This is a genomic window from Variovorax sp. RCC_210 (assembly GCF_041355175.1).
GTDB lineage: Bacteria > Pseudomonadota > Gammaproteobacteria > Burkholderiales > Burkholderiaceae_C > Variovorax.
Genome location: NZ_JBFUPJ010000001.1, coordinates 443041 through 554362 on the forward strand (window position 1 = coordinate 443041; position 111322 = coordinate 554362).

General features: G+C 68.7%; 110 protein-coding genes, 1 tRNA gene and 1 pseudogene (2 of these 112 running past the window's edge). 73 read left to right on the top strand and 39 right to left on the bottom strand.

The features are described from left to right. On the top strand, window positions 1–193 hold the 3' portion of the coding sequence (locus tag AB6807_RS02185) for a sulfite exporter TauE/SafE family protein (RefSeq protein ID WP_371083330.1). 560 nt of this gene lie to the left of the window's left edge; only the last 193 of its 753 coding nucleotides appear in the window; its start codon lies beyond the left edge, outside the window; it ends in the stop codon at window positions 191–193. 182 nt (window positions 194–375) lie between these two features. Then, window positions 376–2073, top strand: coding sequence for an ATP-binding cassette domain-containing protein (locus tag AB6807_RS02190; protein ID WP_371083331.1), 1698 nt, complete (start codon window positions 376–378; stop codon window positions 2071–2073). 28 nt (window positions 2074–2101) lie between these two features. On the opposite strand, the gene AB6807_RS02195 is transcribed toward AB6807_RS02190, so the two are convergent. Further along, window positions 2102–3019: an AEC family transporter gene (locus AB6807_RS02195; RefSeq protein ID WP_371084136.1), complete on the bottom strand. Its 918-nt coding sequence runs from the start codon at window positions 3017–3019 to the stop codon at window positions 2102–2104. A 100-nt stretch (window positions 3020–3119) separates the two neighbouring features. On the opposite strand from AB6807_RS02195, the gene AB6807_RS02200 reads away from it, so the two are divergent. The 8 genes from AB6807_RS02200 (at window position 3120) to AB6807_RS02235 (ending at window position 10357) form a co-directional block, all read left to right on the top strand. Beyond that, a complete protein-coding gene (locus AB6807_RS02200) occupies window positions 3120–4094 on the top strand; it encodes a tripartite tricarboxylate transporter substrate binding protein BugE (RefSeq protein ID WP_116908600.1) in 975 nt (324 codons plus the stop codon). 107 nt (window positions 4095–4201) lie between these two features. Then, window positions 4202–5113, top strand: a complete 912-nt coding sequence (gene xerD / locus AB6807_RS02205; protein ID WP_371084137.1) for a site-specific tyrosine recombinase XerD — start codon at window positions 4202–4204, stop codon at window positions 5111–5113. Beyond that, window positions 5088–5873, top strand: a complete 786-nt coding sequence (locus tag AB6807_RS02210; RefSeq protein ID WP_371083332.1) for a DUF72 domain-containing protein — start codon at window positions 5088–5090, stop codon at window positions 5871–5873. The genes xerD and AB6807_RS02210 overlap by 26 nt, the downstream gene beginning before the upstream one ends. Beyond that, complete coding sequence (locus AB6807_RS02215; protein ID WP_371083333.1) at window positions 5870–6838, top strand: Bug family tripartite tricarboxylate transporter substrate binding protein; 969 nt, start codon at window positions 5870–5872, stop codon at window positions 6836–6838. The genes AB6807_RS02210 and AB6807_RS02215 overlap by 4 nt, the downstream gene beginning before the upstream one ends. 23 nt (window positions 6839–6861) lie before the next feature. Next, the gene (locus tag AB6807_RS02220) at window positions 6862–7866 is read left to right on the top strand and encodes a Bug family tripartite tricarboxylate transporter substrate binding protein (RefSeq protein WP_371083334.1); all 1005 of its coding nucleotides are present in this window, start codon (window positions 6862–6864) and stop codon (window positions 7864–7866) included. 83 nt (window positions 7867–7949) lie between these two features. After that, a complete protein-coding gene (locus AB6807_RS02225; protein ID WP_371083335.1) occupies window positions 7950–8618 on the top strand; it encodes a TetR/AcrR family transcriptional regulator in 669 nt (222 codons plus the stop codon). 95 nt (window positions 8619–8713) lie between these two features. Next, window positions 8714–9847 (top strand): acetyl-CoA C-acyltransferase, encoded by a 1134-nt coding sequence (locus AB6807_RS02230; RefSeq protein WP_371083336.1) that lies wholly within the window; start codon window positions 8714–8716, stop codon window positions 9845–9847. Between the two features lie 63 nt (window positions 9848–9910). Next, on the top strand, window positions 9911–10357 hold the full coding sequence (locus tag AB6807_RS02235; RefSeq protein ID WP_371083337.1) for a MaoC family dehydratase: 447 nt from the start codon (window positions 9911–9913) through the stop codon (window positions 10355–10357). 49 nt (window positions 10358–10406) lie between these two features. On the opposite strand, the gene AB6807_RS02240 is transcribed toward AB6807_RS02235, so the two are convergent. Continuing rightward, a complete protein-coding gene (locus tag AB6807_RS02240) occupies window positions 10407–11225 on the bottom strand; it encodes a ferritin-like domain-containing protein (protein ID WP_371083338.1) in 819 nt (272 codons plus the stop codon). A gap of 50 nt (window positions 11226–11275) precedes the next feature. Between AB6807_RS02240 and AB6807_RS02245 the strand changes: the two genes are divergently transcribed. Together AB6807_RS02245 and AB6807_RS02250 are read left to right on the top strand one after the other, a co-directional pair. Beyond that, the gene (locus tag AB6807_RS02245; RefSeq protein ID WP_371083339.1) at window positions 11276–11800 is read left to right on the top strand and encodes a gamma carbonic anhydrase family protein; all 525 of its coding nucleotides are present in this window, start codon (window positions 11276–11278) and stop codon (window positions 11798–11800) included. 123 nt (window positions 11801–11923) lie between these two features. Next, window positions 11924–12922 (top strand): Hsp33 family molecular chaperone HslO, encoded by a 999-nt coding sequence (locus AB6807_RS02250; protein WP_371083340.1) that lies wholly within the window; start codon window positions 11924–11926, stop codon window positions 12920–12922. A 26-nt stretch (window positions 12923–12948) separates the two neighbouring features. On the opposite strand, the gene AB6807_RS02255 is transcribed toward AB6807_RS02250, so the two are convergent. The 7 genes from AB6807_RS02255 to AB6807_RS02285 form a co-directional block, all read right to left on the bottom strand. Next, entirely contained in the window at window positions 12949–13899 is a 951-nt protein-coding gene (locus AB6807_RS02255) for a hypothetical protein (protein WP_371083341.1), read from the bottom strand. 52 nt (window positions 13900–13951) lie between these two features. Further along, window positions 13952–14641 carry an AAA family ATPase gene (locus tag AB6807_RS02260; RefSeq protein WP_371083342.1) on the bottom strand — a complete coding sequence of 230 codons (690 nt, stop codon included), beginning with the start codon at window positions 14639–14641 and terminating at the stop codon, window positions 13952–13954. Then, complete coding sequence (gene pnuC / locus AB6807_RS02265; RefSeq protein WP_116908613.1) at window positions 14638–15279, bottom strand: nicotinamide riboside transporter PnuC; 642 nt, start codon at window positions 15277–15279, stop codon at window positions 14638–14640. The genes AB6807_RS02260 and pnuC overlap by 4 nt, the downstream gene beginning before the upstream one ends. 22 nt (window positions 15280–15301) lie before the next feature. Then, window positions 15302–15580, bottom strand: coding sequence for a septum formation initiator family protein (locus tag AB6807_RS02270; RefSeq protein ID WP_116908614.1), 279 nt, complete (start codon window positions 15578–15580; stop codon window positions 15302–15304). Between the two features lie 18 nt (window positions 15581–15598). Further along, window positions 15599–16882 carry a phosphopyruvate hydratase gene (eno, locus tag AB6807_RS02275; protein ID WP_116908615.1) on the bottom strand — a complete coding sequence of 428 codons (1284 nt, stop codon included), beginning with the start codon at window positions 16880–16882 and terminating at the stop codon, window positions 15599–15601. A gap of 55 nt (window positions 16883–16937) precedes the next feature. Continuing rightward, a complete protein-coding gene (locus tag AB6807_RS02280; protein WP_371083343.1) occupies window positions 16938–17228 on the bottom strand; it encodes a DUF1330 domain-containing protein in 291 nt (96 codons plus the stop codon). Between the two features lie 61 nt (window positions 17229–17289). Beyond that, window positions 17290–18969 (bottom strand): CTP synthase, encoded by a 1680-nt coding sequence (locus tag AB6807_RS02285; protein WP_116908617.1) that lies wholly within the window; start codon window positions 18967–18969, stop codon window positions 17290–17292. Between the two features lie 124 nt (window positions 18970–19093). Between AB6807_RS02285 and coaBC the strand changes: the two genes are divergently transcribed. From coaBC to AB6807_RS02305, 4 genes are all read left to right on the top strand, one after another. Beyond that, on the top strand, window positions 19094–20317 hold the full coding sequence (gene coaBC, locus AB6807_RS02290; RefSeq protein ID WP_371083344.1) for a bifunctional phosphopantothenoylcysteine decarboxylase/phosphopantothenate--cysteine ligase CoaBC: 1224 nt from the start codon (window positions 19094–19096) through the stop codon (window positions 20315–20317). After that, window positions 20317–20781 carry a hypothetical protein gene (locus tag AB6807_RS02295; protein ID WP_371083345.1) on the top strand — a complete coding sequence of 155 codons (465 nt, stop codon included), beginning with the start codon at window positions 20317–20319 and terminating at the stop codon, window positions 20779–20781. Before coaBC ends, AB6807_RS02295 begins: the two co-directional genes overlap by 1 nt. Further along, on the top strand, window positions 20782–21228 hold the full coding sequence (gene dut, locus AB6807_RS02300) for a dUTP diphosphatase (RefSeq protein WP_371083346.1): 447 nt from the start codon (window positions 20782–20784) through the stop codon (window positions 21226–21228). It begins immediately after the preceding gene. A gap of 218 nt (window positions 21229–21446) precedes the next feature. Then, entirely contained in the window at window positions 21447–21947 is a 501-nt protein-coding gene (locus tag AB6807_RS02305) for a glycine zipper 2TM domain-containing protein (RefSeq protein WP_116908620.1), read from the top strand. 66 nt (window positions 21948–22013) lie between these two features. On the opposite strand, the gene AB6807_RS02310 is transcribed toward AB6807_RS02305, so the two are convergent. Beyond that, window positions 22014–22538 (bottom strand): peptidylprolyl isomerase, encoded by a 525-nt coding sequence (locus AB6807_RS02310; protein ID WP_371083347.1) that lies wholly within the window; start codon window positions 22536–22538, stop codon window positions 22014–22016. A 14-nt stretch (window positions 22539–22552) separates the two neighbouring features. Between AB6807_RS02310 and AB6807_RS02315 the strand changes: the two genes are divergently transcribed. The 3 genes from AB6807_RS02315 (at window position 22553) to AB6807_RS02325 (ending at window position 24561) form a co-directional block, all read left to right on the top strand. Continuing rightward, window positions 22553–23695 (top strand): JmjC domain-containing protein, encoded by a 1143-nt coding sequence (locus AB6807_RS02315; protein ID WP_371083348.1) that lies wholly within the window; start codon window positions 22553–22555, stop codon window positions 23693–23695. Continuing rightward, complete coding sequence (locus AB6807_RS02320) at window positions 23685–24200, top strand: hypothetical protein (RefSeq protein WP_371083349.1); 516 nt, start codon at window positions 23685–23687, stop codon at window positions 24198–24200. Before AB6807_RS02315 ends, AB6807_RS02320 begins: the two co-directional genes overlap by 11 nt. 94 nt (window positions 24201–24294) lie before the next feature. After that, window positions 24295–24561 (top strand): hypothetical protein, encoded by a 267-nt coding sequence (locus AB6807_RS02325; protein ID WP_116908624.1) that lies wholly within the window; start codon window positions 24295–24297, stop codon window positions 24559–24561. 67 nt (window positions 24562–24628) lie between these two features. Here the strand turns inward: AB6807_RS02325 and AB6807_RS02330 are convergent, their stop codons facing one another. From AB6807_RS02330 to AB6807_RS02360, 7 genes and pseudogenes are all read right to left on the bottom strand, one after another. Next, the gene (locus tag AB6807_RS02330) at window positions 24629–25405 is read right to left on the bottom strand and encodes an MBL fold metallo-hydrolase (protein WP_371083350.1); all 777 of its coding nucleotides are present in this window, start codon (window positions 25403–25405) and stop codon (window positions 24629–24631) included. Between the two features lie 5 nt (window positions 25406–25410). Beyond that, window positions 25411–26490 carry an outer membrane protein assembly factor BamC gene (gene bamC, locus AB6807_RS02335; RefSeq protein ID WP_371083351.1) on the bottom strand — a complete coding sequence of 360 codons (1080 nt, stop codon included), beginning with the start codon at window positions 26488–26490 and terminating at the stop codon, window positions 25411–25413. 157 nt (window positions 26491–26647) lie between these two features. Then, on the bottom strand, window positions 26648–27538 hold the full coding sequence (gene dapA, locus AB6807_RS02340; protein ID WP_116908627.1) for a 4-hydroxy-tetrahydrodipicolinate synthase: 891 nt from the start codon (window positions 27536–27538) through the stop codon (window positions 26648–26650). Window positions 27539–27616: 78 nt separating this feature from the next. Next, window positions 27617–28202 (bottom strand): annotated as a pseudogene (locus tag AB6807_RS02345) (class I SAM-dependent methyltransferase). Between the two features lie 25 nt (window positions 28203–28227). Beyond that, a complete protein-coding gene (locus AB6807_RS02350; protein WP_371083352.1) occupies window positions 28228–28368 on the bottom strand; it encodes a hypothetical protein in 141 nt (46 codons plus the stop codon). Between the two features lie 20 nt (window positions 28369–28388). Then, window positions 28389–29612, bottom strand: a complete 1224-nt coding sequence (locus tag AB6807_RS02355) for an MFS transporter (RefSeq protein WP_371083353.1) — start codon at window positions 29610–29612, stop codon at window positions 28389–28391. Window positions 29613–29733: 121 nt separating this feature from the next. Then, the gene (locus AB6807_RS02360; RefSeq protein ID WP_371083354.1) at window positions 29734–30969 is read right to left on the bottom strand and encodes an MFS transporter; all 1236 of its coding nucleotides are present in this window, start codon (window positions 30967–30969) and stop codon (window positions 29734–29736) included. 90 nt (window positions 30970–31059) lie between these two features. Here AB6807_RS02360 and AB6807_RS02365 point away from each other — a divergent pair, with 90 nt between their 5' ends. The 5 genes from AB6807_RS02365 (at window position 31060) to AB6807_RS02385 (ending at window position 37708) form a co-directional block, all read left to right on the top strand. Then, window positions 31060–31950: a LysR family transcriptional regulator gene (locus AB6807_RS02365; protein WP_371083355.1), complete on the top strand. Its 891-nt coding sequence runs from the start codon at window positions 31060–31062 to the stop codon at window positions 31948–31950. 98 nt (window positions 31951–32048) lie between these two features. Next, a complete protein-coding gene (locus tag AB6807_RS02370; protein WP_116908631.1) occupies window positions 32049–34046 on the top strand; it encodes a DNA topoisomerase IV subunit B in 1998 nt (665 codons plus the stop codon). A 14-nt stretch (window positions 34047–34060) separates the two neighbouring features. Continuing rightward, window positions 34061–35062: a lytic transglycosylase domain-containing protein gene (locus AB6807_RS02375; RefSeq protein WP_371083356.1), complete on the top strand. Its 1002-nt coding sequence runs from the start codon at window positions 34061–34063 to the stop codon at window positions 35060–35062. Window positions 35063–35096: 34 nt separating this feature from the next. Continuing rightward, window positions 35097–37517, top strand: coding sequence for a DNA topoisomerase IV subunit A (parC, locus tag AB6807_RS02380; RefSeq protein WP_371083357.1), 2421 nt, complete (start codon window positions 35097–35099; stop codon window positions 37515–37517). Then, on the top strand, window positions 37517–37708 hold the full coding sequence (locus AB6807_RS02385; RefSeq protein WP_116908634.1) for a hypothetical protein: 192 nt from the start codon (window positions 37517–37519) through the stop codon (window positions 37706–37708). The genes parC and AB6807_RS02385 overlap by 1 nt, the downstream gene beginning before the upstream one ends. An 82-nt stretch (window positions 37709–37790) precedes the next feature. Here AB6807_RS02385 and AB6807_RS02390 read toward each other — a convergent pair whose 3' ends face one another. Then, window positions 37791–38780, bottom strand: coding sequence for a tripartite tricarboxylate transporter substrate binding protein (locus AB6807_RS02390; RefSeq protein ID WP_371083358.1), 990 nt, complete (start codon window positions 38778–38780; stop codon window positions 37791–37793). Window positions 38781–38803: 23 nt separating this feature from the next. After that, complete coding sequence (locus tag AB6807_RS02395; RefSeq protein WP_371083359.1) at window positions 38804–40447, bottom strand: class I adenylate-forming enzyme family protein; 1644 nt, start codon at window positions 40445–40447, stop codon at window positions 38804–38806. A gap of 293 nt (window positions 40448–40740) precedes the next feature. On the opposite strand from AB6807_RS02395, the gene AB6807_RS02400 reads away from it, so the two are divergent. From AB6807_RS02400 to AB6807_RS02415, 4 genes are read left to right on the top strand one after another with little or no spacing between them, the layout of a single operon-like run. After that, the gene (locus AB6807_RS02400; RefSeq protein WP_116908637.1) at window positions 40741–41469 is read left to right on the top strand and encodes an SDR family oxidoreductase; all 729 of its coding nucleotides are present in this window, start codon (window positions 40741–40743) and stop codon (window positions 41467–41469) included. A gap of 2 nt (window positions 41470–41471) precedes the next feature. Beyond that, the gene (locus AB6807_RS02405; RefSeq protein WP_371083360.1) at window positions 41472–42098 is read left to right on the top strand and encodes a 2-hydroxychromene-2-carboxylate isomerase; all 627 of its coding nucleotides are present in this window, start codon (window positions 41472–41474) and stop codon (window positions 42096–42098) included. 20 nt (window positions 42099–42118) lie between these two features. Continuing rightward, window positions 42119–43090, top strand: a complete 972-nt coding sequence (locus AB6807_RS02410) for an NAD(P)H-dependent flavin oxidoreductase (RefSeq protein ID WP_371083361.1) — start codon at window positions 42119–42121, stop codon at window positions 43088–43090. A gap of 10 nt (window positions 43091–43100) precedes the next feature. Further along, window positions 43101–43937: an IclR family transcriptional regulator gene (locus AB6807_RS02415; RefSeq protein ID WP_371083362.1), complete on the top strand. Its 837-nt coding sequence runs from the start codon at window positions 43101–43103 to the stop codon at window positions 43935–43937. A gap of 18 nt (window positions 43938–43955) precedes the next feature. On the opposite strand, the gene AB6807_RS02420 is transcribed toward AB6807_RS02415, so the two are convergent. Beyond that, window positions 43956–45074, bottom strand: a complete 1119-nt coding sequence (locus tag AB6807_RS02420) for an MBL fold metallo-hydrolase (protein ID WP_371083363.1) — start codon at window positions 45072–45074, stop codon at window positions 43956–43958. A gap of 190 nt (window positions 45075–45264) precedes the next feature. Between AB6807_RS02420 and AB6807_RS02425 the strand changes: the two genes are divergently transcribed. Further along, a complete protein-coding gene (locus AB6807_RS02425) occupies window positions 45265–45801 on the top strand; it encodes a cysteine hydrolase family protein (protein WP_371083364.1) in 537 nt (178 codons plus the stop codon). A gap of 6 nt (window positions 45802–45807) precedes the next feature. Here the strand turns inward: AB6807_RS02425 and AB6807_RS02430 are convergent, their stop codons facing one another. Beyond that, complete coding sequence (locus tag AB6807_RS02430; protein ID WP_371083365.1) at window positions 45808–46785, bottom strand: aldo/keto reductase; 978 nt, start codon at window positions 46783–46785, stop codon at window positions 45808–45810. A 75-nt stretch (window positions 46786–46860) separates the two neighbouring features. Continuing rightward, window positions 46861–48267: a M20 family metallopeptidase gene (locus AB6807_RS02435; RefSeq protein WP_371083366.1), complete on the bottom strand. Its 1407-nt coding sequence runs from the start codon at window positions 48265–48267 to the stop codon at window positions 46861–46863. A 133-nt stretch (window positions 48268–48400) separates the two neighbouring features. Here AB6807_RS02435 and AB6807_RS02440 point away from each other — a divergent pair, with 133 nt between their 5' ends. Beyond that, entirely contained in the window at window positions 48401–49297 is an 897-nt protein-coding gene (locus AB6807_RS02440; RefSeq protein ID WP_371083367.1) for a LysR family transcriptional regulator, read from the top strand. Window positions 49298–49345: 48 nt separating this feature from the next. On the opposite strand, the gene AB6807_RS02445 is transcribed toward AB6807_RS02440, so the two are convergent. Continuing rightward, on the bottom strand, window positions 49346–50479 hold the full coding sequence (locus AB6807_RS02445; protein WP_371083368.1) for an ABC transporter substrate-binding protein: 1134 nt from the start codon (window positions 50477–50479) through the stop codon (window positions 49346–49348). Window positions 50480–50641: 162 nt separating this feature from the next. Between AB6807_RS02445 and AB6807_RS02450 the strand changes: the two genes are divergently transcribed. Beyond that, complete coding sequence (locus tag AB6807_RS02450; protein ID WP_371084138.1) at window positions 50642–51592, top strand: LysR substrate-binding domain-containing protein; 951 nt, start codon at window positions 50642–50644, stop codon at window positions 51590–51592. On the opposite strand, the gene AB6807_RS02455 is transcribed toward AB6807_RS02450, so the two are convergent. Both AB6807_RS02455 and AB6807_RS02460 read right to left on the bottom strand, forming a co-directional pair. Continuing rightward, complete coding sequence (locus tag AB6807_RS02455; RefSeq protein ID WP_371083369.1) at window positions 51581–52210, bottom strand: 2-hydroxychromene-2-carboxylate isomerase; 630 nt, start codon at window positions 52208–52210, stop codon at window positions 51581–51583. The two genes, AB6807_RS02450 and AB6807_RS02455, sit on opposite strands and share 12 nt — an antisense overlap. Then, on the bottom strand, window positions 52207–53058 hold the full coding sequence (locus AB6807_RS02460) for a CmcJ/NvfI family oxidoreductase (RefSeq protein WP_371083370.1): 852 nt from the start codon (window positions 53056–53058) through the stop codon (window positions 52207–52209). The genes AB6807_RS02455 and AB6807_RS02460 overlap by 4 nt, the downstream gene beginning before the upstream one ends. Window positions 53059–53233: 175 nt before the next feature. On the opposite strand from AB6807_RS02460, the gene imuA reads away from it, so the two are divergent. The 4 genes from imuA to AB6807_RS02480 all read left to right on the top strand — a co-directional run bounded on the left by imuA (window position 53234) and on the right by AB6807_RS02480 (window position 59987). Further along, window positions 53234–54079, top strand: a complete 846-nt coding sequence (imuA, locus tag AB6807_RS02465) for a translesion DNA synthesis-associated protein ImuA (protein WP_371083371.1) — start codon at window positions 53234–53236, stop codon at window positions 54077–54079. Then, window positions 54048–55499, top strand: coding sequence for a DNA polymerase Y family protein (locus AB6807_RS02470; protein ID WP_371083372.1), 1452 nt, complete (start codon window positions 54048–54050; stop codon window positions 55497–55499). The genes imuA and AB6807_RS02470 overlap by 32 nt, the downstream gene beginning before the upstream one ends. Continuing rightward, window positions 55492–58890: an error-prone DNA polymerase gene (locus AB6807_RS02475; protein WP_371083373.1), complete on the top strand. Its 3399-nt coding sequence runs from the start codon at window positions 55492–55494 to the stop codon at window positions 58888–58890. The genes AB6807_RS02470 and AB6807_RS02475 overlap by 8 nt, the downstream gene beginning before the upstream one ends. Window positions 58891–59057: 167 nt before the next feature. Continuing rightward, window positions 59058–59987 (top strand): hypothetical protein, encoded by a 930-nt coding sequence (locus AB6807_RS02480; RefSeq protein WP_371084139.1) that lies wholly within the window; start codon window positions 59058–59060, stop codon window positions 59985–59987. 67 nt (window positions 59988–60054) lie between these two features. Here the strand turns inward: AB6807_RS02480 and AB6807_RS02485 are convergent, their stop codons facing one another. From AB6807_RS02485 to AB6807_RS02500, 4 genes are all read right to left on the bottom strand, one after another. Next, window positions 60055–61095, bottom strand: coding sequence for a phosphotransferase (locus AB6807_RS02485; protein WP_371083374.1), 1041 nt, complete (start codon window positions 61093–61095; stop codon window positions 60055–60057). Between the two features lie 61 nt (window positions 61096–61156). Next, on the bottom strand, window positions 61157–61687 hold the full coding sequence (locus AB6807_RS02490; protein ID WP_371083375.1) for a 2'-5' RNA ligase family protein: 531 nt from the start codon (window positions 61685–61687) through the stop codon (window positions 61157–61159). Between the two features lie 36 nt (window positions 61688–61723). Next, a complete protein-coding gene (locus AB6807_RS02495; RefSeq protein WP_116908653.1) occupies window positions 61724–61948 on the bottom strand; it encodes a hypothetical protein in 225 nt (74 codons plus the stop codon). Between the two features lie 136 nt (window positions 61949–62084). Further along, window positions 62085–63362, bottom strand: coding sequence for an SGNH/GDSL hydrolase family protein (locus tag AB6807_RS02500; RefSeq protein ID WP_371083376.1), 1278 nt, complete (start codon window positions 63360–63362; stop codon window positions 62085–62087). Between the two features lie 110 nt (window positions 63363–63472). On the opposite strand from AB6807_RS02500, the gene AB6807_RS02505 reads away from it, so the two are divergent. Then, window positions 63473–64381 (top strand): LysR substrate-binding domain-containing protein, encoded by a 909-nt coding sequence (locus tag AB6807_RS02505; protein ID WP_371083377.1) that lies wholly within the window; start codon window positions 63473–63475, stop codon window positions 64379–64381. Window positions 64382–64400: 19 nt separating this feature from the next. Here the strand turns inward: AB6807_RS02505 and AB6807_RS02510 are convergent, their stop codons facing one another. The 4 genes from AB6807_RS02510 to AB6807_RS02525 all read right to left on the bottom strand — a co-directional run bounded on the left by AB6807_RS02510 (window position 64401) and on the right by AB6807_RS02525 (window position 66038). Beyond that, entirely contained in the window at window positions 64401–64889 is a 489-nt protein-coding gene (locus tag AB6807_RS02510) for a hypothetical protein (RefSeq protein WP_371083378.1), read from the bottom strand. Between the two features lie 174 nt (window positions 64890–65063). Further along, the gene (locus AB6807_RS02515; RefSeq protein WP_371083379.1) at window positions 65064–65339 is read right to left on the bottom strand and encodes a hypothetical protein; all 276 of its coding nucleotides are present in this window, start codon (window positions 65337–65339) and stop codon (window positions 65064–65066) included. Between the two features lie 171 nt (window positions 65340–65510). After that, window positions 65511–65584: transfer RNA gene (locus AB6807_RS02520), tRNA-Gly, on the bottom strand. A 73-nt stretch (window positions 65585–65657) separates the two neighbouring features. Then, on the bottom strand, window positions 65658–66038 hold the full coding sequence (locus tag AB6807_RS02525) for a hypothetical protein (RefSeq protein ID WP_371083380.1): 381 nt from the start codon (window positions 66036–66038) through the stop codon (window positions 65658–65660). 211 nt (window positions 66039–66249) lie between these two features. On the opposite strand from AB6807_RS02525, the gene AB6807_RS02530 reads away from it, so the two are divergent. The 3 genes from AB6807_RS02530 to AB6807_RS02540 all read left to right on the top strand — a co-directional run bounded on the left by AB6807_RS02530 (window position 66250) and on the right by AB6807_RS02540 (window position 67569). Continuing rightward, entirely contained in the window at window positions 66250–66420 is a 171-nt protein-coding gene (locus AB6807_RS02530) for a hypothetical protein (protein ID WP_286512462.1), read from the top strand. Between the two features lie 177 nt (window positions 66421–66597). After that, entirely contained in the window at window positions 66598–66984 is a 387-nt protein-coding gene (locus AB6807_RS02535; protein ID WP_116908660.1) for a hypothetical protein, read from the top strand. Window positions 66985–67284: 300 nt separating this feature from the next. Further along, window positions 67285–67569: a hypothetical protein gene (locus tag AB6807_RS02540; protein WP_116908661.1), complete on the top strand. Its 285-nt coding sequence runs from the start codon at window positions 67285–67287 to the stop codon at window positions 67567–67569. Window positions 67570–68012: 443 nt separating this feature from the next. Here the strand turns inward: AB6807_RS02540 and AB6807_RS02545 are convergent, their stop codons facing one another. Together AB6807_RS02545 and AB6807_RS02550 are read right to left on the bottom strand one after the other, a co-directional pair. Next, complete coding sequence (locus AB6807_RS02545; RefSeq protein WP_116908662.1) at window positions 68013–68330, bottom strand: hypothetical protein; 318 nt, start codon at window positions 68328–68330, stop codon at window positions 68013–68015. 239 nt (window positions 68331–68569) lie between these two features. Continuing rightward, a complete protein-coding gene (locus AB6807_RS02550; RefSeq protein WP_116908663.1) occupies window positions 68570–69394 on the bottom strand; it encodes a ferritin-like domain-containing protein in 825 nt (274 codons plus the stop codon). A gap of 253 nt (window positions 69395–69647) precedes the next feature. Here AB6807_RS02550 and alaS point away from each other — a divergent pair, with 253 nt between their 5' ends. From alaS to AB6807_RS02685, 27 genes are all read left to right on the top strand, one after another. Further along, entirely contained in the window at window positions 69648–72272 is a 2625-nt protein-coding gene (gene alaS, locus AB6807_RS02555; protein ID WP_371083381.1) for an alanine--tRNA ligase, read from the top strand. 58 nt (window positions 72273–72330) lie between these two features. Then, window positions 72331–73347, top strand: coding sequence for a 2-dehydropantoate 2-reductase (locus tag AB6807_RS02560; RefSeq protein ID WP_371083382.1), 1017 nt, complete (start codon window positions 72331–72333; stop codon window positions 73345–73347). A gap of 61 nt (window positions 73348–73408) precedes the next feature. After that, window positions 73409–74677: a D-amino acid dehydrogenase gene (locus AB6807_RS02565; protein WP_371083383.1), complete on the top strand. Its 1269-nt coding sequence runs from the start codon at window positions 73409–73411 to the stop codon at window positions 74675–74677. A 205-nt stretch (window positions 74678–74882) separates the two neighbouring features. Continuing rightward, entirely contained in the window at window positions 74883–75866 is a 984-nt protein-coding gene (locus AB6807_RS02570; protein WP_371083384.1) for a Bug family tripartite tricarboxylate transporter substrate binding protein, read from the top strand. Between the two features lie 30 nt (window positions 75867–75896). Beyond that, window positions 75897–76712: an SDR family oxidoreductase gene (locus AB6807_RS02575; protein WP_371083385.1), complete on the top strand. Its 816-nt coding sequence runs from the start codon at window positions 75897–75899 to the stop codon at window positions 76710–76712. 40 nt (window positions 76713–76752) lie between these two features. Next, a complete protein-coding gene (locus AB6807_RS02580; protein WP_116908669.1) occupies window positions 76753–77301 on the top strand; it encodes a cupin domain-containing protein in 549 nt (182 codons plus the stop codon). 8 nt (window positions 77302–77309) lie between these two features. Next, a complete protein-coding gene (locus AB6807_RS02585) occupies window positions 77310–78191 on the top strand; it encodes an alpha/beta fold hydrolase (RefSeq protein WP_371083386.1) in 882 nt (293 codons plus the stop codon). Window positions 78192–78230: 39 nt separating this feature from the next. Further along, window positions 78231–79070 carry an IclR family transcriptional regulator gene (locus AB6807_RS02590; RefSeq protein WP_371083387.1) on the top strand — a complete coding sequence of 280 codons (840 nt, stop codon included), beginning with the start codon at window positions 78231–78233 and terminating at the stop codon, window positions 79068–79070. Between the two features lie 20 nt (window positions 79071–79090). Next, window positions 79091–79927, top strand: coding sequence for an SDR family oxidoreductase (locus AB6807_RS02595; protein ID WP_371083388.1), 837 nt, complete (start codon window positions 79091–79093; stop codon window positions 79925–79927). Next, on the top strand, window positions 79920–81638 hold the full coding sequence (locus tag AB6807_RS02600) for a thiamine pyrophosphate-binding protein (RefSeq protein WP_371083389.1): 1719 nt from the start codon (window positions 79920–79922) through the stop codon (window positions 81636–81638). The genes AB6807_RS02595 and AB6807_RS02600 overlap by 8 nt, the downstream gene beginning before the upstream one ends. An 11-nt stretch (window positions 81639–81649) precedes the next feature. Continuing rightward, complete coding sequence (locus tag AB6807_RS02605; RefSeq protein ID WP_371083390.1) at window positions 81650–82450, top strand: aspartate dehydrogenase; 801 nt, start codon at window positions 81650–81652, stop codon at window positions 82448–82450. A 16-nt stretch (window positions 82451–82466) separates the two neighbouring features. Further along, window positions 82467–83942, top strand: a complete 1476-nt coding sequence (locus AB6807_RS02610) for an aldehyde dehydrogenase (protein ID WP_371083391.1) — start codon at window positions 82467–82469, stop codon at window positions 83940–83942. A 15-nt stretch (window positions 83943–83957) separates the two neighbouring features. Then, window positions 83958–84929 carry a VOC family protein gene (locus tag AB6807_RS02615; protein WP_371083392.1) on the top strand — a complete coding sequence of 324 codons (972 nt, stop codon included), beginning with the start codon at window positions 83958–83960 and terminating at the stop codon, window positions 84927–84929. A gap of 26 nt (window positions 84930–84955) precedes the next feature. Next, the gene (locus AB6807_RS02620; protein WP_371084140.1) at window positions 84956–85954 is read left to right on the top strand and encodes a Bug family tripartite tricarboxylate transporter substrate binding protein; all 999 of its coding nucleotides are present in this window, start codon (window positions 84956–84958) and stop codon (window positions 85952–85954) included. A 10-nt stretch (window positions 85955–85964) separates the two neighbouring features. After that, window positions 85965–87140 carry an FAD-dependent monooxygenase gene (locus AB6807_RS02625; RefSeq protein WP_371083393.1) on the top strand — a complete coding sequence of 392 codons (1176 nt, stop codon included), beginning with the start codon at window positions 85965–85967 and terminating at the stop codon, window positions 87138–87140. Window positions 87141–87179: 39 nt separating this feature from the next. Next, the gene (locus AB6807_RS02630) at window positions 87180–87401 is read left to right on the top strand and encodes a recombinase-like helix-turn-helix domain-containing protein (RefSeq protein ID WP_116908677.1); all 222 of its coding nucleotides are present in this window, start codon (window positions 87180–87182) and stop codon (window positions 87399–87401) included. Window positions 87402–87412: 11 nt separating this feature from the next. Then, entirely contained in the window at window positions 87413–88483 is a 1071-nt protein-coding gene (locus tag AB6807_RS02635) for an aromatic ring-hydroxylating dioxygenase subunit alpha (protein ID WP_116908678.1), read from the top strand. Between the two features lie 19 nt (window positions 88484–88502). Then, window positions 88503–89471: a 2Fe-2S iron-sulfur cluster-binding protein gene (locus tag AB6807_RS02640; protein WP_371083394.1), complete on the top strand. Its 969-nt coding sequence runs from the start codon at window positions 88503–88505 to the stop codon at window positions 89469–89471. Between the two features lie 36 nt (window positions 89472–89507). Next, window positions 89508–90614 (top strand): porin, encoded by a 1107-nt coding sequence (locus AB6807_RS02645; RefSeq protein WP_371083395.1) that lies wholly within the window; start codon window positions 89508–89510, stop codon window positions 90612–90614. A gap of 37 nt (window positions 90615–90651) precedes the next feature. Next, window positions 90652–91986, top strand: coding sequence for an MFS transporter (locus AB6807_RS02650; RefSeq protein ID WP_371083396.1), 1335 nt, complete (start codon window positions 90652–90654; stop codon window positions 91984–91986). A 667-nt stretch (window positions 91987–92653) separates the two neighbouring features. Next, complete coding sequence (locus AB6807_RS02655) at window positions 92654–94924, top strand: M1 family metallopeptidase (protein ID WP_371083397.1); 2271 nt, start codon at window positions 92654–92656, stop codon at window positions 94922–94924. 40 nt (window positions 94925–94964) lie between these two features. Next, window positions 94965–95378, top strand: coding sequence for a hypothetical protein (locus tag AB6807_RS02660; RefSeq protein ID WP_371083398.1), 414 nt, complete (start codon window positions 94965–94967; stop codon window positions 95376–95378). Between the two features lie 345 nt (window positions 95379–95723). Next, on the top strand, window positions 95724–97058 hold the full coding sequence (locus AB6807_RS02665; protein ID WP_371083399.1) for an MFS transporter: 1335 nt from the start codon (window positions 95724–95726) through the stop codon (window positions 97056–97058). Between the two features lie 22 nt (window positions 97059–97080). Further along, the gene (locus tag AB6807_RS02670; protein ID WP_371083400.1) at window positions 97081–97407 is read left to right on the top strand and encodes a ferredoxin family protein; all 327 of its coding nucleotides are present in this window, start codon (window positions 97081–97083) and stop codon (window positions 97405–97407) included. A 63-nt stretch (window positions 97408–97470) separates the two neighbouring features. After that, window positions 97471–98094, top strand: a complete 624-nt coding sequence (locus AB6807_RS02675) for a DJ-1/PfpI family protein (protein ID WP_371083401.1) — start codon at window positions 97471–97473, stop codon at window positions 98092–98094. Between the two features lie 95 nt (window positions 98095–98189). After that, on the top strand, window positions 98190–98594 hold the full coding sequence (locus AB6807_RS02680) for a cupin domain-containing protein (RefSeq protein WP_371083402.1): 405 nt from the start codon (window positions 98190–98192) through the stop codon (window positions 98592–98594). A 102-nt stretch (window positions 98595–98696) separates the two neighbouring features. Beyond that, complete coding sequence (locus tag AB6807_RS02685; RefSeq protein WP_371083403.1) at window positions 98697–99371, top strand: helix-turn-helix domain-containing protein; 675 nt, start codon at window positions 98697–98699, stop codon at window positions 99369–99371. Window positions 99372–99411: 40 nt separating this feature from the next. Here the strand turns inward: AB6807_RS02685 and AB6807_RS02690 are convergent, their stop codons facing one another. Then, window positions 99412–100164, bottom strand: coding sequence for a transporter substrate-binding domain-containing protein (locus AB6807_RS02690; protein ID WP_371083404.1), 753 nt, complete (start codon window positions 100162–100164; stop codon window positions 99412–99414). Between the two features lie 179 nt (window positions 100165–100343). Between AB6807_RS02690 and AB6807_RS02695 the strand changes: the two genes are divergently transcribed. The 6 genes from AB6807_RS02695 (at window position 100344) to AB6807_RS02720 (ending at window position 108020) form a co-directional block, all read left to right on the top strand. Continuing rightward, window positions 100344–100769: a response regulator gene (locus AB6807_RS02695; RefSeq protein ID WP_371083405.1), complete on the top strand. Its 426-nt coding sequence runs from the start codon at window positions 100344–100346 to the stop codon at window positions 100767–100769. Continuing rightward, window positions 100766–101440, top strand: a complete 675-nt coding sequence (locus AB6807_RS02700) for a biliverdin-producing heme oxygenase (RefSeq protein WP_371083406.1) — start codon at window positions 100766–100768, stop codon at window positions 101438–101440. The genes AB6807_RS02695 and AB6807_RS02700 overlap by 4 nt, the downstream gene beginning before the upstream one ends. Before the next feature lie 121 nt (window positions 101441–101561). After that, window positions 101562–103862 (top strand): ATP-binding protein, encoded by a 2301-nt coding sequence (locus tag AB6807_RS02705; protein WP_371083407.1) that lies wholly within the window; start codon window positions 101562–101564, stop codon window positions 103860–103862. Beyond that, window positions 103855–104313, top strand: a complete 459-nt coding sequence (locus AB6807_RS02710) for a response regulator (RefSeq protein WP_116908693.1) — start codon at window positions 103855–103857, stop codon at window positions 104311–104313. Before AB6807_RS02705 ends, AB6807_RS02710 begins: the two co-directional genes overlap by 8 nt. Window positions 104314–104410: 97 nt before the next feature. After that, on the top strand, window positions 104411–106948 hold the full coding sequence (locus AB6807_RS02715) for a response regulator (protein WP_116909086.1): 2538 nt from the start codon (window positions 104411–104413) through the stop codon (window positions 106946–106948). Window positions 106949–107099: 151 nt separating this feature from the next. Continuing rightward, complete coding sequence (locus AB6807_RS02720; RefSeq protein ID WP_371083408.1) at window positions 107100–108020, top strand: alpha/beta fold hydrolase; 921 nt, start codon at window positions 107100–107102, stop codon at window positions 108018–108020. Between the two features lie 58 nt (window positions 108021–108078). Here AB6807_RS02720 and AB6807_RS02725 read toward each other — a convergent pair whose 3' ends face one another. Continuing rightward, window positions 108079–108915 (bottom strand): substrate-binding domain-containing protein, encoded by an 837-nt coding sequence (locus AB6807_RS02725; RefSeq protein ID WP_371083409.1) that lies wholly within the window; start codon window positions 108913–108915, stop codon window positions 108079–108081. A gap of 212 nt (window positions 108916–109127) precedes the next feature. Between AB6807_RS02725 and AB6807_RS02730 the strand changes: the two genes are divergently transcribed. Then, window positions 109128–109619, top strand: a complete 492-nt coding sequence (locus tag AB6807_RS02730; protein ID WP_371083410.1) for a Spy/CpxP family protein refolding chaperone — start codon at window positions 109128–109130, stop codon at window positions 109617–109619. A gap of 45 nt (window positions 109620–109664) precedes the next feature. Here the strand turns inward: AB6807_RS02730 and AB6807_RS02735 are convergent, their stop codons facing one another. Beyond that, window positions 109665–110435 carry a TIGR04325 family methyltransferase gene (locus AB6807_RS02735; protein ID WP_371083411.1) on the bottom strand — a complete coding sequence of 257 codons (771 nt, stop codon included), beginning with the start codon at window positions 110433–110435 and terminating at the stop codon, window positions 109665–109667. Window positions 110436–110528: 93 nt separating this feature from the next. Next, window positions 110529–111322 carry the 3' portion of an alpha/beta fold hydrolase gene (locus AB6807_RS02740; RefSeq protein ID WP_371083412.1) on the bottom strand. 1291 nt of this gene lie beyond the right edge of the window, so 794 of the gene's 2085 nt are visible here — the last part of the coding sequence; the start codon falls outside the window, past its right edge; its stop codon occupies window positions 110529–110531.

Consider the following 111322-nt stretch of genomic DNA (forward strand, 5'->3'; position numbering starts at 1 on the left):
CAGCATCGCGCGTTCGACCGTGCCGCTGCTGGCGCTGGTGGCCGTGGCGGTCGCGGTGCCGGTGCTGCTGGGGGCGCGGCTGTACATCGGCATCAGCGAGGCCGTGTTCCGCAAGCTGGTGCTGAGCTTGCTGACCGCATCGGGCGTGGCGATGCTGGCGTCGGCGGTGCCGGCGTTGATGCAGCGCGGTTGAGCCAGCAGGCCCGGGAATCCGGGAACCTTCCCGGTCGCATGCTTTCCAAGTGCGTGACCGGCTGGCTTGGCCGGCCTTTTTCCCTCCTGGAGCGTCCCCCCGAAATGCGCCTTTGAGCCTTCCTTGATTCGCCGCGATGCAGCACCTTGCATCGCCTTGCCACGAACTCATCGGAGGGCCGCATGGCTCATCGCACACACGCTCCGCGCGCGGCCGCAGGCCCGGGCGCTTTATCTTTCCTTCCTTCTTTTTCTTCTTTCGAACTCCGTCACGTGAGCCTCGCGCTGCCCGACGGACGGCTGCTGTTCGACGACATCGGCGAGACCTTCCAGCCAGGCTGCGTCGGCCTCGTAGGCGGCAACGGCGCGGGCAAGACGCGGCTCATCGAGCTGCTGGCGGGCCACGCCACGCCGAGCGCTGGCGTGGTGCTGCGGCCCGCGCGGGTGGCGCATGTGGCGCAGGACATCGCATCGACACCGGGCACGCTCGTTGCCGACCTCGCGGGGCTCGCGCAGCCGCTGGCGGCGCTCGCGCGCATCGAGGCGGGCCTTGGTGCGGCGTCGGATTTCGAACTCGTCGAAAGCGGCAGTCATTGGGACCTGCCGATGCGCTTCGCCGCGGCGCTGCAGGCCGCGGGACTCTCACTCGCGCCGCACCGACCAGCCGACGGATTGAGCGGTGGCGAACGCACGCGCGTGGCTTTGCTCGGCGCCTTCCTGTCGGGCGCCAACGCCTTGTTGCTCGACGAGCCCAGCAACCACCTCGACACCGACGCGCGGCGCTGGCTGCGTGCACAGCTCGCCGCATGGCGCGGCGTGGCCGTCATCGCAAGCCACGACCGCGAGTTGCTGGAGGACATGGGCCGCATCGTGGAAATCACGCCGCAAGGCCGCCTGCGCAGTTGCACCGGCGGCTGGACCGCGTACAGCGCGTGGCGCGAGCGCGAAGCCGCGGCTGCGCAAGCCCGGCTCGACCACGCGCGCACCGACCGCGCGACCGCCCTGCGCGAACAGCAAAGGCAGCACGACGCGCAACAGCGCCGCGCCGCTCGCGGTGCCAGCTGGGCGCGCGACGCCAACCTGGGCGGCCTGCACCTGGGACGCCTGAAGGACAACGCGCAAGCCTACGCAGGCCGCGAGAACGAACGCCAGCGCGAGTGCCGCGACGCGCTCGATGGCGCAGTGCGCGAAGCCGCCGCGCAGGTGATGGCGGCGCCCGCGGTGGCGCTCGCGCTGCCGGCTTCGTCCGTTCCCACAGGGCGCTGCGTGCTGTCCCTCGAAGAAGCGGTGCCCGCATGGCCGACCGACGCGCGGGCGTTGAACCTGTGCCTGCATGGTCCGGTGCGCATCGGTGTCACGGGTGCGAACGGCTGCGGCAAGACCAGCCTGTTGCGGATGCTCGCGGGTCGCGATGAACCGCGCGCCGGGCGTTGCGAGGCGCCGCTGCGTTGCGCGTGGCTGGCGCAGGAACACGGTGCGGATGGCGAATCGCAGCCCGGTCGTTCGGTGCTGGAGCAACTGCAAGCCTTGCATTCGCCCCTGCCCGAAAGCGAATTGCGCACCCGGCTCGCGCTGCTGGGCCTCGGTGCCGGCGCAGTGTGCCGGCCCGTGGCGCAGCTCAGCGGCGGCGAGCGCCTGAAGGCCGCGCTGGCTTGCGCGTTGTGGGGCGGTGCACCGGCGCAGATGCTGCTGCTCGACGAGCCGACGAATCACCTCGACATCGCGTCGGTGCTTGCGCTGGAACAGGCGCTGTGCGGGTTCCCGGGAGTGATCGTCGTGGTGTCGCACGACCAGCGATTCCTGTCGGCGCTCGCACTCACGCACCGGCTCGATGCGCGACGCGGCAGCGACGGCGGCTGGGTGCTGAGCGACTTGCGCTAGCAGCTCAGCGCGTCAACACTTCAAGGTGTCAGCGAGGCAAGGCCAGCGCGAACGGCAGGCTCGCCACGCCCAGCAAGGTCGACAACGTCACCAGCCCCGCCACGTAAGGCCCGTTGTAGCCCATGCGCGCGGCCAGCACATAGGCGCTCGACGCGGTCGGCACGGCGGAGAAAGCCATCAGCACCACGGCCTGCGTGGCATCGAGCCGCAGCGCATGCACCAGCCCCCACGACACCAGCGGCAGGAACAGGTGGCGAATGGACAGCACCGACACCGCCAGCACCTTGCCCGTGCCCAGCGTCGAGAACTTCATGCCCGCGCCGGCCGCGAGCAGCCCGAGCGCGAGCGAGGCGGCACCGATGCGTGTGAGCGTGGGCGTGGCCCAGCCCGGCACCGTGAGCCCCAGCACATTGGCCAGCAGCCCGGCCACGGTCGCGACGATCAACGGGTTGCGCACCAGCTGCCGCACGAAGCCGGTCTTGGCATGCCGCGTCATCGGCCACACGGCCGCGATGTTGAAGATGGGCACGCACACGCCGATCAGCACCGCAATCAGCAGCAGGCCTTCGGCGCCCGCCAGCCGCTCCGCCAGCGCCAGGCAGATGAACGAGTTGAAGCGGAACGCGATCTGCGTGCTGGCCGCATGGTCGCGCCGGTCGATGTGCCTGCCGATGCCCGGCACGAAGGGCAGGGCATAGGCCATCGCGATGCCGCACGCGCCGATGCACAGGCCGGCGGTCAGCAGGTTCGACGTTGCACCAAAGTCGAGCGGGCTGCGCACGATCGAATGGAACAGCAGCACCGGAAAAAGAAAGTAGTAGACCAGGCTCTCGACCTGGTCCCACACGCGGCGGTCGAGCGCGGTGTAGCGGCACAGGAGCCAGCCGATGGCGATGAGCGAGAAGTCGGGGAAGAGCAGCTGGGCATAGTTCACCGCTTCGAGGATAAACCGGCCAGACTGTGGGTATTCCACAGCACGTAAACGGCGCTCCAGCCGCTAGCATCCGGGCTTCGTTTTTTCTACATCACAAATCAAGGAGTTATCGATGCAACGTCGTCAATGGAGCGCGCTGGTGGGAGGCGCCGTGCTGGTCGCGGTGGCAGGCCAGAGCTTTGCACAGGGCTATCCGAACAAGCCCGTGGAGCTGAGCGTGCCGTTCGCACCGGGTGGCACGACGGACATTGTGGCGCGCGTCATTTCCGACCCCCTGGGCAAGGTGCTGGGCCAGCCGGTGGTGGTGATCAACCGCGCCGGTGGCGGCGGCATCGTGGGCGCGGCCGAAACCGCGCGCGCCACGCCCGATGGCTACAAGCTGGGCATTGCCACGGTGTCGAGCACTGCGGCCAACCCGGCCATCAACCCGAAGACGCCGTACGACCCGATCAACGACTTCACGCCCATCATCAACATCGCGGCCACGCCCAACATCATTGCGGTGAACCCGAACTTTCCGGCGAAGAACTACGCCGAGTTCGTGGCCGAGCTGAAGAAGAACCCCGGCAAGTACTCGTACGCCTCGTCGGGCACCGGCGGCATCGGCCACCTGCTGATGGAGCTCTACAAGAGCCTGACCAACACCTTCGTCACGCACATCCCGTACCGCGGCGCGGGCCCGGCGCTGAACGACGTGGTGGCCGGCCAGGTGCCGATCATGTTCGACAACATTCCCTCGGCCATGCCCTTCATCACCAGCGGCCGGCTGATCCCCATCGTGGTGTCGGCGCCCCAGCGCCTGGCCGCGCTGCCCAACGTGCCGACCTTCAAGGAAGTGGGCCTGGAGCCGGTGAACCGCATGGCGTACTACGGCATCCTGGGCCCCAAGGGCCTGCCGAAGGAAGTGGTCGAGAAGATCAGCGCCGGCGTGAAGAAGGCCGTGGAAGAACCGGCGGTGCGCAAGCGCATCGAGGACACCGGCTCGCTTATCGTGGCCAACACGCCCGAGCAGTTCTCCGCGCAGATCAAGGCCGAGTACGAGGTGTACAAGGAAGTGGTGAAGAAGCAGAACCTGAAGCTGGACTGATCCCGCTTGCAGCTTCCCGCGCGCTGCGTTCCACTTGCAGCCGCCCCCCGAAGCCGCCCGCAGCCGGGCGGCTTTTTTCATTTCCGGATTTTGTTATCTTGCAGCGCATGACCGAGGCCGCCACCGCACCCACTCCCGAGATCGACGAATTCATCGACGCCCTCTGGCTCGAGGACGGCTTGTCGAAGAACACGCTGGCCGCCTATCGCCGCGACCTGGCGCTGTTCGCGCAGTGGCTGCGCCAGCAGCGCGAGGGCGCCACGCTCGCGGCCGCGTGCGAGCCCGACGTGCAGGCCTACATGGGCGCGCGCCTGTCCACCAACGGCAAGGCCACCTCGGCCAACCGCCGGCTCACGGTGTTCAAGCGCTACTACCGCTGGGCGCTGCGCGAGCGCCGCGTGGTGGCCGACCCGACCATCCGGCTCATGCCCGCGCGGCAGATGCCGCGCACGGTGAAGACGCTGTCGGAGAAACAGGTGGACGACCTGCTCGGCGCGCCGGACGTCGAGACGCCGCTGGGCCTGCGCGACCGCGCGATGCTGGAGCTGATGTACGCCAGCGGCCTGCGCGTGAGCGAGCTGGTGGCGCTGAAAGCCATCGACCTGAGCCTGAACGACGGCGTGCTGCGCGTGCTGGGCAAGGGCAACAAGGAGCGGCTGGTGCCCTTCGGCGGCGAGGCGCGCCGCTGGATCGAGCGCTACATCGACGAGTCCCGCCCCGTCATCCTCGACGCCCAGCAGACGCCCGATCTGTTCGTGACCGCGCGCGGCGCGGGCATGACGCGCGTGATGTTCTGGATCATCGTGAAGAAGCACGCGACCACTGCCGGCATTCATGTGCCGCTGTCGCCGCACACCTTGCGCCATGCCTTCGCCACGCACCTGCTGAACCACGGCGTCGACCTGCGCGCGGTGCAGCTGCTGCTGGGGCATGCGGACATCTCGACCACCACCATCTACACGCATGTGGCGCGCGAGCGCCTGAAGCAGTTGCATGCCAAGCACCATCCGCGTGGCTGAGCTGTCGCCGCCGTGGCGCATCGGCTGCGCCGGCTGGAGCCTGCCGCGCGCGCTGTGGCCAGAGTTTTCGCCCGAGGGCTCGCACCTGGAGCGCTATGCGCGGCGTTTCGACGCGGTAGAGATCGACACGTCTTTCTACCGCCCGCACCGGCGCGACACCTACGAACGCTGGGCCGCGAGCACGCCCGCGGGCTTTCGCTTCGCGGTCAAGCTGCCGAAGGCGGTGACGCATGAACGCCGGCTGGTCGATGCCATGCCCGCGTTCGAGGAATTCGCCGCGCAGGTCGAAGGGCTGGGCGACAAGCTCGGTGCGCTGGTCGTGCAACTGCCGCCCAGCCTGGCGTTCGATGCGGCGGTGGTGCGCAGGTTTTTCACCGCGCTGCGGCGCAGGCACGCGGGCACGGTGGTGCTGGAGCCCCGTCATCGCAGCTGGTTCGCGCCGCAGGCCGACGCGTTGCTGGCAGCCTTCGAAGTGGCCCGCGTGCTCGCGGACCCGGTGCTGTTCGACGAAGCGGCGGCGCCCGGCGGATGGCCGGGCCTGGTCTATCTGCGGCTGCACGGCTCGCCGCGGCGCTACTGGTCGGCCTACGACGACGCGCTGCTGGCGCGGCTCGCGCAGCGACTGCAGCTCGCGAAGGAAGAGGGCGCGCAGTGCTGGTGCGTGTTCGACAACACGGCGGGTGGAGAAGCCGTCGGCAATGCGCTGACGCTGCAGCGTCAGCGACAAGATCAACAATCGACAAGAGGAGACAGAACGTGAACTTCAACAGACTCTGCACAGGCCTTGCCCTGGCCGCAGCCACCAGCCTCGCCGCCGCGCAAGGCTTCCCCGGCGCCAAGCCCATCCGCCTGATCGTCGGCTACCCGCCCGGCGGCGGCATCGACTTCGCCGCGCGCACGGTGCAGCTGCCGCTGCAGGAGGCGCTCAAGCAGCAACTGGTGGTCGACTACAAGCCCGGCGCCAGCGGCATGATCGCGGCGACCGAACTCACGCGCCAGCCGGCCGACGGCTACACGCTGCTGCTGGCCAACACCGGCCCTTTCGCCATCGCGCCGTACCTGCAGAGCAAGCCGCCGTACGACCCGATCCGGCAGTTCACGTACATCGGGCAGATCAGCCAGGGCAGCTACATCGCGGTGACGCGGCCCGACCATCCGGCGAAGAACCTCAAGGAGTTCGTGGCCTGGGCCAAGGGCCAGCCGGGCAAGGTCAACTTCGCCTCGGGCGGCAACGGCACCTCGACGCACCTGAACGGCGAGCTGATGAACCAGGTCACGGGCCTGGACATGACGCACGTGCCCTACAAGGGCAGCGCCCCGGCGGTGCAGGACCTGCTCGGCGGGCAGACGCAGATCCTCATCGACGCGGGCAGCGTGCTGCTGCCGCAGGTGAAGGGCGGCAAGCTGAAGGCGCTGGCCGTGACCGGGCCGCAGCGCGACCCGCAACTGCCCGACGTGCCGACGGTGAAGGAGCTGGGGCTCGCGGGCATGGAGTCGGTCGGCTTCCAGGGGCTGGTGGGCCCGGCGAACATGCCGAAGGAGGTGGTCGACAAGCTCTCCGGCGAACTGGCCAGGGCGCTGGCGCAGCCCGAGATCAAGGCGAAGTTCGCCGCCGCCGGTGCCGAGGTGCATTCGCTCGGCCCGGTGGAGTTCGCGGCCTTCGTCAAGGCGGACAATGAGAAGTGGTCCAGGCTGATCAAGGAGCGCAAGCTGCAGCTGGACTGATGCAAACCACGTAACCGAACGACATGAATTTCCTGGCCTCTTCGAAGCACTCGCGCCGCACGGCGACCCGACTCCTGGCTGCCGCCGCGCTCTGCGCGGCGTCCGGCGCGCACACCCAAGCCCACGCGCAGGCGGTTCCCAAGACCGTGCGGCTGATCGTCGCGTACCCGGCAGGCGGCGTCAGCGACGTGGTCGCGCGCGCCCTGGGGGACCGGCTGGCCGCGCAGATGGGCACCACGGTGATCGTGGACAACCGCGCCGGGGCCAGCGGCGCCATCGGCATGGACGCCGTGGCCAAGGCCGCGCCCGACGGCGCCACGCTGGGTTTCTCGGCCATCAGCCCGCTGGTGCTGAGCCCGCACCTGGGCAAGCTGCCCTTCGATCCGCTGAAGGACGTGGCGCCGGTGGCCAGCGTGATGTATTCGCCGGTGCTGCTGATCGCCACGCCGGCCAGCAAGGCGAAGGACTTCAAGGCGCTGATCGACGACGCCAAGGCGCACCCGGGCGCGGTGCGCTGGGCGACCTCGGGGCCAGCCTCGCTGGGCCACATCGTGCTGGAGCAGCTGCATGCGGCGGCGGGCGTGGACATCACGCACGTGCCCTACAAGGGCGGCGGCCAGCAGCTGAACGACGCGATCGGCGGGCAGTTCGAAATCCTGTCGACCAACGCGAGCCCGACGCTGTCGTCGCACATCCAGTCGGGCAAGCTGCGCCCGCTGGCCGTGGGCGCACCGGCGCGGCTCGACAGCCTGCCCAAGGTGCCCACGCTGGGCGAGCTGGGCTACAAGGCGGCCAACATCAACTCGGTGTTCGGCGTGTTCGCGCCGGCCGCCACGCCGAGCGCGCTGCTGGCGAGGTACAACGCAGAGATCAACAAGGCGCTGGCCAGCCCCGAGCTGCGTGCCAAGCTCACCGCCACCGACAACGTGCCGACCGGCGGCACCGCGGAAGCCTTCGCGAAGGAAATCGCCAGCGAGTACGAGAGCAACGGCCGCATCATCAAGTCGGCGAACATCAAGGCCGACTGAGACGCTTTGCCGCCGCCCGCGCGGCTGGCGCCGAAGTGACCGCGTGGCTTGCGTTGGCATTTTCCCTACCTTATAGTAGGTAGATGACCAACGCCGCCACAGCCGCTACAGCAGCCCCCGCCGCGCTTGCCGCCGGCAGTACCCGCGAGCAGATCCTCGCGGTGGCGCGCGGCTTCATCGAAACGCGCTCCTACCTGGGCTTCAGTTTCCAGGACGTGGCCGACGCGGTGGGCGTGCGCAAGGCCAGCCTGTACCACCACTTCGCGACCAAGGAAGCGCTGGGCATCGCCGTGATCCGCGCGGCCACGCAGGGCTTCAAGGACTGGGACGCCGCGCGCGCACGCGAGCCCAGGGACGCGCTCGAATCGTATTTCCGCATGTACCGCAACACGCTGCGGGCCGGCTCCGCCGTGTGTCCCGCGGGCGCGCTGGCGCCGGGCTGGGACGTGATCAACGACGAGCTTCGGCTGGCCGTGCAAGACCTGCGCAACACCCAGGTGACGTGGCTCACCGGCGTGCTGGGAGCGCTGGCGTCCGAGCAGGGCACGCGCGACAAGGCCGACCAAGCTGCAAAGACCACGAAGGCCGACAACGCCCCCAAGACCCCTAAGGCTAGGCGCACCTCGGTCGCTTCGCTCGCGGCCTATGTGTTCTCGGTTTGCCAGGGCGCGCTGCTGTCGGCGCGCATGACCGGGCGCGTGGAAGATTTCGACGAAGCCATCGCGCAACTCAGGAGTTCATTGCCCGGCTGACCGCCTGGCTGCCGCAGGCATGCTTCGGCATGCCTATTTTTTGACCTCGAAGCCTACCGATTGGATGGTAGGCGTGACTCACCTGGAGCATCCCCATGAAAGCCGTCATTTCCGCCTACGCCCGTTCTCCTTTCCACTTCGCGAAGAAAGGCGCCCTGGCCGAAGTGCGGCCCGACACGCTCGCCGCCGGCGTGGTGCGCGGACTGCTGCAGCGCACCGACCTCGACCCCGCGCCGCTCGAAGACATCGTCCTCGGCTGCGCGTACCCCGAGGCCTCGCAGGGCAACAACCTCGCGCGCATCGTCGGGCTGCTGGCCGGGCTGCCGCACGAAGTGGGCGGCATGACGGTGAACCGCTTCTGCGGCTCGTCGATGCAGGCCGTGCACATCGCCGCCGCGCAGATCGAGGCGGGCATGGGCGAGGCCTTTTTGTGCGTGGGCGTGGAATCGATGTCGATGGTGCCGCAGGGCGGCTTCAACTTCTCTCCGAACCCGGAGCTGAAGGAGAACACCGACGCCTACATCTCGATGGGCGAAACCGCCGAGAACGTCGCGCAGCGCTGGAACGTGAGCCGCGCCGACCAGGAAGCGCTGGCCGTCGAATCGCACCGCAAGGCCGCCCAGGCGCGCGCGCAGGGCCGGCTGGCCGGCGAGATCGTGCCGGTGCGGCTGGCCTCGGGCGACATCGTCGATGCCGACGGCTGCATTCGCCCGACTACGTCGGCCGAGGCGCTGGCCAACCTGAAGCCCGCGTTCCGCCCCGACGGCGTGGTCACGGCCGGCACCTCGTCGCCGCTGACCGACGGCGCCGCCGTGGTGCTGGTCACCAGCGACGCGTTCGCCGCGAAGCACGGACTGAAGGCGCTCGCGCGCATCAGGTCGTTCGCGACCGTGGGCGTGGACCCGGCCATCATGGGCATCGGCCCGATTCCCGCCACCCGCAAGGCGCTGGCGCGTGCCGGCCTGAGCGCGGCCGACCTCGACGTGATCGAGATCAACGAGGCCTTCTCCTCGCAGGCGCTGGCCTGCATCCGCGACCTGGGGCTGGACCCCGCCAAGGTCAACCTCGACGGCGGCGGCCTGGCCATCGGCCATCCGCTGGGCGCGACCGGCGCGCGCATCACGGGCAAGGCGGCGTCGCTGCTGGCGCGCGAAGGCGGGCGCTATGCGCTGGCCACGCAGTGCATCGGCGGTGGGCAGGGCATCGCGACCATCCTCGAGCGCGTTTGAGTGTCTGGGTGCCTGAACGCTGGACCGCATGAGAATGACGCCCGTCACAACCAGGAGACCTCCATGAGCAAGCTGTACCTCGAAGACCTGAAGGTCGGCGACCGTTTCGAAAGCGCCGAGCACGCGCTCGACGTGGCGCAGATCAAGGCCTTTGCGCAGCAGTTCGACCCGCAACCTTTTCACACCGACGAAGAGGCCGCGAAGAAGACCTTTTTCGGCGGCCTTGCCGCGAGCGGCTGGCACACGGCGGCGCTCACGATGAAGCTGCTGGTCGAGAGCGGCGTGCCGCTGGCCGACGGCATCATCGGCTCGGGCGGCGAGCTGCAGTGGCCGCAGCCCACGCGCCCCGGCGATGTGCTGCATGTGGTGGGCGAGGTGACCGACATCGTGCCCTCGCGCTCCAAACCTGGCCGCGCGATGGTCACGATGCGTTGCCAGACGCTCAACCAGCGCGACGAAGTGCTGCAGCATTTCACGCCGAAGCTGGTGGTGCACGCGCGTCCGGCATAGGCGACGTGACGGCCCGCGGCCGGCATGGACCGGGCGCCGGCCTCCGGCCTTAGTCCCGGCTGGCCTGCGTGGCCGCGAGCTGGCGCAGCTCCTCGGCGCTGAAGCCGGCGCGCCCGCGCGCCTCGAAATTGAACGGCGGCTTGTGCCGCGGCGCGTCGTAGCGCGCCACCAGCGCGGGGTAGGTCGCCTCGGCATCGAGCCCGGCGCCGTCGCACAGCCATCGGTACCAGTGGTTGCCGATGGCCACGTGGCCCACCTCGTCGCGCAGGATGATGTCCAGGATCTCGACCGCGCGCAGCGCATCGGGCGTGTTCACGCGCTTGAGCTTGGCCTGGATGAGCGGCGTGGCGTCGAGCCCGCGCGCCTCCAGCGTGCGCGGCACCAGCGCCATGCGCGCGAGCACGTCGTCCTTCGTTTTCTCGCACATGTTCCACAGGCCGTCGTGGCCGGGGAAGTCGCCGTAGCGGTAGCCCATGCCCTGCAGGTGGGTGTGCAGCAGCGTGAAGTGCAGCGCCTCTTCGTCGGCCACGCGCAGCCAGTCGCGGTAGTAGGCCTCGGGCATGCCGTCGTAGCGCCACACCGCGTCGAGCGCGAGGTTGATGGCGTTGAACTCGATGTGGCAGATCGAATGGATCAGCGCGGCCCGTCCCTCGGGCGTGAAAGGCGAGCGCTTTTGCACCGCGGTGGCAGCCACGCGCACCGGCTTTTCGGGGCGGCCGGGCACGCCGGTGTCGTCATCGGGCGTGCGAATGGTGGTTGCCGCTATGAAATCGGTAGCAGCCAGCGCAGCGGCGGCGCGGGTGGCGGCCACCTTTTCGTCGGGGTCTGTCAGGCGCAGCGCGGCGAGCGCGCTCAATCGGGGGTGCATCCCTACAATTCTAGTTTTGACCTTCTTTGACATTTCCGGAGACAAAAACAATGGCGCTCTACGAACTCGACGGTGTGGCCCCGCAGCTGGGCGAAGGTGCATGGGTGGCCGACAGCGCGCAGGTGATGGGCAACGTCAAGCTGGCGGAGAACGCGAGCGTGTGGTTCGGCGCCGTGCTGCGCGGCGACACCGAGACGCTCACCATCGGGCGCAACAGCAACATCCAGGACCTGTCGGTGCTGCACGCCGACGTCGGCTGCCCGCTGACCATCGGTGACAACGTCACCGTGGGCCACCAGGTGATGCTGCATGGCTGCACGGTGGGCGACAACTCGTTGATCGGCATCCAGGCCGTGATCTTGAATAACGCGAAGATCGGCCGCAATTCGATCGTTGGCGCCGGCAGCGTCGTGACCGAGGGCAAGGAGTTTCCGGACAATTCCCTCATCATCGGCTCGCCGGCCAAGGTAGTGCGCACCCTCGACGACGCAGCGGCCGCCCGCTTGCGCCAGAGCGCGGAGCACTACGTCGAGAACGCCCATCGCTTTGCGAAGGGCCTGAAGAAGATTAGCTAACCCCCAGGCTTGCCCACTTCGTGTGGCCTCCTACCCCCTTGCAGGGGGCGATACCGGCGGCCCGGCAAAGCCGGTTCCGCGGTATCCCGCGCGAAGACGGCCTGATTAAAGAAAGATGATGTTTTGAGCGAGCTGCACAAATTCCTGTTCGATGGCCTGCCGGTGCGCGGCATGATCGTGCGCCTGACGGATGCGTGGCAGGAGATTCTTGCGCGGCGCGCCTCCAACACCGCCACCGGCCCGTACCCGCCGCCGGTGGCAGAACTGCTCGGCGAGATGACGGCCGCGGCCACGCTGATGCAGTCGAACATCAAGTTCAACGGCGCGTTGATCCTGCAGATCTTCGGCGATGGTCCGGTGAAGGTGGCCGTGGCCGAGGCCAAGCCCGACCTGAGCCTGCGTGCCACCGCCAAGGTCATCGGCGACCTGCCGGCCGACGCGCGCCTGCCCGACATGGTCAACGTGAACAACAAGGGCCGCTGCGCGATCACGCTCGACCCGAAGGACAAGATGCCCGGTGCCACGCCGTACCAGGGCGTGGTGCCGCTTTTTGGCGACGACGGCGAAAAGCTGGGCAAGCTCAGCGAGGTGTTGCAGCACTACATGCTGCAAAGCGAGCAGCTCGACACCACGCTGGTGCTCGCGGCCGACGACAAGGTGGCCGCCGGCCTGCTGATCCAGCGGCTGCCGGTGAAGGGCGAGGGCAACCTCGAAGGCACATCGGAGAAGGACCACGACCAGGCCAACGAGGACCAGATCGGCCTGAACGAGGACTACAACCGCATCTCCATCCTCGCGTCGAGCCTGACGCGCGACGAACTGCTGACGCTGGACATCGAGACCATCCTGCGTCGCCTGTTCTGGGAAGAGAAGCTGCTGCGCTTCGAACCCCAGGCCGGCCCGCTGGGCCCGCACTTCGCGTGCACCTGCGGTCGCGAGCGCGTGGCGCAGATGATTCGCGGGCTGGGCCAGGAGGAGGCCGAGAGCATCCTCGCCGAGCGCGGCGACATCGAGGTGGGCTGCGATTTCTGCGGCAAGCAGTACCGCTTCGACGCGGTCGACGCCGCGCAGATCTTCAGGCCGCCGACGGACCAGATTCCGGGCAGCCCGATCGTTCAGTAGGTCGCCGGGGCCGTCCGGCTTTCAGCTCAGCGGGCGGCGTCGTCGAATCCGCTGAACGCGATGTCCGGCGCGCTGGTGTTGTGCTTGGACGGCAGGCTGCGTCCGAAGCGCACCTGCGTGGCCTGCAAGGCCTTCACCTCGGGCAATGGCAGCACCTGCTGGTCGGCTTGAGGCGACACCTGCCAGCGCACCTCGCTCACGTCGGCGTTGTCGGGTGTCACGTACATCGAGCGCAGCACCGCGAAGGGCTGTGCGCTGGCGGTGGGCCTGGAAAGCGTCACGTCGAGCGCGGTACGGGTGCGGCTGATTTCGTCGACACGCGCCACGGCGCTGCCGCCGTCGGTGAAGCGCACGTGGATCGCCAGCGGCCTGGGCACGACGCGGATCGACGCGATGTTCACCACCGGCCGCGCGGCCGCCTGCACAGGCCCGAGCAGGAACGACGAGCCGTACACGCCGTCGCCGAAGCGCGGGTCCGGCAGCGGCTTGAGCCGCCAGTAGCCGTCCGACGGATACAGCACGATGGCCTCGAGCGCCTTGCCGTTCTCCTTCTTGAACACCTGCAGCAGGTGAAAGCCGCTGTCCTTGCGCGTGCCCACCTGCACCGGCACGCGCTGCGCGCGCCAGAAGGTGGGGAGCGTCATGCCGACGATGCGCCACTGGGCGTTGTCCATCAGCACCACGGTGCGCTTCTTGAAGCGGTGGGCCGGGTCGGTGGGGTGCGCGCCGCCGTCGAAGTTGCAGCCCGAGAAGTCGGGCGCGGTCACGTCGTTGCCGATCTTGTCGAGGTAGTCGGGCTGCAGCGCCTCGATGCGCATGTGGCGGATGCCGTCGCCGCGCAGGGTGAGCGAGACGTTGTCTTCTTCCGCGCAGGCGGTGGTGGTGGTGCCGTTTTCCACGGTGGCGGCAACGGGGGCCGCCATGGCATGGGTCGAGGCCAGCAGCAGGGCGGCGAAAGCGGCGGTCGAAAGGTGCATCGGGTCTCCGGTGAAAGGGGCGGGGACGCGACCTGGCGCGATGGCGTGGGGGCTAGTCGCGGCGCGCCATCAGGTCGCTGAAGAGCTTATGTTCGCATTCCGGGTCGGAGCACTTCTCGCAAGGCCATGACCACGAGGCGGGCTTGGCCCCGAGCCGGTCGCGCGTGCCCGATGCCCTCGACGTGCGGGCGCGGCCTTCGTTGCCCGCGATGGAGTTGATGGCGTTCCACGCGTTGGCCAGCCGCTCGCCGCCGCTGCCATGCACCACGGTGTACGACAGCTTCGCGCCCGCGAGCGCGGCGCGCAGCAGCGTGTCGGTGGGCTGGCGCGCATGCGGGCCGTCGCGCATGTCGTCTGCCACCCAGGGCAGGTCGAGCGCGGTGAGCAGCGTGATGGCGCAGCGCCGTTGCGCGGCAAGGGCGCCGTCGTACAGCGTGGTGTCGGCGAACAGCTGCTCGCTGTAGACCGCGGTCATCAGGGCCGTGGTGTCGGCCACCACCACGCCGGTGGCTGCGGCGGTGTCGATGCGGCGGGTCTGCTCGTCGGCGATGGCCTGCTGCTCGTCGGGGCGCGGCGTGCGGCCTTCGCGCTCGCACCATTCGCGCAGGTATTCGGTGACCAGCGTGGTCGGCGTGCCGCGGTCTTGCAGGCGCTGCGCAATGGCGCGCGCGAGCTCGGTCTTGCCGGTGCTTTCGGCGCCCACGAGCGCGATGACGCACCCGGTCGGCAGGCTGGGCGTCATGCGGCCACCGCCTTGGCCGCCTTGGCAGTCGCGCCCGGCAGGCGCTGCCGCCACGCGAGGTAGCCGGCCACGCTCAGCACCGCGAACACCGCGTACAGCCCCACGGTCAGCCACAGGCCCTTGTGGATGAACAGGCCCACGCTGACCACGTTCACGGCCAGCCAGACCAGCCAGTTCTCGATGAACTTGCGCCCGAGCAGGAACTGCCCGACCAGGCTCAGGCCGGTGGCGAAGCCGTCCCACCAGGGCACGTCGGTGTCGGTGAAGCGGCGCAGGAAGAGGGCGACGGCCGGCCATGCGAACGCGCAGGCGGCCAGCGTGAGCGCGACGCCGCGCGGCGACAGCCGGCTCACCTGCAGCGCGCTGCCGTCGGCACGGTGGCCGCGCAGCCATTGCGCCCAGCCCCACAGCGCGACGAAAGCGAAGAACACCTGGAGCGAGGCGTCGCCGTAGATGCGCGCCTTGGCGAACACGGCCACGTAGAGCAGCGAGCTGACGATGGCCAGCGGCCAGCCCCAGTGGATCTCGCGCATGTTGCAGCCGACCATGGCAAGTGCCAGCAGGGCGGCGACGAATTCGAGCCAGCTGACAGGAGAGCCCCACAGCAGGAATGCGGGGGCCGAGAGAAGCTCGGTCATCAGCGGGCGAAAAAGTGAAGGGTCAGTGTGCGATCTGTACGAACACTTCGTTCGGCTTGACCATGCCGAGTTCCGCGCGCGCGCGTTCCTCGACCATCTCGAGGCCGTCCTTCAGGTCGTTCACCTCGGAGGTCAGGCGCTCGTTGTTCAGCGCGGCCTTGGCGTTGGCCTCCTTGCCGTCGGCCAGCTTGGTGCGCAGCTGCGCCACGTCGCGCACGCTGCCGCGCCCGTTCCACAACTGCCACTGCAGGACGGCCAGCAGGAGCAGCAGGATGATCGGTGGAACGAGGCGGGCGCGCATGCGCGTGGCGTCCGGGCGTTACTTCAGGTTGTAGAACGCGCCGCGGCCGGGGTACACGGCGATGTCACCCAGGTCTTCTTCGATGCGCAGCAGCTGGTTGTACTTGGCGATGCGGTCCGAACGCGACAGCGAGCCGGTCTTGATCTGGCCGGCGTTGGTGCCCACGGCGATGTCGGCGATGGTGCTGTCCTCGGTTTCGCCCGAGCGGTGCGAAATGACGGCGGTGTAGCCCGCGCGCTTGGCCATCTCGATGGCGGCGAAGGTTTCGGTGAGCGTGCCGATCTGGTTGATCTTGATCAGGATCGAGTTGGCAATGCCCTTGTCGATGCCTTCTTGCAGGATCTTGGTGTTGGTGACGAACAGGTCGTCGCCCACCAGCTGCACGCGCTTGCCGAGGCGGTCGGTGAGCAGCTTCCAGCCGTCCCAGTCGCCTTCGTGCATGCCGTCCTCGATGCTGATGATCGGGTACTTGTCGACCCAGGTCGCCAGCATGTCGGCCCAGTTGCCGGCCGACAGCGTGAGGTTCTCGCCGGACAGCACGTAGTTGCCGTCCTTGTAGAACTCGCTGGCCGCGCAATCGAGGCCCAGGGCAATCTGCTCGCCCGCCGTGTAGCCGGCCTTGTCGATGGCTTCCAGGATCAGCTGGATGGCCGCTTCGTGGCTTTCCACGCTGGGAGCGAAGCCGCCTTCGTCGCCCACCGCCGTGCTGATGCCGCGGTCGCCCAGGATCTTCTTCAGCGCGTGGAACACTTCGGCGCCGTAGCGCACGGCCTCGCGGAAGCTCTTGGCGCCCACGGGGATGATCATGAATTCCTGCAGGTCCAGGCTGTTGTTGGCGTGCGCGCCGCCATTGATGACGTTCATCATCGGCACCGGCAGCTGCATGCCGCCCATGCCGCCGAAGTAGCGGTACAGCGGCAGGCCCGACTCTTCGGCCGCGGCGCGGGCCACGGCCATCGACACGGCCAGCGTGGCGTTGGCGCCCAGGCGGGCCTTGTTGTCGGTGCCGTCCAGGTCGATCATCGTGCGATCGAGGAAGGCCTGTTCGCTGGCGTCCAGGCCCAGCACGGCTTCCGAGATCTCGGTGTTGATGTTCTCCACGGCCTTCAGCACGCCCTTGCCGAGGTAGCGGCTCTTGTCGCCGTCGCGCAGCTCGATGGCTTCACGCGAGCCGGTCGACGCGCCCGAAGGCACGGCCGCGCGGCCCATGGTGCCTGATTCGAGCAGCACGTCGCATTCGACGGTGGGGTTGCCTCGGCTGTCGAGAATTTCGCGGCCGACGATGTCAACGATTGCACTCATCTTTTGTCTTTCTCTTTCGGTTCTCTTTGGGCGAATAAATGAATGGGTGGAAGGCTCAGACGCCTTCGACGGCGATCATGTTCATGATCGCGGCGCCGGCACGCGCCTCGCGTGCCTTGAGGTACTCGGGTGTTTCATAGAAAGCCGTGGCTTGCTCGAAGCTGGCGAACTTGAGCACGACCACGCGCATGGGCTGCCAGGTGCCTTCCAGCGGCTGCACCTGGCCGCCGCGCACGCACACTTCGGCGCCGTGCGCCTGCATGGCAACGCTCGACCACTTCTTGTATTCCTCGTACTGCGTCGGGTTGGTCACCTCGACGTGGGCGATGACGTAACCACTGCTCATCGGACGATCTCCGTGCTGCGCACCGCGGTGCGAGCTTGCTTGGGGCGGCCCGGCGCGGCGCTCATGCCACCGCCTTCAATGCCTTGGTGCTGCCCGTGCCCTTTTCCTTGTGGTCCAGCGCGGCCTTGATGAAGGCGTTGAACAGCGGGTGGCCGCCCCACGGGGTCGACTTGAACTCGGGGTGGAACTGCACGCCCATGAACCAGGGGTGCACGTCCTGCGGCAGCTCGACGATTTCGGTCAGGTGCTCGCGCTGCGTGAGCGCGGAGATCACCAGGCCGGCGTTGCGCAGCTGGTCGAGATAGTTCACGTTGGCTTCGTAGCGATGGCGATGGCGCTCGGTGACCACGTCGCCGTAGATGCTGTGGGCCAGCGTGCCGGGCGAGACGTCGGAGCTCTGCGCGCCCAGGCGCATGGTGCCGCCGAGGTCGGACTTCTCGTCGCGCGTCTTCACGGTGCCGTCGGCGTCCTTCCACTCGGTGATCAGCGCGATCACGGGGGTGGGCGTCTCGGGGTCGAACTCGGTGCTGTTGGCGTTCTTCAGGCCGGCCACGTGGCGGGCGTATTCGATGGTGGCCACCTGCATGCCCAGGCAGATGCCCAGGTAGGGGACCTTGCCTTCGCGGGCGAAGCGTGCCGCCGAGATCTTGCCTTCGACACCGCGCTGGCCGAAGCCGCCGGGCACCAGGATGGCGTCGTACTTGGCCAGGCGGGAGACGTCCTGCGCGTTGATGGTCTCGGAGTCGATGTAGTCGATCTTCACGCGCGCATGGTTCTTCATGCCGGCGTGGCGCAGGGCTTCGTTCAGCGACTTGTAGCTGTCCGACAGGTCGACGTACTTGCCGACCATGGCAATCGACACTTCCTTTTGCGGATGCTCGACCTCGTACACCAGGTCGTCCCAGCGTTGCAGCTTGGCCGGCGGGGTGTTGATGCGCAGCTTGTCGCAGATCAGGCCGTCCAGGCCTTGTTCGTGCAGCATGCGGGGCACCTTGTAGATGGTGTCCACGTCCCACATCGAGATGACGCCCCATTCGGGCACGTTGGAGAACAGCGAGATCTTGGCGCGCTCGTCGTCCGGGATCGGGCGGTCGGCGCGGCACAGGAGCACGTCGGCCTGGATGCCGATGGCGCGCAGCTCCTTGGCGGTGTGCTGCGTGGGCTTGGTCTTGAGCTCGCCGGCGGCGGCGATCCAGGGCACGTAGCTCAGGTGCACGAAGGCCGAATTGTTCGGGCCGTTGCGCAGGCTCATCTGGCGCACGGCCTCCAGGAAGGGCAGCGACTCGATGTCGCCCACGGTGCCGCCGATTTCGACGATGGCCACGTCCACCTCGTGTGAGGTGCCGATGCCGGCGCCGCGCTTGATGTATTCCTGGATCTCGTTGGTGATGTGCGGAATCACCTGGACGGTCTTGCCGAGGTAGTCGCCGCGGCGTTCCTTCTCGAGCACGGTCTTGTAGATCTGACCGGTCGTGAAGTTGTTGGCCTTGCGCATGCGCGTGTTGATGAAGCGCTCGTAGTGGCCGAGGTCGAGGTCGGTCTCGGCGCCGTCATCGGTGACGAACACCTCGCCATGCTGGAAGGGCGACATCGTGCCGGGGTCGACATTGATGTACGGATCGAGCTTGATGAGGGTGACTTGGAGGCCGCGCGATTCGAGGATCGCGGCGAGCGAGGCGGAGGCGATTCCCTTGCCAAGGGAAGAGACGACACCACCGGTGACGAAGACAAATTTGGTCATGCCAGTTCCGGACGCTGTGAATCCGGGCAGTGGGAAATTGCGATTATAGATGTGGCCTTGGCGACACTTCGACCCAAGGGCTTGTTGGCCGAGGCTCGATGGCCTATGAGCAACAATACGGGCCATGCAAGATCTCGCCGGAAAACACATTGTCCTGGGCCTCACGGGGGGCATCGCCTGCTACAAGTCGGCCGAGCTGTGCCGGCTGTTCGTGAAGGCAGGCGCCACCGTTCAGGTGGTCATGACCGAGGCGGCGGAGCAGTTCATCACCCCCGTGACCATGCAGGCGCTCTCGGGGCGCACCGTGTACACCTCGCAGTGGGACACGCGCGAGCCCAACAACATGCCGCACATCAACCTGAGCCGCGAGGCCGATGCGATCGTGCTGGCGCCCTGCAGCGCCGATTTCATCGCGCGCCTGGTGCAGGGCCGCTCCGACGACCTGCTGAGCCTGATGTGCCTGGCCCGCCCCATGGAGCGCATTCCGCTGCTCATCGCGCCGGCCATGAACCGCGAGATGTGGGCGCACCCCGCCACCCAGCGCAACCTGATGCAGGTGGCCGCCGACGGCGCCACCGTGCTGGGCGTGGGCAGCGGCTGGCAGGCCTGCGGCGAGACCGGCGACGGCCGCATGCTCGAGCCGGCGCAGCTGCTGGAGGACATCACCGCCTTCTTCAGCCCCAAGCTGCTGGCGGGGCAGAAGGTGCTGGTCACCGCGGGCCCGACCTTCGAGGCGCTCGACCCGATTCGCGGCATCACCAACCATTCGTCCGGCAAGATGGGTTTCGCCATTGCCCGCGCGGCGCGCGAGGCGGGTGCCGAGGTCACGCTGGTGGCCGGCCCGGTGCACCTGCCGACCCCGCGCGGCGTCACCCGCGTGGACGTGCTGTCGGCGCAGGAGATGCTCGATGCGACCACCCGAGCCGCGCAGTTTGCTAGCATTTTTGTAGCCACCGCCGCCGTGGCCGACTGGCGCCCAGCGACGCACAGCGACCAGAAGATCAAGAAAGACGGCAGTGGCAAGACGCCGGTGCTCGAGTTCGTCGAGAACGCCGACATCCTGCTCACCGTGGCCAAGAGCGAGCGGGCCCAGTCGAAAAAGCTCTTCTGCGTGGGTTTTGCCGCCGAGAGCGAGAACCTCGCCGAACACGCCAAGGCCAAGCGCGAGCGCAAGGGCATTCCGCTGCTGGTCGGCAACATCGGCCCGCTGACTTTCGGGCAGGACGACAACGCGTTGCTGCTGGTGGACGCCAACGGCGTGCGCGAGCTGCCCCGTGCGCCCAAGCTCACGCTGGCGCGCGAACTGATGACCGAAATTGCCGCACGTCTTTCCGACTGGAGGGTCTGATGAACCTGAATCCGCAATGGAACACCCCGCCCAACGGCGACTTCGCCCGCTATGTCGAGCGGCTGTCGGCGCAGGCCCTGCTCCCCAAGCGCGCGGCCAAGGAGGGCGAGCCCGGGCTCGACGTCGGCATCACGACCTTGCCCAACCAACCCTCCGGCCCCGTCACGGCCGCCATGCAGCAGCGCAACGAGGCATCGACCGGCGAAGTGACCAAGACGCCCTCGGGCTCGTTCGACCCCGCGACGCTCAAGGTGCTGGGCGTGGTCGGCGCGCTGGTCTTCCTGGTGCTGTGGGCCGCCGGCGTGCCGTTCGGCGCGCTGGTCGTCCTGCTGGGCGCGGCGGTCTGGTTCGGGCGCAAGTTGAAGGGCTTCAAGCTCACCCCGGGCGTTGCCAAGTGGCAGCAGGTGCTCGAGGACGCGGCCCGCAAGCAAAGAGAACAGCAACACAAACAAGGCAGCAAGTAAGTGAAAGTCGACGTCCGTATCCTCGATCCGCGCATGGTGGATCAATTGCCCGCGTATGCCACCCCCGGAAGCGCCGGCCTCGACCTGCGGGCCTGCCTCGACGCACCCATCACGCTGGCGCCCAACGGCTGGCAGCTGGTGGGCACCGGCATTTCGATCCACCTGGCCGACCCGGCCTACGCCGCGCTGATCCTTCCGCGCTCGGGCCTGGGCCACAAGCATGGCATCGTGCTGGGCAATCTGGTGGGCCTGATCGACAGCGATTACCAAGGCGAGCTGAAGATCAGCGCCTGGAACCGCAGCGACACCCCCTTCGTGCTCGAGCCCATGGAGCGGCTGGCGCAACTGGTGATCGTGCCGGTGGAGCAGGCGCAGTTTCGGGTGGTCACAGAATTTGCGCCCACGCAACGCGGCGAGGGCGGCTACGGCTCCACGGGCAAGCACTGAGCCCTTAGCTCTCAGCCCCTTCGGCACTGGCGGGCGCCCCGATTCTTAAGGGCACCTGAGTTTCCGAGCGGTAAAGACGGCGCGGGAACGGAACTGCCGGCGCCTCGTTCGCCTCGAAGGTTTCAGTGTGTGTTTTGCGTCATCGCGGCAGGGGCTGCGGCGTTAGTCACACGCAGGCGCACCCTTTGTGCGCCGTTCTATCCGAGGAGCCTCTCAACATGAAGATTTCAATGCGCTTCGTTTCCGTCACCGCTTCCGTACTGGCCGTGGCCACGCTCACGGCCTGCGTGGCGCCTGCGCCGGTCTACCAGACCTCGCGCTACCCGTACCAGGCGCCGCCGCGCGCCATCCAGTACCAGGAAGCTTCTTACGTCGAGTACGGCCATGTCGCCAACATCGAGGTGCTGCGCAGCGAAACCGCCGGCACCGGCACTTCCGGCGGCGGCGCTGTCGCCGGCGGTGTCATCGGTGGGGTGGTGGGCAACCAGTTCGGCCGTGGCAACGGCCGCGCCGCAGCCACCGCGCTGGGCATCGTGGGCGGTGCCCTGCTGGGCAACACCATCGAGGCACAGCAGAACGGTCCGCGTGCCTATGAAACCTATCGCGTGTCTGTGCAGACCGACCGCGGCGGCTACCGCGCGTTCGACGTGCAGAGTCCCGGCGACCTGCGCATCGGCGACCGTGTGCGCATCGACAACGGCCAGATCTCGCGCATGTAGCCGCGCCGTCCTTCTGGACGAAAAAAGCCGGGCGCTGCCCGGCTTTTTCATTTGTAAACCACCTTCTCAGTGCAGCGTCTGGTTGCCCGGCGCCATCGGTGCCACCTTGAAGAAGCCCGTGCCGGCCGAGCCGCGACCGATTTCTTCTTCGGTGGCTTCACGCACCGAACGCACCACGATGTCGAGCCGGATCGCGATGCCCGCCAGCGGATGGTTGCCGTCGAGCACCAGGTGGTCGGGGTAGATTTCGGCCACGGTATAGATCGTGTCCTTGGGAATGGTGTCGCTCACGCCCTTGGGCAGGGCAGAACCGTCGAAGGTCATGCCTTCTTCCGTATCGGCGGGGAAGAGCGAACGGGGTTCGAGAAACAGCAACTGGTCGTTGAAGTCGCCGAAGCCCTGCTCGGGTTCGACCTGCAACTGCACCCGGGCGCCGGGCTCGTGGCCTTGCAGGGCCGCGTCGATCACGTCGAAGAGGTCGTCGCCACCCACCAGGAATTCGACCGGTTCATCGAGCACGTCCAGCACGTCGCCGAGCGTGTCTTTCATCGTCCAGGTCAAGCCGACCACGCATTGTTCAGAGATTTCCATTGCAGAATTCTCCCATGGAGATTACACAACCGCTGCCGTTGCTCGGCGGCCTGAGTGCCGCGCAGTTCATGCGGCGGTATTGGCAGAAAAAGCCCTTGCTCGTTCGCCAGGCGATACCCGCCATGGTGCCACCGATCGAGCGCAATGCGCTGTTTGCGTTGGCGGAGCGCGAAGGCGTGGAGTCGCGCCTCATCCGGCATGGCAAGTCCGGCTGGTCGCTCAAGCACGGGCCGCTGGCCCGTCGCGCCTTGCCGCCGCTGAAGCAACCCGCATGGACGCTGCTGGTGCAGGGCGTCGACTTGCACCACGAGGGCGTGCACGAACTGTTGCGGCAGTTTCGATTCCTGCCCGACGCGCGGCTGGACGACCTGATGATCAGCTACGCGAGCGACACCGGCGGCGTCGGCGCGCATTTCGACAGCTACGACGTGTTCCTGCTGCAGGCGCAGGGACGCCGCAAATGGTCCACTGGCAAGCAGGGCGACCTGAGCCTGCAGCCCGGCGTGCCGCTCAAGATACTGCAGAACTTCGAGCCCGAGCAAACCTTCGTGCTCGAGCCCGGCGACATGCTCTACCTGCCGCCCAAGTACGCCCACGACGGCGTGGCTGTGGGCGACGACTGCATGACCTGCTCCATCGGCCTGCGTTCTTCCGCCGTGGGCGAGATGGGCGCCGACCTGCTGGCGCGCATGGCGCAGGCCTATTCCGAAGACCTCGAAGACGCCGGCCCGGCAGAAACGGCACGCTACCGCGACCCATCGCAACCCGCCGTGGCATCGCCGGGCCAGATGCCCGCCGCCTTGCAGGCCTTCGCGCGCAAGGCCGTCGAGGCCGCGCTGCGCGACCCCGATGCCATCGACCGCGCGCTCGGCGAATCGCTCACCGAGCCCAAGGCCAACGTGTGGTTCGACGAGGGCGGCGAGCTGCCCGACGCGGCGCAACGCGTGGCGCTCGACCGCCGCACGCGCATGCTCTACGACACGCGCCACATCTTCATCAACGGCGAGAGCTTTCGCGCGGGCGGTGCCGATGCCACGTTGATGCGCCGGCTGGCCGATCAGCGCGCGCTCGGGCCGCGCGAACTGGCCCGCGCCAGCGAAGGCGCGCTCGCGCTGCTCGACGAGTGGTGCGAGTCAGGTTGGCTTCATGCCGAATGAGCAACATCCGCCGGAGCAACACACGCTCCTGACCGAGGGCCGTTTCGACGGCCGCGCGGCCTTCGACACCATGCTGCGCGGCGCCCTGTCTTCCGCGGCGCAGCAAGGCTGGAAAGAAATCGTCTTCAGCGACCCCGATTTCGCGGACTGGCCGCTGGGTGAACGCGCGAGCATCGAGGCGCTGCAGGCATGGTCCGCGAGCGGCCGGCGCCTGGTGTTGCTGGCCCAGCGCTACGACGTGCTGGAGCGCGCGCATGCGCGCTTCGTGCCGTGGCGGCGCATGTGGGACCACATCATCGAATGCCGCGCAATCGGCAAGACCGGTGGCGCCGAAGTGCCCAGCGCCATCTGGACGCCCACGTGGTTCATGCACCGCATCGACCCGGAGCGCAGCCGAGGCGTGTGCGGCACCGATGCGGCATCGCGCCGTGCATTGCGCGAGACCATCGACGAGTGCTGGCGCCTCGCGCGACCGGCCTTTGCGGCATCGACGCTCGGCTTGTAAGCCAATGCCGCGAATCCGGGCGCGAGACATATTCGGGCAGGGATGCAGGTCTAGAATTTTTTCGTTCCAGACATTCTTTGCCAAAGGAGATTCCATGAAGAAGTCAACGTCCGTCCTGGTTGCCTCGCTGATTGCCGCTGCCGCACTCGTCGCTTGCGGAAAGAAGGAGGACGCCGCGCCGGCGGTTGTGACGCCGCCTCCTGCGCCTGTGACCGAACCCGCACCGGCGCCTGCCGCACCGGCCTCCACACCCTCTACAGATTCGGGCGCCGCCACGCCGGCCCCGGGTGCTTCGTCGGCACTCGACGCCGCCAACGCCGCGACCGAAGCCGCAAAGAAGAACGAAGCGCCCAAGCAGTAAGCGCTGCCCGGCACTCGCCAATAAAAAGCCGCCCGAGGGCGGCTTTTTAATTGGCGAAAAGTTCGGCTCACACGTCGAGCCAGGGCGAGCCCTCGGAGGCCGTCGCGGTGAGCATCTCGGCCTCGTCGCCGCCCAGCGCATCGGCCATCAAGCGGCGCACGATGTCGGGCCGGTTGTTCTGCTCGCTCAGGTGCGCCGCGACCACGTGGCGCAGGCCGTCGTGCAGCACGGCACGCGCGATGTCCGCCGCGGCCGTGTTCGACAGGTGCCCGTAGTTGCCGCCCACGCGGTGCTTCAGGAACGACGGGTAGGCCGAGTTGGCGAGCAGGTCTGCGTCGTGGTTGAACTCCAGCAGCAGGGCATGCACGCCGCTCAGCCGGGCCAGCACGTGCGCCGTGGCATGCCCCAGGTCGGTGAGCACGCCGAGCGTGCGGTTGCCGTCGGTGCAGAGCAGTTGCAGCGGTTCGCGCGCATCGTGCGGCACGGTGAAGGGCTGCACGCCGATGTCGCCGACCGAGAACGCCGCGTCGTCGCGCGCCAGGTTCAGGCGGCCTTCGAAATCGCGAGCGCCCGTGGCGAGCCACGTGCCTTCGCTCATCCAGACGGGAATGCGGTTGCGCCGCGACAGCGTGTGGGCACAGCCGATGTGGTCGCCATGCTCGTGGGTCACGAAGACCGCATCGATGTCGCCGGCGACGAGGCCCGCTTGTGCGAGCCGCAGGTCGAGCTGCTTGATGCCGAAGCCGCAGTCGACCAGGAGGCGGGAGGTGCGGCCGGCGCTGGTCGACTCGACCAGCGCGGCGTTGCCCGTGCTGCCGCTGCCGAGACTTCGGAAGCGGAGCATGCGGGTTACTTCAGGTCGTCGGCGATGACCTTGACGATGCGCTCTGCGTTGGCCGAGCTTTCGGGCGCGCCGGCTTCGTTGAGCACCGACACCGTGGTGGCTTCGCCCTGGCTCTTCACCGAGATGCGGAACTTGATCGGTGCCTCGTCCTTCTTCGAGCCGCTGAACAGCTTGCCGAAGAAGCCGGGTTCCTTCTTGTCCGGATCGGGCGTCACGTAGCGCACGTAGTACAGGCCGGCGCTGCGGTCGCGGTCTTCCACGGTGAAGCCGGTGCGGTCGAGCGCCAGGCCGACGCGGCGCCATGCGCGGTCGAAACCTTCGCTGATCTGCACGACCGGCTGGTTGCCGATCTTGGCGATGGTGGCGGTCTTGGTCGGTGCCGTGGTGGCGGCCAGGATCTTCGACTGCTCTTGCGAGACGCCGAGCTTGACCATCAGGCGGCGCAGGAATTCGGTCTCGAGTTCAGGATCGCTCGGGCGCGGCTGCCACACGGTCTGGTCCTGGCGCGAGTTGTTGTAGACCTCTTGCATGCCGCGGTGGCTGATGAAGATCTCGGTGCCGGTGGGCGTGCGTTCCAGGCGGGTGCGGAAGCGGTCGAGTTCGCCGGTCGAGTAGACCGAGTCGACCAGCTTGCCCAGCGTGCCGCGGATGATGTCCTGCGGCAGCTTGGCGCGGTTCTCGGCCCAGTCGGTTTCCATGATGCCCAGGTTGCGCTGGTCGGTGGTCAACAGGAAGCCGCTTTCCTGCCAGAAGTCTTTCACCGGGTCCCAGAGCTGGTCGGGCGTGCGGTTGACGACGATCCAGCGCTGCGTGCCCGCGCGCTCCATGCGCACGTCGCCCAGGGCGCTCACCGCGGTAGGCACGCCCGGTGCGTTGGCGATGCCGGCCTGGTAGGCATTGGCCGTCACGGCGCCGCCGGGCAGTGCGTAGCGGTTGTCGCGCGAGAGCTGGGACAGGTCGGGTGGGACTTCGAGCGTTGGGGCCTTGCCTGCGCTCTTGTAGTCGATCTTGTCGCTCTCGAGAACGGAGCAGGCGGCGAGGCTGGCAACGAGGGCCAGCAGTGCAAGTCGCGAAAGGTTCTTCAACGTCTTCTTCCTTGTTGGAATGGTTCGGTCTGTCGTCTGTCTATGGGCCGCAGTGCCCGCCATCTCTGAGCACGCTTCCGGCAAAAGGTTGCTTAACCTTGTTGCGGCCAGGGAAAAGGCTGTTCCGGAAGGTGCGCGGCAGGAGCGTTCAGCGCGCTCAGCCCTTGAGCAGGCCGGTGGCGCGCAGGGCGCCCTCGACTGCCGGACGGCTGGCTTCGCCGAGCTCGGTGAGCGGCAGGCGCAGGGCGCCACCGCACAGGCCGAGCCGGGCCATGGCCCACTTCAGCGGAATCGGGTTGGGTTCGACGAACAGGTTGCGGTGCAGCGGCATGAGCTCAAACTGGATTTCCATCGCCCGCTTGACGTCGCCCGCCAGCGCGGCCACGCACAGTTCGTGCATCTTGCGCGGCGCGATGTTGGCCGTGACGCTGATGTTGCCCTGGCCGCCGCAGAGCATGAGCGCGACCGCGGTCGGGTCGTCGCCGGAGTACACGGCGAAGTTCTTCGGCACGTCGCGAATGAGCCACTGGGCGCGTTCGATGTTGCCGGTGGCTTCCTTGATGCCGATGATGCCGGGCACCTGCGTGAGGCGCAGCACGGTGTCGTGCGCCATATCGGCCACGGTGCGGCCGGGCACGTTGTACAGCACGATGGGCAGGTCGCCCACGGCCTCGGCGATGGCCTTGAAATGCTGGTACTGGCCTTCTTGCGTCGGCTTGTTGTAGTAGGGCACGACCTGCAGCTGCGAATCGGCGCCCACGCCCTTGGCGAACTTGGCGAGCTCGATGGCTTCCTTGGTCGAATTGGCGCCGCAGCCGGCCATGACGGGCACGCGGCCCTTGGCTTGCTCGACGGATACGCGGATGATTTCGCAGTGCTCTTCGACATCGACCGTCGGCGATTCGCCGGTGGTCCCGACCACGCCGAGGCAGTCGGTGCCTTCTTCGATGTGCCAGTCGATGAGCCGCCGCAGGGCGGGGTAGTCGACACTGCCGTCGTCGTGCATCGGCGTGACGAGCGCGACGATGCTGCCTGTCAGTTGCTCCAAGGGGAATCTCTTTGTCGGTGGACGAAAGCGCCGATTCTACTTACTCCGGCGCCCCGGCAGGCAGTGGCCCCGGCCCCCTCAGTTTCCCTTAAGGAGGTGGCGCTCGGGCTCGCCGGCGGCGGGCGCGGCCGGGCGCACGGCCGCGATGCGCTGCACGAACCGCGCGGGCTCCTGCACGAAACCGTCTTCATAGGCCACCACGCGCAGGCCCGCGCAGGCCGCCAGCAACTCGCCCGGCTGAAGCAGGAAGTCGGCGCGAGACGGCTTGCCGACCGTCTCGTTGCCCGCGGCGAAAGTCTCGTAGAGCAGCACGCCGCCTGGGGCCACGGCCGCCACGATGTCGGCCATGCGCGCGCCAGAGGTAGTTGGTGATGACCACCGCGCCGAAAACCTGGCCGGCGAAGGGCCAGGGGCCCGCTTCGATGTCCGCCGCCACGGTGCGCCCGAAGGCGCCGGCCGCCGCGATGGCCTCCGGTGAGCGGTCCACGCCGGTCACCGCATGACCGCGCCCGGCGAACCATTGCATGTGCCGGCCGGCGCCGCAGGCCACGTCGAGCACGGTGGCGTTGGCGGCCAGCAGGTGGGACCAGCGCACGACCCAGTCCGAAGGCGGGGAAGCCGCGGCAGGGTGCGACATGCCGTGCACCGACGCTGCATCTTTCATGGACAGGTCTTCAGGGGCAAGAAGTTCAAAAGCACGACCAGATCTGGTCGACCAGCGTCACCAGGAAAGCCGGGTGCACGTACATGGCGAACACCCCGCCCAGCACCGCCAGCGCTGCGGCGAGCCAGCCGGCGTGGACGAGGTGTTGGCGCCGTTGCAGTGTCATGGCCTGGCTTTATACGCAAGTCAGCCCGCGGCGCCCAGCGGCTGGGGAGCGCGCGCAATGGCGTTTTCCTTCACCGGCAGGTTGATCAGCGCGGCGAACACGCCCAGCGCAATGGCGATGTACCAGACCACGTCGTAGCTGCCCGTGGTGTCGTACAGGTAGCCGCCCAGCCACACGCCCAGGAACGAGCCCACCTGGTGGCTGAGGAACACGAAGCCGCTCAGCATCGAAAGATGGGCCACGCCGAAGATGCCCGCCACGATGGCGTTGGTCGCGGGCACCGTCGACAGCCACAGGAAGCCCATGGCCGCCGAGAACACGTACACGCTGGCCGGCGAGATCGGCGCCATCAGGAACAGAGCGATCGACACCGCCCGCGCGAGGTAGATGGCCGCCAATATCTTGCGCTTGGCCAGCTTCTGCCCCAGCAGCCCCACCGTGTACGTGCCGAACACGTTGAACAGCCCGATCAGCGCCAGCGCGTAGCCCGCCACCTCGGCCGGCAGCGCGCGGTCGCGCAGGTAGGTCGGCATGTGGATGCCGATGAACGCCAGCTGGAAGCCGCACACGAAGTAGCCCGCCATCAGCAGCCCGAAGCTCGGGTAGCGAAAGGCCTCGCCCACGGCCTGCAGCACCGACTGCTCGCGGTGCCCGGCCAGCGCCGCCGTCTTCGGTTCGCGCAAGCCGAAGGCCAGCGGGACGATGACCAGCACCAGCACCGCCACCACCGCCAGCGCCGTCTGCCAGCCCAGGTGGCCGATGAGCTGCCCCTCGATGGGCGCCATCAGGAACTGCCCGAACGAGCCGGCCGCCGCCGCCACGCCCATGGCCCAGGAGCGCCGCTCGGCCGGAATCTGCCGCCCAATCACGCCGTAGATCACCGCGTAGGTCGAGCCCGCCTGCGCCGCGCCGATGAGCACGCCCGCGCTCAGCGTGAACAGCAGCGGCGTCGGCGAATGCGCCATGCCGAACAGGCCCAGCGCATAGAGCACCGCGCCGCCGATCAGCACCCGGAACGCGCCGAAGCGGTCGGCCAGCATGCCCGCGAACACGCCGAAGATGCCCCACGACAGGTTCTGGATGGCCAGCGCGAACGAGAAGGTCTGGCGGTTCCAGTCCTGGGCCTGCGTGATGGGCTGCAGCCACAGCCCGAAGCCGTGGCGGATGCCCATGGAGAGCGTGACGATCATCGCCCCGCAGAACAGGACTTGCTTGACCGAGAGAGTGGGGGCGGGGGCTTGCATGGCGTCGAATGTAGCGACTTGCATGCTGCGGCAGCCCCGCTGGCGGCCAAAGCCATTGATGATTTGTAGACGGCGTTTCAATGCGCTTTGCGCATCAAAAGCCGCCGCCTTCGCTCAGGCTTCATTGCGCTGTCGCGCCCGCGACAGCACGCGCCCGCGGAAAGCCGTGCGCGCAGGCCCGCCACGCCAGCCACAGCGCCGGCACCAGCAGCACGACCAGCGACCACGGCAACACCCCCGCGCCCCGGCTTTGCAGCAGCACGCCGCCGATCAGGCCGCCACCCGCGATGGCGATGTTCCACGCCGTGACCACCATCGACTGCGCCACGTCCGCCGCATCGCCCGCGGCCTGCGCCGACGCGGTCTGGAAGAGCGTGGCAGCGCCGCCGAAGGACACGCCCCACACGCCCACCGCGACGAACACCACCGCCGGCGACCCGGTCGCTGCACCGAGCAGCAGCGCCGCCAGCCCGAAGCCCGCCGTGCCGGCCAGCACCAGCTCGCGCAGCCAGCGGTCGATGAGCACGCCCGTTACCCAGATGCCGAGGATCGATGCCGCGCCGAACACCAGCAGCACCAGGTCCACCCGCTCGCCCAGGCCGGCGTGCGCGAGGAAGGGCGCGATGTACGTGTAGAGGATGTTGTGCGCCAGCACAAAGGCCAGCATCACCGCCAGCACCGGCCGCACGCCCGGCAACAGGAACACGCGCCGCACGCTCTGCTGGCGGCCGGCGGCCTGCCCGGGAAAGTCCGGCACCTGCCAGCGCACCCAGCCCAGCAGCAGCACCGAGAGCGCCGACATGATCAGGAACGCCGGCCGCCAGCCCACGCCGTTGCCCAGCAGCGTGCCGGCCGGAATGCCCAGCGACAGCGCCAGCGGCGCGCCCAGCATGGCCACCGCGATGGCCCGGCCCTGCAGCGAAGGCGCGACCATGCGCGCCGCCTGCCCAGCCAGCAGCGCCCACAGAAGGCCCGCGAACACGCCGGCGAAGAAGCGCGCGACCAGCGTCAGCGCGTAGCCGTGCGACAGCGCGGTCACGGTGTTGACGATCGCGAAGCCGCCGATGGCCAGCAGCAGCAAGGGCCGTCGGCGCCAGCTGCGGGTGAGGGCGACGAGCGGAATCGCCGCCACCAGCGAGCCAATGGCGTAGACCGTGACGAGCTGGCCGACCAGCGCGGGCGCGATGCCCAGGCTCGCGCCGATCTGCGGCAGCAGGCCGGCGGGCATGGCCTCGGTAAGCACGGTGATGAAGCCGGCGGCCGCAAGGGCGAGCAGGCCCAGCAGGGGCAGCCTTGGCGGTGCGGAGAGCGACGCGGAGCGTGGCGAGGAAGAAGGGTTGGCGTTCGTGAATGACATGCCACCGACGATAGGAACAAGCCGACTCCGGAAAAAGGGGGCTACAGTTCCGCTCAATACGGACAAGCCAGTCCGCAATGGAGCATTCGCATGGACAGCCTCGGCGGTTTCACCGTCTTCATCCAGGTCGCCGAAACGCGCAGTTTCGTCACCGCCGGCCGCGCGCTGGGCGTCTCTGCATCCGCCGTGGGCAAGCGCGTGGCGCGGCTCGAAGAGCGTTTGGGCGTGCGGCTGTTCCACCGCAGCACGCGCAGCATCACGCTCACCGCCGAGGGCACGCTGTTCCTGGCGCGCAGCCGCCGGGTGCTGGCCGAGATCGAGGCGGCCGAGCAGGAGCTGTCGCACTCGGCCGGCGCGCCGCGCGGCAAGCTGCGCGTGAGCCTGCCGCTGGTCAGCTCGCTGGTGCTGCCGGTGCTGGCCGACTTCATGCGCGAGCACCCGGCCATCGAGCTCGACCTCGACTTCAGCGACCGGCTGGTCGACGTCATCGAGGAAGGCTTCGACGCCGTGGTGCGCACCGGCGAGCTGGCCGATTCACGGCTGTCGGCCCGCCGGCTGGGCGCGTTCTCGCAGCTGCTGGTGGCCTCGCCCGAGTACCTGGAACGCCACGGCACTCCCGCGTCGCTGGCCGACCTGGCCGGGCACGCCTGCCTGCACTACCGCTATCCCGCGACAGGCAAGGTCGAGGTCTGGCCGCTGCTGCCCATGCCTGACGGCAGCGAATGCCGACCGCCGGTGTCCATGGTCTGCAACAACATGGAAACCCGGCTGTGCTTCGCGCAGCGGGGCCGCGGCATCGCCTGCCTGCCGGACTTCAGCGTGCGCGAGGCGCTGGCCGCGGGCCGGCTGCGCAGCGTGCTGGCCGGGCATGTGCGCCCGCACAGCATCGGGCTGGGCGTGCTGTGGCCCTCGGGTCGGCATCCGTCGCCCAAGCTGCGGGCGTTCATCGATTTCCTGGGCGCGCACCTGGCCATGCCGTGAGGCGCGCCGGAGTGCGATGAAGCAGGGGGCGGACGTTCCTCGGACTTTCCTGTATGGGTATCCAGTCATTTCCCGGCCACTGACTACAATCCGCCCCCATGGCGACTCCCCCCAAGACTCCCCCCAGTTCCTCTTCCGCGTCCTCCGGCTACTCGGAGGGCTCGATCCGCGTGCTCAAGGGCCTCGAGCCCGTCAAGCAGCGCCCGGGCATGTACACCCGCACCGACAACCCGCTGCACATCATTCAGGAAGTGCTCGACAACGCCGCCGACGAGGCGCTCGCGGGCTACGGCAAGAAGATCAAGGTCACGCTGCACGCCGACGGCTCGGTCAGCGTCGAAGACGACGGCCGCGGCATTCCCTTCGGCATGCACCCCGAAGAAAACGCCCCCGTGGTCGAGCTCGTGTTCACCCGGCTGCATGCCGGCGGCAAGTTCGACAAGGGCTCCGGCGGCGCCTACAGCTTCTCGGGCGGCCTGCACGGCGTGGGCGTGTCGGTGACCAATGCGCTGTCGAAGCGGCTCGAGGTCACCTCGCACCGCGAAGGCTCCATCGCGCGGCTGGCCTTCGGCGCCGGCGACGTGATCGAGGCGCTCGAGGTGCGCAAGCTCGAGGCCGGCGAACGCAAGCAGGGCACCACCGTGCGCGCCTGGCCCGACGCCAAGTACTTCGAGACCGCCGTGCTGCCCATGGGCGAGCTCACGCACCTGCTGCGCAGCAAGGCCGTGCTGATGCCCGGCGTGAGCGTCACGCTCGTCAACGAGAAGACCAAGGAAAGCCAGCAGTGGCTCTACAAGGGCGGCCTGAGCGACTACCTGATGCAGACGCTCAACGGCGACCCGGTCATTCCGCTGTTCGAAGGCGGCGGCCACGCCGACAAGAACGCCGACAACTTCGCCGAAGGCGAGGGCGCCGACTGGTGCGTGGCCTTCACCGAAGACGGCCAGCCGGTGCGCGAGAGCTACGTCAACCTGATTCCCACCAGCGCCGGCGGCACGCACGAAAGCGGCCTGCGCGACGGCCTGTTCACCGCGGTGAAGGGCTTCATCGAGCTGCACTCGCTGCTGCCCAAGGGCGTGAAGCTGCTGCCCGAAGACGTGTTCGCGCGCGCCAGCTATGTGCTGAGCGCCAAGGTGCTCGACCCGCAGTTCCAGGGCCAGATCAAGGAGCGGCTGAACTCGCGCGACGCCGTGCGCCTGGTGTCCAGCTTCGTGCGCCCCGCGCTCGAACTGTGGCTCAACCAGCACGTCGACTACGGCAAGAAGCTGGCCGAACTCGCCATCAAGGCCGCGCAGACGCGCCAGCGCGCCGGCCAGAAGGTCGAGAAGCGCAAGGGCTCCGGCGTGGCCGTGCTGCCCGGCAAGCTGACCGACTGCGAAAGCAAGGACATCGGCCACAACGAAGTGTTCCTGGTGGAAGGCGACTCCGCCGGTGGCAGCGCCAAGATGGGCCGCGACAAGGAAAGCCAGGCCATCCTGCCGCTGCGCGGCAAGGTGCTCAACACCTGGGAAGTGGAGCGCGACCGGCTGTTCGCCAACACCGAAATCCACGACATCTCGGTGGCCGTGGGCGTCGACCCGCACGGCCCCGACGACACGCCCGACCTGAGCGGCCTGCGCTACGGAAAGATCTGCATCCTGAGCGATGCCGACGTGGACGGCTCGCACATCCAGGTGCTGCTGCTCACCTTGTTCTTCCGGCACTTTCCGAAACTCATCGAAACCGGCCACGTGTATGTCGCGAAGCCGCCGCTGTTCCGGGTCGATGCGCCCGCGCGCGGCAAGAAGCCGGCTTCCAAGGTCTACGCGCTCGACGAGGGCGAGCTCACCGCCACGCTCGACAAATTGCGCAAGGACGGCGTGCGCGAAGGCGCCTGGAGCATCAGCCGCTTCAAGGGCCTGGGTGAAATGAGCGCGGAACAATTGTGGGAAACCACGCTCAATCCGGACACCCGGCGCCTGATGCAGGTCCAATTGGGCCGGTTCGACTTCACATCCACCCAGGGAGAAATCACCAAGCTCATGGGCAAGGGCGAAGCGGCGGCGCGGCGCGAACTCATGGAACTGCGCGCCGACGATGTCGACATCGATGTCTGAGCCCTCCACCACGCATGTCAGCTTTCAAGCGTTCGTTGCTATTGGCCCCCGTGGCGCTTCTGCTGCTCGCGCAGCAGGGGCTGGCGCGCGCCGCTGACGTCTACGGCTACGTCGACAGCAAGGGCATCGCGCACTTCGCGGCCGAGAAGGTCGACGAGCGCTACGAGGTGTTCTTTCGCGGCGGCCAGAGCTTCGACACCGCGAAGGGGCTTTCTCCGCTCGGTAAGTTGGGCCGCAAGGCCGACGGCAAGGTGTCGCCCGCCTCGCAGACCCTGCTCGCCATGTTCGAGGCCTCGCCCAGCTACAAGGTCGCCAAGAGCGCGCTGCGCGACGCGTCGAACAAGCACGACATCGACTACGAGCTGCTGCAGGCGCTGATCGCCACCGAGTCGGGCTTCGACGCCCAGGCCGTGTCGCCCAAGGGCGCGATGGGGCTCATGCAGCTCATGCCCGCCACCGCGCAGCGCTACGGCGTGGCCGCGGACAAGCGCACCACCATCGAGAAGAAGCTGTTCGACCCGCGCATCAACATCGCCGCCGGCTCGCGCTACCTGCGCGACCTGATCGCGATGTTTCCCGGGCAGATCGAGCTGGCGCTGGCCGCCTACAACGCGGGCGAGGGCGCCGTGCAGCGGGCAGGCAACAAGATTCCGAACTACAAGGAAACGCAGAACTACGTGCAGACCGTGCTGCAGCTGTATGCGTACCTGAAGCCGGGCGTCAGCGGGCGCATCGGCGGCGGCACGGTGGGCGGCAAGTCGCCAGGGCGCATCCGCATGGAGATGGGCGGCGCCGTCGGCCGCGGCAACATGCCCGACCGGCCCTGGATGCCGCTGGCCCCGGCGCGGTCCACCAATTCCTCGACCTCGCCAGCCTCCCCAACTTCGCCAACTCTGCCCTCGGCCCCCGCCTTGCCCGCGGTGCCCGATGCCGCCAGCGTGCCGACCTCTCCCTTCATGCCCGAAGTGCCCGTCTCGTCCTCGACAGGCTCGCCTTCGGTGCCCATGACCGAATAAACAAGCAACCGAAATCTTCCGAGAACGACAGACGATGGATTCCCAACCTCCGCTCGACCTTGCAGGCCCCACCGACGGCGACACCACGCTGACCCTTGCCGACTACGCCCAGACCGCCTACCTCGAGTACGCGCTGAGCGTGGTCAAGGGGCGCGCGCTGCCCGACGTGTCCGACGGCCAGAAGCCGGTGCAGCGCCGCATCCTCTACTCGATGTCGCGCATGGGCCTGGGCTTTGGCGGCACCAACGGCACCGTGGGCGCCAAGCCCGTGAAGAGCGCGCGCGTGGTCGGCGACGTGCTCGGCCGCTTCCACCCGCACAGCGACCAGGCCGCCTACGACGCGCTGGTGCGCATGGCGCAAGACTTCTCGCAGCGCTATCCGCTGGTCGACGGCCAGGGCAACTTCGGCAGCCGCGACGGCGACGGCGCCGCGGCCATGCGCTACACCGAGGCGCGGCTGGCGCGCATCACCAGCCTGCTGCTCGACGAGATCGACGAAGGCACGGTCGACTTCATTCCCAACTACGACGGCAGCACCGAGGAGCCGCGCCTGCTGCCCGCGCGGCTGCCCTTCACGCTGCTCAACGGCGCCAGCGGCATCGCCGTGGGCCTGGCCACCGAAATTCCGAGCCACAACCTGCGCGAGATCGCCGACGCCTGCGTGGCGCTGATCAAGTCGAACGGCAAGCTCAGCGAAGAAGAGCTGCTGGCCATCGTGCCCGGCCCCGACTATCCGGGCGGCGCGCAGATCATCAGCAACGCCAGCGACATCGCGGACGCCTACCGCACCGGCCGCGGCTCGCTCAAGGTGCGCGCGCGCTGGAAGATCGAGGAGCTCGCGCGCGGCCAGTGGCAGCTGGTGGTCAACGAGCTGCCGCCGGGCGTCAGCACGCAGAAGGTGCTCGAGGAAATCGAGGAAATCACCAACCCCAAGGTCAAGACCGGCAAGAAGGCGCTCAGCGCCGACCAGACCCAGCTGAAGGCCGCGATGCTGTCGGTGCTCGACGTGGTGCGCGACGAGTCCAGCAAGGACGCCGCCGTGCGCCTGGTGTTCGAGCCCAAGACCTCGCGCATCAGCCAGGAAGAGTTCATCACCACGCTGCTGGCGCAGACCTCGCTGGAGACCTCGTCGTCGATCAACCTGACCATGGTCGGCATCGACGGCAAGCCCACGCAGAAGTCGCTGCGACAGATCCTGAACGAGTGGATCGCGTTCCGCGAAGTCACCGTCGAGAAGCGCTCGCGCCACCGCCTGAACAAGGTGCTGGAGCGCATCCACATCCTCGAGGGCCGGCAGCTGGTGCTGCTGAACATCGACGAGGTGATCGCGATCATTCGCGCGGCGGAAGACCCGAAGGCGGCGCTCATCGCGCGCTTCAACCTCAGCGAACGCCAGGCCGAGGACATCCTTGAAATCCGCCTGCGCCAATTGGCGCGGCTGGAGGCCATCAAGATCGAGCAGGAGCTCAAGGGCCTGCGCGAAGAACAGAAGAAGCTCGAGGACATCCTGGGCAGCCCGGCCGCGTTGCGCCGCCTGCTGGTGAAGGAAATCGAGACCGACGCCAAGAGCTTCGAAGACGCGCGCCGCACGCTCATCCAGGCCGAGAAGCGTGCCGTGGCCGAGGTGAAGGTGGTGGACGAGCCCGTCACCGTCATCGTGTCGCAAAAGGGCTGGGTTCGCGCGCAGAAGGGCTGGGCCAGCGAGAAGGCCAATGGCGCCAACGCAGCGAACGGTGCCAATGGCGAGAAAGCAGCTGCGCCCGAGTACAGCTTCAAGTCGGGCGATTCGCTCTACGGCGCCTTCGAATGCCGCAGCGTCGACACGCTGCTGGTCTTCGGCAGCGCCAAGGACAAGAGCGTGCGCGTGTACACCGTGCCCGTGTCCTCGCTGCCCGGCGCGCGCGGCGACGGCCAGCCCGTGACCACGCTCATCGAGCTGGACGCCGGCACGCACGTCACGCATTTCTTCGCCGGCCCCGTGGGCGCGAGCGTGCTGCTGGCCAACACCGGCGGCTACGGCTTCATCGCCACGGTCGAGAACATGATGTCGCGCCAGCGCGGCGGCAAGGCCTTCATCGACGTGGGCGAGGGCGAGCAGATCTGCCGGCCTTCGCTGGTGGGCGGTGCGAGCGGCGCCGAGCCCATGCCCGCGGCCACGCACGTGGCCTGCGCCTCGACGGGCGGTCGCATCCTGACCTTCGAGATCGCCGAGCTCAAGAGCCTGCCCAAGGGCGGGCGCGGCCTGACGCTGATCGACCTGGAACCCAAGGACACGCTCGCGGGCGCGGCGGCCTACACGCGCAGCGTGCGCATCGAGGGCATTGGCCGCGGTGCCAAGGAGCGCGAGGAAACGCTGGAAATCCGCACGCTGAACAACGCACGCGGCAGCCGCGCGCGCAAGGGCAAGGCCGCCGACCTGGGCTTCAAGCCGACCGGCGTGGTGCGGGTGCTGTGATGGGCGGCATCGACGTCAGCGTCATCGGCCTGTTCATCGCCGTGGTCACCGGCCTCGGCAGCTATGTGCTGGGCAAGCGCATGCGCGAGAAGCGGGCCGCGAAGAAGCGCGAGAAGGAGCGCATCGCCTCGCAGGCCAACGAGACGCGGCAGGTGCGCCGAGCCCGCGAGCGCAAGGAGCGCGGCGGGTAAGCACACCGGGCCAGGCGGCGTCGCGAAGTGGCGCCATTCGCCACGTCGCCACGCCGCCCGCCTGCCACCTCCCGCCTCCCGCCTACTTGCGGGACAGGCCCAGCGCGTCGAGGATCTCCTTTTCGCGCTTCATCGCATCCACCGCGAACGCGCGGTAGTCCTTCGCGCTCATGTAGGCCGGCTCCATCTCGTAACGGGCCAGCGTCTCCCTGAACTCCTTCGTTTCCATCGCCTGCTTGAACGCGTCGTGCAGCCGGGCGGCAATGGCGGGGTCGAGCCCCCTGGGGCCCACCAGCCCCCAGGGCGAGGTCTGCACGATGTTCGCGCCGCTCTCCTTCAGCGTGGGCACCTCGGGGTAGCGCGCCATGCGTTTGTCGCCCCACACGGCAATCAGCCGCAGCTTGCCGGCGTCCACATAGGGCACGAACGCCGATGTTTCCGCGGCCGAGTCGACCTGGCCGCCCACGATGGCCTGCAGCGATTCGGCGCTGCCTTTGTACGGAATGTGGTTGAGCTCGATCTTGTAGAGCCGCGAGAGCTGTTCCATCGTCAGGTGGTTGGTGGTGGCGATGCCGGGCGTGCTGTAGGTCAGCTTGCCGGGGTTGGCCCTGGCCTGCGCCACGTAGTCCTTCAAGGTCCTGATGGGCGAGCTCGCCGGCACGACGATGCCGAAGGCGTAGCCGGTCAGCCCGATCACGTAGCTCAGGTCTTTCGCAGGGTCCCACTTGATGTCGTTGGTGTAGGGCAGCCGGTACACGCCGGCCGAGGCGATGGCCAGCGTGTAGCCGTCCGGCGCGGCCGATTGCAGGCTTTGCGCCGGCATGGTGCCGCCCACGCCGGGCTTGTTCTCGATGACGATGGGTTGCTTGAGGATGGCGCCCGCCTTCTCGGCGAGCACGCGCATCGGCGCATCGGTGGAGCCGCCCGGCGCGAAGCCGATCATGATCCGGATGGGCCGCGAGGGATAGGCGCCCGGCTTCTCCTGTGCAAGCGCCTGCGAGGCGCAGACGGCGGCGAGGCCGCACAGCGTGAAGGCGAGGGCGCGACGGGTGTGAATGGCAAGGTGGTGCATGGGTGTTCCGAAGCTGGGCGTGGTCATGAAGCGGTGTGCAGCGGCGTTTGCGCGAGCGTTTTCAGCACGCCCTTGAGCACCTTGCCGTTGGGCGCGGAAGGCAGTGCCGCCATCGCGCGGATTTCGCCGGGCTGCTTGTAGGGCGACAGGTGCGCGCGCAGGTGGGCGCGCAGCAGTGCGTCGTCGATGGCGATGCCTTCCCGGGTCTCGATGAAGGCCACGATCTCCTCGTTGTGCCCGGCCTCGCGCCCGACGACCGCCGACTGCACCACGCCCGGGTACGCGTTCAGCACCTGCTCCACCTCGAGCGGATAGACGTTGAAGCCCGAGCGGATGATCAGCTCCTTGGTGCGCCCGGAGATGAACAGCGCGCCGTCCGCATCGATGCGCGCAAGGTCGCCGGTGTTGAACCAGCCCGCCGCGTCGATCACCGCCGCGGTGAGTTCGGGGCTGCGGTAGTAGCCCTTCATCACGCCGGGCCCGCGCACCCACAGCTCGCCGACTTCGCCGGGGTCGGCACTGGCACTGGCACCGGTACCGGCACCCGCCACGCCGTCCCCCGCGTTCGCCACTCGCACTTGCGCCTGCACGCGCGGAATGAGCACGCCGACGGCGCAGTCGTCGCGCGGCGCGTCCAGCCGCGTCTGCGCGACGGTGGGGCCGGTTTCGGTCAGGCCATAGCCGTTGTGCAGCGGCAGCCCGAATGCCTGCTCGACCTCGGCCTTGAGGCGGGGCGTGAGCGGCGAGCCGGCCACGGTGATCAGGCGCAGGGCCGGCGCCTCGATGGCCACCCCGCCTCGGTCGCTCTTGCCGTTATTGCCGTCATGGCCATTCTTGCGCGCCCACTCCAGCAGGCGCGCGAACAGCGCCGGCACGCCGGTGAACACGGTCACCCCGTCGCGCTGCAGCGCCCTGGCCGCGTTCTCCGGCGCGAAGCGCGGCTCCAGCAGCAGCGCCGCGCCCGCGCACATCGCACCGAGGAACTGCGTCGACAGGCCCACCACATGCGCCATCGGCAGCACGCCGTAGACCACGTCGCGCGGCCCGAGCCGGCGCAGGTCGCGCGCGGCGGCGGCCACGAACATCAGGTTGGCGTGGGTCAGCATCACGCCCTTGGGCGCGCCCGTGGTGCCCGAGGTGTAGACCATGGCCGCCACCTGCGCTGCCGGGTCTGCCTCGCACGGCTCGGGTTGCGCGCTTTCCGAGAGCGGGCCGATGGCGACCTCGCCCAGTTCACCCACCTCGCCTGCCTGGCCTGCGTCGCCTGTCAAGTGCGAGGCCCCGTGCCGTTGCGCATGGCCGCGCGCCTCGGGCGAGACGTGGCACAGGTAAAGAACGCGCCGAGCCCCGGCGTGCGCGATGAACGTGTCGATCTCCCGCGCGGACAGGCGTGCATTCACCGCGACGGTCCATGCATCGAGCTTGCTCAGTGCCAGGAAGACGACGCACAGTGCCGCGCAGTTCTCCCCGACGATGAGCACGCGGTCGCCCGCGCGCACGCCCGCTTGCGCAAGCCGCCGCGCGGTGGCGTCCATCTGCGCGCCGAGTTCGCCATAGCTCAGCGACACGCTGGCGTCGCGCAGCGCCAGCGCGTCGGGCTGGGCGGCGATCCAGGGGGACAGAAGGTGGTGCACCCGAAGGGGCGGGGTGTGTGTCTCGGTCGTCATTGTTCGGTGGGTCCGGTGGTTCGAATGGCGGCGAGTCTATGAAGCAAGGGGTCTTCAGCGCCGGTTTTGAAAACTGCACTGCAGAACACAAAGCAGGGATTTCCCCAATGAAAACACCGGCGATAACGCCTCTCTCATTCGAGAGAAATCACAAACCGACATGCAGCTTGAAGTTCTGCAATGCAGTTTCCAGTTCGACCCGGCGTGCGCTGTTCGGCGGGGCGGCATCCCAGAATGAAGAGGCCACGCCAAGCCGCGTGCGCATTCACAGACCGACCGACGAAAGACACCGCATGAACGACAAGAAAGCCATCCTCGTGATCGGCGCCGGAGACGCCACCGGCGGCGCCATTGCCAGGCGATTCGCCCGCGAGGGCTACATCGCCTGCGTCACCCGGCGCAGCGCCGACAAGCTCCAGCCGCTGGTGCAGGAGATCGAGGCCGCGGGCGGCCAGGCGCACGGCTTCGGCAGCGACGCCCGCAAGGAGGAAGAGATGGTCTCGCTGGTGGAGAACATCGAGAAGAACATCGCGCCCATCGAGGTGGCGGTGTTCAACATCGGCGCCAACGTGCGCTTCGGCATCACCGAGACGACCGCGCGCGTGTACTTCAAGGTGTGGGAAATGGCCTGCTTCGGCGGCTTCCTCATGGGACGCGAGGTGGCAAAGCGCATGCTGGCACGCGGGCGCGGCACCATCATCTTCACCGGCGCCACCGCCAGCCTGCGCGGGCGCGACGGCTACGCCGCCTTCGCCGGCGCCAAGCACGCGCTGCGCGCGCTCGCGCAGAGCATGGCGCGCGAGCTGGGGCCCAAGGGCATCCACGTGGCGCACCCGGTGGTGGACGGCGCCATCGACACCGAGTTCATCCGCACCAACTTTCCCGAGCGCTATGCGCTGCTGGACCAGGGCGGCATCGTGTCGCCGGAGAGCATCGGCGAGGCCTACTGGCAAATCCACCGGCAGCCGCGCGATGCCTGGACGCACGAGATGGAGCTGCGCCCGTGGATGGAGGCATGGTGAGCATGGACAAGGCAGACACCGTGAAGCTCCGGTTTCTTTTCGACTTCGGCAGCCCCAACGCCTACCTGTGCCACAAGGTGCTGCCCGCGATGGCGGCGCGCACCGGCGTGGCGGCGGCGTACGTGCCGATCCTGCTGGGCGGGCTCTTCAAGCTCACCAACAACCGCTCGCCGGCCGAGGCCTTCGCCGACATTCCCAACAAGCGCGCCTACGACGCGCTGGAGTTCCGGCGCTTCCTCGAAAAGCACGGGCTCACGGCCTACCGCCGCAACGAATTCTTTCCCGTCAACACGCTGACCATCATGCGCGGTGCCGTCGCGGCGCAGGCGCTCGGCTGCTTCGCGCCGTACGTGGACACGGTCTTCTCGTGCATGTGGGAGCGCAGCCTGGACATGGCCGACGCGAACGTGGTCGCTGCCGCGCTGAACGACGCAGGCCTGCCCGCGGCCGAGCTCTTCGCGGCCATGGGCACCGCCGAGGTCAAGCAGGCGCTCATGGCCAACACGCAAGGCGCCTTCGAGCAGGGCGCCTTCGGTTCACCCACCTTCTTCGTGAACGACCAGATGTTCTTCGGCAAGGACCGGCTGCGCGAGGTCGAGGAAGAAATCGTTTCCCAACGCAACCGCTGACAGCCCCCGCACGCTTCACCATGAAAACCAGAATCACCCAACTCTTCGGCATCGCGCACCCCATCGTCCAGGGCGGCATGCATTTCGTCGGCTTCGCCGAGCTGGCCGCGGCGGTGTCCAACGCGGGCGGCCTGGGCGTCATCACCGGGCTCACGCAGAAGACGCCCGAACGCCTGGCCAGGGAAATCGCCCGCTGCAGGGACCTGACCGACAAGCCCTTCGGCGTGAACCTGACCTTTCTGCCGACCTTCGCGTCGCCGCCGTACCCCGAGTACATCGACGCCATCGTCGAAGGCGGCGTGCGCATCGTCGAGACGGCCGGGCGCAGCCCCGAGCCCTACATGCCGCAGCTGAAGAAAGCGGGCGTGAAGGTCATCCACAAGTGCACCTCGGTGCGGCATTCGCTCAAGGCGCAGGCCATCGGCTGCGACGCGGTGAGCGTCGACGGCTTCGAGTGCGGCGGCCACCCTGGCGAAGACGACGTGCCCAACTTCATCCTGCTGCCGCGCGCGGCCGAGGCGCTCGACATTCCGTTCGTCGCCTCCGGCGGCATGGCCGACGGCCGCAGCCTGGTGGCGGCGCTTGCGCTCGGTGCCGAGGGCATCAACATGGGCACGCGCTTCATCGCGACGCAGGAGGCGCCCGTGCATGCGAACGTCAAGGCCGCCATCGTCGCGGCCTCCGAGTTCGACACGCGGCTGGTGATGCGCCCGCTGCGCAACACCGAGCGCGTGCTGGACAACGCGGGCGTGCAGGCGCTGCTCGCCATCGAGCGCGAGAAGGGCGCGCACACGCAGATAGAAGACATCCGCGCGTTCGTGGGCAATGTGTACCCGAGGGTGATGGTCGACGGCGACATGGACGCCGGCGCCTGGAGCTGCGGCATGGTGGCCGGCCTGATCCACGACGTGCCGAGCGTGGCCGAACTGGTCGCGCGCATCATGCGCGAGGCCGAGGCGATCGTCTCGCAGCGGCTGGCGCGGCTGCTCTAGAGTCGGGCGCATGAAGCGCGCAGAAATCCACTCCAAGCGGGCGCTCGGCGAGTACGAAGACGCCGTGCCCAAGGTCAACGCCAAGGAAGACCGGCACTTCGTGACCGCCCTGGCGCGCGGCCTGCAGGTGCTGCAGTGCTTCGCCTCGGGCGAGGAGCGGCTGGGCAACCAGGAGCTGGCCGAGCGCTGCGGGCTGCCCAAGTCCACGGTCACGCGGCTGACCTACACGCTGACCAAGCTGGGCTTCCTGCACCACGTGGCGGAGTCGGGCCGCTACCGGCTCGGCATGGCCACGCTGACGCTGGGCGGCACCACGCTGTCGCGGCTCGATGCCAAGGAGGTGAGCCGTCCGCTCATGCAGCAGCTGGCCAACGACACCGGCTGCCTGATCGCGCTGGGCATGCGCGACGGCATGTCGATGCTCTACGTGGAAACCTGCCGCAGCGACTCGATCGTGACCATCCGGCTGAACATCGGCTCGCGCATTCCGCTGGCCACCACGGCCATGGGGCGGGCCTACCTGGCCGGTGCCAAGCCGGGCGCGCGCCGGGGGCTGGAGGAGCGCATTCGCACGCTCGACCTGGCGGGCTGGCCGCGCATCGAGCCGGGCATTCGACAGGCCGTGAGCGAGATCGACCAGTACGGCTGCTGCAGCTCGTTCGGCGACTGGCGCGGCGAGGTCAATGCCATTGCCTCGCCGCTGCGCGTGGGCAAGGGCATGCCGCTGATGGTGCTGAGCGCGGCGGGGCCGCGTTCGATGGCGCCGGAGGTCTTCTTGCAGGACATTCGCCCGAAGCTGCTCGACACGGTGCGTGCCATCGAGCTGCACTTCCGCAACCCGGCCTGAGGCCTGGCGCGCGCCTGCTCAGTGCAGGCCCACCCACCAGCGCGTGTTGGTGCGCGCCTGCCCCACCGTGACCACCTCGCCGATCACCGGCGTCGCCAGCTCGATCTTCTTCGCCTCGGTGAGGTTGGCGATGCGGTCCAGCGGGTCGTGCCAGGTGTGGAAGGCAAGGTCGAAGGTGCTGTTGTGCACCGAGAAGAACACCTTGCCGCGCAGGTCTTCGAAGGCCTGCACGCTCTGCTCGGGCGTCATGTGCACGGCGGGCCACATGGCGTCGTAGGCGCCGTTTTCCATCAGCGCGATGTCGAAGCCGCCGAAGCGATCGCCGATCTGCTTGAAGCCGGGGAAGTAGCCCGAATCCCCGCTGTAGAAAATGCGCTGGTCGCCGCTTTGTACCACCCACGAGGCCCACAGCGTGCGGTCGCGGTCGCCCAGCGTGCGGCCCGAGAAATGCTGCGCGGGCGTGGCGGTGAGCTTCACGCCGTCGTGTTCGGCGCCCTGCCACCAGTCGAGCTCGCTCACGCGCTCGGCCGGCACGCCCATCACCACCAGCCGCGAGCGCACGCCCAGCGGCACGAAGTAGTGCTGCACGCTCTTCGACAGGTACTCGATGGTGGCCAGGTCGAGGTGGTCGTAGTGGTCGTGCGAAAGAATCACGCCTTCGATGGGCGGCAGCTGCTCCAGCGCGATGGGCGGCTTGTGAAAGCGCTTGGGCCCGGCCCATTGCACGGGCGACACGCGCTCGCTGAACACGGGGTCGATGAGCCAGTACTTGCCGCGCAGCTTGAGCAGGTGCGACGAGTGGCCCAGGCGCACGACGTGGTTGGTGCCGGTGTCGAGCGCGTCGAGCGTGGCCTTGTCCAGCGGCTTCACGGGAATGGGGTCGACGGGCACGCTGTCGATCTTGCTGCCCACGATGAAGCGCGACCAGATGCGCCATGCGCTGGCCTGCGCGGGCAGGTCGGGGTTGGCCATGTTGTGGAAGCCGCCGTCCTTGAACTGGGGCGAGTTGTCGTAGCGCGCCTCGCCGCTGGCTGCGCTGCAGCCCGCCACGAAGGCGCAGCCGGCCGCGGCCAATGCGGTGCCGCGGCGCAGCAGTTGGGGCAGGTAGGAGCCTTGCGAGCCTGATTCATCAGCCATGGGAGCGCCTTCTTGATTGTGTTTGTCGGATGGCCGGAGATTAGCCATGGCAGGCGTTTCAATGGTTTCAGCGGCAGAAACATTCGCGGGGGAGGGCTTTTGTTCTGTTGTTTTTGTTCCTTGGCTTTTGGTGCGGCTGTCCGGGGTGCCCCCTGTTCAGCGCCTGCGAACTGGCCGCTACGATGGCGCCATGAAAACTGCCGTACTCGTCATCGATGTGCAACGCGGTCTCTGCGACGACCCGCCGCGCCCCCATGAAGCCGAAGCCGTGATGCAACGCATCAACGCGCTCACCGGGCGGGCCCGCGCAAGCGGCGTGCCGGTGGCCTTCATCCAGCATGAGAACGCGGTCGACCTGGAGTTCGACTCCGAGCGCTGGCAGCTCGCCAGCGCGCTGGACACCGATTCGCGCGACGCGAAGATCCGCAAGACCACGCCCGACGCCTTCCTGCGCACGCCGCTGGAAGCCTGGCTCGCGCAGCACGGCGTGAAGCGCGTGGTGGTCTGCGGCTATTCGTCGGAGTTCTGCGTGGACACCACCACGCGCCGCGCCGCCGCGCTGGGCTACGAGGTGGTGCTGGCGGCCGACGCGCACACCTCGCACGACAAGGCGCACGCCACGGGCGCGCAGATTCGCGCGCACCACAACGCCACGCTGTCGGACATCACCAGCTTCGGGGTGCCGATTCGCGCGGTGCCCGCCGCCGACATCGTGCTGAGCGACTGAGCTGCTTCAGCCGGCCAGTTCGCCGGCGTGCGCGCGCCAGAAGGCCGCGTCGCCGTACGCACCGGTGCCGGCCGCGGCGTTGTTCGCCATGTGCTGCGCGCGGCTGGTGCCCGGAATCACGCAGGTCACGCCCGGGTGGCTCAGCACGAACTTCAGCAGCACCTGCGCCCAGCTGGTGCAGCCGATGTCCGCGGCCCAGCCGGGCAGCGGCTTGTCGCGCAGCCGGCGCAGCAGGCCGCCACCGCCGAAGGGCAGGTTGACGATCACCGCCACGCCGCGCTCGGCCGCCAGCGGCAGCAGGCGCTTTTCGGCGTCGCGCGCGTCGGCCGAATAGTTGATCTGCAGAAAGTCGAGCTTCTCGGCGCGCAGCACCGCCTCGACCTCGGCATAAGCCGACGCCGTGTAGTGCGTGATGCCGATGTAGCGCACGCGGCCCTTGTCCTTCCAGCCGCGCAGCGTGGCGAGGTGGGTGCGCCAGTCGACCAGGTTGTGCACCTGCATCAGGTCGATGCGCGAGGTGCGCAGCCGCTGGAACGACTGCTTCATCTGCGCGATGCCGGCCTCGCGGCCCGAGGTCCAGACCTTGGTGGCGAGGAAGGCGCGCGCTGTGTGCCCCGAGGCCGCCAACAGCTCGCCCGTGGTCTCCTCGGAGCGGCCGTACATCGGCGAACTGTCGATGACCTTGCCGCCGGCCGCGAACAGCGTGTCGAGCACGCCGGGCAGGCGCTTGTAGTCGTCGGTGCCGGGGCGCTGGTCGAAGCCGATCCAGGTGCCGCAGCCGACGACGGGCAGGGCTTCTTGCGTGGCGGGGATGGGGCGGGTGTTCATCGGCATGGGCGGTGGCGGTGGCTGTGGCGGCTGCTGCTGCGCGAAGGACGGTAGCGCCGCGCCCGCCGGCACCGTCGCGAGGGTCGCGAGAAGCCGCAGGAACCGGGCGCGTGAAAGGCCGGAAGGCTTTGCGCTGAGCAGGCCGGGTGGTGTCATGGATGCGCGCCACCTTAGCACCGCGGCCGTGGAAAGCCGATGCGCCGGCGCATCGCCGCGCTCGGCCCAGGGCGATCAGTTGCCGCTGCCGGTGCTGCTGGTGCTGCTGGTGCTGACGGTGCCTCCGGCGCCCGCCGGCTTGTTCATGTACGCCAGCGTGCTGCCCACCAGCGCGCGCACGCCCACCTTCATCGCCGACTCGTCGATGACGAACTCCGACGAGTGGTTGGGAGCGCCGTGCCTGTCGCCGAAGGGCGAGGCGTTCAGGTGCCAGAACACCACCGGAATGTTCTTGCCGAAGGAGCCGAAGTCTTCCGAGCCCATGCTGGGTTGCGACTCGCGCGCCTTGCCCGCGCCGGCGGCGGTTTCCAGCGCCTGCGCCACCGCCTGCGTGGCGGCGGGGTCGCTCACCAGCACCTCGTAGCCGGTGTCGATGGTCACCTCGGCCGTGAGGCCGTGGCTCTCGGCGATCTTCTGCGCCTTCAGGCGGATGTTGTCGTGCGCCACCTTCTGGTTCTTCGCCGACAGCGAGCGCACGGTGCCGGCAATCTCGGCCGTGTCGGGCAGGATGTTCACGCGGTTGCCGCTCTGCAGCAGGCCCACGGTGACCACGGTGGGGCCGTCCAGCGGGTCGATCTGGTGGCTCACGATGTTCTGCAGCGCCAGCACGATCTCGGCCGCCGCAATGGTGGGTTCCTTCGCGGTCCAGGGCGAGGAGCCGTGCCCGCCCTTGCCCTTGAGCGAGATCTTGAACGCATCGCCGCTGGCCATGAAGCCGCCGCGGCGGTAGCTGATGGTGCCCGAGGGGCCGCGCGCGTTGATGTGCTGGCCCATCACCACGTCGACCTTCGGGTTGTCGAGCACGCCGGCCTTCACCATGGCGGGCGCGCCGCTGAGCACGGGGCCGGGGCCTTGCTCTTCGGCCGGCTGGAACAGGAACACGACCGTGCCGGGCAGCTCCGCGCGCATCTTCGAGAAGGCCTGCGCGGCGCCCAGCAGCATGGCCACGTGCGTGTCGTGGCCGCAGGCGTGCGACACCGGCACTTCGCCGTTGAGCCAGGGCGCCTTGTCGGTCGACTTGAAGGGCAGGTCGTTGCGCTCGAGCACGGGCAGGGCGTCCATGTCGGCGCGCAGCGCCACCACCGGGCCCGGCCTGCCGCCGCGCAGCACGGCCTTGATGCCGGTCTTGGCGATGCCGGGCTGCACCTCGATGCCGGGCATCTTCGCGAGCGCGGCGGCAATGTAGGCGGCGGTCTGCACCTCCTGGTAGGAGAGCTCGGGGTGCTGGTGGATGTGACGGCGCCATTCGACCACCTGCGCCTCGGAGGCGTCCGCAAGCGCCAGCGCGCGGGTGGCGAGGGCGTTGCCAGCGTCCGGCGCGGACTGCATGGACTGCATGGACTGCGCGGACTGAGCCATGGCGGCGCTGTTCAGGAAACTGCCGGACAGCATCAGCAGGGCGAGGCGGGAGCGGATGTTCATGGTGTTCTGCAAGGAAAGTGAAAGAACCGCCGCGGACCTTAGCGAAAGCGGGGGTGAAGGAAAAGATCCGGAAAACTCCAGGGCGATCAAAATTGCTGATCGCCCCTGTCCACTGTCCGCTCGCCTGCACGCCATGAACCTGAAGCACCTGAAGATCTTCGAAGCGGTCGCCGCGGCCGGCAGCATCCGTGCCGCCGCGCGCGGCTGCGAGCTGACGCAGCCCGCCATGACCTACGCCATTCGCGAACTGGAGCACAGCGTGGGCGCGCAGCTGCTGGTGCGCAGCGCCAAGGGCGTGGTGCTCACGCCCATCGGCGAGGCGCTGCTGCGGCGCGCGCGCCTGCTGGCCGACGAGGTGCGCCGCACCGAAGAAGAAATTGCCCAGCTGCGCGACGGGGCGGGCGGCTCGCTGCGCGTGGCCTTCAGCTCGTTCGCGGTCGAGCGGCTGCTGCCGAACGCGCTGCTCGACTTTCGCGCCCGCTGGCCGGGCGTGGCGCTCGAGCTGCAGGAGCTCAGCGGCACCGACGTGAACGGGCTGTGGAAGCGCAGCGAGTTCGACTTCGCCATCCTCGGCGAGCTGGAGCCCGTGGCCGACGACGGGCTGCAAAGGGAAATGCTGCTCGACTTTCCCCTGGCCGTGGTCGCCAAGGCCGGCCATCCGCTGGCGCGCGTGCGCACGATGGGCAAGCTGCACGAGGCGATGTGGGTGGTGCCCAGCTACGGCGCAGAGCTGTTGCGGCGCTGCTTCGCGCAGCTCGGCGAGGCGCCGCCGCGCGACATCGTGGTCTGCCATTCGTGGCAGCTGGGCATGACGCTGGTGAAGCGGGCGGGCGCGCTCACGCTGGCGTCGTCGTCGCTGTTCTCGCGGGCCGCCGCCTCCAGGGGCTTGGTGGCGCTGCGCCTGGCCGACAGGTTGCCGAACGTGCAGGTGTCGCTGCTGATGCGCGACCGCGCGGCGCTCACGCCCGCGGCGCAGGCCTTTGCCCAGGCGCTGCAGGCGGTGGCGCGCACGGTGCAGGCGGGGGTCTGAAGAGGTTGAAAGAGTGAGCTGTCGAAGAGGCCGATCAGCCCGTGCCGATCAGCGCAGGTACTTGCCGTCCGCCTTCAGCATCGACAGCTCGGAAAAAGTCAGCCCTCGATGCTCGCCGGGCCGGTAGGCCACGGCAATGCCGCCGAGGTCCAGCGTCTTGAACGACTCGAGGCCCTTCTGCAGCGAGTCCGGCGTCGGGTTCGCGCCCGCGCGCTTGAGCCCCTCGACCATCACCTTGGCCGTGACGTAGCCCTCGAGGCTGGCGTAGCTGAACTCGGTGGCGCCGATCTTCTTCATGGCCGCCTGGTACTCGGCAATGACCGGCATCGCGCTGTTCCACGGGTAGGGCACCACCTGCGAGATGACCACGCCGGCGGCGTCTTTCCTGATGTCCTGGAACAGCTTCTGCCCGTTCAGGAAGGAGAACGAATAGAAGGCCGTTTCGCCACCGGCCGCGCGGTAGGCGGTGATGAACTTGGCGGCCACATCGTTGGTGGCCGACAGCACCACCGCCTTGGGCTTGAGCTTGGCGAGCTCCTGCGCGCGTTCGGTGGCGTCGGAGCCGTCGTTCTTGATGGCCACGCTGCCGACCATCTTGTCGCCGCGCTCGGCAATGAACTTCTGCGTGCTTTCCATCGCCGAGCGCGCGCCGGGGTTGTCGTTGTGGGCGAAGGCGATGCGCGACAGGCCGATGGTGAACAGGTGGTTCACGATGCGGCTGTATTCCTCGTCGAAGCTGATGCGCACCGGAAAGCCGTACTCCGAGAACTTCACCACCGGGCCGGCGCCGGTGTACGGCCCGACCACCGGAATCTTCAGCTCGTTGGCCGTCTTCAGCGCGCCGACCGACGACGAGGTGCCGATGGGCATCAGGATGCCGACCGCGCCTTCGTTGACGAAAGTCTTGACGTTCTCCGCGCCCTTGGCGGGGTCGTAGGCGTCGTCGAGCTGGCGCAGCTCCACCGGCCGGCCGTTGATGCCGCCGGCCGCGTTCACCGCGGTGAACATGGCGCGGATGCCGACCAGCGGCTCGGTCGACAGCGAGGCCAGCGGACCGGTCTTCACGTAGGTCTGGCCGATGACCAGGGGCTTGGGCTGGGCCTGCGCGGAGGGCGCGAGGCCGAATGCCAGAACGGACGCGGCGGCGAGGGCGGTGAAAACGGCGGAGATGGAACGAATCATTTTGTGTAATTAAGTCACAAAGTGTTAACAAACTGATCTTATGCCGGCAGCCCTGTCCGGGCAAACCGATGTTGGGCGCGCGGGCCGCTGGCGCAACAGTCGCGCGGGCCGGGGCGTTGTGCTGAAATTCCGGCTCCTTCGCTTCTCGCAGTCACCATGGGAATGCCACTTTCGCTGCTTCGCATGCCGTCGCTGGACCTGGTGCGCGGCTTTGTCGCGGTCGGCCGGCGCATGAGCATCTCGCTCGCGGCGCAGGACCTGTGCCTCACGCAGTCGGCGGTCAGCAAGCAGGTGCACGCGCTGGAGGCGCAGCTTGGCGTGCAGCTGCTGGTGCGCGGCCACCGCGCGATTTCGTTCACGCCCGAGGGCGAGCGCCTCTTTCGCAGCGCGGACGGCGCGGTGCAGCAACTGCAGGAGGTGATGGGCGGCATTCGCCAGTCCGGCGAGCAGCGCCCCGTGACCGTGAGCGCGAGCATCGGCATGACGGGCCTGTGGCTGCTGCCGCGGTTGCGGCATGTGCAGGCGCTGCACCCGGGCGTGGACGTGCGCGTGTCGTCCAACAACCGGGTGGCCGACCTGCGCAACGAAGGCATAGACCTGGCCATTCGCTACACCACGCCCGCGCTCGCGCCGGCCGGGGCGGTGCGGCTGTTCGGCGAAACGGTGGCGCCGGTGGCGCATCCGTCGATGAGCTCGAAAGGGGCGCTGTCGTGGGGCTCGGCCGAGGCGCTGTCGACGCTGTGCCTGCTCGACTTCGAAGACGCGCAGCACCCCTGGCTGCAATGGCGCGACTGGCTCGCCTCCGTCGGCTGGGCCGACGCCAGGCCGCAGGCCGTGCTGCACTTCAACCAGTACGACCAGCTCATCCAGGCGGCGCTGGCGGGGCAGGGCGTGGCGCTGGGGCGGCTGGAGCTGATCCAGCCGCTGCTCGACGAGCGCCGGCTGGTGCGCGTGGACGCGCCGACGCCCGCGCTGGCGACGGACCATGCCTACTGGCTGATCCAGGCCGAGCCGTCGCCGCGCGAGGACGTGCGCCATGTGGCGGCCTGGTTGAAATCCGAAGCGAGATCTGAAGTTGAAGACAAATCCAAGGGGGAGTCTTCAGCCCCCTGAGCCGCCCGCCTTGCAGAACGCGATCGCCTCGTCGAGCCGGTCGTTGCCCCAGAACATTTCTTCGCCCACGAAGAAGGTGGGCGCGCCGAAGATGCCTTTTTCCGCGGCCGTCTCGGTCTGCCGCCGAAGCCGCAGCTTGTTGGCGTCCGACAGCGCCTCCTCGAGCACGCGGTGCGCCGGCAGGCCGAGTTCGGCGAGCAGGTCGCGCATGGCCTCGGGCGAATCGATGTCGCGGTCTTCGGCGAAGTTCATGCGCATGGTGCGGCGGCAGAACTCGCCCATCCACGGCTGGCTGGCGCCCACCAGCGCAATGCGCAGCGGCAGCACGGCGGCGCGCGGAAAGCTTGTCGGCTGCTGCCACGGCAGGCCGTATTTGCGGCACTGCCTGGCCATGTCCTTCCACGTGTAGTCGCCTTTTTCCTTCTGCAGCACGAAGGGTGACGAGGCCCACCCGAAAGACCGGAAGATCGGCCCCAGCAGAAAGGGCTGCCAGCGGATGCCGATGCCGTGCGCGGCGGCTTCGTCTTCGACGCGCATCACGCTCAGGTAGCTGTAGTTGCTGCCGAAGTCGAACCACAGGTCGAGCGTGGGCCTCGTGGTGACGCGGGGCGCGGTCATTCGAACACCACCAGGCAGCGGGCCTCGATGCTCTCGCGCAGCGGCGCGTCGGCGGGCGCGTCGGAGTGGTCGAAGGCGGCATGCGGCGTGTAGCGCGAGACGCCGCTCAGCTGCGAGTCGTACTGCTTGAACACCAGCGCCTCGTGCCGGTCCATCGCCGAGAAGTACGACCAGCGGTGCGACGGCGAATGCATGGCCAGGTAGATCTCGCCGGTGCGCCGCGGGTAGCGCACCTCGGCGACTACAAGGTCCCTGGCCATCACCGAGCGCGCATCGCACACGGCCAGCGGCGTGTCGAGCACCGGCCCCTTGATGGAGCGCCACACGTTCACGATGCAGTAGCGCCGCACGGCCTCGGCCTCCTGCTCGTTGCCCAGCACCAGCGCCAGCCGGCGGCGGCCCGAGGCTTCGGTGTAGTCGTTGTGGATGCGGCCGTTGGCGGCGGCCCGGCCGTCGCCCGCGCGGCGGCCGAAGCTCAGCGCGGCGCGGTCGGCCTCGCGCCGGCGCACCAGGTGGTCGAAGACGTGGGCGCGCGTGCCGCCGGTCACGGCCAGGGCCAGTTCGGCCACTTCGCGGTGGTACACGGCCGCGACCTCGGCGTCGTCCAGAAAGTCGTGCACGGCCGTGGGTGCGTCGCGCAGCACGAAGCCTTCGCGCTCGATGTCGCTGGGCGTGGCGGCGGTGCGCGCATCGGCGATGGGCACTTGGTGCAGGGCGTAGCTGCCGCTTTCCCAGGGGGTGCCGGGCGGGGGCTCGAAGGTGTAGCTGAACGGGCGCAGGGCGGAAGGCTCGAGGTAGTTCAGGCCTGCAAGCACGGTGGTGGTGGGTGGGGTGGTGGCGTGGGTCATGGGGTGGCTCCTTGGGTGAAGCCATTGGAGCGAAGGCGATGCCTGCGCTCAACCGACTTCTGGGCGTGCTCGCATGAGCCAAAGGAATGCGAAGACGGGGCTGACGAAGAAAAACAGCTTTCTTCTCGACGGCCCGGGAAATACTGTATAAAAATACAGTTAACAGTCTTTCACCATGGGCCTTCCTTTCCTCGACTCCTTCTCTGCCACCGCCGCGGGCCGCGGCGTCTGGCACGCCGACGAGCTCGGCCTGGCAGACGCGCAGGTGGTGGCCACCGGCCACGCCGCGCTCGACGCCGAGCTGCCGGGCGGCGGCTGGCCGGTGGGCGCCATGACGGAGCTGCTGCAGGCCGCGCCCGAGGCCCATGTCTGGCGGCTGCTGCTGCCCGCGCTGGCGCAGGCGGTGCAGGCGCGCGGCGGGCCGGTGGTGCTCATCGGCGCGCCCTACGAGCCCTGCGGCGCGTCGCTGGCGGCGCAGGGGCTGCCGGTGGAATCGCTGATGTGGGTCAAGAGCGATGCGCCGGCCGCGCGCCTGTGGGCCTGCGAGCAGGCGCTGCGCTGCGCCGACGTGGCCGCCGTCGTCGCCTGGCTGCCGCAGGCGCGGGTGGGGGAGCTGCGGCGGCTGCAGCTGGCGGCCGCGCAGCACGAGGTGATGCTGTTCGTGTGCCGGCCCGAATCGGTGGCGCTGTCGGCCTCGCCCGCGCGGCTGCGCATTCGCGCCGAGCGCTGCGCGGTGGATGCGTCGCAGATCGAGCTGCACATCCTCAAGCGCCGCGGGCCGCCGCTGTCCGCCCCGGTGATGCTGCCGGCGCGCAACGAGCGCATGGCCGCGTTGCTGGCGGCCGCCCGGCTGCGGCGCAAGCTGCGTTCGCAGCAGCAGGGCACGGTGGGCGTGGTGGGCACGGCGAACTCGGCGAACTCGATGAAGGGACATGCCACCCCAGCCTCGGCCACCGTGGTGCGCATCGACGCATGGAAGGGAGGCCAGGATGCACTGGATCGCCTTGCGGTGGTTGCCTGACGCCGCCCTCGATCATTCTGCGGATGGCGCGGATGCCCCCGCCTTGCCCCCGCCCGAGGCGCTGGGCTGGTGGGCGCTGCAGTACACGCCCCACGTCGCCTGGCAGGACGAGGCGCTGATGCTCGAGGTCTCGGCCTGCGAGCGCCTGTGGGGCGGGCGGTTGCAGCTGATGCGGCAGCTGCTCGCGGCCAACCCCGTGCCGGATGTTCCCGGCATGCGCATGCTGGGCGCGCAGGGCGCCACCAGCCTTGTCGCGCTGGCGCGGCTGCGCCTGTTCGTGCGCGGCGCGGCGCGCCCCAAGGACCTTCCGGCCGGCCTGCCGCTGGACACCTTGAGCGTCGCGCGCACCCACCTCGACCTGCTCGCGCGCCTGGGTTGCCGCACCTGGGGCGACGTGGCGGCGCTGCCGCGCGGCGGGCTCACGCGGCGCTTCGGCACCGAGCTGCGCGTGGCGCTCGACGCCGCCTGGGGCCTGCGCCCCGAAAGCCATGCCTGGCTCACGCTGCCCGACGTGTTCGAGCAGAAGCTGGAGCTGCCCGCGCTGGCCGAGACCGGGCCCGAGCTCATGTGGTCGGCCAACCGGCTGCTGTCGGCCCTGCAGATCTGGCTGCGCGCGCGGCAGCGCGGCGCGCGCGCGCTCGAGCTGCAATGGACGCTCGACCTGAAGCGCTTCAACGGCGTGAACCTGCCGCCGCACCAGCAGGTCACCGTGCGCACGGCCGAGCCCACGCAGGACATGGCGCACCTGCGCCGCCTGCTGTCCGAAAAGCTCGCGCTCGCCACGCTGGCCGCGCCCGCCAGCTGGCTGAAGCTGCGCACGCTAGAGACCGACCCGTGGGCCGGCGCCAGCACCAGCTTTCTGCCGGAAGACAACCGCAAGGGCGACAAGCTGCACGAGATGGTCGAGCGCCTCAGCGTGCGGCTCGGCGCCCGGCAGGTGCTGGTGCCGTGCGCCCTGGCCGATCACCGGCCCGAGCGCAAGCAGGCATGGCGGCCGGCGCTACAGACAGGGGTGCAGGCAGGGGTGCAGGCAGGGAATGAAAAGCACAACGGCAAGGCTCCCGACAAGGCCCGCAGGCAGGCGCAGGCCGCCGCCTCGCAACCCGACGCCCTCTACCCGCCGTGGTTGCTGCCCGAGCCGCTGCTGCTGGAGATGGACGGCGAGCGCCCCTGCTACCGCGGGCCGCTGAGCAGGCTGGTCGGCCCGCAGCGCGTGGAGGCCGGCTGGTGGGGCTGCAAGGAAAGCAAGGAAGGTAAGGAAGGCAAGGAGGGGATTGAAGAAGGCGGCAAGCCCGCCCTGCGCGACTACTACGTCGCCGAGAGCCCCGAGGCCGGGCTGGTGTGGATCTTTCGCGAGCGGCACTCCGCGCGCTTTTCCGCCGGCGAGGTGCGCTGGTACCTGCAGGGCTTCTATGCCTGAACTCAGCGACAAGCAGGAGCGCAAGCGCCAGCCGGCCAAGGTGCACGCGCTGCCGGTGCCCATGCGGGCGCGGCCGGCGGTGGAACTGCCGGGCTATGCGGAGCTGCACTGCCTGACGAACTTCAGCTTCCAGCGCGGCGCGTCCACGCCCGAAGAGATGGTGGAGCGCGCTTACCAGCTGCGCTACGACGCGCTGGCCATCACCGACGAATGCTCCGTGGCCGGCATCGTGCGCGCCTACGTGGCGCTGCGCGACCTGCCCGCCAAGCTGGAGGAGCACGAGCGCGAGAACCCCGACGAGCCGAAGATCCCGCGCAACCCCGGCTTTCGCCTGCTGTTCGGCAGCGAGTTTTGCTTCGAGCGCTTCAGGCTCGTGGTGATCGCGAACGACGCGCAGGGCTGGGGCAACCTGTGCGAGTTCATCACCGCCGCGCGCACCACCACCGAGCTGCCCAAGGGCGACTACCACGTGGACTGGGAAGTCCGCGATGGCGTCGGCGGGGTGGCCTCGCTGCAGCACTGCCAGGTGCTCTTCGTGCCGCATCGCGTGCCCGGTGAAACAGCGGACACGGCCACGCTGCACGAAGACCTGTCGATGGCCAAGGCGCTGTATGGCGACAACCTGTGGCTGGCGCTGGCGCTTTTCAACGAGATGGACGACGACCTGTGGTTCGTCACGCTGGTGCACGCGGGCGAGGCCGCCGGCGTGCCGCTGGTGGCCGCCGGCGACGTGCACATGCACTCGCGCGCGACCAAGCCGCTGCACGACGTGCTGACGGCCGTGCGAGAGGGAAAGACGGTGGCCGAGTGCGGCTTCGCGCTGCAGTCGAACGCCGAGCGCCACCTGCGCGCGCGGGTGCGGCTGGCCGAGCTGTACCTGCCCGGCATGCTGGCCAACACGCTGGTGGTGGCGCAGCGCTGCAGGTTCGATCCGCAGGAGATCCGCAAGAACTACGAGTACCCGCTCGAAAGCGTCGGCAACGGCGAGACGCCGGCGCAGACGCTGGTGCGCAAGACGTGGGAGGGCGCGCTCGACAAATATCCGCTCGAAAAATACGCCTCGGGCATTCCGGCCAGCGTCTGCAAGCAGGTCCATAAGGAGCTGTCGCTCATCATCGAGCTGCACTACGAGATGTTCTTTCTCACGGTGGAGAACATCGTGAGCTTTGCGCGCTCGAGGAAAATCCTTTGCCAGGGGCGCGGCTCGTCGGCAAACTCGGCGGTGTGCTTTTGCCTGGGCATCACCGCCATCAACCCCGACAAGGGCACGCTGCTGTTCGAGCGCTTCCTGAGCCGCGAACGCAACGAGCCGCCCGACATCGACGTCGACTTCGAGCACCAGCGGCGCGAAGAGGTCATCCAGTACATCTACGAGAGATACGGGCGCGAGCGCGCGGCCATTGCCGCGGTGGTCATCTGCTACCGCTCGCGCAGCGCATTGCGCGACGTGGGCAAGGCCATCGGCATCGACGAGCGGCTGATCGACGAATTCGCGAAGGACCACTACTGGTTCGACGACACCTTGCTCGGCGACCAGCTGAACGCGGCCTGCGAGCGCGCGGGCGTGAGAGAAGACGAGCTCAAGCTCGAACACTGGATGGAGATGACCAGGCGGCTCAAGGGCTTTCCGCGCCACCTGAGCCAGCACGTGGGCGGCTTCGTGCTCACCCACACCAGGCTCACGCGGCTGGTGCCCGTCGAAAAGGCCTCCATGAAAGACCGCTCCGTCATCCAGTGGGAAAAGGACGACCTCGAGGCCATGGGCATGCTCAAGGTCGACGTGCTTGCGCTGGGCATGCTCAGCGCCATTCGCCGCGGGCTCGACCACATGAACCGCTGGCGGGGCTCGACGGTGGAGATGCACCAAGTGCCCAGCGACGACCCGCGGGTGTTCGACATGATCTGCGACGCCGACACCGTCGGCGTGTTCCAGATCGAGAGCCGGGCGCAGATGTCGATGCTGCCGCGCCTGAAGCCGCGCTGCTACGAAGACCTGGTGATCGAGGTGGCGATCGTGCGGCCCGGCCCCATCCAGGGCGGCATGGTGCACCCTTACCTCAAGCAGCGCGAGCGGGTGCGCAAGGGCTTGCCGATCCACTACGAGAAAGAAGAGCTGCGCACCGCGCTGGAACGCACGCTGGGCATTCCGATCTTCCAGGAGCAGGTGATGCAGATCGCCATGATCGCGGCCAATTTCTCCGCGGACGAGGCCGACCAGTTGCGCCGGGCCATGGCGGCATGGAAGCGCAAGGGCGGGCTCGAGAAGTTCCAGAAGAAGCTCGTCGACGGCATGGTCGACAACGGCTACAAGGCCAGCTTCGCCGAGGCCATCTTCAAGCAGATACTGGGCTTCGGCGACTACGGCTTTCCCGAGAGCCATGCCGCGAGCTTCGCGCTGCTGGTCACGGTGAGCAGCTGGCTGAAGAACTACGAGCCCGCCTGCTTTCTCGCGGCCTTGCTCGATTCGCAACCGATGGGCTTCTACAGCCCTTCGCAGCTGGTGCAGGACGCGCGCCGCCATGGCGTGGAGGTGCGCCCGGTCGACGTCGCCGTGAGCGAGCTGGACACCACGCTCGAAGCCCGTGCACCCGACGCGCCGCGCATGCCGAACGGCACCGACGCGCGCTACGCAGGCCGCCTGGGCAACGACAACCAGCCGGCGGTGCGGCTCGGGCTGAACCGCGTCCAGAGCCTCAGCGCGGCCGGCGCCGAGCGCTTGCTGGCGGCCCGCGCGCAGGCCCCTTTCACCAGCACCGAAGACCTGGCCCTGCGCGCCGAGCTCGAGGCCAAGGACATGGCCGCGCTGGCCGCGGCCGATGCGTTGATGTCGCTGTCGGGCCATCGGCGCCAGCAGGTGTGGGACGCCACCGCCACCCGCGGCATGGGCGCTCGCACGCCGGCCTTGCTCAAGGGCGTGCCCATCCACGAGCAGGCGCTGCTGCTGCCGGCGGCGCCCGAGGGGGAAGAGATCGTCGGCGACTACGCCGCGCTCGGGCTCACGCTGCGCCGCCATCCGCTCGCGCTGCTGCGCCCGCGCCTGGCGCGCATGAAGCTCATGAGCGCGACCGAGCTGCGCGAGATGGCCACGGGCCAGACCGTGCGCGCCTGCGGCATCGTCAAGGGGCGGCAGCGCCCCGGCACCGCCAACGGCACCATCTTCGTGACGCTGGAGGACGAGACCGGCAACGTCAACGTGATCGTCTGGAACCACGTCATCGACGCCTGGCGCGAGCCGCTGCTCAAGTCGCACCTGCTCGCGGTGCAGGGCAGCTGGCAACGCGACGACGACAGCGGCGGCAAGGTGCAGCACCTGGTGGCCACGGGCTTCAAGGACCTCACGCCGCTCCTGGGCCGGCTGGCGCAGAGCAACACCAGCCGCGACTTCCATTGAGCATTCCAGCGGCCATTCCATTGAATGCAACCGATCGTTCCATGCCTCGCGCCATTCGAGAGTTTTCGCTAACCTGTTGCAACATGTCCGAACTTGCCGAACCCACTGCAGTTACAGCCGCGACAGCCCCTGTCGTTGTTGCCCTCGTGAGCGACCCGCTCGTCGCCATGCCCATCGGCCCGCCGCCGCCCGCGCCCGACGTGCCCATTCCCGTGCAGCCGCCGCCCATGCCGCCGCCCGAGGGCGATCCGCCACCGGTCGAGCCGCCTTTCACCGACCCGGGCTTTCCGCCGCCGGTGCAGGAGCCGCCGCCGTTGCAGCGGGCGATGGAAAGGGCCATGGGGAAGCCGATGGGCGAGGTGAAAGGCGAGGCGAAGGGCGAGGTGCCCTTCGGCAAGCTGCATGCGCGGCGGCTGCGCGAAATCTATCGCTCGGCCGGCTGGCCGTGCTGCGACGCCATCGAGGTCGAGCTGCTCGCCGGCGGCTGGCTGGAGCGCGTGCGCACGCCGCACGGCCACGAGACGCTGCGCGTGACCGACGCCGGCATTGCGCGCATCGCCACCACGCTCACCATCAACCGCGCGGCCCTGTCACCGCACGAGGCGCTGGTGGAGCGCGTGGCGCGCGAGATGACGCGCGGCGGGCGCATCGCGTGGCGGGGGCTCGGCCTGCGCGCGCGGCTGCCGGCGCTGGAAGAAGGCGGCAAGGCGCGCTGGTGCATCGCGCGGCCCGATGTTTTTTCGATCCGCAACACCAGCGTGGAGGCCTATGCGCATCCCATCGTCCACGAGGTGAAGGTGAGCCGCGCCGACCTGCTGGGCGACCTGCGCAAGCCCGACAAGCGCGCGGCCTACCTCGACCTGGGCGGCGAGTGCTGGTACGTGCTGGGCAACGACGCCAAGGGCCGCTGCATCGCCAAGCCTGAAGAGGTGCCCGCCGAGTGCGGCGTGATGGTGCTCGAGGGCGAGCGCCTGGTGGTGGCGCGCGCGGCGGTGCACCGCGCGTTCGACCGCATTCCGTTCGCGGTGTGGCTGGCGCTGGCCAAGGCGCAGCCCATCGCGGGCTTCGAGGACGACGCGCAGGACATGCTGATCTGATGCGTGGCGGCGCCTGCCGGCGCCAGGTCAATGCCGGTGCCGGTGCCGGTGCCAGCAGCGCGCCGCTTCAGGTCACCGCTTCGTAGCTCCGGTGCGCAATGGCCACCACGTCGTCCGGCTGGAACTGGGCGGTCATCTGGCGCAGCGCTTCTTCGCGGTCTTGCGTGCTGGCAGCGGTGTCGAAGACCTGGTCGCAGATCTCGAGGATGTCTTTCGTGATCCGCTCGTAGCGGTAGTGCGTGAGCGCCACGGCGTCGATGTCGGTCGCGCCGTAGCCTTCGAAGAACAGCGCCTCTTGCGCGGGCTGGTTCCACGCATGGCCCACGCCGCCACCGATGAACATCAGGTCGCGCTCCTTGGGGGCGAGCATCAGCATGTCCCAGTCGACGATCGACAGGCGCCCTTGATCGCTTGCGTTGCCAGCATCGCCTGTGAGCACATTGCCCGCATGCAGGTCGGCATGGCACGGCACCAGTCGCGGCGGTCGCTCCAGCAGGATGGAGGCGAGCTGCTCGCTGCGGTAGACGATGGTGTCGATGTCTTCGGCGTGCGCTTCCCAGAACGCGAAGAAGCGCCTGACGATGTCGTCGCCGTTCATGTCGTTCACGCCGTTGATGAACCGCCGCTGGTACCGCCTGACGCCTTCGCGTGAGTGGTGGGCGTAGCGCTCCCTGGGGAGCGTGGCGGACAGCGCTTCGGGCAATTCGGTGCGGTGAACGGCGGCCAGCGCGGCGCCCAGTGCGCGCCATTGCGTGTCGCCCAGGGCCCGCTCGAAACCGTTGGCGCCGTCGAAGAAGGGGTACAGCGCCCAGTCGAAGCCCTCGCGTCGCACGCTCAGCGGGCCGGCCGTGGTCGGCAGCGGCGCCATCACGGCCTCGATGCCCTGGTCGTGGTGCAGGAAGGCCGGCACCGCGACCACCGATGGGTCGAATTCGCCGCGGCGCAGCTTGAGGAAATACGCGGCGCCGTCAGCGGCATCGATGCGGAAAGCGGCGGAATTCACATCGGCGCCGAGCGGCATAAAGCGCACTTGTGCGTCGTTCAGGCCGTAGGCCTCGGACAGGCATTGCCGGATGGCGTCTTGCGAAAGGTCGGGTGGCGTCAGCATGTGTGTGCACCCGACTGGAAAGACGGGTCGATGGAGGACCCGCAACGATAGCGCCACTCTCTTAGTCGGCCCTGTAAGACTTCAGCACCTCGTGCCGCACCGACGGCCCCAGGTGCGAGCGCACCAGCGCGAAGTCGGTCGATGTCCAGCGCACGGGGTCTAGCCTCGGAGGGCGCGCCGCGCCGCGCGTATGGCGTGCGATGGTGATGTGCGGCGTCCACTTGGCACGGCGGGTTTCGTAGCCTGCGCGCTTCACGGCGCGGGCAACGTCGTTGCGCAGCGCACGCAGCGCGTTGTGTTCGGCGGGCAGCACCACGGAGATGTCGTTCTTCCACGTGCACGAGCTGGCCAGCGTGAGATCCAGTGGCGCCATCCGGACTTCGGCCAGCGCTGCGTCGAGGCATGCCAGGCTCTGCGCGTCGGTGGTGTCGGGCAGGGCGTTGAGCGTCAGGTGCAGGCGCGCGCTCGGGGGAAAGCTGTGGCCCTTCGGCCAGAGCCAGTCTTCGCGGTGCTTCTCGATGGCAAGTTGCACGTCGCGGTCCGGGAACAAGGCGATCAGCAGATGCCGGTCGGCGGGGTCGAAGTCGTCCATTGCAGTTCTCCTGGTGAAGGTGAAGCGAAAGGCGGTTCAGGAACCGGACGGCCACCAGCTCTCGGCCGTCGTCCGGATGACGCGCGCCGCCTGGATGCGCACGTCGTTTGTTTCATGCATATCGACGGGGCCCGTCTCGCGGGCCACCTTGAAGGGCCAGGTCGACAGGCGCCCCGTGCGCGAACGCGTCTGCAGCTGCTGCAGGCTGGAGAAGAAAAGCGCCTGCGCCGGGGCGGACGCAGGCGGGTTGGCGGTGGTCATGGTGTCGCCTCGTTGGTGTTCTTGGAGACGACAAATTCTAGGCAAATACTGTATTTATGTACAGTATTTTCACAGTTTCAAACCGGACTGGTCTTGCGTTCGTTTTGCCTCGGTTCTGGCTCGGTTCCGCGGCGTTTCAGGGCTGCGCTGATGCCCCCAGCAGCGCCTGCAGATCGATGGCCGCGGCCATCGCCTTGTAGCCCGCGTCGCCGGGGTGCAGGTGGTCGCCCGAGTCCATGGCGGCCCTCAGGCGCGACGGGTGCGCCGGGTCGCGCAGCAGCGCATCGAAGTCGACCACCGCGTCGAACGCGCCGCTCTCGCGAATCCAGCGGTTCACGGCCTGGCGCACCTCGTCTTTCTGCGGCGAGAAGTGGCCTTCGAGCGGCGTGCCCTGCAGCGCATGCTCGTTCGGCGCGATGGTGGCGCCCATGATGCGCACGTTGTGCGCGTGCGCCATCTCGATGAGCTGGCGAAAGCCCTGGATGAGCTGCTCCGCGCGCACCGCGGGTTCGCCCGGCGCGAACGGGCCGCCGGGCCAGCCGATGTCGTTGGTGCCCAGCAGCACGACCATGGCGCGCACGCCGGGCTGCGCGAACACGTCGCGGCCCGCGCGCTCCAAGCCGGCGCGGCCCATGCCGTCCTTCAGCAGCCGGCCGCCCGAGATGCCGGCGTTGAGCACCGCCACGCCGCGGCCCGCGAGCCGCTCGGCCAGTGCATCGGGCCAGCGGGTGTTGGCGCCGGGCGTGGCGCCGTTGCCGTCGGTCAGCGAATCGCCGAGGGTGACGACGGTGACGGGCGGCGTGGGCGTTTCCACGACGAGCCCGCTGACGTACACGCGCGTGCTCCATTCGGTGGCGCCAGCCGGCATGCGCGGCGCCGCGGTGAGGTCGCCGTCGGCCACGTAGGCGACCTGGCGCGCGTCGAAATGAAAGCCCGCGGGCTGGCTGGGCTGCGGCAGGTAGAGCGACACCGCGACTTCGCCCAGCGCGGGCAGGGCGAGGTCCACCGGGTCGCTGACCAGGCGCGCGCCGGGCGGCACGATCGCTTCGGCCTGCCCGCCGAAACGCAGCGGCCGGTCGCTGCCTTCGACGGTGGCCGAGCCCTCGGCATGGCGTGCCACGCGCGCGGCTCCGATGTGCAGCGGCGCGGTGCCGCCTTCGTTGCTGATCACCACGCGCAGCCGCGTGCCGCCGATGCTCAGGCGCGCGACCTGGCGCACGGTCTGCCGGTTGAACTGGAAGGGCAGGCCGGCGGGCAGCACGAAGTCGCCGGACCACACGGGCTGGGTGCTGGCCATCCAGCTGGGGCGCCAGTAGGTGGGGGCAGGCTCGGCGACAGAGACGCCAGCCGTAGTTGCCAGCGTGAGCGCCAGCGCGCCGTGGCGAAGAAGGGATGCGAATGCCGATGCGGTCATGAACGGTGTCCTCGAAAGAAATGGAAGCGAGGCGCCGACTTTCATCCATGCGATTTCGATTGGGTAGACGGCAGAATGGCATCCACCTCATTCCCGATTCGAATACAACCATGGACACCTTGCGCGCCCTCTCGGCCTTCGTGCACAGCGTCGAACTCGGTAGCCTGTCGGGCGCGGCCCGCGCGTTGGACACCACGCAGCCCACCGTCAGCAAGCTGGTGGCGGGGCTGGAGCGCTCGCTGGGCGTGCGGCTGCTGCGGCGCACCGCGGCGGGCCTGAGCCTGACGGAGGAGGGCCAGCGTTTCCACGAGCGCGCGCAGCGCGTGCTCGAGGACTACGGCGACGCCGTCGCCGACGCGCGCGAGGCCGTGCAGCAGCCGCGCGGCCTGCTGCGCGTGAGCGCGCCGGTCACCATGGGCCAGCGGCACCTGAACGCCATGGCGGTGGAGTTTCTTGCGCTGTACCCCGACATCGAGCTGGAACTGGTGCTGGACGACCGCTTCATCGACCCGCGCGAGGAGCGCATCGACGTGTCGCTGCGCGTCGGCGGCACGCTGCCGCCGGACCTGGTCGCGCGCCACATCGGCACCTGGCCGCGCGTGCTGGTGGCCTCGCCCGACTACGTCGCGGCGCGCGGCAAGCCACGCAAGCCGCAGGACCTGCAACTGCACGACTACCTGCGCTACGCGCCCGGCGACGACGGCGTGCTGCTGCAAGGGCCCGAGGGCGCGGTCAGCGTGCCGGTGCGCAGCCGCTACCGCGTGAACAACGCCGTGGCCATGCTGGACAGCGTGCTCGCCGGCGCGGGCATCTCGCTGCAACCCACCTGGATGGTGGCCGACCTGCTGGCGCAGGGCCGCCTGCTGCGCGTGCTGCCGCGCCACACCGGGCCGGCGCAGGAGGTGCACCTGCTGTACGCCCCGCGCCGCCACCAGCCGCTGCGCGTGCGCGTGCTGGTCGACTTTCTGGCGCAGCGGGTGGCGAAGCTGCCGGGCGCGGCGCGGCGGGCCGCGAGCTGAACGCGCTGCTGGCGGGGGCTCAGGTGTTGCGCAGTTCGCGCGTGCCGGCCGGCGTGTCGGGCCCGGTGCGCAGGTTGCGGTCGATGAACTCGCGCGCGATGGCTTCCACGTTGGCCGGTGCCGGCGCGTTGAACGACAGGCGGTACTTCAGCAGCCGGCCGCCGCGCGCGGTGAGGTAGGTGAACGACTCATAGGCCTTGCCGTCGCGGGCGTTCACGAGGCGGAATGAAATGCTGCGGAAGGTGAGCCCGTCGATGCGCACGTCGCGGGTGGCGCCGACCTTGGCGCTGGTGTACACGCCCTGCGCGGCGGCGCGCTGCACTTCGGCGATGGTGCCCTTGAAATGCGCGTCGAACTGCGGGTCGTCCACGCCGAGGCGCCAGTCGGTGCGCTTCATGTCGTAGAGGTACACGTCGACCCAGCCGATGCTGCTTTCGAAGCGGTGGCTGCGGCCCAGGCCGGCGTTCAGCGCGTCGTACGACTTGGTGCCCACGTAGCGCCATTGCACACCGGTGGGCTGGGGTTGCGCCGCGGGTTCCGGTGCCGTGGCTGCGCTCGGTTCGCGGGATGGAGCGGGCGATGTGTCCGGGGCCGTCGCACAGGCGGTCAGAAGGGCACAGAGAAGCAGGGCGAACAGCGGTTTCATGGCCGGCTCCAAAAGCCTCCGAAAGGCCTCAAAAGGTCAGTCGATGCGGATCTCGAAGTACGCCTCGTCGGCTTCGCCCAGTGCGCGAAAGCCCGCCGTCTTGGCCGACTCGTAGGCCTTGGCCCAGGTGGCGGCCAGGGAGAGCTCGTCCTTGCCGAGCTCGTCGGCGCTGGACTCGCTGGCGTTCTCGAAGGCCTTGAGCGCGGGCGCGACGCCGTCTTCGCCCAGCAGCTTGTCCAGTTCGCGGCGGAAGCGCGATTCCGCGGAGGCGATGACATCGGCCGGCGCGTCGGGGAAATCGATCAGTTTCACGGTGTAGCTCATGGGGCGGATGCTACGTGATGAAGCATCGCCGCGAGCTTCGAAGTTCGAGCTGGTTGGTGCAGTCGGCTGCGCGGCGGCTGCCGGCGCATTGCGCCGCGTGGGCTTGCCGGCGGCCTGAGGGATCAGGGGGGAGGGAAGCAGGCCTCGTGGAGGCTTTTTTGGAGCGGGTGAAGGGAATCGAACCCTCGTCAGTTGCTTGGGAAGCAACAGCTCTGCCATTGAGCTACACCCGCATCGGGCAACCGTCGAACGCGTGTGCGGCGAAAAAACGGAAGCCGCGAGTATAGGCGCTCGCGATGTGGCGTCTCAGCAATGGCCGTCGTCTTCGCGCAGCTCGTACATGCCGGTGCCGGGCAGGCGGCCGGCCGGCTTTTTCGACAGGTCCAGCCATGCCGGCCCGACCTCGATTCGCGCGCAGGACGCCGCGTCGCCCTGCACGCTGTCGACCACCACCGTGAAGTTCCGCTCGCGCAGCTGGTCAACGGCCGAGGTGTTCAGCGCGTTGCCCTGGAACAGGACGCGCGTCGCCAGCCGGTGCGCGTGAAAGAACGCCTCGTAGCCGACGCCCGGCAGCGTCTTCGCGACTTCGTTCCATCTCAAGGCTAGCCGTGCGCTCTCCGGCCACGGCTGGACCGCCAGCGCCTTCAGCGCCGCCACGACCCGCTCCATCTCACTTGCGCCCGACATCTCCACCTCATTCAAGTTTGGCGGGATGGTAGCTCGGCGAAATGGCACGCAAGGGACTATTTCACAGGCGCAGCGCGTGCAGGAATCCTTCGTTAATACTTGTGAATTAGTTCCTGGGCCTGGGTGTGTTCGAAACCTATGCTCGGCTCCTATGCGAGCGCCTTCTTCTCTTCTGGACCTTCCCGACGGCTGGTCGGCGGACTTCGAAATCATGAGAACGGTGCACGGCTCGTACGCCGGCATCGCCAAGCTGAGCCTGCAGGGCGTGGACAAATGCGCGCTGGTGATCACGCAGCAACTCACCTGGGACGGCGCCTTCGAGCGCGCGTGCATTCGGGCCGCCCACTTCGTCAGGGAGTGGAGGGCCAGCCCGCGCGACTGATGTGCGCGACTGATGTGCGTGACTGATCTGCGTGACCGACTCGAGCGGCTAAGCCCGAGTCGTTCGGCGCAGGTCGTGTGACATCTGGGAACGTTCTTCACCGAAGCGATGTGATCGGTGCCGGGGCGACAAGCGTTGTCTGTGCATCGGGATTGTTCCCGCACTTCTGGAGACGACGTGACCCTTCATAGAAACAGCCTCAAGTTGGCCGTGGCAGGTGCGATTGCCGTCGGTGCGCTCTTCGCCAGTGCCGCCGCGAGCGCTGGCACGAGCTGGTCGATCGGCGTGAACGTTCCCGGCATCGTCGTCGGCACGCCGGCCCCGGTGTACTACGAGCCCGCGCCGGCATACTCGCCGCCGGCCCCGGTCTACTACCAACCGCCGCCGCCGGTGCGCTATCGCCCGGCGCCGGTCTACGAGCCGGCACCGGTCTACTACGAGCCTGGTCGTCGATGGGACCATGAAGCGCGTTTCGAAGAACGCCGTGAGGAGCGTCGCGAATGGCGTCGTCGCGAATGGGAGCGCCGCGAGCACTATCGCCGCTACCACGAAGACCGCGATTGATCGAGTTCAGCTGAAGGGGGTGTGGCGCCGTGACGCCGCCGCACCCACCTTCGGCAAATTATTTTCGGGCGTGCCTCTTTCGCAGGCACCGCGTTGCAGGCCACGCCAGGCAACGCTTCGGCGCGATTCGCACATGGTTTTCCACAGCATTGTCCCCATCGGGCAGGGAAAACGCGTCACCGCGCTGTGGTAGGCGACGCAAACGAGGTAGCCCGAGGGTAAGTCGCGCGACTACAGACCTGCAGGGCCTTGCGGGAGGAACATGGCGCGTGCGCACCGTTGCGCAAAAAGGAGCGTGAAATGACGTTCGACTTCCTGTTTCGCCCCGCCCATACCGCTTACCTCCGGCGCGCCGCCGCCCTGCTCGAAGAGGCGCAGATGGCGCGCATCGAGCACCAGGCCGCGGCGGAGCATCACGCGGCGCTCGCCCGGATGTACGCGGAGCGGGTCGCCCGGCTGGAGAACGAACTGTTCCGGTCCTCGCGCAGCACCGAGCACGTGCCCACCGACCCCAGCCTCGACGACCGGCCGCAGCTGTATTCGCTGGACACGAGCCGCAAGCCGGGCCTGACTTCTGCCAGCTGACGGCGTGAGTCGTCGAGAAGTCTTCGGGCAAAAAAATACCCGCCGAAGCGGGTGGGAGGAGCCCGTTGACGGGGCGCGCTCTAAGAAAACAGAGAGCTCTTCTTTTGTACGGCCCTGTTGCGTGACAGCATCTGAATGGTCGATGGGGATCTTGGGCGCGCGTGTCAGTCAGAAACAGTCAGCGGCCGTAGGACACTCATTGAAACGTGAACTATTTGGCAGTTTTTTGGCGCCTATTTGGCGCCGCATGGCTTGCGCTCCACGGGCCATTTCGGAAGTGTCGGTCCTGTCCGACAAGGGGTAGGCTTCCGAAGCCCTAGATTTTGTTGACTCGCTTTTCAGTGCGAGTTCTCTGTGTGTGACAGCACTCAAGAGGTTCACAACCCAGCCTTGTGCTGGGTTTTTTTTAACTGCCCAGCCCTGTTCCGGGCTTTTTTAGGCTTCTATTTCAGCAACTCGAACTGGAACGCCGTCGCATGCGGCCTGCTCAGCAGCGGCGCCGCGCGCTCGGTTGCATGGTCCCAGGCCTCGCGCCACACGCGCGCATGGGCCTTCTGTGTTTCGCTCAGGGTCTCGGCGCCCGATTCGAGCTGGCTGGACCAGGCCCGGTAGCACTTGATCACGCGGGGCGGCGCGCCGATGTGCTGCTCGAGCAGTCGCAGGAAAGTGAAGCGCACCTCCATCAGGTCGCGAATGGAAAGATCGGAGCCTTCCAGGCGAATGGTGTAAGGGTGCTCGCGGTGGGGTGTGGGTTCAAACATCGGACTCGCATGCAAAAGGCTGCGAGCCGACTTGCCACGGAGCGGCTTGCCGCTCTTCCGAAGGACTCAGGCCTCGCCTCTAGAAAGGTTATGAGCGGCGGATACTAGCGAGCCAACGGTTGCAAAAACCGGAACGGCCGTCTCGCTTTCTCGTTTTGCGTGACTTCGTTTGCATACCGCGCGCGTAAGTTGTACGCAGCACCCGTCCGAGACCGTTCGAGACCGTGCGGCGACCGGTTTCAGCGCAGGAACACGTGCTGCATGAACTGCCGGATCGGGTACTGGATCACCGTCTGCACCTTCGCCGGCAATTCCAGCGGCCGCATCAGCATCTTCAGCGTGGTGGCGGCGCTCAGGTTGGTGCGGATGGTGCTGTTCATGCGCGCGCTCAGCGCCTGCACATAGGCGGTGTCGGTGGCTCGCTCGGGCGAGCGCGCCTTCACCACGTGGCGGATCGCGCAGTCGGCGTCTTCGCTCTTCAGCTCCAGCGTGCGCCGCCCGATGGTGCCGAAGACGCGAAAGCGGCTCAGGCGCTCCTGCTCGCGGTAGCGGCGAAAGAAGCGGTAGAAGTGCTTGTAGTGGCTGACCTCGTCGGTCGCGATGCGGGTGGCCAGGTCTTGCAGCACCGGCTCGTCGGTGCTGCGCGCCATGGCGCGGTAGTAGGTGGCGGTGCCGGTCTCGACCACGCAGCGCGCGGTCATTTCCAGGGCGCGGGTCGGGCCCAGCAGCTCGACCTTGCAGTAGGTGGCGTACTCCTCGAGAAAGCCCTGGTAGGCGGTGTCCCATTCGAACTCGGGCCACACGTGGCGCACGTAGGCGCGAAGGGCCTTGCCGTGCTGCAGTTCCTCGAGTTCCCAGTGGTTGGACAGCCAGTCGGTGACTTCGTCGTCGCCCTTGAAGTAGTCGACCAGGTTCTGGGTGTAGAGGTCGGAGCCGCTTTCGATGAAAGAGGCGGACGTCACCAGGTAGAAGAGGTTCTCGTCAGGGCGGACCTTGTCGAGCGCGATGCGCGAGAAATCGAGGTCTTCGATCTGCCAGTGTTGTTCCGCCTCTTGGCTTGCCATGCGAACTCCTTGATCTTTTGTGTCCGTACAAGTACGGATGGCGCCGACCGTATTTGGTTCTCGTTTTTTGCGCCGGGTCACATATTAGCCGCGGCGCCCGCAGCCTGCAGTTTGCCTTGGGGCGGCGCGGGTGTCATGGCCAAACCTATAATCGTTTGTTCAAGCAAATCAAGCAGTTAGGCCGGTTCGCCGCAGTGGGTTCGACACAGGGTCGCCATCGCCGCGCCGCCCTCGACAGAAGACGAATCCAAAGATGAGCCAGCCCACATTCACGGTCGCGGACATCCGCAAGACCTTTCTCGATTTCTTCGCTTCCAAGGGCCACACGGTGGTGCCCTCGAGTTCGCTGGTGCCGGGCAACGACCCGACGCTGATGTTCACCAACTCGGGCATGGTCCAGTTCAAAGACGTGTTCCTGGGCGAAGACAAGCGCAACTACGTTCGCGCCGCCTCGGTCCAGGCCTGCCTGCGCGCCGGCGGCAAGCACAACGACCTGGAGAACGTGGGCTACACCGCGCGCCACCACACCTTCTTCGAGATGCTGGGCAACTGGAGCTTCGGTGACTACTTCAAGCGCGAATCGCTGAAGTGGGCCTTCGAGCTGCTCACCGAGGTCTACAAGCTGCCGGCCGAAAAGCTCTGGGCCACCGTCTACATCGAGGACGACGAGGCCTACGACATCTGGACCAAGGAAATCGGCCTGCCGCCCGAGCGCGTGGTGCGCATCGGGGACAACAAGGGCGGACGCTACATGTCCGACAACTTCTGGATGATGGCCGACACCGGCCCGTGCGGCCCGTGCTCCGAGATCTTCTTCGACCACGGCCCCGAGATCCCCGGCGGCCCGCCCGGCAGCCCCGACGAAGACGGCGACCGCTACATCGAGATCTGGAACAACGTGTTCATGCAGTTCGACATGCAGCCCGACGGCTCGGTCAAGAAGCTGCCCGCGCCCTGCGTCGACACGGGCATGGGCCTGGAGCGGCTGGCCGCAATCCTGCAGCACGTGCACAGCAACTACGAGATCGACATCTTCGACGCGCTCATCAAGGCAGCCGCGCGTGAAACCGGCGAAAAAGACCTGGGCAACAACTCCCTGCGCGTGATTGCCGACCACATCCGTGCCACCTCGTTCCTGGTGGCCGACGGCGTCATTCCGTCGAACGAAGGCCGCGGCTACGTGCAGCGCCGCATCATTCGCCGCGCCATCCGCCACGGCTACAAGCTGGGCCAGAAGAAGCCCTTCTTCCACAAGCTGGTGCCCGACCTCGTGAAGCTCATGGGCGATGCGTACCCCAAGCTCATGGCCGACGAGAAGCGCATCACCGACACGCTGAAGGCCGAGGAAGAACGCTTCTTCGAAACGCTGGCCAACGGCATGGAAATCCTCGACGCGGCACTGGCCGGCGACGCCAGGACGCTGCCCGGCGAAGTGGCCTTCAAGCTGCACGACACCTACGGCTTTCCGCTCGACCTGTCGGCCGACGTGTGCCGCGAGCGCGGCGTGAGCGTGGACGAGGCCGGCTTCAATGCCGCCATGGAAAAGCAGAAGGCCGCGGGCCGCGCGGCCGGCAAGTTCAAGATGGACCGTAACGTCGAATACGCCGGCGCGGGCAACACCTTCACCGGCTACGAACACCTCGAGGAAAACGCCAAGGTCGTGGCGCTGTACTTCGAAGGCGCTGCGGTGAACGAACTGAAGGAAGGCCAGCCCGGCATCGTGGTGCTCGACACCACGCCCTTCTATTCCGAGAGCGGCGGCCAGGTCGGCGACCAGGGCGTGCTCGTGGCCGAAGGCGTGCAGTTCGGCGTGGAAGACACGCAGAAGATCAAGGCCGACGTGTTCGGCCACCACGGCACGCAGACGCAAGGCACGCTGAAGGTGGGCGACGCGGTGAAGGCCGCCGTCGACATCGAACGCCGCAACGCGACCATGCGCAACCACTCGGTCACGCACCTGATGCACAAGGCCCTGCGCGAAGTGCTGGGCGACCACGTGCAGCAGAAGGGCTCGCTGGTCGATGCCGACAAGACGCGCTTCGACTTCGCGCACAACGCCGCCGTCACGCGCGAGCAGATCCTGGAGATCGAGAAGCGCGTGAACGCCGAGGTGCTGGCCAACGCGCCCACGCAGGCCCGCGTGATGGACATGGAATCGGCCCAGAAGACCGGCGCCATGATGCTGTTCGGCGAGAAATACGGCGAGACTGTGCGCGTGCTCGACATCGGCACGAGCCGCGAGCTGTGCGGCGGCACCCACGTGGGCCGCACTGGCGACATCGGCCTGTTCAAGATCGTGAGCGAAGGCGGCGTGGCCGCCGGCGTGCGCCGCATCGAAGCCGTGACCGGCGCCAATGCGCTGTCTTACCTGCAGGACCTGGAGTCGACCGTGCAGAGCGTGGCCGCCACGCTGCGCACGCCGGCCGCCGAGCTGCAGGGCCGGCTGACGCAGGTGCTCGACCAGGTGAGGGCGCTGGAGCGCGAGGTGGGTGCGCTCAAGGGCAAGCTCGCATCGTCGAAGGGCGACGAGCTCGTCTCGCAGGCGGTGGACGTCAAGGGCCTGAAGGTGCTGGTCGCCAAGCTCGACGGCGCCGACTCCAAGACCCTGCGCGACACCATGGACAAGCTCAAGGACAAGCTGAAGACCGCCGTCATCGTGCTGGCCGCGGCCGACGGCGACAAGGTGCAGATCGCGGCCGGCGTCACGGCCGACAGCACGGGCAAGGTCAAGGCCGGCGAGCTGGTCAACTTCGTGGCCCAGCAGGTCGGCGGCAAGGGCGGCGGCAAGGCCGACATGGCCATGGCCGGCGGCACCAACGCGGCGGGCCTCGCGGCCGCGCTGGCCTCGGTGCAGGCCTGGGTCACCGAACGCGCCTGACCCCACACCCCACGTCTCGCACCGGCCTCACCAGCGCTCCACCGGACACACGCACTTCATGCAAGAAGACATCCCCGGTGAAGTGCTCGTGATGGGGGCCGGCACCATCGGTTGCTTCATCGGCGGCAGCCTGGCGGCCGCCGGCGTGCCCGTGACCTTCGTCGGCCGCCCGCGCGTGCTCGACAAGCTCGCCACGCACGGCATGACGCTCACCGACATGGACGGCGCCACGCGCAAGCTGCCCGCGGCCACGCTGCAGCTCAGCGAGCAGGTGCCCGTCGGCGCGCGGCCCGAGCTGGTGCTGTTGTGCGTGAAGAGCGGCGCCACCGCCGAGGCCGCGGGCGAGCTGGCCTTCGCGCTGCCCGCGGGCACCACGGTGGTGTCGCTGCAGAACGGCGTGTCCAACTGCGCCTCGGCCTCGCAGACCGGCCCCTCGCTCAACGTGCGCGCCGGCATGGTCCCCTACAACGTGGCCGAGATCGGCCCCGGTGCCTTCCACCGCGGCACCCCCGGGCGCCTGGCCGCCGAAGACGACGCGGCATTGCGCCCGTGGCTCGCCGTGTTCGAGCGGGCGGGCGTTCCCATCGACCTGCATCCCAACCTGCTGCCCGTGCAGTGGGGCAAGCTGATGCTCAACCTGAACAACCCGGTGAATGCGCTGTCGGGCCTGCCGCTGCGCGAAGAGCTCATGCAGCGCGGTTACCGCCGCTGTTTCGCGTCGCTGATCGACGAGGCGCTGAGCATCCTCAACGTGGCGGGCATCGCGCCCGCGCAGGTGGCGGCGGTGCCGGCGCACCGGCTGTCGGGCCTGCTGCGGCTGCCCGACTGGCTCTTTCGCATCGTCGCGGCGCGCATGCTGCGCATCGACGCCAAGGCGCGCTCCAGCATGGCCGACGACCTGGCGCTGGGCCGGCGCACCGAAATCGATTCGCTCAGCGGCGAGGTCGTGCGCCTCGCGCAAGAGCACGGCCTGAGCGCGCCGCGCAACGCGCGCATGGTGTCGCTGCTCGAGGCCTGGCCGCAACAGCCCAAGCGCTGGACGGCACGGCAATTGCAGGACGCGCTGGGCCTCTAGCGCCCGGCCCTGTACCCTCGGCGCCATCGCGTTGGATGGCGGCTTCGAAAGGGTACTTTTCATGCAGGTCCTGATTCTCGGCAGCGGTGTCATCGGCACCTCGGTGGCTTACTACCTGGCGCGCGCCGGGCACGAGGTGACGGTGCTGGAGCGCCAGCCCGCGCCCGCGCTCGAAACCAGCTTCGGCAACGCGGGCGAGGTGTCGCCGGGCTACTCGGCGCCGTGGGCCGGGCCCGGCGTGCCGGTCAAGGCCGTCAAGTGGCTGCTCATGCGGCACAGCCCGTTGGTCATCAAGCCCATGCTCGACCCGGCCATGTGGCGCTGGGGCCTGTCGATGCTGCGCAACTGCACGCAGGCGCGCTACGAGCTCAACAAGGGCCGCATGGTGCGCCTGGCCGAGTACAGCCGCGATTGCATGATCGCCCTGCGCGCCGACACCGGCATCGCATACGACGAGCGCATGCAGGGCACGCTGCAGCTCTTTCGCACGCAGCAGCAGCTCGACGGCACGGCGAAAGACGTGGAGGTGCTGAAAGCATCAGGCGTGCCCTACCAGCTGCTCGACCGCGAAGGCTGCGTGCAGTACGAGCCCGCGCTGGCGGCGGTGAAGCACAAGTTTGTCGGCGGCCTGCGCCTGCCGGGCGACGAGACGGGCGACTGCTTCAAGTTCACGCAGGCGCTGGCCAGGCTGGCCGAGGCCGAGGGCGTGCGCTTCAGGTTCGGCGTGAACATCCAGGCCATCGAGCACGACGCAAGCGATGCGAGCAAGGGCGTGACCGCCGTGCGCACCGACGCCGGCAGCTTCACCGCCGAGCGCTACGTGGTCGCGCTCGGCAGCTATTCGCCCGCGCTGGTCGCGCCGCTGGGCATCGACCTGCCGGTGTATCCGGTGAAGGGCTTCTCCATCACCGTGCCCATCACCGACGCCGGTGGCGCGCCCGAATCGACCGTGATGGACGAGACCTTCAAGGTCGCGGTCACGCGCCTGGGCGACCGCATACGCGTGGGTGGCACGGCGCAGCTCTCGGGCTTCGACCTGCGGCTGGACGCCGGCCGCCGCGACACGCTGGAGCACGTGGTCACCGACCTGTTTCCGCGCGGCGGCAACGTGCGTGACGCCTCCTTCTGGACCGGCCTGCGCCCGATGACGCCCGACGGCACGCCCGTCATCGGTGCCACCCGCATTCCCAACCTGATGCTGAGCACCGGCCACGGCACGCTCGGCTGGACCATGGCGGCCGGCACCGGCCGCGTGATGGCCGACCTGCTCTCGGGCAGGGCGCCCGACATCGACATGGAAGGCCTCACCGTGGCGCGCTACGGCGGTTGAAGGCGCGAGCGCGCAACACCACTCGACAGCACCAGCAACGCAGGGCGGCCCCCAAAAGGCCGCCCTGTTTTCTTTGGGTTACGACATACAGGGTTTCTACCTAGTCACGAAGTTGTCTTCGTCGGTATTCTTCGTGGCGTTCCATTAATAAATCGTTGTTTCATTAGAGAAACAGACCGAAAACCCTTCCGACCCCACGGACCCGATGAAACACACCCGCCGCCACGCCGTCGCTGCCGCCCTGTCCTTGGTCGCCGCCTGCTCCTGGGGACTCGCCTGGGCCGACAGCTATCCGTCGAAGCCGATCACGCTCGTCGTCGCGTATCCGGCCGGCGGCGACACCGATGCGCTGGCGCGGCTCTTCGCCGAAAAGCTCGCCACGCGCGTCGGCCAGCCGGTGGTGGTCGACAACCGCCCGGGCGCCAGCGGCATCATCGGCAGTGCCTTCGTGTCCAAGGCCGCGCCCGACGGCTACACGCTGCTGCTCGCGCCCAGCACTTTTTCCATCGCGCAGCTGGTGCTGAAGACCAACGGCTCCTCGGGCTACGACGTGCTCAACGGCTTCACGCCCATCGTGCAGACCGGCAGCCAGCCGCTGTTCCTGGTGGCCGGCGGCGGCAGCAACCTGGCGAGCGCCAAAGACGTCGTGGCCGCCGCAACGAACGGCAAGACGCTCAGCTACGCCAGCCCCGGCAGCGGTTCGCCGATGCACATCCTGGGCGAGATGTTCGCGCGCGCCTCGGGCGCCAGCCTGGCGCACGTGCCCTACAAGGGCGTGGCCCCGGCCGTCAACGACGTGCTCGGCGGGCACGTGCCCGTCACCTTCATCACGTTCGGGCCGGTGGCGCCGTACTTCGCCAACGCCAAGCTGCGCCCGCTGGCGGTGGCCTCGGCCCAGCGCTCGCCGCTCGCGCCCAACGTGCCCACGCTGGCGGAGCAGGGCTACGGCGGCGTCGAGGTCACGGCCTGGAACGGCCTCTGGGGCCCGCGCAACCTTTCGCCCGAGATCGTGAAGACGCTCAACGGCCACTTTAACGAGATCCTGAAGATGCCCGACATCGTCGCGCGCATGGCCGTGCTCGGCACCACGCCCGTGGGCGGCAGCGCCGACGTGCTCGCCAAGACCAACGCCGCCGACTACGCGCGCTTCGGCAAGGTCATCAAGGAGCTCGGCATCCAGGCCGACTGAACGTTACGAACAGCCCCCCGCAGAGACCCCATGACCGAACCCAAAGCCATTCCCGACGCATCGAGCCTGCAGGCGCTGCTGGCCGAACTGCCCGCCAACCTGCTGGCCGGCCGCCGCGTGCTCGTCACCGGCGGCGCGCGCGGACTGGGGCTGGCCTTTGCGCAGTGCATCGCCGCGGCGGGCGCCAGCGTGGTGCTGGCCGACATCCTCGGCGACCTGGCCCAGACCGAGGCGAAGGCGCTGCGCGACGCGGGCCGCACGGCGCATGCGCTGCAGGTCGACCTGTCGAACCCCGACGCCATCGTGGCCTGCGCCGACGAAGCCGTTCGCCTGCTCGGCGGGCTCGACGGCCTCGTCAACAACGCCGCCATCACCAACTCCGGCGGGCGCGACGCGCACCAGCTCGAGGTCGACATGTGGGACCGCGTGATGAACGTCAACGTGCGCGGCAGCTGGCTCATGGGCCGCGCCTGCCGCGCCGCGCTCGCTAAAAGCGGCCGCGGCGCCATCGTCAACCTGGCGTCCGACACGGCGCTGTGGGGCGCGCCCAACCTGCTGGCCTACGCGTCGAGCAAGGGCGCCGTCATTGCCATGACGCGCTCGCTGGCGCGCGAATGGGGCGGCGACAGCATCACCGTCAACGCGGTGGCGCCCGGCCTCACGCTGGTCGAGGCCACCGAATACGTGCCCATGGCACGCCACCAGAAATACCTCGAAGGCCGCGCCATTCCGCGCGAGCAGCAGGCCGCCGACGTGTGCGGCGCCACGCTGTTCCTGCTGTCCGGCCTGTCGCGCTTCGTCACGGGCCAGTTGCTGGCCGTGAACGGCGGCTTCGCGATGCACTGAGGCCGCCCCCCGAATTTTTTCCGACCAAGGAGTGAACCCCATGAGCGATTTGTCCGAGCAACAGAAGATCAGCGATGCACCCGCCACCACCCTGGCGCAGCCCGAAGGCAGCAGCCTCGCGGAGTGGATGAACAGCCGCATCGCGCGCTACGAGACCCGCAAGTACGACTGGGACGCGCTGAAGTTCCAGGCCGACTTCGACCCCAAGTTCCGCCGCGCGCAGATGCGCTACGTGGGCACCGGCGGCACCGGCGTGGCCAAGGACGTCAACACCGTGCCCGCCGAGCACTTCACCTTCTCCACCATGGTGATCCCGGCCGGCCACGAAGGCCCGCCGCACCTGCACACCGACGTGGAAGAGGTGTTCTTCCTGATCCGCGGCAAGCTCAAGGTCGTCATCGAGAAAGACGGCGAGCGCTTCGAGACCGTCATGACCGACCGCGACCTCATCTCCGTGCCGCCCGGCGTGTACCGCGAAGAGATCAACATCGGCGACGAAGACGCGCTGATGTGCGTGATGCTCGGCGCGAAGAAGCCCGTGACGCCGACGTACCCGGCCGACCATCCGCTGGCGAAGATCAAGCGCTGAGAACGGCCATGAGCAACATCGCCGCACCGAACGCATTCGACGCGCAGACCCTGCCGGCTTCCGAGCTGGCGCGGCTCGACGCCCGCTTTCCCGCCCGCAACGTCGCGGTCGGCGGCGGTGCCGTGGTGTCGGTGCGCGAATGCGGCAAGGGACCGGTGGTCGTGTGCCTGCACGGCATCGGCTCCGGCGCGGCCTCGTGGATCGACACCGCGGCGCTGCTCGCGTCGCAGGCGCGCTTCATCGCATGGGATGCGCCGGGCTACGGCGAATCGACACCGCTCGATGCCGATGCCCCCGCCGCCGCCGACTACGCCGCGCGGCTGGGCGCCTTGCTCGACGCGCTCGGCATCGACTCGTGCGTGCTGGCCGGCCATTCGCTGGGCGCCATCGTGGCGGCATCGGCCGCGCGCACGGATGCACGAACCAGCGCACGCATTCGCCGGCTGGTGCTCGTCAGCCCCGCCATCGGCTACGGCGCACCGGCGCGTGCCGAAGCGCGCGCCAAGGTCCGCGCCGAGCGCCTGGCCACGCTCGACGAACTCGGCATTGCCGGCATGGCCGCCAGCCGCGCCGGCCGGCTCGTGTCCGAGAAGGCCAGCGAACACGCCCGCCAGTGGGTGCGCTGGAACATGGCCCGGCTGAACGACCGCGGCTACCGCCAGGCCGTCGAGCTGCTGTGCAACGCCGACCTGCTGGCCGACCTGCCGCCGCCCATGCCGGTGCGCGTGGCCTGCGGCGCGCTCGACGCGGTGACGCCGCCGGCCGCCTGCGAAACGGTGGCGCGCCAGTGCGGCGTGCCGCTCGAATTGGTGGACGATGCGGGCCACGCCGGCTATGTGGAACAACCGCAGGCCGTCGCCACGCTGCTGCGCGAATCGCTCGCCGGCTGAGTCCGCAACGAACACAAGACATCCAAGGAAACCACAGGCATGGCCAACAACAACGACGGCGAAGTGATGGAAGAGGGCGCCGACCGCTACAACGTGCCCGCGCTGGAGCGCGGCCTGCGCGTGCTGTGCGAGTTCAGCCGCGAGAACCGCACGCTCTCCGCGCCCGAGCTGGCGCGCCGCTTCGACCTGCCGCGCTCCACCGTGTTCCGCCTGCTCACCACGCTGGAGAACATGGGCTTCCTGGAGCGCACCGAGGGCGGGCGCGACTACCGCCTGGGCATGGCCGTGCTGCGCCTGGGCTTCGAGTACCTGGCCTCGCTGGAGCTCACGCAGCTGGGCACGCCGCTGCTCAACCGGCTGAGCGACGAGCTGCGCACGCCCTGCAACCTGGTGGTGCGCGACGGCCGCTCCATCGTGTACGTGGCCAAGGTGGCGCCGCCCACGCCCTTCGCCAGCTCGGTCAGCGTGGGCACGCGGCTGCCGGCCCACGCCACGGTGCTCGGGCGCATCCTGCTCGAAGACCTCACGCTGCCGCAGCTGCGCGCGCTGTACCCCGAAGACAAGCTGGAAACCTTTTCGCCGAGCACGCCCAAGACCGTGAACGAGCTGTTCGACATGGTGCAGGCCGACCGCCAGCGCGGCTATGTGCTGGGCGAGGGCTTCTTCGAATCGAACATCTCCAGCGTGGCCGCCCCCGTGCGCGACCACAGCGGCCACATCGTGGCGGCGCTGGGCGCCACCGTTACCGCGAGCCACATCGAAGAAAGCCGCATCGACGAGATGGTGCAGCGCGTGCGCGGCACCGCCGACGAGATATCGGGCCTGCTCAATTACTCGCCCGCGCGCACCGCCAAGGTGGTGCCGCTGCGTTCGGCCTGAACGATACGACACGACACGACATGACTTCCCCCGCGCCTTCTTCCTTCTTCGCCGCCAACGCACTGGCGGGCCGCGTGGCTGTGGTCACGGGCGGCTCCTCGGGCATCGGCCTGGCCACCGTCGAGCTGCTGCTCGGCTGCGGCGCGTCCGTGGCGCTGTGCGGTCGCAATGCCGGGCGGCTCGATGCCGCCGTGGCCGGCCTGCGCAGGCAGCACCCGAAAGCCAGGCTGTTCGCGCAGCCCTGCGATGTGCTCGACGCCGGCTCGGTGCGCGCCTTTGCCGCCGCCAGCGAGGCCGCGCTCGGCCCGGCCGCCATGCTCGTCAACAACGCGGGGCAGGGCCGTGTCTCCACCTTCGCCGACACCGACGACGCGGCCTGGACCGAAGAGCTCAACCTGAAGTTCTTCTCGGTGATCAACCCCACGCGCGCCTTCCTGCCGCAACTGGCTTCGCAGCGCACGGCGCTGGGCGATGCGTCCATCGTCTGCGCCAACTCGCTGCTGGCGCGCCAGCCGGAGCCGCACATGGTCGCCACCTCGGCCGCGCGCGCCGGCCTGCTGAACCTGGTGCGCTCCATGGCCACCGAGTTCGCGCCGCAGGGCGTGCGCGTGAACGGCATCCTGATCGGGCTGGTCGAGTCGGGCCAGTGGCGCCGCCGTTTCGAGGCGCGCGAAGACAAGTCGCAAGACTGGGCCGCCTGGAGCGGCCAGCTCGCCAGGAACAAGCACATCCCGCTGGGTCGGCTGGGGCTTCCGGGCGAAGCCGCGCGCGCGATCCTTTTCCTTGCTTCACCGCTCGCGTCGTACACGACGGGCAGCCACATCGACATCTCTGGAGGCCTTTCGCGCCATGCATAACCCCACGAACAACAACACAGTCACCGTCGGCGCCGTCGTCGCCGCCTTTCTCGAGCAGTGCGGCGTCAAGGCCGCCTTCGGGGTGATCTCGATCCACAACATGCCCATCCTCGATGCCTTCGCGCAGCGCGGCGCCGTGCGCTTCGTGCCGGCGCGCGGCGAGGCCGGCGCGGGCAACATGGCCGACGCCTATGCGCGCTCCACCGCCAGCCTGGGCGTGTGCCTCACCAGCACCGGCCCGGCCGCCGGCAACATCGCCGGCAGCCTGGTCGAAGCGCTGACGGCCGGCGCGCCGCTGCTGCACATCACGGGGCAGATCGAGACGCCGTACCTCGACAAGGGCATGTCTTACATCCACGAGGCGCCCGACCAGCTCACGATGCTCAAGGCCGTGTCCAAGGCGGCCCTGCGCGTGCGCAGCGTGGAAACGGTGCTGGGCACGCTCAAGCGCGCCGTGCAGCTCGCCATGACGGCGCCGACCGGCCCGGTGAGCGTCGAGATTCCGATCGACATCCAGTCCGCGCTGACCACGATGCCGGCCGACCTGTCGCCCCTGCCCATCGAGCTGCCCATGCCGTCGAAGGCGGCGCTCGATGCGCTGGCCACGCGCCTGGCCGCGGCCAGGCGCCCGATGCTGTGGGTCGGCGGCGGCGCGCGCCATGCAGGCGCGGCCATCCGCCGCCTGCAGAAGCTGGGCTTCGGCGTGGTCACGACCACGCAGGGCCGCGGCACGGTGCCCGAGGACGACGCCGGTTCGCTCGGCTCGTACAACATCCACAAGCCGGTCGAGGCGCTCTACCAGCGCTGCGACGCGATGCTGGTGGTCGGCTCGCGCCTGCGCGGCAACGAAACGCTGAAGTACGAGCTGAAGCTGCCGCGCCCGCTGCTGCGCATCGACGCCGACGCCGCCGCCGAAGGCCGCGGCTATGCCACCGAGCAGTTCGTCTGCGGCGATTCGGCGCTGGCCCTCGACGGCCTGGCCGACCGCCTCGAAGCCGCGAACTACCAGGCCGACCCCGCGCTGCTCACCGAGCTGCGCGCTGCGCACGCGCAGGCGGTGGCCTCGCTCACCGATGGCCTGGGCCCTTACGCCGAGCTGGTGAAGGCGCTGCAAGCGGCGGCCGGGCGCAACTTCAACTGGGTGCGCGACGTGACCGTGTCGAACAGCACCTGGGGCAACCGCGAGCTGCGCATCTTCTCGCCCAGCGCGGGCGTGCACGCCACGGGCGGCGGCATCGGGCAGGGCATGCCGATGGCCATCGGCGCGGCCGTGGGAGCGGCGGAAACCGCATCGGGCCGCAAGACCTTCTGCCTGGCCGGCGACGGCGGCTTCATCCTGAACCTGGGCGAGCTCGCCACCGCCGTGCAGGAAAAGGCGGACATGGTCATCGTGCTCATGAACGACAAGGGCTACGGCGTCATCAAGAACATCCAGGACGCGCAGTACGGCGGGCGCCGCTGCTACGCCGACCTGCACACGCCCGACTACGCGCTGCTGTGCAAGTCGCTGCAGCTGCCGCACACCCGCGTGCAGCGCATCGACGAGCTGAAGGCCAGGCTGGGCGAGGCGCTGGCGCAGAAGGGCCCGTTCCTGCTGGAGATCGACATGCTCTCCATCGGCGATTTCAAGAGCGCCTTCGCCGGTCCGCCGACCAACACCGTCACGCAGATTCCGGCGCTCGGCAAGGCCGCCGCCGCTTCGGTGGAGTGAGGCAAGTGAACGTGCTGCGCATTGCTCTCATCGGCTGCGGTGCCATCGGCACCTCGGTGCTCGAACTGCTGCGGGGCGACGCCGCGCTGCAGGTGGTCGCCGTCGTCGTGCCCGCCGAGGGCGTGGCCGCGGCGCAAGACGCCCTGCGGCAGCTCGCACCCGGCGTGCAGGTGGCCAGCAGCGTGCCGGCCAGCGGCATCGACCTGGTGGTCGAGACCGCGGGGCATGCCGCCATCGAGCAGCATGTGCTGCCCGCGCTCGCGCGCGGCACGCCCTGCGTCGTGGCGTCGGTCGGTGCGCTGTCGGCCGCCGGCTTCGCCGAGCAGCTCGAGGCCGCCGCCGTCGCGGGCCGCACGCAGGTGCAGCTGATTGCGGGAGCCATCGGCGCCATCGACGCGCTGGCCGCCGCGCGCGTCGGCGGCCTCGACAGCGTGCGCTACACCGGACGCAAGCCGCCGCAGGCATGGAAGGGCACGCCGGCCGAGCAGGGCCGCGACCTCGATGCGCTGGCGCAGCCAGCCATCATCTTCGAAGGCAGCGCGCGCGAAGCGGCCCTGCTGTACCCGAAGAACGCCAACGTGGCGGCCACCGTGTCGCTCGCGGGGCTGGGGCTCGACCGCACGCTCGTGCGCCTCATTGCCGACCCCGCCGCCACCGAGAACGTGCACACGGTCGAAGCCGAGGGCGCGTTCGGCAGCTTCGAGCTGACCATGCGCAACAAGCCGCTCGCGGCCAACCCCAAGACCTCCGCGCTCACCGTGTACAGCGCCGTGCGCGCGCTGCGCAACCGCGTGGCGCCCCTTGCCATCTGAGCCTTCGAGTGACCCCATGATTTCTTCCGAACTCCTTCCGATCTGCATCGCCGGTGAATGGCGCCTGGGCGGCGGCGACGTCTACGAAAGCCTGTACCCCGCCACCGGCGAGCCCATCGCGCGCCTGAAGGCCGCGAGCCTCGCCGACGTGGAAGAGGCCATCACCCGCGCCGACCACGCCTTTCGCACCAGCGGCTGGGCACAGCGCCTGCCGCACGAGCGCGCCGCCGTGCTGCACCGCGTGGCGCAGATCATTCGCGAAGAGGGCGAGTCGCTGGCGCAGAAGCAGCGCCTGGACAACGGCAAGCCCATCACCGAAACCCGCAACCTGGTGGCCAGCGCCGCGGGCACCTTCCAGTTCTTTGCCGCCGCGCTGGAAACGCTCGAAGAAACCATCACGCCCTCGCGCGGCGCTTTCGTCACCCTGAGCGTGCACGAGCCCATGGGCGTGGTCGCGGCCATCACGCCGTGGAACTCGCCCATTGCCAGCGAGGCGCAAAAGCTCGCGCCTGCGCTGGCCGCGGGCAACGCGGTGGTCGTGAAGCCGGCCGAAGTCACGCCTCTGATGGCGCTGGAGCTGGCCCGCATCTGCGAGCTGGCCGGCGTGCCCAAGGGCATCGTGAGCGTGCTGCCGGGCCGGGGCTCGGTGATTGGCGACGCCATCACCAAGCACCCGCTGGTCAAGCGCGTGTCGTTCACCGGCGGCACCACCACCGGCAAGCACATCGCGCACATCGCGGCCGACAAGATGATGCCGGTGTCGCTGGAGCTGGGCGGCAAGTCACCGACCATGGTGCTGGAAGACGCCGACCTCGACCATGCGGTGAACGGCGTGCTGTACGGCATCTTCAGTTCGTCGGGCGAGTCGTGCATCGCGGGTTCGCGCCTGTTCGTGGCGCGCGGCATCTACGACGAATTTCTCACGCGCCTGTCCGAAGGCGCCAACGCGCTGCGCGTGGGCGACCCGGCCTCGGAACGCACGCAGATGGGCCCGCTCATCACCGCGAAGCACCGCGAGGGCATCGAGCGCTACGTGGAGCTCGGCGTGTCCGAAGGCGGCAGGATTCGCACGGGCGGCGTACGCCCGCATGGCGCCGGCTATGACCACGGCTACTTCTACAAGCCGACCATCATCGAAGGCCTGGGCAACAGCGCGCGCACCACGCAGGAAGAAATCTTCGGCCCCGTACTGGTCGCGATGCCCTTCGACAGCGAAGACGAACTCATCGCCCAGGCCAACGACAGCGTGTACGCGCTCGCGGCCGGCGTGTGGAGCCGCGACTTCAAGCGCGCCTGGAAGCTGGGCCGCGCGGTGCAGGCCGGCACCGTATGGGTCAACACCTACAAGCAGTTTTCGGTGTCCACGCCTTTCGGCGGCTGGCGCGACAGCGGCCTGGGCCGCGAGAAGGGCCGCGAAGGCATCTTCCAGTACATGGAGCAGAAGAGCATGTACTGGGGCACCAACGAGCAGCCCCTGCCTTGGGCGAACTGAAAGGCAAGACACACCATGAGCGTACTTGGCATCGACCAGATCACCTACGGCGCGGACGACCTGCCCGCATGCCGCCAGTTCTTCGAGGACTGGGGCCTCGCACTGAAGGCGCAGGCGCCCGACGAACTCGTGTTCGAGTGCCTCAACGGCTGCAAGGTCGTCGTCGCGGCGTCGAACAAGCAGGGGCTGCCGCCCGCGATGGAAGAGGGCCCGACCTTGCGCGAGGTGGTGTGGGGCGTGCAGGGCGAGGCCGACCTCGACCGCTACGCCGCCGCCATCGCGCAAGAGCCGGCCTTCTTCGACACCACCGTCGACGGCGCGCGCCGCATCGGCTGCATCGACCCCAACGGGCTGGCCGTGCGCCTGCAGGTCAGCCGCAAGCACGCGGTGCAAGTGGATTGCGGCGCCATGAACACCTGGAACGCCAAGCCGCGCATCAACCAGGCCGCACCGGTCTACGAGCGCGCCACGCCCATCGAAGTGGGCCACGTGGTGTTCTTCGTGAGCGACGTGAAGGCCACCAGCGCGTTCTACGCACAGCGCTTCGGCTTCGTCGCCTCCGACAGCTACCCCAACCGCGGCGCCTTCATGCGCTGCGCGCCCGAAGGCGGCCACCACGACCTGTTCCTGCTGCAGATTCCCTCGGGCAAGCGCGGGCTCAACCACGTGGCCTTCACGGTGCGCGACATCCACGAGGTGTTCGGCGGCGGCCTGCACTTTTCGCGGCGCGGCTGGGAGACGCAACTGGGCCCGGGGCGCCACCCGGTGTCGTCCGCGTACTTCTGGTACTTCAAGAACCCGGCCGGCGGCCTCATCGAGTACTACGCCGACGAAGACCAGCTCACCGCCGACTGGCAGCCGCGCGAGTTCGAGCCCGGCCCCACCGTGTTCGCCGAGTGGGCCGTCGACGGCGGCCTCGACGGCCACACGCGCCGCCAGAAGAACGCGGAAGGCCCCAAAGGCGCTTTCCTGACCGAGAAGAAATGACCGCAGACCCCAGCCACCCGACCACCATGCAACGACGATTCCACCTTTCCGTCCTGTTCGCCGCACTGACTGCATTCACCGCGGCCGCCCCCGCGCACGCGCAACAGAAGACCGATGCGCAGAAGCAGCTCGCCAGCGAGCGCTTCACCCTCATCTCGCCGTTCCCGCCCGGCGGCCCGGTCGACACGCTGGCCCGCGTGCTGTCCGACGGCCTGGCCAAGCGCTACGGCCAGGCCGCCGTGGTCGACAACCAGGTCGGCGCGGCCGGCAACATCGGCATGGAGAAGGTCAAGCGCGCCAAGGGCGACGGCCACACGCTGCTGGTGATTCCGGCGGGCAACGTCACCATCAACCCGACGCTGATGCCCGCGTTTCCGTTCGACATGGCGAAAGACTTCGTGCCCATCACCATGCTGGCCAAGGCCCCCAACGTGCTGGTGGCCTCGCCCTCGTCGGGCATCAGGAACGCGAAGGAACTGGTGGCGCAGGCCAAGGCCAGGCCCAACACGCTGTCGTACGCCTCGCCCGGCGTGGGCAGCGGCCTGCACCTGGCGGGCGAGCTCTTCAAGCAGCAGGCCGGCATCGACATGCTGCACGTGCCCTACAAGGGCACGGCGCCCGCGCTCAACGACGTGCTGGGCGGCTCGGTGCCGCTCATGTTCAGCAACCTGCCGGCGACGCTGCCGTTCCTGAAGCAGGGCAAGCTGGTGGCCATCGGCATCACCGAGGCCCATCGCAGCGCCGCGGCGCCCGACATTCCCACGCTGGCGGAGCAGGGCATCCAGGGCGTGTCCGTCACCTCGTGGTACGGGCTGATGGCGCCCAGGGGCACGCCGCCCGCGGTGGTCGAGCAGCTCGCGAAAGATGCCGCCGAGATGCTCGCGCAGCCCGAGGTGCGCGAGCGCCTGAAGCTGCAGGGCATGACCGACGCGGCCATGAAGCCGGCCGAGTTCGCCAGCTACATCCGCGATGAGACGGCCGTGTGGGCCAGGATCATCAAGGCCCGCAACATCGTTGCCGAGTAAGGACCGCGCCATGAAGACAAGCGAATCCACCATCGGCATCGTCGGTGCCGGCATCGGGGGCCTGGTGGCCGCCATTGCGCTGAAGCGCGCGGGGCACGACGTGGTCGTGTTCGAGCAGGCGAAGCAGTTCGCCCGCGTGGGCGCGGACATCAACCTCACGCCGAACGCCGTGCGCGCGCTCGACGGCCTGGGCGTGGGCGAGGCGGCCCGCGTGACGGCGGCGCGCCCGTCGCACCGCATCAGCCGCACCTACGACACGGGCGAGGAAACCTCGCGGCTCGAAATGGCCGACTCGGCCGAGCAGCGCTACGGCGCGCCGCAGCTCACCATCCACCGCGCCGACCTGCTGGCCGCGCTGGCCGACATGTTCCCGGCGGAGCAGGTCGCGCTCGGTAAGCGCGCCGAGAAGATCACACCGGACTCGCAGGGCGTGACCGTGGACTTCACCGACGGCAGCACTGCCTGCGTCGGCGCGCTGATCGGCGCCGACGGCATCCACTCGTGCGTGCGCACCGCCATGTTCGGCGCCGAGAGCCCGCGCTTCACCGGCATCGTGGCGTACCGCGCCGTGGTGCCGGCCGAGCGCGTGGCCGGCGTGCCCAACCTGGGCGCCTTCACCAAGTGGTGGGGCCCCAACCCGCAAAGCCAGATCGTCACCTTCCCGCTGAACCGGGGCAGGGACATCTTCATCTTCGCGACCACGCCGCAAGACACCTGGCACCTGGAGTCGTGGACCGCGCCCGGCAGCGTTGACGAGTTGCGCGAGCAGTACGTGGCCTACCACCCCGAGGCGCGCGCCTTGCTCGACGCCTGCGACACGGTACTGAAGACCGCGCTGTACGAACGCGACCCCATGCCCGCCTGGACACAGGGCCGCATGGCGCTGCTGGGCGACGCGGCGCACCCGATGCTGCCCTTCATGGCGCAGGGCGCGGGCATGGCCATCGAAGACGCGGTGGTGCTCGCGCGCCACCTCGAGGGCGTGGCCATGGCCGACGTGCCCGCCGCGCTGAAAGGCTTCGAGCGCGCCCGCATCGAACGCGCCAGCCAGGTGCAGCTCGGCTCGCGCGGCAACAACTGGCTGCGCGAAGGCGGCAACGCCGACTGGGTCTACGGCTACGACGCCTGGAGCGCCCCACTGGGTTCACTGGGCGCGCCTGCCCATGCGGCCGCGGCGCCCGCCTGAGCACCGATTCATTTCCCCCTCACCCCACGGAGGCCCCCGATGCAACAAGACCGCTACCTGCAACCGCACCAGGCGCGCCAGCGCCCCGCGACCACCTACGAAGACCTGCTGGGCGACGTGATCGAACGCGCCTTCGCCGACGGCATCCACGACCTGCCCGGCCTGGTGCAGCGCCTGAACGACAGCGGCCTGGCCACGCCCGGCGGCCAGCCCTGGACCGAGGCGCTGTACCGCAAGGAAATGGCCGCGCTGGCCGCCTGAGAGGAACCCCCATGACCATCGCCATCCACCCCGCCGCGGCCGCGCATGCAGACCCGGTCGACCACCTGCTCGAGATCGGCCTGAAGGATCTCTGGTATCCGATCTGCCCCTCGCACTTCATCAAGGAGAACCCCGTTTCCCTGCGCCGCCTCGGCCGCAAGATCGCGCTGTGGCGCGACGGCGAGGGCGTGCTGCACGCGCTGGAAGACCGCTGCCCGCACCGCGGCGCGCCGCTGTCGCAGGGCGTGATCCTGGGCGACCGGCTCTCGTGCCCGTACCACGGCGTGGAAGTGCGGCACGACGGCGTGGTCACCCGCGTGCCCGGCAGCCCCGGCTGCAAGCTCGAAGGCTCCCAGGCCACGCGGCACTTTCATGTGCAGGAACGCGCGGGCGCCGTGTTTCTCTACAACGCGAAGGAGCCGGTGGACGTGCCGCCGCCGCTGGTGCTGCCCGAGCAGCTGACGGACGACGCCGAGTACGGCGCCTTCCTCTGCTACACCGAGTGGAAGGGCGACTACCGCTACGTGCTCGACAACGTGATGGACCCGATGCACGGCACGTACCTGCACAAGCAGTCGCACTCGATGGCCGAGGGCGACTCGAGCGCCAGGTTCGGCATTCGCGCCACCGACACCGGCTTCGTGTTCGAGAAGGAAGGCCAGCGCAACGTCAACTTCGACTGGACCGAGTGGGCCGACACCGGCATCCACTGGATGCGCCTCGAAATCCCGTACCCCAAGACCGGCGGCCCCGGCGGCAACTTCATCATCGTGGGTGCGTTCTCGCCCATCGTGAAGGGCATGACGGCCACCTTCTTCTGGCGCGTGCGCAAGCTGCCCAACGACTGGCAGCGCGACACCTGGCGCTTCCTGTACAAGAACCGGCTCGAGGCGCGCCACTGGCACGTGCTGGAGCAAGACCGCGTGATGCTCGAGGAAATGGAGGCCGACGCCAACCAGCACGAGAACCTGTACCAGCACGACCTGGGCATCGTGCGGCTGCGGCGCCACATGCGCAACCTGGCGGTGGCGCAGCTGGCCGAATCAGCATCGTCGAACACGGCCGAAGCGGCCACGGCCTGAGCGGGGAGCGAGCGCAGCCATGTCTTCCCCCACGCTCAACGCCCTCGTGCACACCATGCGCTACGAGGCCGACGGCATCGTGAGCGTCGAGTTTCGGCCGGCCACGCCGGCCGTGGACTTTCCCGCCTTCGAGGCCGGCTCCCACATCGACCTGCACCTGCCCAACGGCCTGGTGCGCAGCTATTCGCTGTGCAACCCCGCGAGCGACCGCCAGCGCTACGTGGTGGGCGTGCTGAACGACCGCAAGAGCCGCGGCGGCTCGCGCTACGTGCACCAGCAGCTGCGCGTGGGCATGACGCTGCCCATCTCCGCGCCGCGCAACAACTTCAAGTTGCAGGAGGGCGCCGAGCGCTCGGTGCTGGTGTCCGGCGGCATCGGCGTGACGCCCATCTGGAGCATGCTGCAGCGGCTGGTGGCCATCGGCCAGCCGGTGGAGCTGGTGTACTGCGCGCGCACCCGCAAGGAGGCGGCCTTCTGCGAAGCCATCGAGGCGCTGGCGAAAGACAGGCAGGTGCAGCTCACCTGGCACTTCGACGACGAGCGCGGCGCGCCGCCGCAACTCGCCGCGCTGCTGGCCGGCAAGGGCGCCGACAGCCATTACTACTGCTGCGGCCCCACGCCGATGCTCGATGCCTTCGAGAAGAGCTGCGAGCAACTGGGCTATGCCAACGCCCACATCGAGCGCTTCGCGGCCGTGCAGGTCGAAGCGCCGAGCGCCACGCAAGGCTGCGTGGTCGAGTGCGCGAAGAGCGGCAAGAGCGTCGAGGTGCCGGCGGGCAAGTCGATTCTCGACAGCCTGATCGACGCCGGGCTCAACCCCGACCACAGCTGCAAGGAAGGCGTGTGCGGCGCCTGTGAAACAGCGGTGCTCGAAGGGGAGGTCGAGCACCACGACGGCATCCTCACCAAGATCGAGCGTGCATCGAACAAGACCATGATGATCTGCGTGTCTCGCTGCAAGGGCGAGCGGCTGGTGCTGGACATCTGAGGCCTGCGGCCAGAGACAACTACCTCTCGAACTTCAATGAAAAAACTCGTACTCGCGCTGGCTTCGGCCAGCGCGGCTGGCGGAGCGCTGGCCCAATCTTCCCTCACGCTCTTCGGCGTGGTCGACGCCGCCGTCACCTACACGCAGGGCAGCGGCAACGGCTCGGCGCACAAGACGCAGCTGAGCAACAGCGGCAACATGTTCAGCCGCCTGGGCTTTCGTGGCACCGAAGACCTGGGTGGCGGCTACTCGGCCAACTTCTGGCTGGAGATGGGCCTGCAGAACGACAGCGCGCAGGGCTTTCCGTCGAACTCCAACAACCAGGCCAGCGGCAACGGCACGTCCGGCGTGCTGAGCTTCAACCGCCGCTCCACCGTGAGCCTGGCGGGCGAGTTCGGAGAGCTGCGGCTGGGGCGCGACTACGTGCCGGCCTTCTGGAACACGGCCATCTTCGACCCCTTCGGCACGGGCAGCGGCATCGGCGCCAACCAGCTGTACTTCTCGGGCCTGGGCGGCCTGGTCGCACCGACCGGCACGCGCGCATCGAACAGCGTGGGCTACCTGCTGCCGGCCAGCCTCGGCGGCTTCTACGGGCAGGTGATGTACGCCATGGGCGAGAACGACTCCAGTTCGGTGCTGCCGAACACCCTGGTGTCGAACCGGCACGACGGAGACCACACCGGCGCACGCCTGGGCTACCAGAGCGGCGGCATCAACATCGCGCTGGCCACCGGCCGCACGCGCTACGCGAGCGGCGACCTGCGCGTGACCAACCTGGGCGCGGCCTACACCTTCGGCCCCTCGCTGATGAACCTCAAGCTCACGAGCGAGCTGTACAAGGAGTCGAAGGGCAGCACCGACGCGAAGGGCGCGCTCATCGGCCTGCAGCTGCCCATCGGGCCGGGCGAGATCAAGGCGTCTTACGCGCGCTACCGGCTGGAGCCGGCAGGCGCGCTGCTGAAGCCCACGTCGTCGAAGCTGGCCATCGGCTACGTGCACAACCTGTCGAAGCGCACGGCGGTGTACGCCACCCTCGCGCGCATCAGCAACAGCAACGGGGCGACCGCGGCGCTTTCGGGCGCCATCACCGCGCCGAACCGCGCGTCCAGCGGTGCCGAGTTCGGCATGCGCCACATGTTCTAGGCGCCGCGCGCGCACACCCACACCGGCAGCAAAGACCATGCAGAGCAGCAACAGCAAGAACCTTCGTTGGTACGGCGTGATCACACTGTTCGTGATCGTCGCGATCTCCTATGTGGACCGCATCAACATCGCGGTGCTCATCACCGATAAGGCCTTTCTCGACCACGTCGGCATCGCCGCGAGCGACCGCGTGCGCCAGGGCTTCCTGGCGACGGCGTTCATGCTGGGCTACGGCGTGTCGGCCTTCGTGCTCACGCCGTTCTGCTCGGCGTTGTTCGGGGTGCGGCGCAGCCTGGTGTACGGGCTGGTGCTGTGGGGCGTCGTGACATGGGCCTCGCCGCTGTTCCACAGCTACGGGCTGCTGCTGGCCTCGCGCATCCTGCTGGGCGTGTCGGAGGGGCCGCTGTTTTCGCTGGCCTCGGCGTACATCAAGGCGCACTTTCGCAACGACGAGAACGGCAAGCCCAACGCCTTCGTGAACATGGGCACGGGGCTGGGGCTGGCGGTGGGGTATCCGCTGGTGGGCTACCTGCTCACGCAGTTCGCGTGGGACACCTCCTTCCACGTGCTGGGCGTGATGAACATCGCGCTGGGCATTCCGCTGGTGCTGGCCTTCGTGCGCATGCCGCCCGCCCATGCCGACGGCGCGAAGCCGTCGTCGTTCGGCGAGGCGATGGCGCGCGTGGGCGGCATCGTGCGCGGCGCGCTGCACACGCGGCACCTGTTCCTCATCACGCTGCTGACCTCGGCCGCGCTGGCCTACCTGTGGGGCAGCAGCAACTGGCTGCCGACCTACCTGCGCGAGGCGCGCGGTTTCTCGCTGCGCGAGATGGGCTGGCTGGCCTCGCTGCCGCAGTACGCCACCGTGCTCGCGGTGTTCGTGGGCGGCGTGCTCATCGACAAGGTGGGCCGCGAGCGCGTGCCCTTCATCTTCATGGGCGCGAGCGCGGGCGTGGCGCTGTCGGTGCTCATGGCCATCAACGCGCGCGACCCCTATGCCGCCGCCTGCTGCCTGGTGGCGGCCAACTTCTTCTGGGGGCTGCAGAGCCCGGCCATTCCGAGCACGGTGCAGTACTGCTCGCGGCCCGAGCACACGGCCAGCGCCTTCGGCGTGACCAACGGCGCGGGCAGCCTGGTGGCGGGCTTCATGCCGGTGCTGATGGGCGGGGTGATCGCGGCGGTGTCGCACGGGTCGGCAGCATCGGCGTCGGCCGGTTCGGCTGTGTCATCGGCGGCCTCCGCTTCGGGCTTCTTCGCGGGCTTCGCGCTGCTCATCGGCACGCAGGTGGTGGTGTTCGGGTGCGGCTTGCTTCTGTGGTGGCGCGACCGCGCGCGCAGTGTCGAAGCAGTCTCAGGTTCACAGCTTTCATAGCCATTTCGAAGGCTTGTACCTTCGTACTGTGGCCGCGCGGTCACAGCGCGCACCACCGGTTTCCGTCATCTGCGTGAGCAGGTGTTTCGGCGCTAGAACCATCTTCATACCGCCGGGCATGCATCGCGTGCCATGACGCCATTCGGGCTATGGCGCGCGAACATTTGGAGAGAGAAAAGTTCCGCGATTCATTGAGCCGACTTGTTCGTTCAGCTAAAACTGGCGCACTTCAATGGACGAGGGAATGCGCGTGAAACCAACGAGAAGAGCCGCAGAAAGTCTTGCCATGGTCGCGATGAACATCACCTTCATCGCGCGTTCCGAAGGTGCCGCAGCCGCACGGTTGCGACGCACCGAACCGCTTCACGGGCACTGAGCCCGCGCAGCGCTCCGCACCCCCACGCCACCGCTTTTTCTTCGAACCCCGCATGTCGACGGGTATGGAGCGGCTCGCCCCGCGCATCCTGGGACCGCCTGTTTTCAAGGCGGTGAAACCGGCTGCGACCGCGCTGTCCTGACGAACCTCGTGTTCGCCGGGAGGACGCCCTGTCGCCCGCATTTTTCAGCTGTTCATTTCATCACCGCGCGCCTTGCGCATCGCCGGCTATCCGCTGGTGCATGCGGGGCGGCGCATGTTTCTTCTTACCCAGAGTACCCAGAGGCGATCATGAAAAAACTCAGTGCACCTGTTGGCTTCAAGCATGCAGTCTTCCACCATGTTGCCATCACCGCGGTGGCCCTTGCCGTGCTGACGGCATGCGGCGGCGGTGGAGACAGCGGCGGTGGCGCGTCGCTCGGCGGCACGGGCGTGGGCCTTTCGGCACCGTCCGATGCGGTGGCCACGGCGCCGTCGTCCGACAGCACCAGGAAGTCGCCGGACGATGGCGTGCCCGCCGTGGCCAATGTGGCGGACGCCGCAGTGGCTGCTGTGGACCGTTCGGCCAAGCCCATCGAGCTGCCCGACACCGTCTGGCCCAGCAACTACAAGCTGTGGTTCCGCCCCGATGCCGCGCTGAAGACCTTCACCGGCCGCGGCGACGTCGAAATCGAAGTGCTCAAGCCGGTCGACGCCATCGTGGTGGCCGCGCACAACCTCAACTTTGCCAAGGGCCGCACCACGCTGCGCAAGGTGTCGAACCCCGGAGAAGCGATCGCGCTCATTCCCACGCCGCAGACGCTGGGCGACTTCGTGCAGCTGCGGCTGAACGACGGCCAGATCGCCAAGGGCAAGTACCTGCTGCACATGGAGTGGGACGGCAAGATCCAGTTCTCCGACGCGGAATACTGCCCGCCCGCCGAAGTGGCGCGCAACCCGTTCTGCTCGGCCGCCACGGGCATCTTCAAGGTGGGCCTGTCCACGCCCGAAGGCGTGAGCAGCGACGCCATCGTGACGCAGGGCGAAACCAACTACGCGCGCCAGTGGTTCCCGGGGTGGGACGAGCCGGCGTTTCGCCACACCTTCGAGATTTCGGCCGAGGTGCCGGGCGACTGGAAAACGGTGTCCAACGGCGCGCAGCTGTCGGCGGTGAAGCTGCCCGACGGCTACCAGCAGGTGTCGTTCGAGAAGACGCCGGTGATGCCCATGTACCTCACCTTCTTCGGCGGTGGCAAGTTCGACGTGCTGCCCGACAACTTCAAGAACCCGCTGGACGGCAGCGACATTCCGCTGCGCTGGTTCACGCCGCCGGGCCGCTCCACCTGGGCCACCTTTCCGATGGAGTGGACCAAGGTGGCCATGGACTATTACTACAAGTACACGGGCATCCCGCTGCCGATCAAGAAGTTCGACACCATCGCCGCGAACGACAGCTACGACAACAAGCCCAACACCGGCTTCGGCGGCATGGAGAACTGGGGCGCGATCTTCGAGTTTGCCGACGCGGTGCTCACCAAGCCGGGCGACAAGCCCACGCTGTACTCGGTGACGGTGGTCACGCACGAAATCGCGCACCAGTGGTTCGGGGACCTGGTCACGCTCGACTGGTGGGACAACGTGTGGCTCAACGAGTCGTTCGCGCGCTGGTTCGAAAGGCGCACCACCATCAAGTTCCACCCCGAGTACTACAGCTTTTCCGACTTCGTGCTCGACAAGCACAGCGTGATCACGGCCGACCTGCGCAGCACGGCCGTGCCGGTGCAGCGCAACCTGAACGACGCGGGCTCCTTCGGCTTCATCAGCCCGTCGATCTTTGTCTACAACAAGGGCAGCCATGTGCTGGAGACCATCCAGAACTACATCGGCGAAGAGGCGATGCAGAAGGGCCTGCAGATCTACCTGAAGGACTATGCCTTCGGCAACGTGACGCCCACGCGGCTGTGGACCTCGCTGGAGAAGGCCAGCGGCGGCAAGAAGGTGAGCGAGATCGGCGACAGCTTCATCCGCCAGACCGGCATTCCGCTGCTCACGGTGGACGCGCAGTGCGCGGGCGACCGCACCTTCGTGAACATCGCGCAGGAGGCCTTTCCCAACCAGAACCAGTTCCCGGCCTCGACCTGGGCCATTCCCGTGACGCTGGCCTACGGCGACGCGATGGAGCAGCGCAAGACCTTCGTGATGAACACCAACACCACGCAGCTGGAGCTGCCGGGCTGCACCGCGGTGCTGGCCGGGCCGACCGGGCAGGACTACTACGTGAGCAACTACAGCGCGCCCTCGTGGAGCGCGCTGCTGGCCAAGGCGCAGAGCCTGGCGGCCAACAAGCCGCTGCTGCTGAACATCGAGCGCGACGCCTCGCGGCTGCTGGCGGTGGGCCGCATCACGCAGGCGCAGTACGACCAGATCAAGGGCGTGGTGAACCTGCCGGCGCCGCTGCTGGCGAAAACCCAGGCCAGCGAGCAGCAGCGCGTGGCGGTGGACGCGGGCGCGCAGAAGGAGGAGTACCCGCACGCGCTGCGCTTCCAGGGCAGCCTGAAGCTGCGTGACAACGAGAAGCGCTGAAGGCCAAGGCCCCTCCATCGACGAACCAGAGGATTCATCCATGAACACTTCATTCAGATGGCTGGCAGTGGCGGTTGCGGTCGCCGCCGCATCCATGGCCGGTTGCGGCGCGCCCGGCGAACCGGAGGCGCAACTGGTCGGCGTGTACGCCGTGAAGCAGGGCGGCGCGCTCAAGGAGCTCGTGAAGATCGAGCGGCAGGGCGATCGCTACGTGATGCGCGACAAAGTGCGCACGCCCGAGTGGAGCGAGCCCAAGATGCAACTGCTGCCGGTCACGCGCGAGCGCTGGCGCAGGATCACCACCGACAGCGCCGAGACCGCCTTCGTCGGCGTGTCCAGCGAGCAGCTGGCCATCTTCAAGGTGGCGCCGGGCTGGCGGAAGAACAGCTTCAAGACCGAAACGGGCTATTTCCTGGTCTATTCGCAGGGGCCGGTGGAAGCCTTCAAGCTCTGACGCGCGGCAAGCGCTGACGGGTTCTGTGCGCGCCCCGCGGCTGCAAGCCGCGGGGCGCGTTTCTTTTTCCACCTCTTTCCACATCTCTTCTTACAAGGGTCGGCGTCGCGGCGACGTCGGCGCCAGCGTGTCCGGTTGCTGGCATGCGGCTTGCAATGGAGTAGTCCATTGGGAAACTTATTCACCACAACTGGGCAACACCCGGTGTTTGGTGCGCTTTGGGAGCCGCCGGCTGCAGCAGGGTGGTGCACCCGGCGTCATCAGGGTAAGCGATAAGTTTCCCAATAGGAAACAAAACTACCATCCCGGCAACACCCCGCTGTGCTCCCTTACTGGAGAGAAACCATGAATCACCCCGTCAGTCCCGCGCTCGCGCAGATGGCGCCGCCGGCCGCACCCGCGGCCGACAGCTCCGAGGTCGGCCGTGTCGTGTTCGCAAGCTCGGTCGGCACCATCATCGAGTGGTACGACTTCCTGATCTACGGCACCGCGGCCGCGCTGGTGTTCAACAAGCTCTTCTTCCCCGTGGACGACCCATTGATGGGCACGCTCGCCGCATTGGGCAGCGCGGCCGTGGGCTTCTTCGCGCGGCCCTTCGGCGGCGCGGTCTTCGGCTACTTCGGCGACCGGCTGGGCCGCAAGTCGATGCTGCTGCTCACGCTGGTCATCATGGGCTTCGGCACCTTCGCCATCGGCCTGCTGCCCACGTACCAGCAGATCGGCATCTGGGCGCCGGTGCTGCTGGTCGCGCTGCGCATCATCCAGGGCATCGGGCTCGGAGGCGAGTGGGGCGGCGCCGCGCTGATGGTGCTGGAGCACGCGCCCAGGCACCGGCGTGGGCTGTGCGGCAGCCTGGTGCAGGTGGGCTTCCCCATCGGGCTCATCCTGTCGGCGGGCGTGTATTCGCTGGTCTCCAGGCTGCCCGAGGAAGACTTTCTTTCGTGGGGCTGGCGCGTGCCCTTCCTGCTGAGCATCGTGCTGGTGGCGGTGGGCACCTTCATTCGCACGCGGGTGTCGGAGTCGCCGGTGTTCCTGGAGATGAAGGCCAAGAAAGAGATTGCGAAGAACCCGTTCGCCGAAGCCGTGTACCGCGACCCGAAGAACTTCCTTGTCGCGGTGGGGCTCAAGATCTGCGAGGTGTCGTGGGTCTACATGCTCACGGTGTTCATGGTGGTCTACGCCACCAAGAACCTCGGGTTGCCCAAGGGCATGATGCTCAACGCGATCATGGTGGCCGCGGCCATCGAGGTGGTGACCATTCCGCTGTTCGGCTGGCTCTCGGACGTCATCGGGCGGCGCCCCTTCTACTTCGCGGGCACGCTCTTCACCATCGCCTTCGCGTTCCCGCTGTTCTGGCTGATGGACACGCGCGATCCGTGGGTCATCATCGCCGCGACCGCCGTGGCGCTGAGCTTCGGCCACGGCCTCATGTTCGGTCCCGAGGCCACCTACTTTCCCGAGCTCTTCGGTGCGCGGGTGCGCTACACCGGCGCGTCGTTCGGTTTCCAGGTGTCCGCGGCCATCGGGGGCGGGCTGGCGCCCATCCTCGCGACCGTGCTGGTGAGCAAGCTGGGCGGCACGGCGGGCGTGTCGGTCATGCTGATCGGCGTGGCGCTCGTCACGCTGGTGGCAGCCTTCTTCGCGCACGAGACCCGCGACCGGTCCGTGAGCGAACTCTGACCCACGCACCACGGGAGCTCGCATGACCTTCGTCGTCACCGAATCGTGCATCGCTTGCCGCTACGGCGAGTGCGTGTCGGTGTGCCCGCAGAACGCTTTCCATGAAGGGCCGAACTTCGTGGTCATCGATCCGCGCGCCTGCGCCAACTGCGGCCTCTGCGAAATGGTGTGCCCGGTGAACGCCATCGTCGCCGCGGCCGACCTGCCGCAAGACCAGCGCGCGTGGCGCGAACTCAATGCGCGGCTTGCGACCGAGTGGCCGCTTGCCACCGACACGCAGCCGTTGCCCGATGCGGACGCGCACGCCTTCGACAAGGCCAAGCGCGACCGCCTGATTCTCCAGGCCTGAACCTGCAGGCCCGAGCCTGCGAACCCCCACCTGCATCGACAAGGAAGGAACACCGACGTGCACATGACTTTTCTGCTTTACGAGGGCATAGAGCCCGTGGACCTGGCCGCCATCGGCGTGATGTCGATGGCCCGGCGCGTGATTCCCGGGCTGTCTTACGAGACGGTGTCTTTCGACAGGGCGCCGGTGTCGCTCGCCAACGGCCTCGAGGTGCTGCCGAGCAAGAGCTTCGACGAAGTCTCGAAGGTCGACGTGCTGCTGGTGCCTGGTGGCCCGGGCTGGCGCGCGGCCGCGAACGATGCGCGCGTGCTGGCGTTCGTGCGGCGCGTGGCGGCCGATGCGCTGGTGTGTTCCGTGTGCACGGGCGCGATGATCCTCGCGGAAGCCGGCGTGCTCGACGGGCTGCGCGCCACCACCAAGTTCGAGGTGGTGCCGCCCGAGCCGTCGCCGCTCGACGAAATGCGCCAGCGTTACCCGGCCATTCGCAGCGAGGCCGCGCTGGTCGTCGACAACGGCCGCGTGGTGACGGGTGGCGGCGTGACCCTGTGCATCGATGCCTTGCTGTACCTGCTGGAGAAGCGCTTCGGCAAGCAGGCCGTGGACGAGGTGGCGCGAATCATGGAGTACGGCGCGGCGCGCGCCGCCAACAGCCGGCGCTTCGCTTCCATGGCTGCCGTCCATGAGTAGTGTGTAGGTTGTCCAATGGACAACTAATGTCTAGAATCTTTTCAACCCGACCCTTAGTCCCGTCTTCAATCCCAACAGAAACCAGGAGCTCACACATGTCCACCGTTTTCAAGGAACGCCTCTCCGGCAAGCTGCAAGCCACCGTCGGCGGCTCCGTCTACATCGACCCTGACAAGCTGGAGTGGCAACCCTCGCAGTTTCCCAAGATCCAGATGAAGGTGCTCTATCGCAACGACGACATCGGCGAGATGACGGTGCTGCTGAAGTGGGAGCCCGGCGCGGTGCTGCCGTTTCACAAGCACCCCGAGATCGAGCAGAGCTGGGTGCTCGAAGGCTCGTTCTCCGACCACGACGGCATCTGCCGCGCCGGCCAGTTCGTGTGGCGCCAGCCGGGCTCGCTGCACGAGACGCGCTCGGACGAGGGCTGCACCATCCTGGCGATCTACCGCAAGCCCAACATCTTCTTCAACGCCGCGGGCTTCGAGGCAGGCAAGCGCTGAGCGGCGCGGCACTGCGACTTGTCGGCGCCGTGGTGCAAGCGCAGGCAACTCGCGGCCTGAAGAGCGCGGGCGGGGGAAACATGGTCCGTAAAATGACGGCACATGGTCGCCACAAAGAAACCCGCAAGAAAGACAAGACGCGCAGCGCAACCCGCTGCCCCCGCCGAGATACCGGCCCATGTGGAGCTGGGCGTGCGGCTCAAGCAGCGCCGGCTCGAGGCGGGCCTGACGCTTGCGGCGCTGGCCGAGCAGGCCGGTTTCGGCAAGGCCTACCTGTCGCGCATCGAGAACGGCAAGAAGGTGCCGCCCATCGGCTCGCTGGCGCGAATCGCGAGCGTGCTGGGCATCGAGGCCGCGAGTTTGCTGTCGGACAACGCGTCGGCCAGCCAGGCCCAGAAAGCCCAGCAGTCGTGGCGCGGCGCGAGCCTCGTCAAGCGTGCGGACAAGCGCCCGACCGTCATGGGCGGCAGCGCCTTCGGCTACGACTACCTGTCGCTCACCGACGCCACCACCGGCCGCGCGCTGCAGCCGTTTCTGTTCACCTTTCCGGACAAGGTCGACAAGTTCGTGTTCTTCGAGCACGAGGGCGAAGAAATGATGCACGTGCTGACCGGGCGCGTGGAGTGGCAGGTGGGGGTGGACAAGTTCATCCTAGAACCCGGCGACACGCTGCATTTCGATTCGCGGATTCCGCACCGCGGGCATGCGCTGTCGGGGCCGGCGACGGCGCTGGTGGTGATCTATTCGCCGGCCGGGTACGACGGGCACCTGGCCTGACGGCTTGAAAGCCTGACGACGCAGGGCCCGCGCTACAGGCTCAGGCCGCCGGCGCCACGCCCGCGCCCTCGATGCGGTGGCGCTTCAGCGCATCCGCCACGAAGCCGCTGGCCTTCATCTCCTCGACGAACGCGGCAAGCAGCGCCTGCGCCTCGGCGCCCCGGCTGGCCGGCGTGCCCATGGCCTGCTGGATGACCATGAAACGCCCCGCCAGCACGCGCACGCCGGGCGCGCGGCGCGCTTCGCCTTCGAGCATCTGGCGGATGCCGGCGGCCACCTCGACCTCGCCCGAACGCAGGGCCGCGAGCGCCGGGCCGGCGCCTTGCAGCCGCACGATGTCGGCGTACTTGATCTCGCGTGTCAGGTACAGGTCGTAGGCGCTGCCGGCGCCGACCGAGATGCGGTGGCCCTGCGCGTCGACCTGTGCGTTGTCCGTGAGCGCGGACGCCTCGGGCACCAGGTAGCTGCCCTCGATGAGCACGTACGGCGCAGTGAAGCGCAGCCCCTCGCTGCGTGCCGGGTCGATGGCGAAGAAGCCGATGTCGGCCTGCTCGTTCTTCACCGCGTCGACCGAGGCGGCGGCTTTCTCGAACACCACCAGTTCCACGCCCACGCCCAGGCGCCGCGCGAATTCGCGCGCCAGGTCGATCGACACGCCCACGGGTTCGCCGGTGGCGGCGTCCTTGTTGGCCAGGATGGGGTTGCCCAGGTTGATGGAGGCGCGCAGGGTGCCGCCGGGGGCGAAGGCTGAGACGAGGGCGGGGGAAACCGGAGTCGATGAAGGCTGTGTCATGGCGTTGGCGCAGGGCGCTGGCAAGGTGACAAAGGGGAGGGCGCGCCAGTTTACGGGGGCCCCGATGAGCTGCGTATTTCCTTCCTCATTTCCTACCGCATGTAGGGAAGCGCGCTCACCGGCCGTGCGCCGGGTTCGCGTAGGCTCGCTGCATCCGCAAAAAGAACCCGCCTTCTGCCGTGCCGCTTTCCACTTTTCTCGTCGAAGACAACCCTCATATCCGCCACCACCTGATCGCCGCCATGGAGGACGAGGTCGACGTTCACCTGATCGGCACCGCCACCACCGAGGCGGAAGCGGTCGCCTGGCTCGACGCCAACCCCGGCGCCTGGGACCTGCTGGTGGTCGACCTGTTCCTGCAGGAAGGCTCGGGCCTGGGCATCGTCAAGCGCTGCGGCAAGTGCCGCCCCGGCCAGCGCGTGGTGGTGCTGACCAACTACGCCACCGGCGAGATTGCCGACTGGGCGCGCGAGCTGGGCGCGGACGCGGTGTTCGACAAGGCCGCCGACCTCGACGGCTTCTTCGCGCTGTGCGCCGGCCTGGAAGCCGAGGGGCGCGAAGGCAGGTCGCGCGGCGGCGAACCCCTGGAGGCGGTGGAACCATGAGCACCACGCCTGCCAGCCCCTCCGTGCCCTCCGCCCCTTCGGCTCCTTCGGCTCCTTCCGTCGCCGAGGTGCTGCGCCCCCTGCGCACCGCCACCCACGCGCTGCACGAAGCACTCGACAGCCAGTTGCCCATCGCCCGCGAAGACGCTTCCCTGGCCGACTACGCCGCCCACCTGCGCGCGCTGCGCCCCTGGCTCGAATCGGTGCGCCACGCGCTGGCCGCCTCGGGCGATGCGGGCCTGGGCCGCGTGGCCCATCGCACCGAACGCCGCCTGGCGGCGCTCGCGCTCGACCTGGAAGACGCGGGCGCCGCGCCACCGGCCGCAACGCCTGGCACCCGCCAGGGCTCCGACACCGGCGCCGACCCCTGGGCCGGCAAGGCCCGCGACGCCGCCTTCGCCTGGGGCCTGGCCTACGTGCTCGAAGGCTCGCAGCTGGGGGGCGCGTCGATGTTCAAGCGCCTGGGCCCGCGGCTGGCGCCGCACCCGATGCGCTACTTCCAGCCGGTCGATGCGCCCGAAGGCCTGGCCGCGCAATGGAAAGAGTTCGTGGCCCAGCTGGCCGCGGTGTTGCGCGACCCCGCCGCGGTGGCCGCGGCGCAGCGCGGTGCGGTGGCCGGTTTCGAGGCGCTGCTGCCGCGCTTCGGCCTGGCGGGGCGCCAGCCTGCATGACTGTAGGAAAGCGCCGACGAAGCGCTCGCGAGGCCGCTGGCATGATCGTTTCGACCTGCTTTCAGAAGAACCCGAGCGTGCTTCACCGCGCCATTGATCGCACCCTTTGATCACCGTGTCCATGCCCACTACGTTCATCGCTGAATCCCGCGCCATCGAGCCCTTGCGGGTGGAGCTTTCCTCCTGCGACGTGGAGCCCATTCGCGTGCCCGGCTCGATCCAGCCGCACGGCCGCCTGCTGGTGCTGCAGCCGGAGTCGCTCGCGTTGGTCGCGTGGAGCGAGAACTGGCCCGACGCCCAGCTCGCTTCCGCGCAAGACGCTCTGCACGGCCTGTCGCTGGCCAGCCTGCCTGCCGTGCAGGCGAGCCACGCGGGCGGTTCCCCGGTGTCGCTGGGCGCCGTCAGGCTGGGCGCGCGCGGTGAAATCGGCGAGGTTTTCGATGCCGCCGTGCACCGCAGCGATCGGCACCTGATCGTCGAGTTCGAGCCGGCCTCGCCCACGGGCGGCAACGAGGCACCGATCTATTCGCTGGGCCGCATCTTCCTGCCGCAACTGCAGGGCGCGGACACCGTGCCCGAGCTCGCCGCCCTGGCCGCGCGCGAGATGAAGCGGCTCACCGGCTTCGGCCGCTGCCTGGTCTACCGCTTCGACCCCGAGGGCCACGGCGAGGTGCTGGCCGAGGAGGCCGAGCCGGGCTACGACAGCTACGTCGGCCACCACTTTCCGGCGGCCGACATTCCGCAGCAGGCGCGCGCGCTGTACCTGGTGAACCACTTCCGCCTGATTGCCGACGCCAACTACCGGCCGGTGCGGCTGCGCGCGAACGACGCGTCGCTCACCGCGGCCGACATCGACCTGTCGCAGGCGCAGCTGCGCAGCGTGTCGCCCATTCACCTCGAGTACATGCGCAACATGGGCACGCTGGCGTCCATGTCGGTGTCGATCGTGGTCGACGGCCGGCTCTGGGGGCTGGTGTCGTGCCACGACCATGCGCCGCGCTTTCTCGACACCGGCACGCGGCTGGCCTGCGAGCACCTGGGCCAGCTGCTGTCGTTGCAGATCCAGTCGAAGGAAACCAACGGCGAGGTGGCCGAGCGGCTGGCGCTGCGCCAGCTCACGCTGCAGATCGTGTCGCACCTGGCCGAGAGCGACGCCACCTTGCAGCACCTGGTCTCCGAGGCCTCCCTGATGCTGCGCGTGATGCGCGCCACCGGCGCCGCCGTGGTGCTCGACGACGAGGTCTGGTCGGTGGGCGACGTGCCCGAGCGCGCGCAGGTGCAGGAGCTGGCCGGCTGGATCGCGGGGCTGGGCGTGGACGTGTACGAAAGCGACGCGCTGGCCACGCACTTTGCGCCGGCCCAGGCCTTTCACGACCGCGCGGCGGGCGTGCTGGCCATTTCCATTTCGCAGGTGCACCGCCACCTCATCCTCTGGTTCCGCCCGGAAATCGTGCGCACGGTGCGCTGGGCGGGCGACCCGCACAAGCCCATGGGCGGCGAGGGCGGGCGCATTCACCCGCGCCTGAGCTTCCAGAGCTGGGTCGAGAACATCCGCGGGCATTCGCGCGCGTGGACGCCGGCCGAGACCGGCGCCGCCGGCGAGCTGCGCCAGGCGCTGATCGGCGTGGTGCTGCGCCGGGCCGAGGAACTGGCCGCGGTGGCCACCGAGCTGGGCCGCGTCAACAAGGAGCTGGAGGCGTTTTCGTACACGGTGTCGCACGACCTGCGCGCGCCCATGCGCCACATCGCGGGCTACGTGGACCTGGTGGCGCAGACCGAAGGCAAGCAGCTCAGCGAGCGGGCCCACCGCTACCTGGCGCACGTGAAGGACGCGGCCGCGTTCGCGGGGCAGATGGTCGATGCGCTGCTCGACTTTTCGCGCATGGGCCGCTCCGCGCTCAAGCAGCGCCCGGTCGACACGGCCTCGCTGGTCGAAGGGCTGGTGCGCGAACTGCGGCGGCTGGAGCCGCAGCGCAACATCGAATGGCAGGTGGAGCCCGACCTGCCCACGCTTTACGCCGACCCGCTGCTGCTGCAGGTGGCGGTGCGCAACCTGCTGGCGAACGCGGTCAAGTACTCGCGCACGCGCAGCCCGGCACGCATCGCGGTGCGCGCGGTGCGCAACGAGCTGGGCGAGGGGCTGGAGGTGCAGGACAACGGCGTGGGCTTCCAGATGAAGTACGTCGACAAGCTGTTCGGCGTGTTCCAGCGCCTGCACCAGGCCGAAGATTTCGAAGGCACGGGCATCGGCCTGGCCAGTGTGAAGCGGATCGTGGAGCGCCATGGCGGCACGGTCCAGGCCCAGGGGGAGGTGAACGTCGGTGCGAGCTTCGGCTTCGTGCTGCCACTCGTTCCCCAGGAAACCATTGAAAAGACGGCATCGGCGCAATCGCCGGCCGCGAACGGAGAAGGACATGCTTAAGCCGATCCTGCTCGTCGAAGACGACAAGCGCGACCTCGAACTCACCCTGATCGCGCTGGAACGCAGCCAGCTCGCCAACGACGTGGTGGTGCTGCGCGACGGCGCGCAGGCGCTCGAGTACCTGCTGCGCCAGGGCGAGCACGCCGACCGCGACGAGGGCAACCCGGCCGTGATCCTGCTCGACCTGAAGCTGCCCAAGGTCACGGGCCTGGAGGTGCTGGAAGAAGTGCGCCGCAACGCGTCGCTGCGCAGCATTCCGGTGGTGATGCTCACGTCGTCGCAGGAAGAGTCGGACGTGCTGCAGAGCTACGAGCTGGGCGTGAACGCCTACGTGGTGAAGCCGGTGGCTTTCGACCGTTTCGTCTCGGCCATTGCCGAGCTCGGTGTGTTCTGGGCGGTGCTGAACGAGCCGCCGCCAGGCTCGTTGAAGGCAGCGCGCAAGCATGAGTAGCCAGGGCGGCGTTTCAGCCGCGACACCTCTTGCCTTGGCGCCCCCCGCCGCGACACAGCTCGCAGATGTTTCCGCGGCGGCTCACCCGGGCTTGCCCGTGGCCGCCGCGCCGAACGTGCTCATCCTGGAAGACTCCCGCTTCGACGTCGAGCTGCTGACCGAGGCGCTGTCGCATGCCTTGCCCACCGCCCGCACGCGGGTGGTGCGCGACGAGCCGGGCTTCGTGCAGGCGCTGGAAGACGGGCAGAAAGAATTGCCGAAAGACGGGCTGGGCAGCGGCTACGCGCTCATCCTGTCCGACTTCGAATTGCCGGGCTTCTCGGGCGCGCACGCGCTGGAGCTGGCACGGCAGATGGCGCCGCAGACGCCCTTCATCTTCGTCTCGGGCGTCATCGGCGAAGACAACGCGGCGGAGCTGCTGAAAAGCGGCGCCACCGACTACGTGAGCAAGGGCCGCCTGGCGCGCCTGCCGGTGGTGGTGGAGCGCGCGCTGAAGGAAACGGCCGAGCGCAACGCCAAGGCGCTCGCCGAGCAGCGGCTGCTGGCGGCCAACGCCGCCATCCTGGAGGCCGAGTCGCGCCGCCTGGCGCTGATGGAGCTGGCCGACCGCATCCGCGACATCGACGACCCCGGCGAAATTGCCTACGTCGCTTCCGAGATGCTGGGGCGCCGGCTGAACGTCGACCGCGCCGGCTACGGGCTGGTGGACACCGACGCCGAAACCATCGCCATCGAGCGCGACTGGACCGCGCCCGGCGTGTCCAGCCTGGCGGGCATGCTTCGCTTTCGCGACTACGGCAGCTACATCGAGGACCTGAAGCGCGGCGTGACCGTGGTCTTCGCCGATGCCCATGTGGACGAGCGCACGCGCGACAACGCCGACGCGCTGGTGGCCATCACCGCGCGCGCGGCCGTCAACATGCCGCTCACCGAGCGCGGCGGGCTGGTCGGCCTGCTGTACCTCAACCACGGGCAGGAGCGCCCCTGGTCGAAGGACGAGATCGACTTCATGCGCGAAGTGGGCGAGCGCGTGCGCTCGGCCGTGTCGCGGCGCGAGGCGCAGATCGAGCTGCGGGCGCTGGCCGATTCGCTGGAGCTGCAGGTCGAGGCCCGCACCTACGAGCGCGACCGCACCTGGGCGCTGAGCCAGGACCTGCTGGGCGTGGCCAACCTCGACGGCTTCTTCGTCAGCGTGAACCCGGCCTGGGAGGCCGTGCTGGGCTGGAGCGCGGAAGAGATCCGCGCCATGCCGTTTCGCGGCCTGGTGCATGCCGACGACGTGGCGGGCACCGAGGCCGAGCTGGCGCGCCTGCTGGCGGGCGCGCGCACCACGGGCTTCGAGAACCGCTACCGCACCAAGGACGGCAGCTACCGCTGGCTCTCGTGGACGGCGGTGCCCGACAACGGCCTGATGTACACGGCCGCGCGCGACATCACCGAGCAGAAGGAGCGCGAGGCCGAGCTGGACGACGCGCGCGAGCAGCTGCGCCAGAGCCAGAAGCTCGAAGCCGTGGGCCAGCTCACGGGCGGCCTGGCGCACGACTTCAACAACCTGCTGGCCGCCATCAGCGGCAGCCTGGAGCTGATGCACCGGCGCGGGCTGGAGGGCAAGCCGGCCGACATGGAGCGCTACATCGGCGTGGCGCAGGGCGCGGTGAAGCGCGCGGCCGCGCTCACGCACCGGCTGCTGGCCTTCTCGCGCCGCCAGACGCTGGAGCCCAAGCCCATCAACGCCAACCGGCTGGTGAGCGACATGGAAGAGCTGCTGCGCCGCACGCTGGGCCCGCACATCGAGCTGGAGAACGTGGCCGCGGTCGGGCTGTGGAACGTGCACGCCGACCCCGGGCAGCTGGAGAACGCGCTGCTCAACCTGTGCATCAACGCGCGCGACGCCATGCCCGAGGGCGGCAAGCTGGTGGTGGAAACCGCCAACCGCTGGATCGACGCGCGCACCGCGCGCGGGCGCGACCTGCCGATGGGGCAGTACGTGTCGCTCACCGTGAGCGACAACGGCGTGGGCATGCCGCCCGAAGTGGTGGCGCGCGCCTTCGACCCCTTCTTCACCACCAAGCCCATCGGCATGGGCACGGGGCTGGGGCTGTCGATGATCTACGGCTTCGCCAAGCAGTCGGGCGGGCAGGTGCGCATCTACTCCGAGGTGGGCACCGGCACGTCGGTGAGCATCTACCTGCCGCGCCACGACCGGCAGGAAGAGGTGGCCTCCGCGCCCGCCGAGGCGTCGCTGGCGCCGCGCGCCGACCAGGGCGACACCGTGCTGGTGGTCGACGACGAGCCGGCGCTGCGCATGATCATCGTGGAGGTGATGCAGGGGCTGGGCTACGCCACGCTGGAGGCCGGCGACGGCGCCGAGGCGCTGCGCATCCTGCAGGCGCCGCGCCAGCGCATCGACCTGCTGGTGAGCGACGTGGGCCTGCCCGGCGGCATGAACGGGCGCCAGGTGGCCGACGCGGCGCGCACTGCGCGACCGGGGCTGAAGGTGCTGTTCATCACCGGCTATGCCGAGAACGCGGTGCTCAGCCACGGCCACCTCGACCCCGGCATGCACGTGATGACCAAGCCCTTCGAGATGGACGTGCTGGCGCGGCGGGTGAAGCAGCTCATCGAGAGCCGGTAGCCGGGGGCCGCGCGAAGCGCGGCATCTAGCACCCGAAGCTGAAGGAATCCCGAAGAAACGGCGGCTGCGAGCCGCCGGATTTTCAGCAGGTCTTCATGCTGGCGCTTCACCATGCGGTGTTCCTCAACACCCATGAACCCGCGCCAAGCCGATGAAGCTCTTCGACGCATGCCCACGTCTTTTCACCGGGCCGTCCCGGCAGGTCGGGCACTTCCGCTCGCCCGAAGCCCGGTCGGCGCTGCTCGACGCTTACGCCCGCATGCTCGCGCGCTGGCCGGTGCCTTACCGCAGCAGTTATGTGGAAACGCGCTACGGCCGCGCCCACGTGCTGGCCTCGGGCCCGGCCTATGCGCCGCCCGTGGTGCTGCTGCACGGCGGGGGCGGCAACGCCACGGCGTGGATCCACCTGGTCGAGCGGCTGTCGCAGGCGCTGCAGGTGTACGCGGTCGATGTCATCGGCGACGCGGGTCGCACCGAGGGGCGCCGGCCCTCGTCGGAAGACGCGTACTGCAACTGGCTGGACGACGTGCTCGTCGGCATCGGCCGCCCGAAGGTGGGGCTGTGCGGCGCCTCGTTCGGCGGCTGGCTCGCGGCGGCCTACCTGCGCCAGACCTCGCGCCGCGCCGCCCGGCTGGCGCTGCTGGCGCCGCCCAACCTCGCGTCGCAGCGTGCGGGCCATGCGTGGCGCGCGGGCATGGCGGCGATGTTCCCGAGCGAGCGCACGGTGCGCGGGCTGCGCAGCCTGCTGAGCTCGCCGGCGGCACCACCCGCGCCGGCCTGGGTGCTGGACGACGCGCTGGTGCGCGCCCGCTGCCAGCGCGGCCATCCGCAGCCGCCCGGGCGCATGAGCGACGCCGACCTGCGCGTGCTGCCGCGCCACACGCTGCTGATGCTCGGCGGCGACGAGGCGCTGTACGACCCCATGCATGCCTGGTCGCGCGTGCAGGCGCAGGCGCCGCATGTGCAGGTGGAGCTGGTGACCGACGCGGGCCACCTGCTCGAATGCGACCAGCCGGCCAAGGTGGGCGATGCGCTGGTGGCGTTCTTTCGGCAGGGCGGGTGGACGCTGTGAGGGGCGGCGTTCGGGGTCTTGGTGGTATCTGGCCGGTGCCTGATCCACTACAGCAGGTTCAGCGCGCCGTGAGCGGCTCCAGCCCGGTCTTCGCGATGGTGGGCGCCGCGGCGGGCGAGTTGAGGTAGCGAATCAGCTGCCGCGCGGCATCGGGCTGCTTCGACGCGGTGGCCACGCCGGCGGAGAACACCGTCACGCGCTGCACCTCGGCGGGCAGCGGGCCGATGTAGTCGATGCCCGCGACAGGCAACAGCTCGCTCACCTGCTGCAGGCCCAGCGCCGCGTCGCCGCGCGCCACCACGGTGCCCACGCGCTCGCTCAGGATGCGCTTGCTCTTCGGTTTCACCTGGTCTTCGATGCCCAGCGTCTTCAGCAGCTCGGTCTCGTAGTAGGTGCCGCTGGCGCTGGCCGAGTAGGCGATGGACGGCGCCGCGAGCAGCGTGCGCTTCAGCGCGGCCACGGTGCTGATGTCTGGCCGCGGCGCGCCCTTGCGCACCGCGAAGCCGATGGCCGAACGCACCAGGTCGACCTGGCTGCCGGGCAGCACCTTGCCCTGTGCCACCAGCGCGTCGAGCGCGGGGCGCGCGAGGATCACCACGTCGGCGGGCTCGTTGCGCGCGAGCCGGCTGGGAATGGAATCGTCGGCATTGCCCATGGAGGCGCCGTAGGCCGTCTTCACGCTGCGCCCGCTGCTGCGCTCGAACCCGGGGCGCAGGTCGTTGTAGGCGGCGGTGAAGCCGCCGGAGGTCATGACGTGGATGTCGGCCTTGTCAGGCGGGGGCGTGCCGGGGCTGCCGACGCCCGTGCAGCCAGCGAGGGCGAGGGCGGCGAGAAGGGGGAGCGCGGCGCGGCGCGTCAGGGTGCTCAAGGTGGCCAGGGTGATCGGGTGCTTCATCGGTGCATGTCTCCAGCGGAAAGCGCCATTCTGGAAGCCGGGGCTGTCATTCAGCCCTCAGGAAGCTCGGGGTTAGTACCCACCCGGCACAGCCGGTGCATGTAAAGCCTGTTTGCTTTACGCCGTGTTTACCCACGCGCAACGCGCTGTTCAGGCTGCGCGCCTGAAATGCATGCCGGCCCCCTGCGGCCATTCCATCTGAAGGACCCAGCATGATGAAACACCCCTTGCCACGCTTCGCGCTCGCCGCGGCACTGCTTGCCGTGAGCGGCTACAGCTTTGCGCAATTCGGTGGTGGTGGCGGTGGCATGGGCGGCATGGGTGGTGGACGGCGCGGCGCGCGGCCCGACACTTCTGCCAGCCCGCGCGGCGACAACCTCTCCACGCCCGCCACCGCCGCCGGCAAGGTGCGCGACAAGCTCTACGACCTGCGGCTGCAACTGATGATCGAGCCCGCGCAGTCCGCGGCGTGGGACCGCTTCGCCGATGCGGTGTGGGACACGGTCGGCCACGGCGGCATGGCCAGCGCGCCCCCGGCGGACGACCAGACGGCCGTGCAGTTCGTGCAGCAGCGCGTGGCGCAGGCGCAGGACCGCACGCGGCGCATGCAGGCGGTGGGCGATGCGCTGAGTGCGCTCTACGAGACCATGACGCCCGAGCAGCGGCACATCGCCGACCAGAACCTGCCGGCAGTCATTCCCTGAGTTCGCGCCGCGCAGGCGGATGGGGCCTCAAGGGCCTTCAAGGGCTCAAGACGCCAGGTCGAAGCAGCAGCCCGCGTAGTAGGGCTTGTCGCCGCCGTCCACGAAGGGCACCTCGATGGGCTTGCCCTCGTTACGCCACACGTCGCGCTTCTTGTAGCCCGAGCGCGCGAGGTCGGCCAGCAGCTCGTCATGGTGCTGGATGCGGTAGGGGCACACGGCCACGCCGATGCTGTTGAGCGTGAAGATGGTGCGCTCGGGGTGCACGGCCGTGGTGTTCATGACGATGCGACGCGGCTTCACCGGCAGCGACGACAGGATCGCGTCCATGCGCGTGGGCAGGTACTGCAGGCTGCCCGAGGCGTACAGCACGTCGCAGCCGGTTGCGTCGCGGTAGTCGGTGGTGAAGTCGAGCTGCCCGGTGGCCTCGCGCTTCACCGCCATCGCGCGGCCGGCCTCGACCACGCCGGGCACGTCGCACACGGTCCAGCGCAGTGTGTCGGGGTAGGTCAGCACGCGCCGGAACGCGTAGTACTTGATGCCCACGTGCCCGCCCAGGTCGAAGATGCGCGTCATGCCCGCGTCGATGGAGCGGCCCAGCCAGAACAGGCCCGGGTAGTCGTAGAAATAGATCTGCGGGCTGTAGAGCTCGCCCGCGTCGGCGTTGGCGTAGCCCACGGCCTTGCTGGGCGGCGCACCGGCCTCGGCCGCCGCGAAGCTGTCGAAGGACCCCATGAAGAGGTTCTCGTCCGTGTTGCTCAGGAACTTGCGCCGGTACGCGCTTTCACGCGGCGGGAACTGCAGAAGGCTGGACAGCATGTTGTATGTCTCCGGTGGCCCGTTCATTCTGATGGCAACCAAAGTATTCAAGACGTAAAACCATGTGCGGTGGTGGCGGTTACCCCGTAGGGGTTACATACCGCGCGTTGCCTGCGCGTCGGTGTTCTCGTCGAGGTTCTTCTTCAGGAAGGTCTCCAGTTCCGTCAGCACGCGCACGCGGTCTTCCTCCCGGCTGAGCGTGTGGTCGCCCAGCGGCAACTCCACGTAGCGGGTGTTGGAGTGGCCGGCCTTCTTCAGAGCCTCGGCCATGTCGCGCGACTGCTCGACCGGCACCACCGCGTCCTGCGCGCCGTGAACGAGCAGCACCGGCACCTTGATCTCGCCCGCGCGCAGGGCGGGAGAAGTCTGGCGCAGCTTGTCGCGGTCGCCCCACCAGGTGCCGATCTGCGCCTCGGCGCCGAGTTCGTAGTCCATGAAGCGCTGCGAAAAGCTCAGCAGGTCGCGCAGGTCGCTGGGGCCAGCGAAGCTGACGACGCAGCGGTACAGCGCGGGGTCTTTCACCGCGCCCATCAGCGCGGCATAGCCGCCGTAGCTTCCGCCCACGATGCACACGCGCCGAGCGTCGGCAATGCCTTGGTTGACCAGCCAGCGCAGGCCGTCGGCCAGGTCGTCCTGCATCTCCAGGCCCCAGCGCTTGCGGCCGGCCTCGCGAAAGTCTTGCCCGTAGCCGATGGAGCCGCGGAAGTTGAGCTGCAGCACGGCCCAGCCGCGACTTGCCAGGAATTGCGCCCAGTAGTCGTAGCGGCCGGTGTCGGCAGACGCGGGGCCACCGTGGGGCAGCAGCACGGTGGGCAAGGGCACTGCCTTGTCCTGATCTTTGGCATTTGCTTCGCGTGCGGGCGGTAGTGTCAGGTAGCCCTCCAGCG

Coding starts and splice junctions, on each gene's coding strand:
- AB6807_RS02190 (WP_371083331.1), top strand. CDS start 376: ATGGCTCATCGCACACACGCTCCGCGCGCGGCCGCAGGCCCGGGCGCT.
- AB6807_RS02200 (WP_116908600.1), top strand. CDS start 3,120: ATGCAACGTCGTCAATGGAGCGCGCTGGTGGGAGGCGCCGTGCTGGTC.
- xerD (WP_371084137.1), top strand. CDS start 4,202: ATGACCGAGGCCGCCACCGCACCCACTCCCGAGATCGACGAATTCATC.
- AB6807_RS02210 (WP_371083332.1), top strand. CDS start 5,088: ATGCCAAGCACCATCCGCGTGGCTGAGCTGTCGCCGCCGTGGCGCATC.
- AB6807_RS02220 (WP_371083334.1), top strand. CDS start 6,862: ATGAATTTCCTGGCCTCTTCGAAGCACTCGCGCCGCACGGCGACCCGA.
- AB6807_RS02225 (WP_371083335.1), top strand. CDS start 7,950: ATGACCAACGCCGCCACAGCCGCTACAGCAGCCCCCGCCGCGCTTGCC.
- AB6807_RS02230 (WP_371083336.1), top strand. CDS start 8,714: ATGAAAGCCGTCATTTCCGCCTACGCCCGTTCTCCTTTCCACTTCGCG.
- AB6807_RS02235 (WP_371083337.1), top strand. CDS start 9,911: ATGAGCAAGCTGTACCTCGAAGACCTGAAGGTCGGCGACCGTTTCGAA.
- AB6807_RS02240 (WP_371083338.1), bottom strand. CDS start 11,225: ATGCACCCCCGATTGAGCGCGCTCGCCGCGCTGCGCCTGACAGACCCC.
- AB6807_RS02245 (WP_371083339.1), top strand. CDS start 11,276: ATGGCGCTCTACGAACTCGACGGTGTGGCCCCGCAGCTGGGCGAAGGT.
- AB6807_RS02255 (WP_371083341.1), bottom strand. CDS start 13,899: ATGCACCTTTCGACCGCCGCTTTCGCCGCCCTGCTGCTGGCCTCGACC.
- AB6807_RS02260 (WP_371083342.1), bottom strand. CDS start 14,641: ATGACGCCCAGCCTGCCGACCGGGTGCGTCATCGCGCTCGTGGGCGCC.
- pnuC (WP_116908613.1), bottom strand. CDS start 15,279: ATGACCGAGCTTCTCTCGGCCCCCGCATTCCTGCTGTGGGGCTCTCCT.
- AB6807_RS02270 (WP_116908614.1), bottom strand. CDS start 15,580: ATGCGCGCCCGCCTCGTTCCACCGATCATCCTGCTGCTCCTGCTGGCC.
- eno (WP_116908615.1), bottom strand. CDS start 16,882: ATGAGTGCAATCGTTGACATCGTCGGCCGCGAAATTCTCGACAGCCGA.
- AB6807_RS02280 (WP_371083343.1), bottom strand. CDS start 17,228: ATGAGCAGTGGTTACGTCATCGCCCACGTCGAGGTGACCAACCCGACG.
- AB6807_RS02285 (WP_116908617.1), bottom strand. CDS start 18,969: ATGACCAAATTTGTCTTCGTCACCGGTGGTGTCGTCTCTTCCCTTGGC.
- coaBC (WP_371083344.1), top strand. CDS start 19,094: ATGCAAGATCTCGCCGGAAAACACATTGTCCTGGGCCTCACGGGGGGC.
- AB6807_RS02295 (WP_371083345.1), top strand. CDS start 20,317: ATGAACCTGAATCCGCAATGGAACACCCCGCCCAACGGCGACTTCGCC.
- AB6807_RS02305 (WP_116908620.1), top strand. CDS start 21,447: ATGAAGATTTCAATGCGCTTCGTTTCCGTCACCGCTTCCGTACTGGCC.
- AB6807_RS02310 (WP_371083347.1), bottom strand. CDS start 22,538: ATGGAAATCTCTGAACAATGCGTGGTCGGCTTGACCTGGACGATGAAA.
- AB6807_RS02315 (WP_371083348.1), top strand. CDS start 22,553: ATGGAGATTACACAACCGCTGCCGTTGCTCGGCGGCCTGAGTGCCGCG.
- AB6807_RS02320 (WP_371083349.1), top strand. CDS start 23,685: ATGCCGAATGAGCAACATCCGCCGGAGCAACACACGCTCCTGACCGAG.
- AB6807_RS02325 (WP_116908624.1), top strand. CDS start 24,295: ATGAAGAAGTCAACGTCCGTCCTGGTTGCCTCGCTGATTGCCGCTGCC.
- AB6807_RS02330 (WP_371083350.1), bottom strand. CDS start 25,405: ATGCTCCGCTTCCGAAGTCTCGGCAGCGGCAGCACGGGCAACGCCGCG.
- AB6807_RS02350 (WP_371083352.1), bottom strand. CDS start 28,368: ATGACACTGCAACGGCGCCAACACCTCGTCCACGCCGGCTGGCTCGCC.
- AB6807_RS02355 (WP_371083353.1), bottom strand. CDS start 29,612: ATGCAAGCCCCCGCCCCCACTCTCTCGGTCAAGCAAGTCCTGTTCTGC.
- AB6807_RS02360 (WP_371083354.1), bottom strand. CDS start 30,969: ATGTCATTCACGAACGCCAACCCTTCTTCCTCGCCACGCTCCGCGTCG.
- AB6807_RS02365 (WP_371083355.1), top strand. CDS start 31,060: ATGGACAGCCTCGGCGGTTTCACCGTCTTCATCCAGGTCGCCGAAACG.
- AB6807_RS02370 (WP_116908631.1), top strand. CDS start 32,049: ATGGCGACTCCCCCCAAGACTCCCCCCAGTTCCTCTTCCGCGTCCTCC.
- AB6807_RS02375 (WP_371083356.1), top strand. CDS start 34,061: ATGTCAGCTTTCAAGCGTTCGTTGCTATTGGCCCCCGTGGCGCTTCTG.
- parC (WP_371083357.1), top strand. CDS start 35,097: ATGGATTCCCAACCTCCGCTCGACCTTGCAGGCCCCACCGACGGCGAC.
- AB6807_RS02385 (WP_116908634.1), top strand. CDS start 37,517: ATGGGCGGCATCGACGTCAGCGTCATCGGCCTGTTCATCGCCGTGGTC.
- AB6807_RS02390 (WP_371083358.1), bottom strand. CDS start 38,780: ATGCACCACCTTGCCATTCACACCCGTCGCGCCCTCGCCTTCACGCTG.
- AB6807_RS02395 (WP_371083359.1), bottom strand. CDS start 40,447: ATGACGACCGAGACACACACCCCGCCCCTTCGGGTGCACCACCTTCTG.
- AB6807_RS02400 (WP_116908637.1), top strand. CDS start 40,741: ATGAACGACAAGAAAGCCATCCTCGTGATCGGCGCCGGAGACGCCACC.
- AB6807_RS02405 (WP_371083360.1), top strand. CDS start 41,472: ATGGACAAGGCAGACACCGTGAAGCTCCGGTTTCTTTTCGACTTCGGC.
- AB6807_RS02410 (WP_371083361.1), top strand. CDS start 42,119: ATGAAAACCAGAATCACCCAACTCTTCGGCATCGCGCACCCCATCGTC.
- AB6807_RS02415 (WP_371083362.1), top strand. CDS start 43,101: ATGAAGCGCGCAGAAATCCACTCCAAGCGGGCGCTCGGCGAGTACGAA.
- AB6807_RS02420 (WP_371083363.1), bottom strand. CDS start 45,074: ATGGCTGATGAATCAGGCTCGCAAGGCTCCTACCTGCCCCAACTGCTG.
- AB6807_RS02425 (WP_371083364.1), top strand. CDS start 45,265: ATGAAAACTGCCGTACTCGTCATCGATGTGCAACGCGGTCTCTGCGAC.
- AB6807_RS02430 (WP_371083365.1), bottom strand. CDS start 46,785: ATGACACCACCCGGCCTGCTCAGCGCAAAGCCTTCCGGCCTTTCACGC.
- AB6807_RS02435 (WP_371083366.1), bottom strand. CDS start 48,267: ATGAACATCCGCTCCCGCCTCGCCCTGCTGATGCTGTCCGGCAGTTTC.
- AB6807_RS02440 (WP_371083367.1), top strand. CDS start 48,401: ATGAACCTGAAGCACCTGAAGATCTTCGAAGCGGTCGCCGCGGCCGGC.
- AB6807_RS02445 (WP_371083368.1), bottom strand. CDS start 50,479: ATGATTCGTTCCATCTCCGCCGTTTTCACCGCCCTCGCCGCCGCGTCC.
- AB6807_RS02450 (WP_371084138.1), top strand. CDS start 50,642: ATGCCACTTTCGCTGCTTCGCATGCCGTCGCTGGACCTGGTGCGCGGC.
- AB6807_RS02455 (WP_371083369.1), bottom strand. CDS start 52,210: ATGACCGCGCCCCGCGTCACCACGAGGCCCACGCTCGACCTGTGGTTC.
- AB6807_RS02460 (WP_371083370.1), bottom strand. CDS start 53,058: ATGACCCACGCCACCACCCCACCCACCACCACCGTGCTTGCAGGCCTG.
- imuA (WP_371083371.1), top strand. CDS start 53,234: ATGGGCCTTCCTTTCCTCGACTCCTTCTCTGCCACCGCCGCGGGCCGC.
- AB6807_RS02470 (WP_371083372.1), top strand. CDS start 54,048: ATGCACTGGATCGCCTTGCGGTGGTTGCCTGACGCCGCCCTCGATCAT.
- AB6807_RS02475 (WP_371083373.1), top strand. CDS start 55,492: ATGCCTGAACTCAGCGACAAGCAGGAGCGCAAGCGCCAGCCGGCCAAG.
- AB6807_RS02480 (WP_371084139.1), top strand. CDS start 59,058: ATGCCCATCGGCCCGCCGCCGCCCGCGCCCGACGTGCCCATTCCCGTG.
- AB6807_RS02485 (WP_371083374.1), bottom strand. CDS start 61,095: ATGCTGACGCCACCCGACCTTTCGCAAGACGCCATCCGGCAATGCCTG.
- AB6807_RS02490 (WP_371083375.1), bottom strand. CDS start 61,687: ATGGACGACTTCGACCCCGCCGACCGGCATCTGCTGATCGCCTTGTTC.
- AB6807_RS02495 (WP_116908653.1), bottom strand. CDS start 61,948: ATGACCACCGCCAACCCGCCTGCGTCCGCCCCGGCGCAGGCGCTTTTC.
- AB6807_RS02500 (WP_371083376.1), bottom strand. CDS start 63,362: ATGACCGCATCGGCATTCGCATCCCTTCTTCGCCACGGCGCGCTGGCG.
- AB6807_RS02505 (WP_371083377.1), top strand. CDS start 63,473: ATGGACACCTTGCGCGCCCTCTCGGCCTTCGTGCACAGCGTCGAACTC.
- AB6807_RS02525 (WP_371083380.1), bottom strand. CDS start 66,038: ATGTCGGGCGCAAGTGAGATGGAGCGGGTCGTGGCGGCGCTGAAGGCG.
- AB6807_RS02530 (WP_286512462.1), top strand. CDS start 66,250: ATGAGAACGGTGCACGGCTCGTACGCCGGCATCGCCAAGCTGAGCCTG.
- AB6807_RS02540 (WP_116908661.1), top strand. CDS start 67,285: ATGACGTTCGACTTCCTGTTTCGCCCCGCCCATACCGCTTACCTCCGG.
- AB6807_RS02545 (WP_116908662.1), bottom strand. CDS start 68,330: ATGTTTGAACCCACACCCCACCGCGAGCACCCTTACACCATTCGCCTG.
- AB6807_RS02550 (WP_116908663.1), bottom strand. CDS start 69,394: ATGGCAAGCCAAGAGGCGGAACAACACTGGCAGATCGAAGACCTCGAT.
- alaS (WP_371083381.1), top strand. CDS start 69,648: ATGAGCCAGCCCACATTCACGGTCGCGGACATCCGCAAGACCTTTCTC.
- AB6807_RS02560 (WP_371083382.1), top strand. CDS start 72,331: ATGCAAGAAGACATCCCCGGTGAAGTGCTCGTGATGGGGGCCGGCACC.
- AB6807_RS02565 (WP_371083383.1), top strand. CDS start 73,409: ATGCAGGTCCTGATTCTCGGCAGCGGTGTCATCGGCACCTCGGTGGCT.
- AB6807_RS02570 (WP_371083384.1), top strand. CDS start 74,883: ATGAAACACACCCGCCGCCACGCCGTCGCTGCCGCCCTGTCCTTGGTC.
- AB6807_RS02575 (WP_371083385.1), top strand. CDS start 75,897: ATGACCGAACCCAAAGCCATTCCCGACGCATCGAGCCTGCAGGCGCTG.
- AB6807_RS02580 (WP_116908669.1), top strand. CDS start 76,753: ATGAGCGATTTGTCCGAGCAACAGAAGATCAGCGATGCACCCGCCACC.
- AB6807_RS02585 (WP_371083386.1), top strand. CDS start 77,310: ATGAGCAACATCGCCGCACCGAACGCATTCGACGCGCAGACCCTGCCG.
- AB6807_RS02590 (WP_371083387.1), top strand. CDS start 78,231: ATGGCCAACAACAACGACGGCGAAGTGATGGAAGAGGGCGCCGACCGC.
- AB6807_RS02595 (WP_371083388.1), top strand. CDS start 79,091: ATGACTTCCCCCGCGCCTTCTTCCTTCTTCGCCGCCAACGCACTGGCG.
- AB6807_RS02600 (WP_371083389.1), top strand. CDS start 79,920: ATGCATAACCCCACGAACAACAACACAGTCACCGTCGGCGCCGTCGTC.
- AB6807_RS02610 (WP_371083391.1), top strand. CDS start 82,467: ATGATTTCTTCCGAACTCCTTCCGATCTGCATCGCCGGTGAATGGCGC.
- AB6807_RS02615 (WP_371083392.1), top strand. CDS start 83,958: ATGAGCGTACTTGGCATCGACCAGATCACCTACGGCGCGGACGACCTG.
- AB6807_RS02620 (WP_371084140.1), top strand. CDS start 84,956: ATGCAACGACGATTCCACCTTTCCGTCCTGTTCGCCGCACTGACTGCA.
- AB6807_RS02625 (WP_371083393.1), top strand. CDS start 85,965: ATGAAGACAAGCGAATCCACCATCGGCATCGTCGGTGCCGGCATCGGG.
- AB6807_RS02630 (WP_116908677.1), top strand. CDS start 87,180: ATGCAACAAGACCGCTACCTGCAACCGCACCAGGCGCGCCAGCGCCCC.
- AB6807_RS02635 (WP_116908678.1), top strand. CDS start 87,413: ATGACCATCGCCATCCACCCCGCCGCGGCCGCGCATGCAGACCCGGTC.
- AB6807_RS02640 (WP_371083394.1), top strand. CDS start 88,503: ATGTCTTCCCCCACGCTCAACGCCCTCGTGCACACCATGCGCTACGAG.
- AB6807_RS02645 (WP_371083395.1), top strand. CDS start 89,508: ATGAAAAAACTCGTACTCGCGCTGGCTTCGGCCAGCGCGGCTGGCGGA.
- AB6807_RS02650 (WP_371083396.1), top strand. CDS start 90,652: ATGCAGAGCAGCAACAGCAAGAACCTTCGTTGGTACGGCGTGATCACA.
- AB6807_RS02655 (WP_371083397.1), top strand. CDS start 92,654: ATGAAAAAACTCAGTGCACCTGTTGGCTTCAAGCATGCAGTCTTCCAC.
- AB6807_RS02660 (WP_371083398.1), top strand. CDS start 94,965: ATGAACACTTCATTCAGATGGCTGGCAGTGGCGGTTGCGGTCGCCGCC.
- AB6807_RS02665 (WP_371083399.1), top strand. CDS start 95,724: ATGAATCACCCCGTCAGTCCCGCGCTCGCGCAGATGGCGCCGCCGGCC.
- AB6807_RS02670 (WP_371083400.1), top strand. CDS start 97,081: ATGACCTTCGTCGTCACCGAATCGTGCATCGCTTGCCGCTACGGCGAG.
- AB6807_RS02675 (WP_371083401.1), top strand. CDS start 97,471: ATGACTTTTCTGCTTTACGAGGGCATAGAGCCCGTGGACCTGGCCGCC.
- AB6807_RS02680 (WP_371083402.1), top strand. CDS start 98,190: ATGTCCACCGTTTTCAAGGAACGCCTCTCCGGCAAGCTGCAAGCCACC.
- AB6807_RS02685 (WP_371083403.1), top strand. CDS start 98,697: ATGGTCGCCACAAAGAAACCCGCAAGAAAGACAAGACGCGCAGCGCAA.
- AB6807_RS02690 (WP_371083404.1), bottom strand. CDS start 100,164: ATGACACAGCCTTCATCGACTCCGGTTTCCCCCGCCCTCGTCTCAGCC.
- AB6807_RS02700 (WP_371083406.1), top strand. CDS start 100,766: ATGAGCACCACGCCTGCCAGCCCCTCCGTGCCCTCCGCCCCTTCGGCT.
- AB6807_RS02705 (WP_371083407.1), top strand. CDS start 101,562: ATGCCCACTACGTTCATCGCTGAATCCCGCGCCATCGAGCCCTTGCGG.
- AB6807_RS02710 (WP_116908693.1), top strand. CDS start 103,855: ATGCTTAAGCCGATCCTGCTCGTCGAAGACGACAAGCGCGACCTCGAA.
- AB6807_RS02720 (WP_371083408.1), top strand. CDS start 107,100: ATGAAGCTCTTCGACGCATGCCCACGTCTTTTCACCGGGCCGTCCCGG.
- AB6807_RS02725 (WP_371083409.1), bottom strand. CDS start 108,915: ATGAAGCACCCGATCACCCTGGCCACCTTGAGCACCCTGACGCGCCGC.
- AB6807_RS02730 (WP_371083410.1), top strand. CDS start 109,128: ATGATGAAACACCCCTTGCCACGCTTCGCGCTCGCCGCGGCACTGCTT.
- AB6807_RS02735 (WP_371083411.1), bottom strand. CDS start 110,435: ATGCTGTCCAGCCTTCTGCAGTTCCCGCCGCGTGAAAGCGCGTACCGG.